Source organism: Lentzea sp. NPDC004789 (genome assembly GCF_053601075.1).
Genome location: NZ_JBSGBE010000007.1, coordinates 50,378 through 162,802, shown reverse-complemented (window position 1 = coordinate 162,802; position 112,425 = coordinate 50,378). Strand labels below are relative to the sequence as shown.

The window sequence follows — 112,425 nt, the reverse complement described above, 5'->3', positions numbered from 1 at the left end:
CGCACGAGATGGTGCCGCGCGTGGTCAGCGAGATCCCGAGGTCGTCCAGCAACCGCATGTGCTCGACACCCTCGAAACCGATCGCCAGCAGCACCATGTCCGCGGGCAGCATCTCGACCTCGTCGGACACCGGGATCACCGAGCGGCGGCCGGACGAGTCCTTCTCGACGCGCACCTGCTGCAGCTCGATGAAGCGCACGTGGCCGTCGTCGTCGCCGACGAAGCGACGGACCGCCACGGTGAAGCGGCGTTCGCCCGCCTCCTCGTGCGCGGGGTAGGTGCGCAGGATGTGCGGCCACACCGGCCACGGCGAGCGGTTGTCGTCGCGGACGGTCGGCGGCATCGGGTACTGGTCGAGCTGCGTCACGGACAGCGCGCCCTGGCGGGTCGCGGTGCCGTAGCAGTCGGCGCCCGTGTCGCCACCGCCGATGACGATGACGTGCTTGCCCTCGGCCGAGATCTCCGACGGGCCATCGCCCTCGCAGGCGCGGTTCGCGGGCACCAGGTGGTCCATCGCGAGGTGCACACCGGTCAGCTCACGTCCCGGCGTCGTCGTGTCGTCCCGGCCGCGCAGAGCGCCGACGGCCAGCACCACCGCGTCGAACTCGGCACGCAGCTGCTCGACCGTGATGTCGACACCGACCTCGCAGCCGGTCACGAACTTGGTGCCCTCACGGCGGAGCTGGGCGAGCCGCCGGTCGAGGACCTTCTTCTCCATCTTGAACTCGGGGATGCCGTACCGCAGCAGGCCGCCGAGCCGGTCATCCCGTTCGTACACCACGACTTCGTGCCCGGCACGGGTCAGCTGCTGGGCGGCGGCGAGACCGGCAGGACCGGAACCGACGACCGCGACCCGCTTGCCGGACGACACGGTCGCCTGGGACGGCTGCACATAGCCGTTCTCCCACGACATGTCCGCGATGGTCTCCTCGACGCGCTTGATGGCGACAGCGCCGCCGGCGTCGTGGGAGATCGAGAGAACGCACGCGGCCTCACACGGCGCCGGGCACAGCCGGCCCGTGAACTCCGGGAAGTTGTTGGTCGCGTGCAGGCGGTCCGAGGCGAGCTCCCAGTCGCCGCGGCGCACCAGGTCGTTCCACTCGGGGATCAGGTTCCCGAGCGGGCAGCCCGCGGTTCCGCTGTGGCAGAAGGGAATGCCGCAGTCCATGCACCGCGTCGCCTGCGTGCGCACGGCGGCGTTGCGCTCCTCCGGGTCTTCGTGGAGGTAGACCTCGTTCCAGTCCTGCAACCGTTCCGGCTTCGGACGCTTCGGCGCGTCGGAGCGGGAGTACTTCATGAAACCCTGTGGATCAGCCACGAGACGCCTCCATGACAGCCTGGTCGACGTCCCGGCCCTCAGCGCGGGCGAGGCGCATGGCCTCGAGAACGCGCTGGTAGTCGCCGGGCATGACCTTCGTGAACGCACCGGCTCGCCGGGTCCAGTCACCGAGCAGCGACGCGGCGACGGCGGAACCCGTGGCCTCGTAGTGCTTGGTGACGGCGTCCTTGAGCCAACGCAGGTCCTCGGCGTTGAGGCGCTGCAGTTGCACCATCTCCTGGTTCACCGACAACGGGTCCAGGTCGAGCACGTACGCGATGCCGCCGGACATGCCGGCCGCGACGTTGCGCCCGGTCGGCCCGAGCACCACGGCCCGGCCACCGGTCATGTACTCGAACGCGTGGTCGCCCACGCCTTCCGCCACCAGCAACGCGCCGGAGTTGCGGACGCAGAACCGCTCACCCACGCGGCCGCGCAGGAACACCTCACCGGACGTGGCGCCGTAACCGATCACGTTGCCCGCGATCACCTGGTCCTCGGCGCGGAACGGCGCGTCGTCGTGCGGCCGCACGATGATCCGGCCGCCGGACAGGCCCTTGCCGACGTAGTCGTTCGCGTCGCCGACCATCTCCAGCGTGATGCCGCGCGGCAGGAACGCGCCGAGCGACTGGCCGGCCGATCCGGTGAGCTTCACCCGGATCGTGTCGTCCTCCAGGCCCTCGCCGCCGTAGCGGCGGGTGACCTCGGCGCCGAGCAGCGTGCCGACCGTGCGGTTGACGTTGCGGACGGGCAGCTCCAGGTTGACCTGGTGCGCGTCCTCCAGCGCCGCCTCGGCGAGCTGGATCAGCGTGCGGTCCAGCGCCTTGTCCAGACCGTGGTCCTGATCGCGGATCTTGCGCTTCGCCGTCGGGTACGGGGTCTCCGGCACCTCGAAGACCGGGTCGAGGTTCAGGCCGCCGGCCTTCCAGTGCTCGATCGCCTCGTCCTTGTCGAGCAGCTCGGCGTGCCCGACGGCCTCGTCGATCGTGCGGAAACCGAGCTCCGCCAGCAGCTCCCGGACCTCCTGCGCGATGAACTCGAAGAAGTTCACGACGTGGTCGGCCTGGCCGGTGTAGCGGGCGCGCAGGTCGGGGTTCTGCGTGGCGACGCCGACCGGGCAGGTGTCGAGGTGGCAGACGCGCATCATCACGCAGCCCGCGACGATCAGCGGCGCGGTGGCGAAGCCGAACTCCTCCGCACCGAGCAGAGCGGCCACGACCACGTCACGGCCGGTGCGCATCGCACCGTCGACCTGCACGGTGATGCGGTCGCGCAAACCGTTGAGCAGCAACGTCTGCTGGGTCTCGGCGAGGCCGATCTCCCACGGCGTGCCCGCGTGCTTCAGCGAGTTCATCGGCGAGGCACCGGTGCCGCCGTCGTAGCCCGAGATCAGCACGACGTCCGCGTGCGCCTTGGCGACACCCGCGGCGACCGTGCCGACACCGATCGACGAGACGAGCTTCACGTGAACCCGCGCCTGCTCGTTCGCGTTCTTCAGATCGTGGATGAGCTGCGCCAGGTCCTCGATCGAGTAGATGTCGTGGTGCGGCGGCGGCGAGATGAGACCGACGCCCGGCGTGGAGTGCCGGGTGCGCGCGACCCACGGGTAGACCTTGAAGCCGGGCAGCTGCCCGCCCTCGCCGGGCTTCGCACCCTGCGCCATCTTGATCTGGATGTCCGTGGAGTTCACGAGGTACTCGCTCGTGACGCCGAACCGTCCACTCGCGACCTGCTTGACCGCGGAACGCCGCTCCGGGTCGTACAGGCGCTCGCGGTCCTCGCCGCCCTCGCCGCTGTTGGACCGGCCGCCGAGCCGGTTCATCGCGATGGCGAGGGTTTCGTGCGCCTCGGCCGAGATCGAGCCGTACGACATGGCGCCGGTGTTGAAGCGCTTGACGATCGAGCTGACCGGCTCGACCTCGTCGATCGGGACCGGCGTGCGGCCCTCGGTGCGGAACTTGAACAGGCCGCGCAACGTGCCGCCCTGCCGCGAGATGCGCTCGACCTCCGCCGTGTACTGGCGGAAGACGTCCTCCTTGCGGGTCTTCGTGGCGTGCTGCAGCAGGAACACCGTCTCCGGCGTGAACAGGTGCAGCTCGCCCTCACGGCGGTACTGGTACTCGCCACCGACCTCCAGGCGGCGGTGCACGCGGTCGGTCGGGTTCTCCGGGTGCGCGCGGCGGTGGCGCAGCGCCACCTCCTCGGCCAGCACGTCCAGGCCGGCACCGCCGAGCTTGGACTGCGTGCCGGTGAAGTACTCGTCCAGCAGGTCGTTCGACAGGCCGACGGCCTCGAAGATCTGCGCCGCGGTGTAGGCGCCGACGGTCGAGATGCCCATCTTCGACATGATCTTCAGGACGCCCTTGACGAGCGCCTTGACGTAGTTGCGGATCGCCTTGTGCGCCGGGACGCCGGTGATGGCGCCCTGGCTGATCAGGTCCTCGATCGTCTCGAACGCGAGGTACGGGTTCACCGCGGCGGCGCCGTAGCTCAGCAGCGCGGCGACGTGGTGGACCTCGCGGCAGTCACCGGACTCGACGACGAGGGCGACGCGCAGGCGTTCCTTGGTGCGCACCAGGTGGTGGTGCACCGCGGACACCAGCAGCAGCGACGGGATCGGCGCCATCCGGTGGTCCGAGTCGCGGTCGCTGAGCACCAGCGTGCGAGCGCCGTTCGCGATGGCCTCCGACGCCTCGCGACGCACGCGCTCGATCGCCGCGGCCAGCGCCTCGCCGCCACCGTCCACCTCGTACAGTCCGGAAAGGACGGTGCAGGCGAAGCCCGGCAGGTCGCCGTCGTCGTTGATGTGGATGAGCTTGGCGAGCTCGTCGTTGTCGATGACCGGGTAGTCGAGGGTGACGTGGCGGCACGACACCGGGCCGGGGTCGAGCAGGTTCTGCTCAGGGCCCATCACGCGCTTGACGGACGTGACGATCTCCTCGCGGATCGCGTCCAGCGGCGGGTTGGTGACCTGCGCGAAGTTCTGCACGAAGTAGTCGTAGAGCAACCGGGAACGCTGGCTGAGCGCCGCGACCGGGGTGTCCGTGCCCATCGAGCCGAGCGGCTCCTGCCCCGACACCGACATGGGCGTGAGCAGGATCCGCACCTCCTCCTCGGTGTAGCCGAAGGTGAGCTGGCGGCGCACGACGGACTCGTGGCTCTGCAGGACGTGCTCGCGGTCGGCCAGGTCGGCGAGGTCGAGCAGACCGGCGTGCAGCCACTCGTCGTAGGGCTGCTCGGAGGCCAGGCGCGACTTGAGCTCGTCGTCGTCGATGATCCGGCCCTCGGTGGTGTCCACCAGGAACATGCGGCCCGGCTGCAGCCGGCCCTTCGCGACCACCTGGTCGGACGGCACGTCGAGCACGCCGGTCTCGGACGCGAGCACCACGCGGCCGTCCGCGGTCTGCCACCAGCGCGCGGGACGCAGACCGTTGCGGTCGAGCACCGCGCCGACGATCTCGCCGTCGGTGAAGGTGACACAGGCCGGGCCGTCCCACGGCTCCATCAGCGAAGCGTGGAACTGGTAGAACGCACGGCGCTTCGGGTCCATGGTGGCGTGGTTCTCCCACGCCTCCGGGATCATCATCAGCACGGCGTGCGGCAGGCTGCGACCGCCGAGGTGCAACAGCTCCAGCACCTCGTCGAACGACGCCGAGTCCGAGCCGTCGGGGTTGCAGATCGGGAAGAGCCTGGCGAGGTCGCCGGGAATCAGAACGCTCTCCAGCAACGCCTCGCGGGCGCGCATGCGGTTGCGGTTGCCGCGGACGGTGTTGATCTCACCGTTGTGCGCGACGAACCGGAACGGGTGCGCGAGCGGCCACGAGGGGAAGGTGTTCGTGGAGAAACGGCTGTGCACCAACGCGATCGCCGAGAGCAGCCGCTCGTCGCGCAGGTCGGGGAAGAACGCCGGCAGCTGCTCGGTCGTCAGCATTCCCTTGTAGACGATCGTGCGCGCGGACAGCGACGGGAAGTACACGCTGCCCTCGTGCTCGACCCGCTTGCGCAGGCAGAAGGCCAGGCGGTCCAGCGCGATGCCGGACTCGTCCCGCGTGCCCTGCACGAACAGCTGCGCGAAGTGCGGGGCCACGGACAGCGCGGTCGGGCCGACATCGGCCGTTTCCGGGTCGACCGGAACATCGCGCCAGCCGAGCACGACGAGGTTCTCCTCCTCGGCGATGCGCTCGATCTGCTCCACGGCCGCTGCGCGTTCTTCGGCCTCAAACGGCAGGAAGGCTATACCCGCCGCGTAATGACCGCGTTCCGGCAGGTCGAATTCGACGACCGCGCGCAGGAACTCGTCCGGCAGCTGCAGGAGGATGCCCGCACCGTCACCCGAGGTGGGCTCGGCGCCCGCGGCGCCACGATGCTCCAGGTTCGCCAGCGCGGTCAGCGCATCGCTGACGATGCCGTGGGAACGCCGGCCCTGGATGTCGGCCACCATGGCGACACCGCAGGCGTCGCGCTCATCAGCCGGGTCGTAAAGACCCTGGGGGCCGGGGATGGCGGAGAAGATCACTGCGCAGACCTCCTTCGTCGTCCTCGCGTAAAGAACGTATGTCCCTCGTGCTCAGACCTCGAACCAACAGGTGGGAGCACGGGACGACGATGGCCCGCGTGTTGACGCGACTTTAACAGCCGCGAAACCCAGGGACACCCGCCAATGGGTGATCTAGGTCATGGAAGCGTAACGATTTCCCAGCGCTGAGCGACATTGCAGCGGACGTCGAGCTTCGTTACAGCCGAGTAAGCGTAACCGAACGTTCAAGGTCAACCAGCCTGATGAGAGTTGCGCGACAATCACGGTTTACCACCGGTTGATGTGGGTACGACAGCGTTTTGCCTGGTCCACATCGCGCCATCTCAGTTAGTGGACGTTCACCGGTTTTCGTTCAGACGCAAAAGACCGAGGTCCCGTTCATCCCGCGCCGCATGCGGGGAGAACGGGACCTCGGCATTCATGAGGCCTTGCGGGTCCTCAGTGGGCAGCAGCCACCTTGTCCGACTCGGCGTGCTGCTTCTGGAGCAGGTCGTCCACGTCGACCAGGTCCGGGTTGTCCAGCACCTCGTTGAGGCGCTCCTTGTCGAGGCCCTTCTGCCAGGCGGCGACCACGAGCGACCCGACACCGTTGCCGATCACGTTGGTGATGGCGCGGGCCTCGGACATGAAGCGGTCGATGCCGACGATGAGCGCGATGCCGACGGCGGGGATCGCCGAGTGCGCCTCGAACGCCTGCAGCGAGGCGGCCAGCGTGACGAGGCCGGCGCCGGTGACGCCCGCCGCGCCCTTCGACGCGATCAACATGAACAGCAGCAGGCCGATCTGCACACCGAGCGACACGTCGTGACCGGTGGCCTGGGCGATGAAGATGGCGCCCATGGTCAGGTAGATGCAGGTGCCGTCGAGGTTGAACGAGTAACCGGTCGGGATGGTGAGGCCGACGACCGACTTCTGCGCGCCCGCCGCCTCCAGCTTGACCATCATGCGCGGCAGCACCGACTCCGACGACGAGGTGCCGAGCACGATGAGGATCTCGTCCTTGATGTAGCGCAGGAACTTCAGCAGGCTGAAGCCCGCGAGCCGCGCCACGATCCCGAGCACCACGATGATGAACAGCACGCACGTCAGGTAGAACGAGCCCATCAGCCACAGCAGCTTGCTGAGGATGCCGCCGCCGAACTTGCCGACGGTGTAGGCGATGCCGCCGAAGGCACCGATCGGCGCCGCGTACATGACGATCTTGATGATGCCGAACATGACCTTGGCGAGGGTGTCCATCGCGGACACGACCTTGGCGCCGCGCTCACCCATGCCCGCCACGGCGACGGCCACGAGGATCGCGACCACGAGGACCTGGATCAGCTGCCCGTCGGTGAAGGCGCTCACGAACGACTTGGGCACCAGGCTCAGGATGAAGCCGGTGACGCCGGTCTCCGCGGTCGAGGCCGACTTCAGGGTGTCCTTGGCCGCTTCGGCGTTGAGGTGGATGTCGCCGCCGTGGTGACCCGGCTGCACGATGTTGACGACGATGAGGCCGATCGCCAGCGCCACCGTGGTCATCGCGGTGAAGTAGAGGATCGTCCGCAGCGCCAGCCCGCCCGCCTTGGCGAGGTTCCCGAGCCCGGCGATGCCGACGATGATCGTCGCGAAGATGGTCGGCGCGATGACGACCTTGACGAGGTTGACGAACAGGTCGGCCAGCCACTTCATCTCGGACGCCTGTTTGGGGAACAGGAAGCCGACCGCTGCGCCCAGCACGATGGAGACCAGGACCCAGAAGTACAGGTGCCGGTAGATCGGTTTGCGGCCGGTGGTGGTGGTCGCCACGGTTCCTCCTCGAACTTCGTGTTGGGTAGGAGGGTGAGCCGCGCCACGCACAGCGACAAGCCGACACACGGAAACTTCAGACAGCTCTGACGTAACGGCTAGTCTTTCTCCGTGTCGCTCAGCCGTCGCACGCTTCTGCTAGGGGCTGCTCTCGGTCTCGCCGGGTGTACCCCGCGCAAGGTCGACGCACCCCAGGAGCTCGTGCTCGCGACAGGACCGGACGGTGCGGTGTTCCGCGAGGTCGGCGGCGCGCTGGCGGAGGCGCTGGCCGAGCAGCTGCCCGGCACCAAGGTCATCCCGCTGCCCACCGCGGCCTCCGTCGAGAACCTCAAGCTGCTCGCCTCCGGCAAGGCCCAGCTCGCCCTGTCCTCTTTGGACCCGATCGACGACCCGCAGAGCGTGCGCGCGGTCGGGCGGCTCTACGACAGCTTCATGCAGATCGCGGTGCCGGCCGGCTCGCCGATCAAGAAGTTCGGCGACCTCGCGGGTAAGCGGATCTCGTTGGGCCCCAAGGGCTCCGGCACGGAGTTCACCGGCACCCGGATGCTGAACAACTTCGGTGTGTCGGCGATGGTCGAGCTCATGGCGCACGCGGAGGCGTCACGCCGGGTCGCCGAGGGGTCGCTCGACGCGATGCTCGCGCTGACCGGCATCCCGACACCGGCGATCACCGGCCTGCGCGGCAACGTGAAGCTGGTCGACATCCCGGACGAGGCGATCGCGTTCGCCGACACGTTCCGCGGCCCGTACATCCCGGCGACGATCCCCGCGAAGACCTACGACGCGTTGCCGTCGAACAAGACGTTCGCGGTGCCGAACCTGCTGCTCGCGCACGAGTCGCTGAGCGCGGACGTCGTCGAGGTCGTGACCCGCACGGTGTTCACCGAGACCGCGCGGATCGTCGGCGGTCACCCGGAGGCGGCGCGGATCAACGTCCGCACCGGCATCGCCACCGGCATGGTGCCGCTGCACGACGGTGCCGCGAGGTGGTTCCGGTCCGTCAAGCGCTGAGAGCGACCTTCACGTCCAGGCCCGGCCCGGCGTCGTGCAGCGTGAGCGTGCCACCGGCCGACTCGATCAGCTCGGCGCAGATGGCGAGGCCCATGCCGGTGCCCGCGACGTTCTGGTGCTTGGTGGCCCGCCAGAACCGGTGCAGCGCGTGCTCGCGTTCGTCCGCGGACAGCCCGTCGCCGTTGTCGACGACGTGCAGCTCGCCGGGCTTGCCGGTGATCCGGACCTCGGTGGCGTTGGCGAGCCTGATGGCGTTGCTGACCAGCTCGTCCAGCACGCTGCCGAGCCCGCCGGGCGGTTCCTGCATGGTGAGGCCCGCCGGCACGTCGATCTCCAGGGCGACGCCCGACTTGGCCGCGAGCGCCTGCCAGGCGGGCCGGTGCGTCGCGAGCAGCTGGTCGAGCTCGACCGGTTCGGTCTTGCGCGCGCTGTCCAGGCGGGTCGCGGCGAGCAGCGTGTCGAGCACGCGGCCCATCTCCTCCGCCTCCTCGACGGCGATCTGGTGCGCCTCCCGGCCGTGCTCGCCGTCCACGTGCGGCGAGAGGTTGTCGACGGCGAGCCGCAGGCTGGCGAGCGGGTTGCGCAGCTGGTGCGACGCGTCGGCCACGAACGCCTTCTGCCTGTTCAGCGCCTTGCCGACGACGTCGACCATGGTGTTGAAGCTTCTGGCGAGCCGGCGCAGCTCAGGTGGGCCGCCGACCTCGTCCGCGCGCACGTCCAGGTTGCCCGCCGCGACCGCCGCGGTGGCCTCGTCGAGCCGGCTGACCGGCCGCAGCACCCACCGCGACATGGGCCAGGCGGCGGCGACCACGGCCAGCATCGGGGCCAGCCCGGCCAGCGCCATGAGGCCCCACTGGCGCAGGACCTCGGCGCGCAGCGCACCCGTCGGCGAGATGGTGACGACCGCGGCGACCGCCTCGCTGTCCCGTCCGACCGGCTCCACGACGACCATCGGCCCGGTGCGCCACGGCCAGCCCGAGTAGTCGGTGTCGGGCTGGATGCCGTTGAGCGCCGCGTTCAGCACCGCGACGACCGCGGGATCGGCGGTGGGGTTGAAGCCGCGGCGCGAGGTGAGCAGCACCCGCTTGTCGGCGCTGACCAGGGCGACCGGGATGTCGTAGAGCTGGTCGTAGCGCTGGATCTCGAAGTCGAGCGGGAGGAGCCGGTCCGACTGCAACGCGCTCTCGGCGAGCGAGGCGAACCGTCTCGCGTCACCGAGCCGGTCGAGGTAGGTGGTCTGGGTTTCGCGCTGCACCACCGCGGACGCCAGCGGGATGCCGAGCGCCGCGACCAGGGCGACGAGCAGCGGAACGGTGATGGCGAGCAGTCGGCGGAGCATCAGCCGCGATTGTTCCGCACCCGCCAGTGGATGTCTTCCGGAGCTTCATCACCCGGCGAGGCGGTAACCGACACCCCTGACCGTCTCGATCTTGACGTGCCCGCCGAGCTTGCCGCGCAACGCCGCGATGTGCGTGTCCAGCGTCCGCGACGGCGCCTCCCAGTGCGCCTGCCACACCTGGTCGACGATGAAGTCGCGGCTCACCACCTCGCCCGCCCTGGCCGCGAGCAGGGCGAGGAGGTCGAACTCCTTGCGCGTCAACGACAACGGCGTGCCCGCCAGCGTCACCGCACGCGTCGACGCGGAGATCTGCAGCGCGCCGACCTGGATCGGTCCCTCGCTGTCCGGCCCGGCGCGGTGCGTGCGCGTCCTGCGCAGCACGGCCTCGATGCGCGCGAGGAGCTCGGAGGTGCCGAACGGCTTCACCACGTAGTCGTCCGCGCCCGCCCGCAGCCCGAGCACGCGCTCCCGTTCCTCACCGCGCGCGGTCACCGTGATCACGGCCGTGCCGGGACGGTGCCGCAGCTCGCGCAACACGTCCAGGCCGTCGCCGTCGGGCAGGCCGAGGTCGAGCAGCACCACGTCCGCCGGAGCGGCTTTGAGGGCGTCGGCGGCCGTGGCCACCCGATGCACCTCGTAGCCGGCGTGCCGCAGCGCGGTCAGCAGGCCTCTGGCCACCCGGTCGTCATCTTCGACGACGAGCACGCGCACAGATCACTCCGGTTTGACGGACTCCGGGGAGTTGACGGACTCCGTGGAGCTCTTCTCGTCCTTCACGTCGTCGTCCGCCGCGGCGACGACCTCTTCGTCATCGGGTGCGCTGCCGGCTCGAAGCGCCGCGACGTCCTCACGCTCACCCCGCGACCGCGCCACGACGAAGTAGGCGAGCGCGCCGAGGAAGACCAGCGCCGACACGAACACGTTGACCCGCGTGCCGAAGATCAGCGTCGCCTCGTCCGAGCGCATCAGCTCGATCCAGAACCGCCCGGCCGTGTACCCGGCCACGTACAGCGCGAACGCCCGCCCGTGACCCAGCCGGAACTTGCGGTCCGCCCACACCACCAGCAGCGCGACACCGAGGTTCCACAGCAGCTCGTAGAGGAACGTCGGGTGCACGACCTGGATCGGCGTGTGGTCGATCGCCACCCCGGCCAGCGCGTCCTCGCGCCCGTCCGGCGTGACGCGGCGGTAGATCTCGAGCCCCCACGGCAACGTCGTGTCGCCGCCGTAGAGCTCCTGGTTGAAGTAGTTGCCGAGCCGCCCGATGGCCTGCGCCGTGACGATGCCCGGCGCCAGCGCGTCCGCCATCGCCGGCAGCGGGATGCCCTTGCGCCGGCACCCGACCCACGCACCCACCGCACCCAGGGCGATCGCACCCCAGATGCCCAGGCCACCGTTCCAGATCTCAAGCGCCGCGAGGGGGTTCTTCCCCGGCCCGAAGTACTTCTGGTTGTCGGTGATGACGTGGTAGAGCCGCCCACCGACGAGGCCGAACGGCACCGCCCACACGGCGATGTCGGTCACCTCGCCCTTGATGCCCCCGCGGGCGACCCAGCGGCGTTCGCCCCACCAGATGGCGACGATGATGCCGGCGATGATGCACAGCGCGTAGGCCCTGATGGGGAGCGGACCGAGGTGCCACACACCTTGGTCGGGGCTCGGGATCGTGGCCAGGACGGCGTTCAACACAGCGCCCACCGTACCGGTGGCCCCCGTGACGTCTCGCCGGGACGCTCCTTCGTTAGGGGTTCGCGACCTTGGTGAACTTCGCATGAGGTCCTGGGCGTCTGGCGTCGCCTCGCTCGTGACCAGGCGATTCGGCCGTCCGCGGTCGCGCCGCCACAGTTCACAGGCGACCTGGCATCCGTTCGCGCCCATTCCCGGTTCGCAGGCGGCAACTCACCGCAGGTCCGAACCGTCCCAGCCTCGCCCGCGCCACCCGATCCGCACCCAAGGCCGGTTCTCCCACCCGTGTGACCCAGGCCGAGCGGGCTGGTGACCTTCTTAGGGGGTTCGTGATCGCCGACCCGAGATACTCGGACGCGGGCTGTGGCGGACGCGCGAAAGGTCGGACATGACGATCCTGGTGGTCGGCGGCGGTATCGGTGGCCTGGCTGCGGCGCTCGGGCTCGCGCGGGCCGGGCACCGCGTGACGGTGCTCGAATCCGCGGCGGTGTTCGAGGAGATCGGCGCCGGCATCCAGGTCGGGCCCAACGGGTTCCGGATGCTCGACTCCCTGGGCGTGGGGGCGGTGGTGCGGTCGCGGGCCGTGCACGTGGACGAGTTGCGGCTGCGGTGCGGCGTTTCCGGCAGGCTGATCGCCCACCTGCCGATCGACGCCGGCTTTCAGCAGCGGTTCGGGACGTACGCGGTGGTGCATCGCAACGACGTGCTCACGCCGTTGCTGGATGCCTGCCAGAACGACGAGCGCATCGACCTGCGGGTCAACAGCGGGGTGGAGGGCTACGCGCAGGACGCGGACGGCGTCACGGCGGTGCTGCGGTCGGGTGAGCTCGTGCGCGGGTCGGCGTTGGTCGGGGCGGACGGGCTGCGGTCGGCGGTGCGGCGGCAGCTCGTGGGTGACGGGGATCCGCAGGTGTCCGGGCACACCACCTTCCGCGCGGTCATTCCCGCCAAGGACGTGCCGCGCGACCTCAAGGAGAACGTCGTCACGCTCTGGGCCGGGCCGCGCTACCACGTGGTCTGGTACGTCATCGCCGGTGGGCGGTACGTGAACCTCGTGGCCACGGCCGACAACGGGGCCGCCGAGCCGATGACCGGCAAGCCCGTCGAGCACGCCGATGTCGTGCGGCACTTCCGGCCGTTGTGCGACGACGCGGCGCGGATCATGGAGCTGGCCGGCGAGTGGCGGGCGTGGGTGTTGTGCGACCGAGCGCCGATCACGAACTGGCAGGACTCACGCGTCGTGCTGCTCGGCGACGCCGCCCATCCGGTCCTGCAGTACGCCGCTCAGGGGGCCTGCCAGGCGTTGGAGGACGCCGTGTGCCTCTCATCGGTGTTCGATCCGCGTGACGTGGCCGGCTCCTTTGCGCGGTACGTGTCTGTGCGCTGTGCGCGGACCGCGCGCGTCCACCACGCCTCACGGTTGATGGGGCGGGAGGTCTACCACCCGGCCGGTGACGCCGCCGCGGCCCGTGACGCGATGTTCGCCTCGTGGACTGCGGCCGACCTGCACGAACGGCTGGAGTGGCTGTACGGCTAGGAGGGCAGCTCGATCGTGACCGGGAACGGCCGCTCGAACGTCAGCACGCCGTTCTCGCTGCGCGCGATCTCGACGTACTTTCCTTCTTCCCCGAGTTCGAGCAACGTCGCCTTGGGGACGTCCTTGGCCGGATCGATGATCAGGTAGTAGGACACCCCGGCTTCGGCGTAGACCTGGCGCTTGACCACCAGGTCCTTCACCTTGGTGCTCCGGGAGATCACCTCGCCGATGAGGAGCACGTCCGCCGCCGGCACGGTCAGCCCCTTGGCCCCTCTGCGCTTCAGCACGGTGAAGTCCGGGATGAACAGCCGATCGCCGTCGAACTGGACGTTGAGTTCGATCGTGGTCTCGAATTCCTTCGGACACGCTCCACGCAACGCGTATGACGCCTCGAACACCAGACGCTGGTGCACGGCGGTCCCCAGCGGGCTCACGTAGAGCATCCCGTCAACGAGCTCGATGCGCTGACTGTTGTCCTCCGGCAACGCGAGGACGTCTTCGAGTGTCCAGGGCCCCTCGTGGTTGGGCAGCAGGTAGTCCGGCTTGGCTTCAGCTGCTGGAGCCGCCACTGGGCATCACCTCCGAAAACCGCCCGGCGAGTACCAGTGTGGCACGCCGGGCGGATAGCTGGCTTGTGCATGGCGCCACGATCGCAGGTCAGACCGACAGTCAACGGCGGTTTTGCCGCCAATCGACCCAGGTTCACTCGATCAGGTGTTCGAATCTGTGTCATCCTCTTGGAGGAGCTCCAAACCGCCGAAAAGCCGCCCGGCCCGAAGGCCGAGCGGCTCTCGAAAACCCCGTCAGACCGTGGCGGCCGCCGACCGCACGCCCTTGGCCAGGTCAGCGGTCAGCGCCCGCACCGCCGCGTCCCCACCCTCGACCACAGCCGACACGAAAGCAGAACCGACGATGACACCGTCCGCGAACCCGGCGATCTCCGCAGCCTGCGCACCGGACTTCACGCCCAGACCGACACCGACCGGGATCGACGAGTGCGCCCGCACCCGCGCGACCAGCTCAGGAGCTGCGGACGACACCACGTCACGGGCGCCGGTCACGCCCATGACCGCGGTCGCGTACAGGAAGCCGGACGACGCGCGAGCGGTCATGTCGATGCGGTCTTCCGTCGACGACGGCGCCACCAGGAAGACCCGGTCCAGTCCGTGCGCCTCGGAGGCGGCCATCCAGTCGGCGGCCTCGTCCGGCACCAGGTCGGGCGTGATGAGACCCAGCCCGCCGGCCGCGGCGAGGTCGCGGGCGAACGCGTCCACGCCGTACTTCAGCACGGGGTTCCAGTAGGTCATCACGACCGCGCGGCCGCCGGCGTCGGCCACCGCGGAGACCGCGTCGAACACGTCGCGCACCCGGAACCCGGCGGCCAGCGCCTGCTCGGCGGCGGCCTGGATCGTCGGGCCGTCCATCACGGGGTCGGAGTACGGCAGGCCGACCTCGATCAGGTCGCAGCCGGACTCGACCATCGAACGGAGGTATTCCTTGGAGCCCTGAACCGTCGGGAAACCTGCCGGCAGGTACCCGACCAGCGCCGCACGCGACTCCGCCCGCGCGCTGGTGAACACGTCAGACAGCAACGACATCAGGCCTGTCCCCCGTCAGCGAGGCCGAAGTACTTCACGGCCGTGTCCATGTCCTTGTCCCCACGACCGGAGAGGTTCACCACGAGCAAACCGTCCGGGCCCAGCGACGGCCCGAGCTTCAACGCGCCCGCCAGAGCGTGCGACGACTCGATCGCCGGGATGATGCCCTCGGTCCGCGACAGCAGCGCGAACGCCTCCATGGCCTCGGCGTCGGTCACCGGGAAGTACTCGGCCCGGCCGATGTCCTTCAGGTGCGAGTGTTCAGGGCCGACCCCGGGGTAGTCGAGACCGGCGGAGATCGAGTGCGCCTCGGTGATCTGCCCGTCCTCGTCCTGCATGACGTACGACATCGCGCCGTGCAGCGAGCCGGGCGTGCCGGCGGTGAGCGTCGCGCCGTGGCTGCCGGTCTCCACACCGGCGCCACCGGGCTCGACGCCGACCAGGCGCACGTCCGGGTCGTCGATGAACCCGTGGAAGATGCCGATGGCGTTCGACCCGCCACCGACGCACGCGACGACGGCGTCGGGCAGCCGCCCGGCCTTCTCCAGGATCTGCTCGCGCGCCTCGATGCCGATGATCCGGTGGAAGTCGCGCACCAGCAGCGGGAACGGGTGCGGGCCCGCGGCCGTGCCGAGCAGGTAGTGCGTCTCGTCGACGTTGGTGACCCAGTCGCGCAACGCCTCGTTGATCGCGTCCTTGAGCGTGCGCGAGCCGGACTTCACCGGGATGACCTCGGCGCCGAGCAGGCGCATGCGGGCCACGTTCAGCGCCTGCCGCTCGGTGTCGACCTCGCCCATGTAGACGACGCAGTCGAGGCCGAGCAGCGCGCAGGCCGTCGCGGTCGCCACGCCGTGCTGGCCCGCGCCGGTCTCCGCGATCACGCGCTTCTTGCCCATGCGCTTGGTCAGCAGCGCCTGACCGAGCACGTTGTTGATCTTGTGTGAACCGGTGTGGTTCAGGTCCTCGCGCTTGAGGAAGATCCGCGTACCGGCGTGCTCACCGAACTTCGGCGCCTCCGTCAGCAGCGACGGACGGCCGGCGAAGTCCTTCAGCAGGCGCTGGAACTCGTTCACGAAGTCCGGGTCGAGGCGCGCCTTGTCGTACTCCGCGGCCAGCTCGTCGACCGCCGCGATCAGGGCCTCCGGGACGAACCGGCCACCCCACGGGCCGAAGTGGCCACGCGCGTCGGGATCGTGCGGCGTGGGCGTGAACTGGCCCATCGGGTAACTCCTCTAACGCAGTTATCGATGATGCTTCATCGACTGGGCCGCGGGCACGCGGGATGCGACCCGGCGGTCACGAGCTTGTTCACGGCGGCCTTGGGGTCGCCGCTGGTCACCAGGCTTTCACCGACGAGCACCGCGTCGGCGCCCGCTCCGGCGTAGGCCATCAGGTCGCCGGGCCCGGTCACGCCCGACTCGGCGATCTTGATCGTCTCAAAGGGTAGTCCTGGAGCGATCCGGCCGAAAACGTCTTTATCGACCTCCAGCGTGTGGAGGTTGCGCGCGTTCACGCCGATGACCGAAGCGCCCGCCTCGAGAGCGCGGTCGGCCTCCTCGGCCGTGTGCACCTCGACGAGCGCGGTCATGCCGAGCGACTCGACCCGGTCGAGCAGCGACACCAGCGCGTTCTGCTCCAGCGCCGCCACGATCAGCAGCACCAGGTCCGCACCGTGCATGCGCGCTTCGTGCACCTGGTACGGCGACACGATGAAGTCCTTGCGCAGCACGGGAACCTTCACCGCCCGGCGCACCGCGTCGAGGTCCGCGAGCGACCCCCCGAACCGCCGCTGTTCGGTCAGCACGCTGATGACCGACGCGCCACCCGCCTCGTAGGCGGACGCGAGCTCGGCCGGCTCGGGGATCTCCGCCAGCGCGCCCTTGGAGGGGCTGCGGCGCTTGACCTCGGCGATGACGCCCACGTTCGGACCGCGCAGCACTGACATCACGTCGAGCGGCGGGGCTGTCCTGGCCGCGCGCTCCTTGACGACGTCGAAGGACAACTGAGCCTCGCGAGCGGCGAGATCCTCACGCACACCTTCGAGGATCGACTCGAGAACCGTCACAGTCTTGCTCCCCTTCCCGCTATGGGGATGCTAACCCCGGCGGAGTAACGCCCCAGCCACCGGGGGTTCGGTGTCCACGCAGCTAGCCGAGGTTGTGCACGTGCCACATGCGTGAACGCGTATGGATGATCTTCACTCGTCCGAGGAAGGCCCGCCGGGGGTCTTATCGTCGGTCGGATCATCTCCGCGCTCCAGCGCGCGCCACAGGTCGGCCTCCGGATCGTGCGCGCGGGTCTTCTGCCCGCCCACCCCGATCTTCGGCATCCGGCCCCCGAGCGCTACCTGAAGCACGCCGGAGGCCACCACGAGCACACCACCGGCGATCGCGAGCCAGTGGCCGTTGAACGCCGCCGCGACGCCCACGACGACCAGCAACCCGCCGAGAACCCGGCGCGCCACGCCGCTGAGCGCCACCGCCGCCGCGACGGAGGCCAGGCTCAGCAGCGCCAGCGGCACGGAACCCGCACCCCAGAAGGCACCCGCCGCACCCACGAGCAGGAGTGCGGCGATCCACAGTGGACTAGCTTTCAACTGCGGGCCGCATCGTCTGGGCCGTGGCGATCGCGGCCAGCACCGCGCCCGCCTTGTTCAGGCACTCGTTGTCCTCGGCCAGCGGGTCCGAGTCGGCCACGATGCCGCCTCCGGCCTGCACGTAGGCCACCCCATCGCGCACGAGAGCGGTGCGAATGGCGATGGCGGTGTCCGCGTCCCCGGCGAAGTCGAAGTAGCCCACAACGCCGCCGTAGAGGCCACGACGGGTGGGTTCCAGCTCCTCGATGAGCTCCATCGCGCGCGGCTTCGGCGCACCCGACAGCGTGCCGGCCGGGAAGCAGGCCGCGACCGCGTCGTAGGCGGTCTTGCCCTCGGCCAGCTCACCGGTCACGGTCGACACGATGTGCATGACGTGGCTGTACCGCTCGACCTTGAAGAAGTCGACGACGTGCACCGAACCCGGCTTGCAGACGCGGCCCAGGTCGTTGCGGCCGAGGTCGACGAGCATCAGGTGCTCGGCGCGTTCCTTGTGGTCGGCGAGGAGGTCCTTCTCCAGCAGCGCGTCCTCCTCCGGGTCCTCGCTGCGCCAGCGGGTGCCCGCGATCGGGTGCGTGGTCGCCTTGCCGTCGCGCACCGTGACCAGCGACTCGGGGCTGGAGCCCACGATGTCGAAGCCGTCGAGGCGCAGCAGGTACATGTACGGGCTGGGGTTGGTCGCGCGCAGCACCCGGTAGACGTCGAGCGCGTCGGCGTCCGTCTCGATCTCGAACCGCTGCGACACGACGACCTGGAACGCCTCGCCCGCCCGGATGGCCTCCTTGGCCTTCTCGACGGCCGCGAAGTGCTCCGCCTGCGAGCGCCGGCGCCGGAACTCGGGCTTCGGCCGCGAGAACACGGCGGCGGTCGGCGGCGCGGGCGTGTGCAGCGCGACGGTCATCTCGTCGAGGCGCCGCACCGCGTCGTCGTACGCGGCGTCCACGCGTTCCGGCGAGTCGTCCCAGTTGATCGCGTTGGCGATGAGCGTGACGGTGCCCTCGTGGTGGTCGAGCGCGGCCAGGTCGGTCGCGAGCAGCATGACCAGCTCGGGGATCTGCAGATCGTCCTCGGCGATGACCGGCAGCCGCTCCAGCCGCCGCACCGCGTCGTACCCGATGTAGCCGACCATGCCACCGGTCAGCGGCGGGAGACCGGGCAACGGGTCGGTGCGCAGCACCTCGATGGTCTCGCGCAGCGCCTGCAACGGGTCGCCGCCGTCCGGCAGGCCGACGGGCCGCGTGCCCGTCCAGTACGCCTCACCACCGGTCGCCGTCAGCGCCGCCGACGAGCGCACGCCGATGAACGACCAGCGCGACCACGACCGCCCGTTCTCCGCCGACTCGAACAGGAACGTGCCGGGCCGGTCCGCGGCCAGCTTGCGGTAGAGACCGACCGGCGTCTCCGCGTCCGCCAGCAACCTGCGCACCACCGGAATCACCCGGCGGTTGACGGCCAGCTCGCGGAAGTCCTCGCGCGTTGGGCTCACGGCCCCCAGACCAGCGGCGGCCACAGCCCCGATGACGCTCACCATGAGGACAATTGTTGCATAAATTCAACATCTGTTGAACTATGACCCTTGTGGAGCAAGTGAACCAGAAACGTCGTGGCCGCCGAGCCGCGGGCGAGGACACCAGGGCCGCGCTGATCGCCGCGGCACGCGAGACCTTCGTCGAGAAGGGTTACGACGGCGCGACGGTCCGCGCGATCGCCGCCAGGGCGGGCGTGGACGCCGCCATGGTCAACCACTGGTTCGGCGGCAAGGAGGGCCTGTTCGCCCAGGCCGTGCTGCAGCTCCCGTTCGACCCGTCCGAGATCCTCAAACGCCTCGTCGACGGCCCGGTGGAGCAGGCGGGCGAGCGCATCATCCGCAACTTCGTGACCATCTGGGACGCGACCGGCGGCGGCACGTTCGCCGCCCTGATCCGCAGCGTCACGAGCCACCAGGAGGTCGCGAACGCGCTGAAGTCGTTCTTCGTCAACGCGATCTTCAAGAACCTGCTGACCGAGATCGGCGCCGAGCAGCGCGAACTGCGCGCCACGTTGTGCGCGACCCAGATGGTCGGGCTCGGGATCGTCCGGTACGTCGTCCACTTCGAGCCGCTTGCCTCGGCGGACCTCGACACGGTGGTCAGGGCGATCGCGCCGAACATGCAGCGCTACCTCACCGGCGACCTGACCTAAGGCGCGAGCAGCACCGTCGCGTCGAAGCACGTGCGGTCACCCGTGTGGCAGGCCGCGCCCACCTGGTCGACGGTGAGCAGCAACGTGTCGCCGTCGCAGTCGAGCCGCACCTCGTGCACGTACTGCGTGTGCCCGGACGTCTCGCCCTTCACCCACAGCTGCTGCCGGCTGCGCGAGTAGTAGGTGGCGCGGCGGGTGGTCAATGTGCGGTGCAGCGCCTCGTCGTCCATCCACGCCACCATCAGCACCTCACCGGTGCCGCGCTGCTGGACCACGGCGCAGACCAGGCCGTCCGCCGTGCGCTTGAGCCGGGCGGAGACGGCGGGATCGAGGGGGCTGCTCAACGGGATCCTCCCAGGTGTTCGCGAGCGGGTCCGGTGTTGAGCAGGACCACTCCGTAGATGTGCACGGCGGACAGCACGCCGGACGCGACGCGCGCCCACGACGGGCCGTCGGCCAGGACGATCACGAGGTGCAGCAGTGCGACGAGGATGAACACGACCATCGCCGGGTAGTGCATGAACCGCAGCCGCAACAACAACGCCGCCGCGACGGGAAGTTCGAGGACGGCGACGAACGACGGCAGCTTCAGCACGGCAGCGTCCCCGGTCGCGTGCCACAGCACGAGTCCCACCGCGAAGAACACCACTGCTCCACCGAGCGCGACCGCCGAGGCCACCCGCACCTCGACCGGTGTCATCGCACCACGACGCCCGCCTGGCGCAGGCCGTCCTTGACCTCGCCGATGCGCAGCTGCCCGAAGTGGAACACGCTGGCCGCGAGCACGGCGTCGGCACCGGCCGCGACCGCGGGCGGGAAGTGGTCGACCGCGCCCGCGCCACCGCTGGCGATCAGCGGCACGTCGACCTCGCGGCGGACCAGCTCGATCAGTTCGAGGTCGAACCCGGCCTTGGTGCCGTCGGCGTCCATCGAGTTCAGCAGGATCTCGCCGACGCCCAGCTCCTGACCGCGCGCCGCCCACTCCACGGCGTCGATGCCGGTGCCGGTGCGGCCGCCGTGCGTGGTGACCTCGAAGCCCGTGCCGCCGGGCACGCGCCGCGCGTCCACGGACAGCACGATGCACTGCGCGCCGTACCGCTCCGAGCACTCGCGCAGCAGCTCAGGCCGGGCGATGGCGGCGGTGTTGAGGCTGACCTTGTCCGCGCCCGCGCGGAGCAGCCTGTTCACGTCCTCGGGGCTGCGCACGCCGCCGCCGACCGTGAGCGGGATGAACACCTGCTCGGCCGTGCGCCGGACGACGTCGTACGTCGTCTCCCGGTCGCCGCTGGACGCCGTCACGTCGAGGAACGTCAGCTCGTCGGCGCCCTCGGCGTCGTACGCCCTGGCCAGCTCGACGGGATCGCCCGCGTCGACGAGGTTGGTGAAGTTGACGCCCTTCACCACCCGGCCCCGGTCGACGTCGAGACAGGGGATGACGCGAACAGCCACTGACATGCGCGAAAGCCTACAAGCCGGCCTGCCGGGACTACGCTGCGACACCATGATCACCGAACTGGGCCGCGGCGAGTACCTGCTGCTGACGACGTTCCGCAAGGACGGCACCCCGGTGCCCACGCCGGTCTGGGTCGCCCCCGGCGACACCGACGACGTGATCTACGCCTGGAGCGCCAAGGAGACCGGCAAGGTCAAGCGGATCCGCCGCAGCGGTGACGTGGAAGTCGGGCCGTGCGACTTCCGCGGCAACCCCAAGGGCGAGTCGGTGAAGGCGCGCGCGAGGCTGCTCGACGACAACGCGAGCGACGACGTCCGTGCGCGGATCGTGAAGAAGTACGGCTTCATGGGCTGGTTGACCATGACGGGCAGCAGGCTGCGCCGCGGCCGCACGGGCACCATCGGCATCGAGATCACGCCGGCGTCAACCTGAGGTTGACCCGCACCTGATCGTCAACCTAAAGTTGACGCATGATCCAGTTGACCGACCTCATCGTCGCGGTGGCGAGGGAGGCCGACGAGGCGCTGCCCCGGCTCGCGAAGGCGGTCGAGATGAGCGGTCAGCTCAACGAGCTCGGCGACCACCTCATCGGCCACTTCGTCGACGAGGCACGGCGCGGCGGCGCGAGCTGGTCGGAGATCGGCGAGAGCCTGGGCGTCTCGAAGCAGGCCGCGCAGAAGCGGTTCGTGCCCAAGGAGTCGCCGGAGCTCACCAAGCCGTCGATGGAGCGCTACACCCAGCGCTCCCGCCGGGTCATCGCGCTGGCCCGGCACCACGCGCGGTTCAGCGAGCGCATCGGCACCGAACACCTGTTGCTCGGCCTGCTGGACGAGTCCGGCGGCCTCGCCGCGAAGACCATCGCGAAGCTGGAGTCGGGCGACGGCAGCACCCGCATCGCGGTCCTGCACCGGCTCGACCACGAGGCCAAGCAGCGTCCCGAGAAGCAGCCGTACACGACGCACTGCAAAAAGGCGCTCGAACTGGCCGTCCGCGAGGCGCTGCGGATGGGCCACATGTTCATCGGCACCGAGCACATCCTGCTCGGCGTGCTGCTCGAACAGGACGGGACCGCGGCCGGCGTGCTGCACTCCACCGGAGTCACGCACGCGGCCGCGGCCGCTCACGTCGAGAAGGTGGTCAACGGACCGCAGCGAGTGCTTCCGGGAGCGTGAAAGCACCGGCGTACAGGGCCTTGCCGATGATCGAGCCCTCCACGCCGTCGCGCGACAGCTTCGCCAGTGCGACCAGGTCGTCCACAGTGGACACACCGCCGGACGCGATCACGTGGGCGTCGGTGCGGGCGCAGACCTCGCTCAGCAGCTCCAGGTTCGGGCCCGTGAGCGTGCCGTCCTTCGACACGTCCGTCACGACGTAACGCGCGCAGCCGTCGCGGTCGAGCCGGTCGAGGACCTCCCAGAGGTCACCACCGTCCGACGTCCAGCCGCGGCCCTTCACCCGGTGGCCCTGCTCGGTGATGCGGACGTCCAGGCCCACGGCGATCTTCTCGCCGTGCGCCGCGATCGCCTTCGCGCACCACTCCGGGTCCTCCAGCGCGGCCGTGCCCAGGTTCACGCGGGCGCATCCGGTGGCCAGCGCGGCCTCCAGCGACGCGTCGTCGCGGATGCCGCCGGACAGCTCGACCCGCACGTCCAGCTCGCCGACGACGCGGGCGATCAGCTCGCGGTTCGAGCCGCGGCCGAACGCCGCGTCGAGGTCGACCAGATGAATCCACTCAGCCCCGTCGCGCTGCCACTGCAGCGCCGCGTCGAGCGGCTCGCCGTAGTTCGTCTCGGTACCGGCTTCGCCCTGCACGAGGCGGACGGCCTTGCCATCAGCCACGTCAACAGCGGGGAGGAGTGTGAACGTCACCCGCTCAGCCTAGCGTCCCCCAGCACGAGCGCGGCCACGCGCTCCTGGGCGTCCGCGGTGCGCGCGAAACCGGGCGCGACCGGCGTGACCAGGAACCCGGCGAACCGCGGGTGCTGCTGCGCGAGCGCGAGGTGCAGGTACTGCCTGCTCGCCAGATCGACGTCCGTCCGGTCCGCGCACGACCTCGCCGGTAGCAGGAAGAGCTCCTTGCCCGGTGCGCGTCGCTCCAGCTCGGTCATCGTGGCTTCGATCTCGTCGTAACCACCGCAGTGGTCGACGAACCCGGCCCAGTCGGCCTCGGGCGGCACCGCGAACGTGTCGTCGATCGCGGAAGCGGCCGCGGCGAACAGGATCTTCTTGCCGGGGAACCGCTTCCTCATCTCGCGTGCGGTGCCCGCGTCGGAGACCACGAAACCGTCGGCACCCCGCTGCTCCGCGCCCGCCTCGACCAGGATGAGGTTGCTGTGCCCGCGCACGTCCTGGGCACGGGCGCCGAGGTAGCCGTAGTAGCGCAGCGCGGAACCGGGCGGCTTGCGCAGGTCGTCGGAGTCGAGCGCGGCGATCCGCAGGTCGTCGACCAGGCTCGCGGCCGTGGGGCTGCCCGCACCCAGGTAGACCCACAGCCTGCCGGTCGGCACCGCGGTGCCGAGCGTGATCTTCCGGTGCTCCCCGTTGACGGTGAGGTCGAGCGCGGTGCCGACGATCTTCAGCGTGACGCCGAACGTGGCACGCGGCGTGACCGACGAGCGGACCACCGGCCGGCCCGGCTGCGAGATCTCCACGTTCCCGTTGGGGCGCAACCGGAACCCGAGATCAATGTCCTGGTTGGACGGGTCGCCGGTGCTGTTCGCCGACCGGGCGAGCACGATCGACGACCACCCGTCCGCGGCCGGGGTGAGCTTCACCGAGAGCGTCGAACCGGTGGAGGGCGCGTCGAGGCGCACGGCCGTCCCGGTGCCGCGCAACGACAGCACCCCGGGCTGCCTCGGGTCGTTGACGTGCGCGGACTCGCCCGCGACCAGGCTGTACGTGACGGCACCGGTGCCCTGGCGCTGCTTGAGGTTGTCGTTCAGGCCGTGCGTCAGCTCCGTGTGGACGGCACCGTCGAAGTTGTCCTGGAACGACGCCGGTGCGGCGTCCGCCGCACCGGGCACGGCAGTCAGCGCGGCTACCGTCAGCAGTCGGATGATCACGACAAGGTAGTCAACCAGTTCCGCAGCAGCTGCGCTCCGGCGTCACCCGATTTCTCCGGGTGGAACTGGGTCGCGGACAACGGGCCGTTCTCGACCGCCGCGACGAACTCGTCACCGGCGTGGTCGGCCCACGTGACCAGCGGCGCCTTGATGTGGTCGGCCGGCTCCAGCTCCCACTTGCGCACGCCGTAGGAGTGCACGAAGTAGAACCGGGTGTCCTCGTCGAGGCCCGCGAAGAGCTGCGAGCCCTCCGGCGTGCGGACGGTGTTCCAGCCCATGTGCGGCACGATCGGCGCTTCGAGCCGCTCGACCGTGCCGGGCCACTCGCCGCAGCCCTCGGTCAGCACGCCGTGCTCGATGCCCCGCTCGAACAGGATCTGCATGCCCACGCAGATGCCGAGCACGGGACGGCCGCCCGCGAGGCGCTCGCCGATGATCCGGGCGCCGCGCACCGAGTTCAGGCCCTCCATGCACGCGGCGTAGGCGCCGACACCGGGGACGACCAGGCCATCGGCCTCGCGCGCCGCCTTCGGGTCCGCCGTCACCTCGACATGGGCGCCGACCCGCTGAAGCGCGCGCTCGGCCGAGCGCAGGTTGCCGGAGCCATAGTCAAGTACGACGACACGTGCCACGACCACCAGGTTAGTCGGTGGGGGCGGCACCCTGCGTAACCGGGATGACCGGCAGCACGGTGTTGATCGGCTTGCGGCCGACCGAACCCTTCCGCACGACCCCGGCCAGACCGAAGAAGGACAGCATCAGCACCACCACGACGAACTTCACCCACTCAGGCGTGGACAGCGCGAACAGGACGACCACCGCCACGAGGCAGAACAGGAGCTGCGCGCGCCCGACCCACGACGGCAGCCCCGGTGCGGGGAGCGTCCGCAGCCACTGGTCCGCCCGGCCCTGCTCCACGAGCCCGACGACCTGGGCCACATCCGGCAGTCCGAGCGCGGCGAACAGCCTCGGCACCACTCCGGCACCGTCCTGGTGGGCACGCAGCAGATCCGCCACCGCGTTCAGGTCGGCCTGCGGCACGGCCGCCGCGAACCGTTCGGCGTAGGTGGCCTGTGCGGTGGCCCGGTCGCGGAAGTCGGAGAACTTGCCGAACACGCGCTGGTACCACCGGCCGACGGGTCCGTGCTGGTTCGCCTCGGTGCTGAGCTGCTGCACCTGAGCCGCCGAACCCCAGGACCACCCGCGCGAGATCCGCGCGACCTCCGGGTAGACGATCGCGGAGCTGGAGTTCCAGACCGCCGCCACCGCACGGGTGCCCGCGATCCGGCACGCCCTCGCCACCGCGCCCAGCACGTCGAGCTGCCTGGACCGCGGGGAGAACAGCAGCACCGTGCCGGACTGCACCGGGATGAGCGCCGCTGGGCCGATGCTGGCGTCGTGCATGGACTTCTGCAGCTCGGCGGCGTTCAACGGGGTCCAGATCAACATTCTCACGCGCGACATCATCCCCCGTCGGCCGGACGGCTTCGGGCAGACATGCCAAGGACACCGCTCTCCTGCGGCTCAAGTCCATCCGGGAAAGTGCGCACGACCAGGCATCGGGCCTGCTCGTGCGCCGATTCACCCTCAAACGGCGCGAGAAGGCGCGCCGGTCCAGTCATCCCCCATGACTGCGAACATGTTTCTTCACCCCCTGAAGAAACTCCGCACAGCGCTCCCCAGCCCGACCACGTCGAGATCATGTGCAGCGTCGTGATCCTCCGCCGTGCCGTAGTTGCGGAGCTCTGCGTGTCGTTTGACGCCTATACAACGCACACGGTGCGGGATTGGTTGCAACGCTTCGGAAATCAGATGGGCCGAAGTTCCCTCGAGGTACGGCTCGACCACCATGACGTCGGCGTGGTCGGTCTCCCGCACCGCCGCGAGCAGTCCGTCCGAGTCGAACGGTCGGACCGTGGCCGCGTACAACACCGTGACGTCGGCGTTCTCCGAGTCGACCGCCTTCAGCACCCGGTCGAGCATCGGTCCGACGGCGAGCACCACACCGCGTTTTCCGTGACGCAGCGCGGTGAATCCCTCACCCACCGGATACGCCTGCGCGTTCTCGTGCAGCGAAAGCCTGATGTAGACCCGGTTCTCGTCCTTGAGCGCCTGCCGGAGCAGTGGCGTCACCTCGTCCGGATGACCGGGCACGTGCACGGTCCAGCCGGGCAGCGTGTCGAACAACGCCACGTCACCCGGTGACTGGTGCGTGCGTCCCCACGCCGGGTCGTCATAGGACGCGCCGATGCTCACGAACACCGCTCCGACGTCCTGATGGCCGATATCGAGCTTGATCTGCTCGTACGGCCGTTCAACGAGAAACGGCGCGTAGCTGTGCACCACCGGCCGTAGCCCGGCCAACGCCAGACCGCCCGCCACGCCGACCATGGTCTGCTCGCGGATCCCCACGTCCACCACGCGTTCGCGGTCCTGAGGGAACTCGTTGCTGGAGATCACCGCGGTGACCACGGCGACCCGCGGGTCGTTGTCCAGCTCCTCGTTGACGGTCTTGATGAACGCCTGGCGCATCGTCGTCATCAGCGGTCCTTCTCGATCTTGGCGACCACCGCGTACGGGCGGTCGTGCGGCGCGGTCAGTGCGGTGTGGATGGCCTCGTGGTCACGGCCGTCGATCTCGGCGGTCTGCCAGCCCTCGACGGCGAACCGCCGCGCGATGCCTCCGGGCCACCCGTACGTGGCCGACCGGTTGTCGATCACGATCGCGGTGAGGTTCGCGACGTTCAGCCGAGCCGCCACCGCGATCGCCTCGTGGTTGCTGCCCTCGTCCAGCTCACCGTCGCCGACCAGCACGAACGTCCGCCCCGGGCTACGACGGATCCGCTGCCCGATCGCCGTGCCCACCGCGATCGGCAGCCCGTGCCCGAGCGAACCGCTGCTGATCTCCACGCCCCTGACGAGCACCCGGTCGGGGTGCTGGCCGAGCGGGCTGTCCCACGACGTCCAATCATCCAAAGTGGACTCGTCGATGAACCCCTTCTCCGCCAGGACCGCGTAGTACGCCATCGGCCCGTGCCCCTTGGAGAGCAGGAACCGGTCGCGGTCGGGGTCGTCGGCGGTGGCGGGCGTGACGTTGAGAACGCGGTCGTAGAGGACCCAGAGCACGTCGATCGTGGAGGCCGCCGCCCACTCGTGCTTCTCGTCCCCGGTCATCCTGGCGAAGAGCTCCGGTATCCGTTGCATGCCACCAACTGTTCAACCTCGACCATGCTGGAGGTCAAGCGGCTACCATGATCGGGTGAGCAAGTTGCCGGAAATGCTGACCATCGGCCAGGTCGCCGAGCGCAGCGGCGTCCCCCACACCGCGCTGCGCTTCTACGAGGACCGCGGCCTCATCGCGTCCGTCCGCACCGCGGGCAACCAGCGCCGCTACCAGCGCTCGGTGCTGCGCCGCCTGGCCTTCATCCGCACCGCGCAGCGCGTGGGCCTCACCCTGGAGGACGTCCGCGACGCGCTCGCCCAGCTGCCGGACAACCGCACGCCGACCAAGTCCGACTGGGAACGCCTCTCCCGCTCCTGGAAGACCGAGCTCGACGCCCGCATCGACGCCCTGTACCGGTTGCGCGACCGGCTGACCGGCTGCATCGGGTGCGGCTGCCTGTCGCTGCGCAGCTGCGCCCTGCAGAACATCGACGACGAGCAGGCGTCAAACGGCCCCGGCGCGCCCCGCCTCAAGCCCGTCCTCGAAGGCGGCACCCGTTAGCCACTCCCGCAAGGCCGTGAGATAGCCGTCGGGCTCGTCGACGTGCAGCATGTGCCCCGCCTCCTCCAGCACGACGGCACGGGCCCGCGGGATCAGCGCCAGCGTCGGCTCCACCAGGCCGACCGGGAACGTCATGTCCTGCCGTCCGTGCAGCAGGAGCACCGGAATGCCCAGCTCCGCGATCCGTTGCGCCGCATCGGGAGCCGCACCGGGGCAAGGGTGCCGGCGAGGAACGGCCGCACCCACTCGGCACCGAACCGGACCTCCTCCAGCCGCCGCAGGTAGCCGGGCATCGCCTCGGCACGCCAGATGTTGGCGGGCGCGGCCGCGAACGCCTCCGCCCGCACGCACTCCTCCGGCGACAGGTCCTGCCGCTGCCAGGGATCTTCCTGACGCGCCAGGACCGCGTCCCGTTCGGCCCACCCGGCGAAGGCGTCCGGCGGCACCGGCAGCACACTGCTGCCCGAGACGATCAGGCTGCGCACGCGTTCCGGATGGCTGATCGCGAACCGCTGCGCCACCGTCCCGCCGTACGAGTGCCCGAGCACGTCCGCGCGCTCGACGCCGAACGCGTCCAGCACCCGCACCAGATCCCGCACCACGCCGTCGGGGTGGTACTCCCGCACCCGTTCCGACCTGCCGCACCCGCGCAGGTCCGGCAGGAGCAGCCGGCGGTCCAGGCACTCCAGCGGGTCGCGCAGATAGCTGTGGTCCCAGTCGGGCCCGCCGTGGATCGCGAGCAACGTCCGCTCGTCGCTCCCCTCCCGCCACGCCACGAAGATCTCGGCCTCACCCGGCACCCGCCGCTCCCGCCACACGAGGTCCATCGAACCGCAAAACCGGTGGACGCGCCGTGGTTTCCTATGGGCGATGGAAGAAGACAGAATGATCCGCCTCTCCAAGCGGATGTCCAAGGCGCTGCGGCACCGGCCGGAGCGCGTCGGCCTCACCCTCGACCCCGCGGGCTGGGTGCCGGTGACCGACCTGCTGACCGCTCTCGGCATCACCGAGGCGGAGCTGCGCGAGGTCGTCGACCGGAACGACAAGAAGCGCTTCACGATCGACGGCGACCGCATCCGCGCCAACCAGGGCCACAGCGTCGAGGTGGACCTCGGCCTGCCTGCCGCGATCCCGCCGGACACGTTGTTCCACGGCACGGTCGCGCGGTTCCTCGACGACATCATGCGCGACGGCCTGCGCCCCATGTCACGCCACGACGTGCACCTCTCGCCGGACCGGGAGACGGCGCGCCGGGTGGGTGCGCGTCGCGGGCGGCCGGTGATCCTCGCGGTGGACGCCAAGGCGATGAGCGATGCCGGGCACGAGTTCCGGCTGAGCGCCAACGGGGTCTGGTTGACCGGCCACGTGCCGGCCCGCTACCTGGGCGCGTCGTGAAAAAGATCGTCGAGGCCGGCTACGACGCGATGGCCGAGCAGGGCTTCGACAACCGCCTCGACGACAACGCCGAGACCTGGCTCGGCGTCGAGATGTTCTCCGGCAGCAACACCCCCGAGAAGAACCGCGACCACCTGGAGATCGTCACCGACGACCTCGTGACCATGCACGAGCCGGACCCGGCCACGTTCCACCGGGTGCTCACCCGCAGGTGAGGTCCGCAGGTGGCGCCGTGCCGACGAACCGCCGCCACTCCTCGGAAGTCAGGTCACGGCCTGCGGACGCGCAGGCCGTGCGCACCCAGTCGTCCTCCGCCAGGTCCCACCGGAACAGCGGCAGGTCCGACACCGCGGTGACGACGGCCCGGTCGTCCGCGAACGCCATGCCGACGCGGCCGAACCGGTCGTGTTCGCCGACGACCGGCACCTGGCCGACCGGCTCGCCGCTCACCAGGTCCGTCACCACCAGCACGTAGTCGCGGCGCAGCTGCGTGACCAGCGTCGTGCCGGGGTTCACCGCGATCCCCGGCAGGTAGCGCGGATCGCGGGGAATCGTGCGCCGCAACGAGGTGCCGGCCGCGTCCCACACCTCGATCGACGCCGCCCGCTGCACCACCAGGCTGTCGGACGTGAACGCCACCGCCGAGGCCCCGCCGGGGAGTTCACGCCGCGTGCCGCCGACGGTGTCGACGAGCACCACCGAGTCCGCGGTGGCGACGGCGGCCCTCGACGCGTCGGCGCTCACCGCCGCGGACGGCGAACCCTGCCGCCCCAACGGGATCGTGCGCGCTGACGCCAGTGAGGGGCCTTCGAACACCTGCACGTCACCGAGCTCGTTCACGGTGACGAGCCGCTGCTCGTCCGGGGCCACGCCCATCGCGAGCACGCGCTCGCCGAGCACGTCTCCCTGCCACCGCACGGACTTCCGCACGCCGTCGCGCACGTCCCAGGTCTCGCCGATGCCCTCCGGAGAGGTCACGACGAACACCTTGTCACCGGCCGAGTTCCACACCACCGGGCCGAAGGCGCTGGGCTGGCCGACGGACTCCTCGGACGACCCCACCGCCACCGCGGAACCCGCCGCCACCGCGAACTTCCCGTGCGACGACGAGACCCACGGCGCCGGGCAGGCGTTGCACGACAGGGGAACGCGCGTGGGCAGCGGCGCACCGAGGCGCGTGTTGCGGGTCAGGTCCCACAGCACCAGGCGGTCGTGCGTCGACGAGACCAGGTGGTCGTTGTCGCCCAGGAACTCCACGAACGACGTCTCGCTGTTGCCGTCCAGCCGCAGCCGCTCTCCCGCGGCCGGGCCGGTCGTGTCGTAGACGTGGATCGAGCCGGTGTCCGCGACGGCCATGCGCGTGCCGTTGCCGGCGATCGCCACGGCCGCCGGGTCGGCCCTGCCGTCGGACAGCAGGAAGTCCTGGGTGTCGAAGCCGAACGCGGGCTGGGTCGTGCGCCAGACCTTGCTCGTGCCCTTCATCGAGTAGCCGAAGTAGTCGCCGTTGCGCGAGAGGCCGACCGAGAAGCCGCCGGCGGGCACCGCGTTGCCCGCCGCGGTCGCCTTGACGTCCAACGTCGAGGGCGCCCGGCGGACCCAGTCGAAGAACGACACCTCCAGCAGCGTGTCCTCGTTCGGCAGCCTCAGCAGGTACACCGGGAAGCTCGTGTCGTCGCGCTCGATCCGCTCACCGGTCTCTCCATCGTGGACGATCCGGTGGGCGCGGGTGCGGCCGTCGGCGTCGGTGTCCTCCCGGACCGTGCTGTACACGGCGGTGAACCGGCCCGATGGCGACACCGCGACCAGACCGTCCTTGAGATCCGGGGTGCCGAACCGTTGCGTGGCGCCCGAACCCACCTCCCAGCGCAACGCCGACCCCGCGCTGAAGGCCGCGACCACCCCACCGTTCGCGCTCGTCGCCACCGCCGTCACCGGGCGCACGCCGACCCGTTGCTCGGCACGTCTGCCCGAAGCCAGCTCCACCCGGACCACGCGGCCGTCCTCGGTGCCCGCGACCGCGATCTTGCCGTCCGCGGACGACGCCAGCGCGGACACCTCACCACCGACCGGCACGTACCGGTCGAGCTGCGGGCCGGCCGTCAACGACGAGAACAGCGCGGCACGGGTCTGCGCGTTCGGCTCGACTCGGTACGCCTGCGCCGCGAGCACCTGGCTCAACGCGAGGTCGGTCCGCAGGTTCGCCACGGCGGCCGACGCGAGGCCGCGCGCAGTAGCGGCACGGGCCTGTGCCACCGCCGAACCGCGCTGCCCCACCGCGACCAGCCCGATGGCCAGCAGCGCAACGGTGAGCAGCACCAGACTCGCCCGCACCAGTCGCACGGTCAGGCGGTGCTGCCGGACGTGCTCGCCGACGAGATCGTCCTCGGGGACCTCGCGCACCGCACTCGCGATGGCGGCCACGGCCTCGCGCAGCCGCGGGTTCGCGTCGTCGACCGGTCCGGCCGAGCGCAGGTCGACCCAGCGCGGGTCCTCGCCCAGCGCCCTGCGCACCGCGGCCGGCACCGACCGCGCGTACTCGCCGGACGTCAGCACGACGAGGATCCGCCGCGCGGACCGGTGTTCCAGCCACCACGCCAGCTCGCGCCCGACCCGCTCCGACGCCGCCGCTTCCGGCGAGGCCAGCAGGACCAGCCAGCGCGACCGGCCGAGCGCCCGTTCGATCGACGCCCGTTCGCCGGCGCCGTCGAGGAACACCCGTGCGGCGCGCAGCCGGTACCAGGGCTTGGCGAACCGCTGCACGCCGCGCCGCAGCACCTCGGCGAGCCTGCCGTCCGCAGCCGGGCTGTACGAGAGGAACGCGTCGTGGTCAGGCTCGCTCACGGGCACTACATGAGCCAGAGGACCGCGCCGCCGACCGCGAGCACGATCAGCACCAGCAGGACGACCGCCAGGAACCTGGCGGTCTTCCAGGTGGCGTAGACGCCACCGGCCAGAAAGCCCGCGAGGGCCAGCAGGCCGATGACGACGACCTCTTTCGGCATCAGAGCACGCCCTTGGTCGACGGGATGCCGCCGACGCGCGGGTCCGGTTCCACGGCCGCACGCAGAGCGCGCGCGATCGCCTTGTACTCGGCCTCCGCGATGTGGTGCGGGTCGCGGCCGTACTCGACGCGCACGTGCAGCGCGATCTGGGCGTGGAAGGCCAGCGACTCGAACACGTGCCGGTTGAGCACGAACGGGTAGTTGCCGCCGATCACGAACGAGTTGAACTGCTCCGGCTCGCCGCGGTGCACGGTGTAGGGACGGCCCGAGACGTCGACCGCCGCGTGCGCGAGGGTCTCGTCCATCGGGATCCAGCAGTCGCCGAACCGGCGGATGCCCTTCTTGTCCCCCAACGCTTCCCGCAGGGCCTGGCCGAGCACGATCGCGATGTCCTCGACCGAGTGGTGGGCGTCGATCTCGACGTCACCGGTCGCGCGGACGATCAGGTCGAAGCAGCCGTGCACGCCGAACGCGGTGAGCATGTGGTCGTAGAACGGCACGCCGGTGCTGATCTCGACCTGGCCGGTGCCGTCCAGGTCGATCTCCACGTAGACCGACGACTCCTTGGTGGTGCGCTCCACCTTGCCCACACGGCTCACCGGCCGACCTCCTTGCTGGCCGCGAGGAAGGCGTCGTTCTCCTCGGGCGTTCCGATGGTCACCCGCAGGTGACCGGTGATTCCGACGTCCCTGATGAGCACGCCGTGGTCCAAATAGGACTTCCAGGTCTCGCGCGCGTCCTCGAACCAGCCGAACAGCACGAAGTTCGCGTCCGACGGCACGACCTGGAATCCCATCTCCTTCAGCGCCGCCACGACGCGGTCGCGCTCGGCGGCGAGCAGCGCCACCGAGCCGAGCGTCTCCGCCGCGTGCCGCAACGACGCCCGCGCGGCCGCCTGCGTCAGCTGCGACAGGTGGTACGGCAACCGCACCAGCTGCAACGCGTCGACCACGGCAGGAGCGGCGGCGAGGTAGCCCAGCCGGCCGCCCGCGAAGGCGAAGGCCTTCGACATCGTGCGCGAGACGATCAGCCGCGAGCCGTACTCGTCAAGCAGCTTGATCGCGCTGTCCTGCGGCGAGAACTCCGCGTACGCCTCGTCCACCACGACCACGCCGGTGGACGACGCGATCAGCAGCCGCAGGTCCGCGAGCGGGATCGACTGCCCCGTCGGGTTGTTCGGCGACGTCACGAACACGATGTCCGGCCGTGTCTCGGCGATGATCGCGGCGGCCTTCTCCACGTCCAGCGAGAAGTCGGACCGGCGCGGCGTCGGCACCCACTCGGTGCGCGTGCCTGCGGCGATGATCGGGTGCATCGAGTACGACGGCTCGAAGCCGAGCGCGGTCCGGCCAGGACCGCCGAACGCCTGCATGATCTGCTGGAGGACCTCGTTGGACCCGTTGGCGGCCCACACGTTCTCGGCCGTCAGCGGCACCGACGTCGTCTCGGCCAGGTATGCCGCCAGGTCCTCGCGCAACGCCACCGCGTCGCGGTCGGGGTAGCGGTGCAGCTCACCCGCGATCTCCGCGACCGCCGCCACGACATCGGCCGCGAGGGCGTCCGTCGGCGCGTACGGGTTCTCGTTGGTGTTCAGGCGGTACGGCACGTCGAGCTGCGGCGCACCGTAGGGCGTGCGGCCGCGCAGATCCTCGCGCAGGGGCAGGTCGGAAAGCTCCACCCGTGCGCCGATGACCGGCTTCATCGGGCGAACCTCGCCGTCACGGCCTGCCCGTGCGCGGGCAGGTCCTCCGCGTTGGCCAGCGCGACGACCTTGTCCGCGACCTCGCGCAGGGCTTCCTCGGAGTAGTCGATCACGTGGATGCCGCGCAGGAACGTCTGCACGGAGAGTCCGGACGAGTGCCGCGCGCAGCCACCGGTCGGCAGCACGTGGTTCGAGCCCGCGCAGTAGTCGCCAAGGGACACCGGCGAGTGCGCGCCGACGAAGATCGCGCCGGCGGACCGGATCCGCGCCGCCACCTCACGCGCGTCGCGCGTCTGGATCTCCAGGTGCTCGGCGGCGTAGGCGTCGACGACCCGGACACCTTCGTCCACAGAGGACACGAGCACGCACCCGGACTGCTTGCCGCCCAACGCCGTGCGGATTCGCTCGTGGTGCTTCGTCGCACCGATCTGGCGTTCCAGCTCGGCGTCGACGCGGTCGGCCAGCTCGTCGGAGTCGGTCACCAGCACGGAGGCGGCCAGCGGGTCGTGCTCGGCCTGGGAGATCAGGTCGGCGGCCACGTGCACCGGGTCGGCCGTGGCGTCCGCGAGGATCGCGATCTCGGTCGGCCCCGCCTCGGAGTCGATGCCGATCAGGCCGCGCAGCAACCTCTTGGCCGCCGTCGTGTAGATGTTGCCGGGACCGGTGACGATGTCGACCGGGGCCAGTTCGGCACCGTCGGTGTCCACGCCGCCGTGCGCCATCAACGCCACGGCCTGCGCGCCGCCCGCGGCCCACACCTCGTCGACGCCGAGCAGTGCGGCGGCGGCCAGGATCGTCGGGTGCGGCAGGCCGCCGAACTCCGCCTGCGGCGGCGAGCACACGACCAGCGACTCGACGCCGGCGATCTGCGCGGGCACGACGTTCATGACGACCGTCGACGGGTAGACCGCGAGGCCACCGGGCGCGTAGAGGCCCACGCGCGCGACGGGCACCCACTTCTCCGTGACGGTGCCGCCGGGCACGACCTGCGTGGTCGTGTCCTTGCGACGCTGGTCGGCGTGCACGCGCCGGGTGCGCGTGATGACCTCTTCCAGCGCCTCGCGCACGGCCGGGTCCAACGAGGACAAAGCGGACGAAATCTCGGAAGCGGGCACTCGGACGGAAGTGGGACGAACGCGGTCGAACTTCTCGGTGTACTCGAACACGGCCTCGACACCGCGCTCCGCCACCGCGTCCACCACGGGCCGCACGTGATGCAGCACCGCGTCCACGTCCACCTCGGCGCGCGGTACGACGGCGCGCAGCTGAGCGGGAGTCGTGGTGCGACCTCGCAGGTCGATGCGGCTGAGCATGCCCTACAGGGTAGTTCCTGCCGAATTCTGTCAACCGTCAGCCCGCGAACGGCGCTACCTCAGCGAGTGACACCAGAGCCACGCTCGGTTGAGCACAACTCCGTCGTAAACCCCTGCTGATGATGGAGGATCAATGTTCAACAAGCGCCGCGGTCTCGTCGCCGCAGTGCTCGGACTCAGCCTGCCGCTGCTGGTGGGCACGAGCGCCCCGACCCAGGCCGCGGGTTCCGGCCGCACGGTCTACGAGATCACCGTGAGGAACGTCGAGCAGCTCAGGCAGGTCGTCTACACCGGCACCGACCTGATCGACGAGACCACGAACGGTCCGGTGACCGTGATCGCCAGCGCGGCGGAGGCCCGTGCGCTGAGGAGGACCGGGTTGCCGATGAAGTACATCGGTGACGCCGAGGCCGAGTTCGCGAAGCTCGGCAAGGTCGACTTCACCGACCCTGTTCCGGGTCAGGTGACGACCCAGGACTTCCCGTCCGGCTACACCGGCTACCACAACTTCGCCGAGATGAAGGCCGAGCTCGACAAGACCGTCACGGCCCACTCGAACCTGGTGAAGCTCTCCAGCATCGGCAAGTCGTACGAAGGCCGTGACCTGTGGATGCTGAAGATCAGCAACAACCCGGCGGTCGACCAGGCCAAGCCCGAGGTCATCGTGACGTGCAACCAGCACGCGCGTGAGCACCTGACCGTCGAGATGTGCCTGCACTTCATCCAGCGCCTCACCGACGGCTACGCCTCGAACGCGTCGATCAAGGCACTGGTCGACTCGCGCGAGATCTGGGTCATCCCGAGCGTCAACCCGGACGGCTCCGAGTACGACATCGCGAGCGGCTCGTTCCGCGGCTGGCGCAAGAACCGCCAGGGCCCCGGCACCGACCTGAACCGCAACTGGGGCTACAAGTGGGGCTGCTGCGGCGGCTCCAGCGGCAGCACCTCCTCCGACACCTACCGCGGCACGGCGGCGTTCTCCGCACCGGAGACCGCCCGCATCCGCGACTTCGTGAACTCCCGCGTGGTCGGCGGCGTGCAGCAGATCAAGACGAACCTCGACTTCCACACGTTCTCCGAGCTGGTGCTCTGGCCGTTCGGCTGGACCACCAACAACACCGCGCCGGGCCTGGACGCGAACGAGGAACGCGCGTTCCGCACGCTCGGGCAGCAGATGGCCGCCACCAACGGCTACACGCCCGAGCAGTCGAGCGACCTCTACATCACCGACGGCACCATCGACGACTGGATGTGGGGCCAGTACAAGATCTGGTCGTACACCTTCGAGATGTACCCGAGCAGCGGCGGCCTCAACGGCTTCTACCCGCGTGACAACGTCATCGCCGCGCAGACCAGCCGCAACGACCAGGCGACCGACCTGTTCCTGCAGTACTCCGACTGCGTGAAGCGGGTCATCGGGCAGACCTGCTGATCCTCTCCAGGGCCTGGTCGATCTCTTCCGCGGTGACGAAGTAGTGCGGGGAGGCCCGCACTACTTCGTCCAGGCCCCGCTTCGTCATGTCGATCATCGTCGACCCGCGCAGCGAGACCGTCACGGCGACGTTCTCCGCCCACAGCCGGTCCTTGAGCTCCAGCGCGGGCACGTGCTCGGACGTGAAGGTGACGATGCCGGACTGCCGTTCGCCGAGGTCCCGCACGATGATGCCGGGGATGGTGCGCAACCCGTCGCGCAAACGCTTGGCACGGTCCGCGACCTCGGCCTCGATCACGTCCAGGCCCCGGTCGAGGGCGTAGCGCGCGGCGGCGATCAGGCCCAGCCGGTCGGCGACGCTGAACTCCCACAGCTCGAACACCCGCGCGTCGGCACGCGGCTCGTACCGGTCGAGCGCGGCCCACTCGGCGGCGCTGTGGTCCATCAACCGCGGCCGCAGCCTCTTCCTGACCTCGTCCCGCACGACCAGCGCGCCCGTGCCGCGCGGTCCGCGCAGCCACTTCCGCCCGGTGCAGACGAGCATGTCGTAGTCGTACCCGCGCAGGTCCAGCTGACCGGTCGACTGGCAGGCGTCGAGCAGCACCAGCGCGCCCACCTCGCGGGCCTTCGCGGTGACCTCGTCGACCGGGTTGACCAGCCCGCCGTTCGTGGGCACGTGCACGAGCGAGATCAGCTTGACCCGCTCGTCCAGGTCCAGCGCCTCGACGTCGAGCTGCCCGTACCGGTCGGACGGCATCACCTCGATCGTCGCGCCGGTCTCCTCCGCGCGGCGCAGCATCGGCACGGCGTTGCCGCCGTACTCGACCTCCGTGACCAGGATCCGGTCGCCTTTGCGCAGCTCAACGGCATCGAACGCGGTGAGCCACGACCGGGTCGCGCTGTCGGTGAACGCGACCTCGGACGGCAGGCAGCCGAAGAGCTCCGCCATCACGCCGTAGCCGGCGTCGAGGTCGTCACGGCGTTCGGCGGCGGCCCGGTAGCCGCCTATCTCGGTCTCCCTGCGCAGGTGCCCGACGACCTCGTCGACCACGGGTGCGGGTGCGATCGACGAACCGGCGCTGTCCAGGAAGATCAGGTCGTTCACGCCCGCACTCTGCCACGAAATAGGCTCACCGCCATGGTGGAGATCCCCTACGGCAAGCGCATGCGGCCGCGGTACTGGCGGTTCCTGATCATCACGGCGGTCGGGATCGCGTTGGTCGCGTTTGCCCTGCACATCCCGTGGCTGCTCATCACGTTGATCGTGCTCGGCGTGCTGAACACCGTCGTGTGCGTGGGTGCTCTCTACGTCCTGCACAAGCAGCCGCACACGGTGTCCGACGACGAGCTGCGGTTGCGTCAGCTGGGGTTCTTCGACTGGCGCATCCCGACCGCGGACCTCGGCACGGCCGAGGTCACCGAGCGCAGCCACACCGGCCGGCGCAGCGTCGAGGTGATCGGAGACTCGCTCGTCATCCAGTCGCTGACCAAGACGAACGTGTCGGTGCCGTTCCACGAGCCGCAGCTGGTGAACCTCGGCAAGACCGGCGTGCAGCGGGTCGAGCGCGTCGAGTTCTGGGCGGACGACCCGCAGCGAGCCGCCCGCGAGATCAACGCCAGGACTACTTAGGCTCCCACTTCTCGAGGTTCCACCACGGACCCCAGGCCAACGCGCCGTAGGAGTTCGGGTCGACCACGGGCTGATAACCGTTCCACGAGTCACGCATCACGTACGCGTGTTCGGGGAAGACCAGCACCGCCATCGACGGTGCCGCGATGAACGCCTGCTGGAAGAGCTTGTACGCCACCGCCCGCTGCGCCGGGTCGATGAGCCTGCGGCCGTTCTCCAGCGCCGCGTCGGCGGCCGGGCTGCCCTGACCGCGCAGGTCGTAGAGCATCAGGTCGGGGTCGAACGGCGAGCCCTCGCCGTAGAGCAGCGCGTCCTGGGCGATGCGCGGCCGGATCGCCTCCCACGACAGCCCGGCGAGCTGCACGTCCACGCCCACGGCCTTGGCGTCCGCCGCGAACGCCGTGGCCAGGTCGGCGCGCAGGTCGTCGCCGAGCGGGTACATCAGCGTGAACCGGGCGGGCACGCCGTCCTTGACGCGGATGCCGTCCGGCCCGGGCACCCAGCCGGCCAGGTCGAGCTGACGGGCGGCCTCGGTCTTGTCGTAGCGGAACTTCGCGGTCGGGTCGAACTCCTCGGCCAGCGCGTCCGGCACCGGTGTGTAGGCGATCGTGCCCCTGCCGTCGAGCAGGCTGTCGATCATGCCCTGGCGGTTCGACGCGTAGTTCAGCGCGAGCCGGATGGCGGCGTTGCCGGTGACCGGGTTGGCCGCGGGCAGCCGCACCGCGCGGTAGTCGGCGCTGCGGTGGTACTGCACGACCAGGCCCGACTTGCCGGTGAACTGCGTCGCGATCTTGGGTGGCAGCACCGTGCCGTCGAACTCGCCGTCCCGCATGCGGCGCGCGCGCTGGTTGTCGTCGCTGACGAACACGACGGTCAGCTTCTTGACCTTGGGCGCGCCGTCGAAGTAGCTCTCGTTGGCGTCCAGCAGCAGCCGGTCGCCCTTCTTCCACTCGGTGACCTTGTACGGCCCGGTGCCGATCGGCTGACCGTCCGGCCTGGCCTGCTCGCTGGGCAGGATCCCGAGGGTGAGCAGGTGCGGGAACGCCTCCTGCGTCTGGTTCAGCGTGAAGCGGACCGTGGACGGGTTGACCTGCTCGACGCCCTTGAGCGTGCCGAACCGCTCCTTGACCGGGTTCTGCAGCGCGGCGGTGTAGGTGGCGACGACGTCCTCCGCGCCGAACGTGCTGCCGTCGGTGAACTTCACGTCGCCGCGCAGCTTGACCGTCCAGCTGAGCCCGTCCGCGGCCGGTTCCGGCAGGTCGGCGGCGAGCTGCGGCTTGAGCGAACCGTCCTGGCGGTGCTCGACGAGCCCGTCGTAGATCTTCGAGACGCCCTGCGCGCCGTAGCCGAGCAACGGGTTCAGCGTCGTCGGCTCGTCGCGGTCGGCGAGCACGATGGACGTGCCGTTCGTGCCACCGTCCGGGCGGGGTGCGGCGGTCTCGGTGCAGCCCGTGACGGCCAGCAACACGACTAGGAGCAGTGGGAGACGCACACTGCCGGACCCTACAGTGATCCCCATGCGCATCGCTGTGAGTCAGATCAGCTCCACCACCGACCCCCGGTCCAACCTGGAACTGGTCCGCGACGCGGTGCGCAGGGCCGAGGGCGCGCGGGTCGTCCTGCTGCCCGAGGCGACGATGTGCCGCTTCGGCGTGCCGCTCGCTCCCGTCGCCGAACCGCTGGACGGACCGTGGGCGTCCGCGGTGCACGAGATCGCCGCGTCGCACGACGTCGTGGTGGTGGCGGGCATGTTCACGCCGTCCGGCGACCGCGTGACGAACACGATGCTCGTCACCGGACCGGACGTTCACGTCGGCTACGACAAGATCCACCTGTTCGACGCGTTCGGGTTCCAGGAGTCGCGCACGGTCGCACCGGGTTCGGAGCCCGTGACCTTCGAACTCGACGGCATCACGCTGGGCGTCGCCACCTGCTACGACATCCGCTTCCCCGAGCTGTTCCGGGCGTTGGCGGACAAGGGCGCGTCGGCGGTGCTGGTCGGGGCGTCGTGGGGTGCCGGGCCGGGCAAGAAGGAGCAGTGGGAGCTGCTGGTGCGGGCACGCGCGCTCGACTGCACGTCGTGGGTGGTGGCGTGCGGGCAGGCCTACCCCGGCGAGCTGGGCTCGTCCGCCCCGACCGGAATCGGGTACTCGACCGTCGCCGACCCTTTCGGCAACGTCGTCCTGCAGCTGTCCGGCCAGCCCGAGGTCGTCGTGACGGAAATCGACCCGAAGTCGGTGGAACAAGCGCGCGAAGTACTGCCGGTGCTGGCGAACCGACGGCTACGTTGATCTCCATGCGCATCGTTTCGGCCGTAGTGGCCGCTTTGCTGTTGTTCTCCGGTGTCGCCAACGCGACGCCTTCGCGCGGGGTCACCGGCAAGATCCTCGCCCAGTGGACCGCCGGCGACCGCGACTACGTCCTCCGCGAGATCACCATCGACGCCGGCGGCAGCACCGGCTGGCACCACCACGACGGCACGCTCTACGCCGTGGTGAAGCAGGGCGTGCTGACCCGCACCGAGTCCGACTGCACCACGACGTTCGTGAACCGCCGCGGTGACACGCTGATCGAGCAACCGCACCAGGTGCACATCGGGCGCAACCTCGGCACCGAGCCGATGGTGCTCGACGTGCTGTACGTCAACCCGGTCGGTGCGCCGTTGTCGCGGGACGAGGCGAACCCCGGCTGTTCCTTCGACTGAGCTTGACCTCCAGCTAACTGGAGATCACAGGATCGGGGGCATGACTCTTCCAGTCCTGCCCCCGTTCGTCCGCAGCCGCACCGAGCTCGACGGCTACACGCTCTACCGCTCCGGCGATCCCCGGGGTGACAAGCAGGTCGGCTGCGTCGTCCTGGTGACCGTCGACACCGAGGACGAGGCCACCGCACGGGCGTGGGTCGACTCGGTGTTCGTCGCTCTCGCGAGCGAGCCGAACCCGCACCCCGGCGGCATCTCCGCCGCCTTCCACATCCGCGACGACGGCAAGCGCGTCATCAACTACGCGGAATGGGTCAGCGCCCAGGACCACCTCGACGCAGTCTCGGCCGGCAGCAACGGCGTCGGCTCGCGGACCGCCGACTGGCACCGGGTCCAGAACTTCCCCGGTGTCCAGCACGCCGGCGTCGAGCGCTACCAGCCGCCTGCTCGACCGCACGCGGGGCCCTTTCGTACTGCACGAGAGTACGAAAGCTCCCCGCGTACTCCTTCAGCGCAGGTCCATGCCGAGGTCGAGTGACGGCGACGAGTGCGTGAGGCCGCCGACCGCGAGGTAGTCCACGCCCGTCTCGGCGTACCGGCGGGCCACGTCCAGCGTGAGCCCGCCGGACGCCTCCAGCTTCACCCCGGCCGGACGCCTGGCGACGGCCTCCGCGCACTGTTCTGGCGTGAAGTTGTCCAGCAGCACCAGTTCCGCGCCCTCGGCCAGCGCCTCGTCGAGCTGGGCGAGGCTGTCGACCTCGACCTCCATCAGCAACTCCGGCGAGTGCGCACGGGCCGCGCGGATCGCCGCACCGACGGAGCCCGCCGCGGCGACGTGGTTGTCCTTGATCAGGATCGCGTCGCCCAGGCCCATCCGGTGGTTCACGCCGCCGCCGGTCCTGACCGCGTACTTCTGCAGAAGCCTGAGCCCTGGCAACGTCTTGCGCGAGTCGCGCACGAACGCGCCGGTGCCCTCGATCGCGTCGACCCAGCGCGCGGTCTGCGTGGCGATGCCGGACAGGTGGCAGATCAGGTTCAGCGCCGTGCGTTCGACGGTGAGCAGGCCGCGGGTCGGGCCGGTCAGCACCAGCGCGGGCTCACCGGGCACCGCCTTGTCGCCGTCCACCGCCTCGGACAGCACCTCGACCTCGGGCAGGTAGCGCTGGAAAGCCGCTTTGGCGACGGACACACCGCACAGCACGCCCGGCGTGCGCGGGGTGATCTCCGCAGTGGCGACGGCCTTCTCCGGCACGGTCGCCAGCGTCGTGGCGTCCAGGCCGTAGCGGAGGTCCTCCTCCAGCGCGAGCTGGATGACCCGGTTCGCGTCGTCCCAATCAATTCTGGCCAGATCGATGGTCATGCGACACCCTCTGCGAGAACAGGATCGGCCAGCACCGGCTGGCCGGTCGGGGTGAGCCGGACGAGCTGACTGCGTTGCCACTCCTGCGAACGCGACGTGAAGTCCGTGCGGACGTGGCAGCCGCGCGACTCGGTGCGTTCCTGCGCCGCCGCGATCAGGGCGCGGGCGGCCATGGTCAGCGCCGCGTCCTCGACCAGTTCGCGCGACTCCAGCTGCTTGTCCACAGTGGACACATCGAGCACCGAGCCCACGACCGCGAGGCCTTCCGCGTCACGGCCGATCGCGGCATAGCGGGACATCACGCGCTGGAGCAGGTCCCGGTCCGCGACCGGTGCGGTCGGCAGCACGGGGTCGACCGCGCGTGCCGGCGCGATCAGGCCGAGCGCGAGGTCGGAGGCCACGGTCTCGGCGGCACGGGTGCCGCAGACCAGCCCTTCGAGCAAGCTGTTGGACGCCAGGCGGTTCGCGCCGTGCAGGCCCGTGCGTGCGACCTCACCGACGGCGTACAGGCCGGTCACGCCGGTACGACCGTCGACAGTGGACACCACGCCGCCGCAGGCGAAGTGGGCGGCCGGGGCGACCGGAATCGGGTCCACCGCCGGGTCGACGCCCACCGAGACGCAGGCCGCGTACACGGTCGGGAACCGGGAAGCCATGTCGTGCAACGAGGTCGCGTCCAGGAACACGTGGTCGTCGACACCACCGGGCTCCAGCGCCATGTGCCGGGTGATCGCGGCCGCCACGACGTCGCGCGGGGCGAGGTCCTCCAGCGGGTGCACGCCCTTCATCACCCGCGCGCCGGTCGCGTCGATCAGCACGGCACCTTCGCCGCGCACGGCCTCGGTGACGAGCGGGCAGCGGCCACGCGCGCCACGACCCGTGTACAACACCGTGGGGTGGAACTGGATGAACTCGACGTCCGCGGCCAGCGCACCGGCCCGCAACGCCAGCGCCAGCCCGTCGCCCGTCGCCACGGCCGGGTTCGAGGTCGCCTGGTACATCTGGCCGAGACCGCCGGTGGCCAGCAGCACCGCGGGCGCGGTCAGCACACCGGGCACACCGTTGCCGTCCAGCACCAGCAACCCGGCCACCGCACCCAGCGGCGTCTTCACCGCGTCGACCGCGACGTGGTTCTCCAGCAGGGGAACCCGTCCGTCCACAGTGGCCTTCAGCAGCGCCCGCTCCACCTCGGCACCGGTCGCGTCGCCACCGGCGTGCACCACGCGGAACGCGCTGTGCCCGCCTTCGCGGGTGCGCTCCAGCAGTCCGTCGGGCCGCGCGTCGAACACGGCACCGCGCTCGCGCAACCGGGCCACCGCGGCGGGTCCGCCGGAGATGATCGCGGTGACCGCGGCCTCGTCGCAGAGGCCCGCGCCCGCCGTCAGCGTGTCCTCGATGTGCCGGGCGACCGAGTCACCGGGGTCGTGCTGGTCCTCCATGACCACCGCGACCCCGCCCTGAGCCCAGCGGGTGTTGCCGTCGTCGCCCGCCGCCTTCGTGACGACGAGAACGCGAAGCCCCAGCTCACGGGCGTGCAGCGCGGCCGTCAGACCCGCCACGCCCGTGCCGACCACGATCAGGTCGGCCCGCGCCTCCCAGCGCGCGGCCATCACTCACCGCCGCCGGGCTGGCCGATCTCGATCATGCGCTGCACCGCGCCCTGGGCGCAACGAGCGGTCTCCAGGTCGACGTGCACCTCGTCCAGGCCTTCGCGCACGCAGCGCAGCAGCGCGGCCGGGGTGATCATCTTCATGTAGGTGCAGGACGCGCGGTCGTTGACGGCGCGGAAGTCGATCTCCGGGGCGGCCTTGCGCAGCTGGTGCAGCATGCCGACCTCGGTCGCGACGAGCACCTTGCGGGCGTTCGTCTGGCGCGCGGCCGTGATCATGTCACCGGTCGAGAGGATCTTGACCTTCTCCGACGGCACGATGCCCTCGCCGCTCAGGTACAGCGCGGACGTCGCGCACCCGCACTCCGGGTGGATGAACAGGTCGGCGTCCGGGTTCGCAGCGGCGCGTTCGGCCAGCTCAGGGCCGTTGATGCCGGCGTGGACATGGCACTCGCCCGCCCAGATGTGCAGGTTCTCGCGGCCGGTCTCGCGCTTCACGTGCGCGCCCAGGAACTGGTCCGGGCAGAACAGCACCTCGCGGTCGGCCGGGATCGAGCGCACCACGTCGACGGCGTTCGACGACGTGCAGCAGATGTCCGTCTCGGCCTTCACCTCGGCGGTGGTGTTCACGTAGGACACGACGACCGCGCCGGGGTGCTGCGCCTTCCACTCGCGCAGCTGCGCACCGGTGATCGAGTCGGCCAGCGAACAGCCCGCGCGCTCGTCCGGGATCAGCACGGTCTTCTCCGGCGACAGGATCTTCGCCGTCTCGGCCATGAAGTGCACGCCGCAGAAGATGATGGTCTGCGCGTCCGACTGCGCGGCGATGCGGGACAGGGCGAGGGAGTCGCCGGTGTGGTGGGCGATGTCCTGGATCTCGGGCAGCTGGTAGTTGTGCGCCAGGATGACGGCATCCCGCTCCTTCGCGAGGCGCAACACCTCGTCCCGCCACGCCGCGTCCGGCTCGACTCCGCCGAACACACCTGACGCGGTTCGCCCCACAGTTGCGGTAGCGACCATCGCTGCCTCCTCGGTTCCAGGTTTTCGCCTATTGGTCGAAAACGTCGCCGATAGTATCAGCCGAGTGGCGGGCGTGGGGCATGAAGTTCTGGCAGCTGTGCTGCGGGTGAGAGGTGCGTCACTCCAGGTCATGCTGTGGGAGCGCGCACGGGAGCCACACGCTCACCGCTGGTCGCTGCCGGGTGGCGAGCTGCGGGTGGACGAGGACGTCGAGACCTCCATCCGCCGCCAGCTGACCGAAAAAGTCGACGTGCGACAACTCTCACACGTCGAGCAGCTCGCCGTTTTCAGCGCCCCGGACCGCGTGCCGGGCCCCCGTGTCGTGGCGACGGCGTTCCTCGGACTGGTCCCTTCGGACGCCGATCCCGAACGGCCGGCGGACACCGAGTGGCACTGCGTGGACACGCTCCCTCCGATGGCGTTCGACCACGCCTCGATCGTGCACCGAGCCCGGCACCGGCTCGCCTCGAAGCTGTCCTACACCAACCTCGGCTTCGCTTTGGCGCCACCGGAGTTCACGATCTCGCTGTTGCGCGACCACTACTCGGCCGCACTCGGCTACCGGGTGTCCGCGACGAACCTCCAGCGCGTGCTGTCCCGCCGGTTGCTGCTCGAACCCACCGGCGGCACCGCTCCCCCCGGCCCGTCCGGCGGCCGCCCGGCGGCCCTGTTCCGGTTCAGCGCCAAGGGAATCAAAGTCACCGATCCGTTCGCCGTGCTGAGGCCGCCGGGATCCGGCCGTCCAGCAGGCGGCAGTGCCACCCCGTAACGTTGCACGCGTGGCCGAGACGCTTCCGCTCTTCCCCCTGGGCACGGTGCTGTTGCCGGGGGCGTCTTTGCCGCTGCACATCTTCGAGCCGCGCTACCGCCAGCTCGTCGTCGACCTGATGACCGGCTCGCTCTTCGGCCGCACGTTCGGCGTCGTGTGCATCAAGGAGGGCTGGGAGGTGGGCGCCGACAACGTCGGCTCCCTCAAGGACATCGGCTGCTCCGCCGACCTGCTCGACGCCCGCCCGCTGCCGGAGGGCCGCTTCGACATCGTCACGCGCGGAGTCCGCCGCTTCCGACTGCTCGACGTCGACTCCACGACCGCGCCCTACCTGCTCGGCCACGTCGACTACCTGGACGACTCACCCGTGCCCGAGGCGGCGCTGGAGGTCGTGCCGATCCTGGAACGCGGTGCCCGCGCGGCCCACGAGCGCTACTGCGGCGCGGCCTGGCACCGCGAGGACTGGTCCCCACCCGCCGAGGACGTCGACCTGGGCGCGCTGTCGTACCTGCTCGCCGCGGACTGCCTGCTGCCCGTCGAGGACCGGCAGCGGTTGCTGGAGGAGACCTCGCCGGCGCGGCGGTTGCGGTTGGTCAGGCGGATGCTGCACCGGGAGACCGGCATTCTCAGCGCGCTGAAGGCCGTTCCGGTGCCGCTCACCGAGTTCGGACACGTACCGAACCCCAACTGAAGTCGCGCAGCGCGGGAGCGCCTGCCACGAGGTGCTTCGCCGCCGCGGCAGGAGATCCGCGAGCATGTGGAGGGTCTTTGTGAGGTGGCGCGCAGGCGGCGACGCGGGTGATGCCGCACGGACGTCCTCGACCTCGGCCCTGAGCCCGTGTCCAGCCCGGTGCAGCGTGAAGTCCGCCGCCAGCTCCCGGTAACCGCGGACGGTGTCCATCACTCCGTGAACGACCAGCAGGCCGGGGCCGCTGCCCGTGGTGCGGCGGCCGACGGTGGGGCCGTCCGCAGAGGCGATCACGCCCCGCCGACCGCGAACCGCCGAGCCGTACCTCCGATCGCCGGATCGTTGGATTGTGGCCTTGTGGGATTGTTGAACAATCCTTACAGTCTTAGTCACTGAGGGCCACATCACACCCCAACCACTCCTCCACCACGCTGCGAGGTGTCCCATGAGCACGACCACGACCGAGGACACAGGCCGTTTCGCCTGGTTCCGCAGTCTCGGCCAGAAGGGCAGGCGCGCGTTCGTCGGCGCGTTCGGTGGCTACGGACTGGACTCGTACGACTACTGGGTCCTGCCGCTGAGCCTGGTCGCGATCACCGGCTACTTCGGCCTCACCAAGGCGGAAGCCGGCCTGCTGGGCACGTCCACCCTGCTGATGAGCGCCATCGGCGGCGCGGTGGCCGGAGTCATGGCCGACCGGTTCGGCCGCTCCAGGACACTGATCATCACGGTCGCGGCGTACGCGTTCTTCACCGTGCTGTGCGGCTTCGCGACCAGCTACGAGACGCTGCTGGTGTTCCGCGCCCTGCAGGGGCTGGGCTTCGGCGGCGAGTGGGCGGCCGGGGCGATCCTCGTGGCCGAGTACTGCAAGCCGAAGTACCGCGGCCGCACGGTGGCGTTCATCCAGAGCGCGTGGGCGGTCGGCTGGGGGCTCGCGGTCGTCATCAACACCCTGGTCGCCTCGCTCGCCGGCCCGAGCTGGTCGTGGCGGATCATGTTCTGGACCGGTGCGCTGCCCGCGATCCTCATCTTCTACGTGCGCCGCAACGTCGACGACGCGCCGGAGGCCAAGGCGCACGCCAACCAGAAGGGCACGTTCCCGCAGATCTTCCAGGGCCGCACGCTGAAAACCACGCTGTTCGCCGCGCTGCTCGCGACCGGCGTCCAGGGCGGCTACTACACGCTCGCGACGTGGTTGCCGGCGTTCCTGCAGACCGGGCGCAAGCTCACGGTCATCGGCACGGGCGGCTACCTCGCGTTCCTCATCACCGGCGCCTGGATCGGGTACGTCAGCGGCGGTTATCTCACGGACTACCTGGGGCGCAAGAAGACCTTCACGCTGTTCGCCACCGCGAGTGCGTTGCTGATCGTCGCCTACACGCAGATTCCCAACGGTGCCAACACGTTGGTGATGTTCCTGGGCTTCCCGCTCGGCTTCTGCATGTCGGCCATCTTCAGCGGGTTCGGCAGCTACCTGTCCGAGCTCTACCCGACGCGCCTGCGCGGCACGGGCCAGGGCTTCACGTACAACTTCGGGCGCGCGTTCGGCGCTGTCTTCCCCGGTCTGGTCGGATTCATGGCCGACCGGCTGGGCATCGGCGGTGCGATGCTGTTCGGGGCCGCGGCGTACGGGATCGCCGTCGTCGCGCTGATCTGGTTGCCGGAGACGGTCAACAAGGAGCTGGCATGACGACGGCGGGCACGGCACCGGGGCAGGCGCAGGCCAACCTGATCGCCATCCCGAAGGACTGGGCGTACGACTTCCTCCTCTTCACCCACCGCAACCCCAAGCCCTGCCCGGTGCTCGACGTGCTGGACGCCGGTGAGACGGTCAGCGCGCTCAAGCCGGACGCGGACGTGCGCACCCACGCGCCGCGTTACCGGGTCTGGGAAAAAGGCGAGCTCGTCGCGGAACCCGAGAACGCCACGGAGTTCTGGCGCGACGACCTGGTGACGTTCCTGATCGGCTGCAGCTTCACGTTCGAGACCGCGCTGGAGAGCGCGGGAGTGCCGCTGCGGCACGTGGATCAGGGCAGGAACGTCTCGATGTTCGTCACGGACGTCCAGTGCCGCCCGGCAGGACGGCTGCACGGCCCGATGGTCGTGTCGATGCGCTGGATCCCGGAGTCCCTTGTGGACATCGCGCACAAGGTGACGGCGCTGATGCCGTCGGTGCACGGCGCTCCGGTCGGCGCGGGCGACCCGCGGATGCTCGGCATCGAGGACGTCCACGAGCCGGACTTCGGCGACGCCGTCGAGCCGGAACCCGGTGACGTGCCGGTGTTCTGGGCGTGCGGCGTGACCCCGCAGGCGGTGCTGATGAAGTCCAGGCCGCCGTTCGCGATCACGCACGCGCCGGGTCAGATGTTCGTCACCGACATGCCCGACTTCGCCTACCGGGTCGGCTGACCGACCGGCGGCGTCTCAGCCGAGGCGCCGCCCCAGGTCGTCCAGGCCGTTCCACGCCGCGCAGCAGCCGTACGCCAGCGCGGCGGCCAACGGCCACGCCAGCACTCCCCACCACGTCTCCAGCGACGGCGCGATCAGCAGGGTGTCGTTCGGCTTGATCGTCGACGGCATCGGGTACGCGGCCGCGGCCAGGTTTCCGCCGAGGTACTGCGCGAACCACGCCGCCGCCAGCGAACCCGCCGTCATCGCCAGCATCACCACCGGCCCGCGCCGCTGCCGCAGCAGCCACACCGCGATGCCGGTGATCACGCCCGCGCCGAGACCGATCACCACGAACACCATCAGCGCGTCGAGCCGGTGGTAGCTCTCCACCCCGATCGGGTAGAACTTGTTGTCCTGCGCCGACACGATCTTGAGCTGGGCCGGGGCGAGCCACGACCAGAGGTACGCGGCGGGCAGCCCGAACGCGAACGTCGTGAGCAGCACCACCAGGCCCGGCAGCAGATCCCGCTTCACCACGACCTTCGGCCGCGGCCGGACGTAGTGGTAGACGTACGGCGGCTCCGGCAGGGGTTCGATGCGAACCGGGGCTGCTTTCTCGTCCATTCGCGAGAGGTTACTACCGTCCCGAGGTGATCTCGCCGTGGCGGCTGCAGCGCGCCGCCCAGCCGTCCGGGGTCACCTGGACGACCATGCGGCGCGCGCACTGCGAGCAGTACCGCGGCGGGTCGATCATCGACAGTCGCTGACGGCAGAACGCGTGGTCGCCGTCAGCTTCCTCTTTGCCGCAGAAAGAACAGAACACGGTCGTCATCATCACAGGGTCTGGCTCAGCGCCTTGATCGGCATGGACAGCTCTTCCAGCATGTCGAGGTCCTGCTGGGCCGGGCGGCCGAGGTTCGTCAGGTAGTTGCCGACGATGATCGCGTTGATGCCGCCGAGCATGCCCTGCTTCGCGCCCAGGTCGCCGAACGTCAGCTCACGACCGCCGGCGAACCGCAGGATCGTGCGCGGCAGCGCCAGCCGGAACGCGCCGACCGTGCGCAGCGCCTCGGCGCCCTCCACGACCGGGTAGTTCTCGTACGGCGTGCCGGGGTTCGGGATGAGGAAGTTGAGCGGCACCTCGTCCGGCTCCAGCTCGGCCAGCTGCACGGCGAACTCGGCGCGCTGCGCCAGCGACTCGCCCATGCCGATGATGCCGCCGCAGCAGACCTCCATGCCGGCGTCGCGGATCATCTTCAACGTGTCCCAGCGCTCCTCCCAGGAGTGCGTGGTGACGACGTTCGGGAAGTGCGAGCGGGCGGTCTCGAGGTTGTGGTTGTAGCGGTGCACGCCCATCGCCACGAGCTCGTCGACCTGCTCCTGCGTGAGCATGCCGAGCGAGCAGGCGATCTGGATGTCGTTGCCGTCCTCGCGGATGGCCTTGATGCCGTCGCGCACCTGCGAGAGCAGCCGCTTGTCCGGTCCGCGCACGGCCGCGACGATGCAGAACTCGGTCGCGCCGGTCTCCCGCGTCTGCCGGGCGGCGCGCACGAGGCCGGGGATGTCCAGCCACGCCGACCGCACGGGCGACGGGAACTGACCGGACTGCGAGCAGAAGTGGCAGTCCTCGGGGCAACCGCCGGTCTTCAGCGAGACGATGCCCTCGACCTCGACCTCCGGCCCGCACCAGCGCTCACGCACCTCGTGCGCGAGCTCCAGGAGCTCGGGAATCCGGTCGTCAGGCAGCTCGAGAACCTTGAGCACCTGAGCTTCGGACAGGCCGACACCTCGTTCGAGCACCTGCTCACGAGCCTCGTCGAGCACGTCGATCTGTTCCGGAGCTGCGGTCACGGTCTCTCCTCCTCCTGTGGCCTGGCGAGCACTATGCCTCACTGAATCCTTCATCGTGGAGCGACGTAGGTCACTGGACCGCGAACTGAGCCGCGAACGTCTCCGGGTCGAACTCCCCGCCGAACCACGGTGAAAACGATCTCTTGGCCACTGCCAGGAAATCCACAGAACCGAGCTTCGTCACACCTTGAGGCAGCGCTCCGAGCAGCGGACCACCCGCCGCCTCCGGCAGATCGGCCAGGTTGGTGAGCGACGCGAGGTCGGGGTGCAACGGCCAGCTGCCCACCACGACCCCGATCGACTCGATGCCGCGCCGCTGCAACGCCTCGGCCGTCAGCGCGGTGGCGTTGAGCGTGCCGAGCCCCGCCTGCGCCACGACCAGCACGGGCGCGTTCACCGCCCACGCGATGTCGGCCAGGGTGGACCCGCCCTCGTCGAACCGCACCAGCAGCCCGCCCGCGCCCTCGACGAGCACCAGGTCGTGCGTCTCGTCGAGCTGCGTGACCTCCGCGGCGACGTCCTTGGGGTGGACGGTGGCCATGCCCGCCCGTCTGGCGGCCGTGGCCGGTGCCAGCGGATCGGGGTATCTGGCCAGCTCACGGGTCGTCACGTCACCCGCCAGCCGCGCCACCTCGGCCACGTCACCCGGCTCGCCGGGCAGCAGACCGGTCTGCGCGGGTTTGAGCACCGCGACCCGTCTGCCTTCTGCCCTGGCCAGCGCCGCGATGCCCGCGGTGACGGCGGTCTTGCCGACCTCGGTCCCAGTTCCCGTGATCACCAGCACGCTCACAGGCAATCACCCTAGGCGGTCACCTACCGTGAGGGCATGACCGAGCAACCGATCGTGATGTACGGCGCCGAATGGTGTGGCGACTGCCGCCGGGCCAAGTCGTGGCTGACCCGCAACAACGTGCCGTTCACCTACATCGACGTCGAGAACGACGACGAGGCGCGCGACCGGGCGATCGAGCTCTCCGGACGCAAGAACATCCCCGTCCTGGTGCTCCCGAACGGGGACGTCCTGGTCGAGCCGACCGACACCGAGCTGTCGGCCGCGGTCGCTCAGCCCTTGCCGTAGAGGCCGACCGGCGCGCCGTCGTAGACGCTCGGCACCCCCAGGTAGCCCGTGGTCGCCTGGCTCCTGATCAGCATGTCGCCCTGGTGGGGGTTGAGCTCCCAGCGCTGCTCGGGGCCGCCGGTGCACTGGTACAGCTGCAGCCGGCCGCCCTCCTGGTCGATCTCTTCGAGCGCGACGTCGAGGCACTTGCCGTTCGCCTCGTTGATGACGAGCGCGCCACCGCTCTCATCGGGGTACTCGAACCGCCACTGCTGTTCGGCGCCACCGAACCCGCAGGTCCACATCTGGACCTTGCCGCCGTCCTGGTCGATCTCCTCCAACGCCGCGTCGAGGCACTTGCCCGTGCCGGGGAAGCTGAGCCGTCCGCCGGTGATCGACCCGTACAGCTTGAAGAACGTGACGGGTTCGTCCGCGGCCTGCGCCGGCACGGCGAGGCCCGCAACTCCCAGGATGGCCGCGCACACGGCGGCCGAAATGTTCCCCATGGGTGTCACGCTAACGAGCAGCCGCCACCACGGCACGACAGACCCTGGCGACGTCGTCGTCCGTGCTGACGAACGGCGGCATCGTGTAGATCAGGTCGCGGAAAGGCCGCAGCCAGACGCCCTCCTCCACCGCCGCACGTGTGGCTCGTGCCATGTCCACAGGCTCATGTAGTTGCACGACGCCGATAGCGCCCAACACGCGCACGTCCTTCACCGTGGGCAACGCGCGTGCGGGCGCGAGACCGTCCTTCAGACCGTTCTCGATGCGCTTGACCTCGCGCTTCCAGTCCTGCGACAGCAGCAGATCGATCGACGCCAGCGACACCGCCGACGCGAGCGGGTTGCCCATGAACGTCGGCCCGTGCGCGAGCACCGGCACCTCGCCCTCGCTGATCCCGTCCGCGACCCGTGACGTGCACAGCGTGGCCGCCATCGTCAGGTACCCGCCGGTCAGGGACTTGCCGAGGCACATGACGTCCGGGCTGACGTTCGCGTGGCCGGCGGCGAACAGCTCACCGGTGCGGCCGAAGCCCGTGGCGATCTCGTCGAACACCAGCAGCACGTCGTGTGTGTACGCGAGCTCACGCAGCACGTGCAGGTAGCGGGGGTCGTGGAACCGCATCCCGCCCGCACCCTGCACGACAGGCTCGACGATGATCGCCGCGAGCTCGTCGGCGTGCTGTTCGACCAGGTCGGCGAGGTGCTGGACGTACGCGGTGTCCATCTCGGCGGGCGGGGCGTCCGCGAAGACCTGCTGCGGCAGGATTCCACGCCACAGCGAATGCATGCCGCCGTCGGGGTCGCACACGGACATCGGGTTGAACGTGTCGCCGTGGTAGCCGCCGCGCCACGTGAGCAACCGGTGCTTCTCCGGCCTGCCCTGCGAACGCCAGTACTGCAGGCACATCTTGATCGCGACCTCGACCGACACCGAGCCGGAGTCGCACAGGAAGACGTGCTGCAGCTCCGCGGGGGTGATCTCGACGAGCTTGGCCGCGAGGCGGATCGCGGGCTCGTGCGTGAGCCCGCCGAACATCACGTGGCTCATCCGGCCGAGCTGGTCGGTGACGGCGGCGTCGAGCACCGGGTGCCGGTAGCCGTGGATCGCCGCCCACCACGACGACATGCCGTCGACCAGCTCCCGGCCGTCGGCGAGCCGGAGCCGGACCCCGGAAGCCGACTCGACGAGCAACGGCTCCTGGGTGCCCGGCATCGGGCCGTACGGGTGCCAGACGTGCGCCTGGTCGAGCTTCAGCAGGTCGTCCACCCGCCAGACACTAAGCGAGCCGGACGGGCAGGGTGTGCAGGCCTCGGATCAGCGTGCTGTCCCGCCACTGCAGCGTCTCCGGCTCGGCGGCCAGCGTCAGGTTCGGGAAGCGCGCCAGCAGCTGCGTCAGCGCCACGTCGAACTCCAGCCGGGCCAGCGGCGCGCCCAGGCAGAAGTGGATGCCGTGGCCGAACGCGACGTGCCCCTGCACGGACCGCGTGACGTCGAGCTGGTCGGCGTTCTCGTACTTCTCCGGGTCGCGGTTCGCGGCCACCAGCGACACCATCACGAGCTCGTTCGCGGGGACCGTGACGCCGCCGAGCTCGATCGGCTCCTTGGTGTAGCGGAAGGTCGCGATGTTGACCGGGCCCTCCAGCCGCAGGAACTCCTCGCCGCTCGCCGGGATCAGCTCCGGGCGGTCCTTGAGGATCTGCAGCTGGTCGGGGTTGCGCAGCAGCGACAGCACCGCGTTGCCGATGAGGTTCACCGTCGTCTCGTGACCGGCCACGAGCAGAAGGAAGGCCATCGACACGAGCTCTTGGGTGTTCAGCCGGTCGCCGGAGTCGTCGGCGTGCACGAGCGCGGAGAAGAAGGTGTCGTCCGGTTCCTGGGCGGCGACCTTCTCGACGTGGCCGATGAGGAACTGGGCCATCGCACCCGACGCGTGCACGATGTCGTCGTTCGAGCCGAACGACAGCAGCGTGTTCGACCACTCGCGGAACTCGTCGCGGTTGTCGATCGGGATGCCGAGCAGCTCGCAGATCACCGTGATCGGCAGCGGGAACGCGAACGCCTCCAGCAGGTCGACCTCGTCACCGTCGTTCAGCTTCGCGATCAGCTCGGCCGCGATCTCGTTGACGCGCGGGCGCATCAGCTCGATGCGGCGCGCGGTGAAGGCCTTGTTCACGAGCTTGCGCAGCCGGGTGTGGCCGGGCGGGTCCATGTTGAGCATGTGGACCGACAGCGCCTGGTTGAACTCCCGGCGGGCACCGCCGGTGGTCGAGTGCACGTCGAAGAGGTGACCGCCCTCGGCGGTGTTCTTGCTGATCCGGGGGTCGGTGAGGGCGACCTTCGCCTCTTCGTGCCGAGTCACGAGCCAGACCTTCAGCCCTCGCGGCATGAGGACTTCGCGCACGGGCCCCTCGGCACGCAGCCACGCGTGCACCTCGTGCGGGTTCTGGATGTAGTCGGCGGGCAACTGGGTGAGTGTCGTCACCCCACCCAGTTAACCCCGTTAACTCATCTCTCGCCACTACTTTCGGGCAACGCCGCTAACCGAGACAGCCGGGCCCGAGCAGTGCCTTCAGGTCACCCATCAACGACGGCGTGGGCGCCACCCGCAGCGCGTCGTCCAGCTTCAGCACCGTGTTGCGCGACGCGTTGATGATCAGGTTGAGGTGCACCTCGGTCGAGCCGGGGTGCGCCCGCAGGACGTCCTTGAGCTGCGTGACGATCTCCGGGCGGCACTTGGTGGCCGGCATCTTCAGCTTCATCGCCCGCGATCCGATGTCGCTCAGGTCCGGCACGACGAGGTCGTTGGCGATCAGCGAGATGCGGTCGTCCCGCTTGGCCACGCGGGCCTTGACCAGCACGATCGCGTCCTCGACCACCGACATGCCGTGGACCATGAAGCTCTTCGGGAAGAACAGCACCTCGATGCCACCGGCGAGGTCCTCCAGCTGGGCGGACGCCCACGACTCGCCGTTCTTGTTCACCCGGCGCATCACCGAGGCGAGGATGCCGCCGATGGTGACCTGGGTGCCGTCGGCGACGTCGCCTTCCAGGATCCGGGCGATCGAGGCGTCCGAATAGGACTCCAGCACGTGCTCGACGCCGTTCAGCGGGTGGCCGGAGACGTAGAGGCCGAGCATCTCGCGTTCGAGGGCGAGCTGGTGCTTGGACTCCCAGTGCTCCTGCGGGATCTTCACGTCGAAGACGCCCGCGATGTCCTCGTCCGCCGCGTCACCGCCGCCGAAGAGGTCGAACTGCCCCTTGGCCTCTTCCTTCTTGGTGATCATCACGGCGTCGACCGCGTCCACGTGGACCATGTGCAGGCCCTTGCGCGGGTGGCCGAGCGAGTCGAACGCGCCCGCCTTGATCAGCGATTCCACGACCTTCTTGTTGCAGGCCGTGGCGTCGATCTTGCGCAGGAAGTCGGAGAAGTCGACGAACTTCCCCTTCTCCTTGCGCGCCTTGATGATCGCGTCGACCACGTTGGCGCCGACGTTGCGGATGGCACCGAGACCGAAGCGGATGTCGCTGCCGACCGGGGCGAACTCGCGCTCGGACTCGTTGACGTCCGGCGGGAGCACCGTGATGCCCATGCGCCGGCACTCGGCGAGGTAGATCGCCGACTTGTCCTTGTTGTCGGAGTTCGTGGTGAGCAGCGCGGCCATGTACTCGGCCGGGTAGTTCGCCTTGAGGTACGCGGTCCAGTACGCGATGACGCCGTAGGTGGCGGAGTGCGCCTTGTTGAACGCGTAGTCGGCGAACGGGACCAGGATGTCCCAGAGGGTCTTGATCGCCTCTTTCGAGTACCCCTGGTCGAGCATGCCCTTCTCGAAGCCCTCGAACTCCTTGTCGAGGATCTCCTTCTTCTTCTTGCCCATCGCGCGGCGGAGAAGGTCTGCTTGGGCCAGCGAGTAGCCCGCGACCTTCCGCGCGATCGCCATGACCTGCTCCTGGTAGACGATCAGGCCGTAGGTCGTGTCCAGGATCTCCGCGAGCGACTCCCTGAGCTCCTCGTGGATCGGCGTGATCTCCTGGAGCTTGTTCTTGCGCAGCGCGTAGTTCGTGTGCGAGTTCGCGCCCATCGGGCCGGGCCGGTACAGGGCGATGACGGCCGAGACGTCCTCGAAGTTGTCCGGCTTCATCAACCGCAGCAGGTCGCGCAGTGCCGAACCGTCGAGCTGGAACACACCCAGCGTGTCACCGCGGCCGAGCAGCTCGTAGGTCTTCTTGTCATCGAGCGGCACCTGGTTGCCGTCGGTGATGTCGATCTTGCCCTTGCCGTTGAGCTCGATGTTGCGCAGGGCGTCGTCGATCGTGGTGAGGTTCGACAGACCGAGGAAGTCCATCTTCAGCAGGCCGAGCGTCTCGCAGGTCGGGTAGTCGAACTGCGTGATGATCGACCCGTCCTGCGGGCGCATCCAGACCGGGATGTGGTCGGTCAGCGGCTCCGCGGACATGATGACCGCACAGGCGTGCACACCGGCGTTGCGGATCAGGCCCTCAAGACCACGACCGGTGTCGATGATCTCCTTGACCTGCGGGTCGGTGTCGTAGAGCCCGCGCACCTCGGCCGCCTCCGCGTACCGCTTGTGCGAGGAGTCGAAGATGCCCGACAGCGGGATGTCCTTGCCCATGACGGCGGGCGGCATCGCCTTGGAGATCCGGTCGGCAACCGCGTAGCCGGGCTGCCCGTACAGGACTCGCGCCGAGTCCTTGATGGCCGCCTTGGCCTTGATGGTGCCGAACGTGATGACCTGGGCGACGTTCTCCTTGCCCCACTTCTCCGTCACGTACCGGATGACGTCACCGCGCCGGCGCTCGTCGAAGTCGATGTCGATGTCGGGCGGGCTGACGCGGTCCGGGTTCAGGAACCGCTCGAAGATCAGGCCGTGCGGCAGCGGGTCGAGGTCGGTGATGCCCAGCGCGTACGCGATCAGCGCGCCCGCGGCCGAACCACGGCCGGGACCGACGCGGATGCCGTTCGCCTTGGCCCAGTTGATGAAGTCCGCGACGACGAGGAAGTACGACGGGAACCCCATCTGCAGGATGACGCCGATCTCGAACTCGACCTGCCGGGTGTGCTCGTCGTCGACCCCGTCCGGGAACCGCCGGTGCATGCCGCGCCAGACCTCGTCGCGGAAGTACTGGTCCTCGGTCAGGCCCTCCGGCACCGGGTACCGCGGCATGAGGTTCTTGAACGCGAACATGCCGGTCGTGTCGACCTTCTCCGCGATCAGCAGGGTGTTGCGACACCCCTCCTGCCACGCGTCGCTGGAGTCGACCGCCCGCATCTCGTCCGGCGACTTCAGGTAGTAACCGGTGCCGTCGAACTTGAACCGCGTCGGGTCCTGCAGCGTCTTGCCCGTCTGGATGCAGAGCAACGCCTCGTGCGTGTCCTTGTCCGTCGGGTACGTGTAGTGCGAGTCGTTCGTCACCACGAACGGGATGTCGAGCTTCTTCTGGATCTCCAGCAGCCCACCGCGGACCCGGCTCTCGATCTCGATGCCGTGGTCCATGATCTCCATGTAGAAGTTCTCTTTGCCGTAGATCTCCTGCCACTTGGCAGCAGCCTCGAGAGCTTCCTTCTCATGGCCGAGACGCAACCGCGTCTGCACCTCGCCCGACGGGCACCCGGTGGTCGCCATCAGCCCCGCCGAGTGCTCGGCGATCAGCTCCGCGTCCATCCGCGGCCACTTGCCCAGCTGCCCCTCGGTGGAGGCCAGGCTGGACAGCTTCATCAGGTTGTGCAGCCCCTCGGCGTTGCGCGCCCAGATCGTCTGGTGCGTGTACGCACCGGACGCCGACACGTCGTCCGCCTTCTGCCCGGGGTCGCCCCACAGCACGCGCTTCTTGTTGAACCGCGAGTCCGGCGCCATGTACGCCTCGATGCCGATGATCGGCTTCACCCCGGCACCCTGCGCCTGCTTGAAGAAGTCGTAGGCGCCGTACATGTTGCCGTGGTCGGTGATCGCCGCAGCGGGCATGCCCATCCGCTCGCACTCGGCGAACATGTCCTTGAGCTTCGCCGCACCGTCGAGCATCGAGTACTCGGTGTGCACGTGCAGATGCACAAACGAGTCCGACACCGTACCTCCAGGAAGATCGAACGGGCGCGCGGGGAAGGCGCGAATCCGGATCTGCCAACCCTATCCCGCCGCGGGGTCCACGGCGGGGAGGGACCCGGGGTCTGTCGCGGTGATCTCGATCCGGTACGCGGTGACACGAAGATCATGACCGCGAGGTAGCGTTCGTCCCGTGGTGGCCCCCGATCCCGTTGATGCCCGACTGCTGGCCCTGCTGGCCGACTCGGGCCGCGCAGCCGTGCACGAGATCGCGCAACGCCTGGGCATGGACCCGCGCGAGGCCGCCATGCGCCTGATCACCCTCTCCGGCAGCGGTCTCCCCCTGCTGGTGGGCGTCGAATGCGACCCGAACGGCATCCGCAGGGCCCTCGCGAACGCCGCCGCCTACGGCAACTACCTGGGCCAGCCCGCCGGCGGCCCCTACGCCGGGCACCAGAGCGGCCCCCACCACGTCAGCGGCCCGCACCAGGTCCCCTACGCCCCGCCACCGCCCCCGACCAGCCAGCCCTTCCCGGCCCAGCCCCAGGCCACCTGGGGCCCGCCGCAGTCAGCCGGCTGGGTGCGCGCGGACCAGCCACAACCGCGGCCGGTCTCGCGCACCGGCAAGATCGGCACCGCGCTCGAAGCCGACAGCCTCGAAGGCGCCCACCTCTCCATCCAGCTGGTGGAGGTCGTCGACCCGGCGGACTTCCTGTTCACCGCGGCGGGCTACAAGCTGGCCGAGGGCGAACGCGCCGTGGTCGTCCACACCGAGGTGACCAACACCTCGCAGGTGCCGTACACCTCACTGCCGGACATGTACCTGGTGCTGGTCACCAAGACCGGCGAGACCGTCACCAAGGCCCCGGTCTCCCTGTCCTCCCGCCCGGCGCACAAGCTCGGCGCGCAGCCGGGCGAGACCTCGGGCGGCCACACGGTCTTCGTCCTCCCGGAGACGACCGAGGTGATCCAGGTCCGCTGGAGCGTCCGGCCTGAGGTGGACCTCAACACCCTCGTCTGGACCGTCGAGGACTAGACGGTATGACGTGACCGCTTGATGTGAGTGGTCGCGGGCCGGGACCTCGCTCACGCTTGTTCGTGGGTTGCCGGGCAGGAGCGGCCTGCTCGGCCTATCCGACATGCGTGGGAGGCCCCGGTGTTTACCGAGCGTACGAGTGTGGGGCTGGACGTGCACGCGCGATCGGTCGCGGCGGCGGCGATCGACGGCGTCACGGGCGAGCTGGTGCAGACGAGACTGACTCCGTCGCACGATCACATCCGGTCCTGGCTGGCAGAGGTGCCCGGCCCGGTGGCGGTGGCCTACGAGGCCGGCCCGACCGGGTTCGGTCTGTATCGGGTGTTGAGCGCGGCCGGGATCCGTTGTGTGGTCGCAGCGCCGTCGAAGTTGCAGCGGCCCTCGGGCAGCCGGGTCAAGACCGACGCCAGGGACGCGGTGCATCTGGCTCGCCTGCTGCGGCTGGACGAGATCACGCCGGTCTCGGTCCCGACGCCTGACCAGGAGGCGGCACGGGACTTGGTCCGGGCGCGGGAGGACTGTCGCGGTGATCTGATGCGGGCACGGCATCGGCTGTCGAAACTGTTGCTGCGCCACGGAATCGTCTACATGGGCGGACAGGCCTGGACGGGTGCCCATGACGCCTGGCTGCGCCGCCAGAAATTCGCCAGTCCGGTGATGCGGATGGCGTTCGAGTCCGACTACGAGACCGTGCTCGCGGTCAAGGCCCGCCGGGACCGGCTCGACAAGGCGATCGCGGCCATGGCCGCCAGCAGCGAGTTCACCGGATGCGTACGGCGGCTGGGGTGCTTGCGTGGTGTCTGCACTCTGACCGGATTCGCCCTGGCAGTCGAGATCGGCGACTGGCACCGGTTCACCGGCAGAACGATCGGGTCGTTCGTCGGCCTGGTACCCAGCGAAAGCTCCTCGGGAGCATCACGGGTTCAGGGCTCGATCACCAAGACGGGCAACACTCACGTGCGGCGCCTGCTGGTCGAAGCGGCCTGGCACCATCGTGCCCGCTACACACCCGGCAAGACCATGCGGGAGCGCTGGGAACTCGCCTCGCCCGCGGCCAGGGCCCGCGGCGACGCCGGCAACCGACGGCTGCACGACCGCTGGATCGGCTTCAACCTGCGCCACAAACGCGCGGTGGTCTCCAACGTCGCCATCGCCCGTGAACTGGCCGGCTGGTGCTGGTCCCTGGCGGTGATGAACGACTGACCCGCACTCCACCGAAACCACTTCGTCGTCACCGTTGCGGCGGGACAGCAGCGCGTGGAGCGATCCGCGACTCGGCTATGAGCAACTGGCACCAACACCAGCGACGCTCGACACTAGACACGCGGTCCGCTCCTGCCGAACAGCTCGTCCTGCGGTAACCAACCCGCGCATATCAGCCTGACCGCGCGTCGCCAACGACACGCTCACCCCGCCACCACACCACGACGAAGAACGAGGCGCCCGTCAGGAACACATCCTGCGGGCGCCTCACCCTGCCCCTTGACAAGAGGCCACTACATATCAGCCGAGCACCTTCAACGCCGCCGCGTGCACGCCCGGCGCCGCGGCGAGGTACTCGCGGCTCGTCAACGTCCACGGTTCGCCGTCGAGATCGGTGACGACACCACCGGCCTCCTGCACGAGCAACACACCGGACGCGTGCGCGCGCACGTTGTCGTACTGCCAGTGCAGGTCCATCCGGCCGGCGGCGACCTGGGCGAGCTGATGGGTCACCGGCACGGAGATCCGGACGTAGAAGGCTTCCTTCGCCATCGCGCTGTACGAGGCGCCCACCCGGTCCGCCATCTCCGGCCCCTGGCCCGGCTGGGCCTGGCCCGTGCCGGCCAGCGCCCCGTCCAGTGACGTCTTGTCCGAGACCCTCAGCCGGACGCCGTTCAGGAACGCGCCGCCGCCCTCGGTGGCCGTGAACATCTCGTCGAACAGCGGGAAGTACAGGACGGCCAGCACCGGGCGGCCGTCGCGCACGAGGCTCACCCCGATGTTCCAGTCGGTCATGCCGTGTACCGCGTTCAGGTTGCCGCCGACGGGGTCGATGAGCCACCAGTCGCCCTCGTCGAGCGGTCCGGAGCCGTGTTCGTCGTTGAGCCAGTTCGCGCTCGGGTGGATGCCGGCCAGTTCGGGCTCCAGCAGGTCGGCGACGGCCGCGTTGTTGGCGTGGACGGCGGCCATGATCTCGGCGAGTGAGGACGTGCGGGACTCCGTCGAGTACCGCTTCAGCATGCGCGTTCCGGCGCGGCGGACGGCGGCGGTGGTGGCTGCGATCATGATTTCCTCCAGTATTGACTGTCATGCAAGCGGATCTGAACCTGTTGACCGTGCTGGACGCCCTGCTCGAAGAGGGCAGCGTGATGGGCGCGGCCGACCGGCTGCACCTGTCGTCACCCGCGGTCAGCCGGACGCTCGGCCGGATCAGGAAGGTGACCGGCGACGACATCCTGGTGCGCACGGGCCACTCGATGACGCCGACGCCGTACGCGCTCGCGATCAGGGAAGAGGTGCACCGGCTGGTGCGGCAGGCCAACGCCGTGCTGACGCCGAGCCGCGAGCTGGACCTCGCCGCGCTGGACCGCACGTTCACCCTGCAGTGCCACGACGCGCTGGCCTCGTCGCTGGTACCGCTGCTGGTCGGCAGGATCGCGCGGCAGGCACCGGGCGTGCGGCTGCGGGTGCTGGCCGAGCACTCCGCCGACACGGACGACCTGCGGCACCGAGTGGACCTGGAGCTCGGCGGCGGCACCCCGGACCTGCCGGAGTTCCGCTCCGAGACGCTGGGCACCGATCCGCTCGCCGTCGTCATGCGGTCCGGTCACCCCTGCGCCGACCTGCTGGACCTGCCGGCGTACGCGGCCCAGCCGCACGTGGTGATCTCCCGGCGCGGCCGTCTCACCGCACCGATCGACGACCTGCTGGCAGCGGCCGGCCTGCGCCGCCGGGTGATCGCGAGCGTGGCGACCGTGCACTCCGCGCTGCAGATCGCGGCGGCGAGCGACGTGCTGGTCACCACCACGGCGATCCTGTGCCGCCCGCTGGTCGAGGCGTTCGGGCTGGTCACCAGGCCGCTGCCGGTCGAGTCCGGAGAGGCGGTGATCAACTGCAACTGGCACCAGCGCTACGACTCCGACCTCGCCCACGCGTGGCTGCGCGACCAGGTGCGGACGGCCCTCACCGAGGTGCTAGCGGCAACGCGATAGCGCCGGGAAAGCGCGGGTTCTCGGCCTCGTCGAGCATGGCGGCCGCAACGGTCTCGCGGCTCACCGTGGCGCCGAGGTCGAACGGCGGCGCGGCGTCCAGTCCGACCGTGCGCCGGCCTGGGCTCTCCGGCCCGTCGCCGAGCACCCCGGCGTGGAAGACGGTGCCCCCGGCGGCGAGCACGGCGTTGTCGGCCGCGATCTTGTCCGGGATCCGGTCGCCCATCAGCTGCCAGAGCACGGCGGCGCCGTCACCCGCGGCCTTGGCGGACGCACCCGTGCCGTAGGCGCCGAGCCAGATGATCCGCTTCGGCTCGGCGGCGATCACCGCTTTGGCGCCGTCGAACAGCACGCCGGGCACGTCGGTGCCGAGACCGGACAGGACGACGGAGTCCGCGCCGACCACGGCGGCGACGCTCGCGGGGTCGGTCACGTCGGCCGCGACCTTGCGCAGGTGCCCGTGGTGGAGGCCGATGCGGGCCGGATCGCGGGCGATCGCGGTGACGGTGTGGCCGCGTTCCAGCGCCAGCCTGGCGAGAGCGAGACCGGTCCGGCCGGACGCCGCGAGGACGATGAGGTTCATGCCGAAAACGCTAGGCAGGCCACCGATTAACATCAAATGAAAGCTCGTCAACCGATGATTTACCCAGACGCAATCAACCCTCTTCGCGCAGCTTCTCCAGCGCGGCGGCCAGGTCGTCCGGGTACTCGGACGTGAAGGTGACCCACTGGCCGTCCGCCGGGTGGTGGAACCCGAGCTGCCGGGCGTGCAGCCACTGCCGCGAGACCCCGAGCCGCTTGGCGAGCGTCGGGTCGGCGCCGTAGGTCAGGTCGCCCACGCAGGGGTGGTGCAGCGCGGAGAAGTGCACGCGGATCTGGTGCGTGCGGCCGGTCTCCAGGTGCACCTCGACCAGCGACGCGGCCCGGAACGCCTCCATCACCTCGTAGTGCGTGATCGAGGGCTTGCCGGAGTTCATCACGGCGAACTTGTAGTCGTGCTTCGGGTGCCGGTCGATCGGCGCGTCGATGGTGCCCTTGATCGGGTCCGGGTGGCCCTGGACGATCGCGTGGTAGACCTTGTCGACGGTCCGCTCCTTGAAGGCGTGCTTCAAAGCCGAGTACGCCGACTCCGACTTCGCCACCACCATCACACCGGTCGTGCCGACGTCGAGCCGGTGCACGACGCCCTGGCGTTCGGCGGCACCGGACGTGGCGATGCGGCGCCCGGCGGCGGCGAGCCCGCCGACGACGGTCGGCCCGGTCCAGCCCGGTGACGGGTGCACGGCCACGCCCACCGGCTTGTCGACGACGATGATGTCGTCGTCCTCGTGCAGGATGATCAGGCCCTCGACCGGGATCGCCTGCACGGTGACGGGCTGCGGCGGAGCGGGCAGCGTGATCTCCAGCATCGCGCCCGCGACCAACCGGTCGGACTTCCCGACCACGCGCCCGTCGACCAGCACGTCGTCCGCGTCGGCGATGGCCGCCACGGCGGTCCGGGACAGACCCAGGAGCTTGGCGAGGCCCGCGTCGACACGCATGCCGTCCAGCCCGTCGGGAATCGGCAGCGTTCGGTATCCGCTCACGCCTCGACCTTCTTCTCTTCTTTGTGGACCGTCCCGTCGTAGTCGTGCTGCATGAGCGCCAGCACCACGATCGTCGCGCCACCGCAGACGATCGCCATGTCGGCGACGTTGAACACCGGCCACACGCGGCCGAACGGGTCGAAAAGCGACAGGAAGTCCACCACGTGGCCGCGCATCGGGCCCGGCTCGCGGAACAGGCGGTCGGCGAGGTTGCCGACGGCGCCGCCCAGCACGAGGCCCAGGCCGACGGCCCAGGGCTGGGAGCGGAGGTTGCGCGAGATCCAGAGGATGAACCCGACGACGCCGAGCGCGATGAGCGCCAGGATCCACGTCATGCCCTCGGCCATGCCGAACGCGGCGCCGGGGTTGCGGACGAACGTCAGGTAGAGCACGCCGCCGAACAGCTTGATCGGGTCGGCACCCTCGAGGAACGCCACGGACAGGACTTTGGTGAGCACGTCCAGCACGAGCACGCCGGCCGCCAGCGCGCCGAGGACCTTGATCCGCGGTTCCGGCAACGACCCGCTGAGGGAGAACTCCGGCTCGATGACGTCGTCCGCCGCCACGACCCGCTCGGCGGGCTTGTCCTCCGCGGGCTTCTCAGCCGCCTCGGGAGCCTCGGCGTCGGATTTGGCTTCGGCGTCGTCATCGTCGTCGTCATCGGCGAGGTCGACCCCGACGAACTCGTTGGACTTCCGCTCCTCGGCCGGCTTCGGCTCGCTGACCTGCTCTTCGGCAGGCGTGTCAGCGGCCTTCTCCTCGGCCTTGGACTCGTCACTCACCAGGTCATTGTCCACTACCGGGACTACGCGAGGAACGGCGGCAGGGTTCGGCCGTCGTCCTCGGGCACCCAGCGACCGTCGCGCTGCGTGTAGGTCCACTTCGGACCCTCGGTGACGAGAGTGCGCAGCGCCGCCACCAGACGGTCCACGTGCTCGGCCGTCGTGCCGAGGCCGACCGACGCGCGGACGGCCCGTTCCTCGTGCGATCCGAGCTGCTTGACGAGCCGTCCGACGATCACGTGCGCGCAGAACGCTCCGTCGCGGACGCCGATGCCGTACTCGGCGGACAGCGCGGCCGCGAGGAAGCCCGCGTCGAAGCCGGAGATCGTGAAGCTCACGACGCCCACCTTGTCGGCGTCGGTCAGGATCGACAGCTCGCGGAAACCGGGGACCGTGCGCAGGCCGTCCCGCAACCGGACCAGCAGCTCCTGCTCGTGCGCGACGGTCTGCTCCCAGTGCCGCGACAGGATCTCGCAGGCCGAGGCCAGCGCGTGCACGCCGACCACGTTCGGGCTGCCGGCCTCGTGCCGCTCCGGCACCGCGGACCACGCCACGCCCAGGCGGTCGCCGTGGTCGGTCACCTTCGCGGTCGCACCGCCGCCGACCAGGTACGGCTGGGCCTGCTGCAGCCAGTCCGCGCGGCCGACCAGGACACCGGCACCGAACGGCGCGTAGATCTTGTGGCCGGAGAACGCGACGTAGTCGACGCCCAGCTCACGCACGTTGATCGGGCGGTGCGGGGCGAGCTGCGCGGCGTCCAGCGCGATGCGCGCGCCGTGCCTGCGGGCGACCTTCGCGAGCTCCGCGACCGGCCACAGCTCACCCGTGACGTTGGACGCCCCGGTGACGATCACGAGCCGAGGGCCGACCGGGGCGGCGGCCAACGCCCGGTCCAGCGCGACGACCGCAGCGCCGGACGAAGACGGAGTGGGGATGCGCTGAACGTTCGGCCCGCGCCACGGCAGCAGCGCCGCGTGGTGCTCGCTGTCGAACAGCACGACCGCGGTGTTGCGGGGAATGCTGCGCGCCAACAGGTTCAGCGAATCGGTGGTGTTGCGGGTGAAGACGACGGTGTCGGACGAGTGCGCGCCGACGAACCTGCGGATGCGGTCGCGCGCCTGCTCGTAGACCCGCGTCGAGACCTGGGAGGCGAACCCGGCGCCGCGGTGCACGCTGGCGTACCAGGGCAGCAGCTCGTCGACCGCGTCGCGCACCTCCTGCAGACACGGCGCCGAAGCCGCGTGGTCGAGGTTGGCGTACGTGACGCGCTCTCCGGTGACGAGCGGAACGCGCAGGTCAGCGCCGACGACAGCGGGAACAACCGTGGTCTGAGGGGTGATCGCGAGCGTCATCGAGCTGCCTCCGAGGCCAGGGGCCCCGTCGTGCGAAGGCCCGCGCTTGACCGGCGCCCCACGCGCCGGACCAGGTCCTCACCAAGGGCACCCCACCGCGGTTGGAGGGTTGCCGGCCAGCAAGCTTGGGCTTGACGCTGGCTCTCATGACCTGCCGATGACGTTAGCGGAGCCTCGCGGCGTCCGTCGACAACCGATCACATGCTGAGAAGCCTCGGAAACCGACCTAATCCCCGGTCTCGCCCTTCCACCGTGCGTAGCGACCGGCCCGGTCCACGGCACGTATGCGCCGCTCAGCGGCTTCGCGCGCCTCTTCGGTGGTGACGATGAGCAACTGGTCGCCGGTCTGCAGCCGAGTCGTCGGCTGTGGCGTGAAACTCTTCCCCGACCGCACCACGAGGCTCACCGTGGCACCGATCGGCAGCCGCAGCTCGGTCATGTAGACGCCGTGCAGCTTCGACCCGCGCTGGATGTGCACCTGCAGCAGCTCGGCGCTCAGCTCGTCCAGCGGCGAGGAGTCGACCTGGACCTCCTGCGGCTCGCCCTGGCGCACCAGCCCGAGGCGCCGCGCGAGGAACGGCAGCGTCGTGCCCTGCACCACCGTCAGCACGACGACCAGCACGAACACCGCGTCGACCAGCTGCCGCGCGCCCTCGACGCCCTGGATCAACGGGATCAGCGCGAACACGATCGGCACCGCACCGCGCAGCCCCGACCAGGACAGGAACACCTGTTCCCGCCACGGCACCCGGAACGGCAGGCAGGCGAGCAGGACCGACAGCGGCCGCGCCACGAACGTCAGCACCACACCCGCGATCAGCGCCGGGACCAGCACGTCGAGCAGCCGCGTCGGTGCGGCGTAGAGGCCGAGCAGGACGAAGAGGCCGATCTGCGCGAGCCACCCCAGTCCCTCGGCGAACGACAGCGTGTCCGCGCGGTGCGGCAGCCGGGCGTTGCCGAGGGCCAGCGCGGCGACGTAGGTGGCGAGAAAGCCGGAGGCGTGCGCCAGATCGCCTGCCGTGTAAGCGATCACGCACACGGCGACGGTGGCGAGCGGGTACAGGCCGGTGGCGGGCAGCGCGGCCCGTCTCAGCGCGGCGGCGCCGAACACTCCCAGCAGCAGACCGATCAACGCGCCCGCGGCCAGTTCGTAGACCACCAGCAGCGGCGCGGTCCACGAGATCTTGTCCGCCGAGGCGAGCAGCACGACGGCGATGTAGACCGGTGCGTCGTTGAGGCCGGACTCCAGTTCGAGCGCGCCGGTGAGCCGCGCTCCCACGCCTAAGGACCGCAACACGCTGAAGACGGCCGCCGCGTCCGTGGACGACAGGACCGCGCCCCACAGCAGCGCCATCCGCCAGTCGAGGCCGAGCAGGAAGTGCAACGCCGTGCCGGTGACCGCGACGCTCACCGCTACGGCCACTGTGGACAGTGCGACGCCTAACCACAGCGACGATTTCACCGCGTGCCAGCGGGTCGTGATGCCGCCCTCGGTCAGGATCAGCACGAGTGCCGCGATGCCGAGGGACCGCGTCAGGTCGGCGTCGTCGAACTTGATGCCGAAGACCGCCTCGCCGAGGAGCACCCCGATGCCCAGGTACAGCAACAACGAGGGCAGGCCGAGCCGCGTCGACAGCCGCACCGCGATCACGGAGATCAGCAGAACGGCTGCACCGATGCCCAGCACGACCGTGATGTCACCCACCTGGACCATTCTGGTTGATCACCGCCGAATTGACCGAATCCGAAATCGCAAGGCAACCAGACGTTCGCACCTAGCGAGCACATGCACGGCGGAGCATGTTGATCAGTGGCTCAATCCCCACCCTGCACGGAGTTGAACCATGAGGATCCTGATCGCACTGACGGCCGCCTTGATGGTGACCGGAACGACAACGGCGCAAGCGGCGGCACCCGCCGTCCTGGCGGCGCCGAACATCAACGTCGCGAACGTCCAGGCACACCTGAACCAGCTCCAGACGATCGCGAACAACAACGGCGGCAACCGCGCCCACGGACGCCCGGGGTACCTGGCCTCGGCGAACTGGGTGAAGAGCAAGCTCGACGCGGCGGGCTTCACCACGAAGCTGCAGTCGTTCAGCTACGGCGGCGCCACCGGCTACAACGTGATCGCCGACTACCCCGGCGGCGACACCAACGACGTCGTCATGCTGGGCAGCCACCTCGACAGCGTCACCAGGGGCCCCGGCATCAACGACAACGGCAGCGGCTCCGCGTCGATCCTGGAGATCGCCCTGCAGATGAAGGCCACCGGTTTCAAGCCCACCAAGCACGTGCGGCTCGGCTGGTGGGGCGCGGAGGAGCTCGGCCTGATCGGCTCGAAGGCCTACGTCCGCTCGCTGGCCGCCGCGGACAAGTCGAAGATCAAGGCGTACCTGAACTTCGACATGACCGGCTCGCCGAACCCCGGCTACTTCGTCTACAACGGCCGGGAGAGCGGACAGCCCGCGGGCTCGGTGGCGCTGCAGCAGAAGCTGGAGGCGGCCTTCACCGCGTTCAACATCAAGAGCGACCTGACCGACGTCAACGGCCGCTCCGACCACGCCGCGTTCGCGAACGCGGGGATCCCGACCTCAGGCACCTACGCCGGCGGCGACGAGGTCAAGACCCCGGCGCAGGCGGCGAAGTGGGGTGGCACGGCCGGCCAGTACTTCGACCGCTGCTACCACCAGTCCTGCGACACCACGGCGAACATCAACGCCACGGCGCTCGACCGCCACGCGGACGTGATCGCCTACACGCTGTGGGGCCTGGCTGCCTGAGGTCTCTGCGTCAGCACCTGCACGGCCTCGTCGAGCACCGGTTCGACGAGGCCGGGCAGGGTCACGAACATCTGCGCCTGACCGAGGTAGAGGCTGAACGCGATCAACGCGCGCTTCTTGGCGTGCTCGTGGCCGAACCCGAGCTGCTCGAACAGCTCGGTCAGGTAGCCCAGCCGTCTCTCCGTGACGCGCCTGAGGACCGGCGCGATCACCTCGTTCTCGGCGTTGGCCTGCAACGCCATCTCCACCGAACCCTTGCGGTGCCGGTCGAGCACCGTCTCGAACAGCGTCCTGAGCTTGTCGGGCGGCGTCCGCTCCGACTCGACCAGCTCGATGACCTTCTCGGTGTGCTCCCGTTCCCACCGCTCGACCGTCGCCCTGAGCAGCGCGTCGCGGTTGGGGAAGTGGTGGTAGACGCTCCCCTTCGTCGCGCCCGCCCTGGCCGCGAGCGGCTCGACGGCGACGGCTTGGAGCCCGCCCTCCGCCAACGCTCTCAGCGCGATCTCAGTCCAGTCGTCACGGGTGCGGCGCATTTCCGTACGCTAGCGTATGGTTCGCCAACATACGGTGCCGTATGGAAGGAGCGTGTCGTGGTTCGCAACGTGCATGTGCGGGAACTCCCGGTCCCGGCCGGGCCGTTCGTCGAGCGCGTCCAGGAGCTGTGGCCGGTGGCGGGATGGCCGGCGATGGAGTTCGACCGGCCACTGGGCGTGGGCGCGGACGGCGGGCACGGCCCGATCCGCTACCGGTGCACGGCCTTCGAGCCGGGCTCCTCGATCACCTTCGAGTTCGTCGGCCTCTCGGGCACGCACACGCTGTCGGCGCAGGGCAACCTGCTGCGCCACGAGCTGGTCGCGTCGTTCGACCTCGCGGGCCGCCTGCGCTGGGCGTTGGTCGTCCGGTGGCTGCACGACGCCCTGCTGGAGGACTTCCTCGACAACTGCTCTCGTGCGGCGGGCGACCCGCCCGTCGCACCGGCGCGGTGGTCGCCCTGGGTCCGGCTGGTGCGACGGGTGTTCGGCATGCGGGACCGGCAGTCGTCCCGCGCCTGATCACCCGCTGCCGGTGCAGGTCACCGGGGTTCCACACGGTCCACCGCCGCGGCTGCTCACGTCAGTCAGCGGCCGCGGCGTGCCTTCGCACCAACACCACAACCCCGAGCAGCGACTCACACGGGCTTGCGCATCAACAACTGCCCCTGCAGGAACCGCTCCCCCTCGCCCGGCTCCCGCACCAGCCGGGCGACCTCCGCGAACCCGGCCTGACCCAACAGCTCCGCGAGGCTGTCGGGCGACCACCGGTAGGCGAGCGTCACCTTGTGGTCGAACTCCTGCGGCCGCGGGTCGTCCCCCGCGAAGAACCCGACCAGCAGATGACCTCCCGGCGCCAGCACCCGCCCGAACTCCGCGAACACCGCCGGCAGCCGCGCCGGTGGCGTGTGGATGACCGAGTAGAACGCGAGGATGCCGCCCAGCACTCCGTCGTCGAGGTCGAGCGCGGTCATGTCGCCTTCGTCGAACCGCAGGCCCGGATGCGCCCGGCGGGCCAGCGCGATCATCTCGGACGACAGGTCGACCCCGAACGCGCTCAGCCCGAGCGCGTTCAGGTGCGCCGTCAGGTGGCCGGGCCCGCACCCGAGGTCGGCCACCGGCCCGGCGTCCCGCACCAGCTCGGCGAACGCGGCCAGCAGCGCGCGTTCCAGCGGCAGCCGGTCGAGGACGTCGCTGAACAGGTCGGCGTAGAGGCCCGCGACCGCGTCGTAGGCGACCTTGGTGTCGTGCAGCACGGACTGCTCGGTCATGGCGGAAACCGTAGTGCCCCAAGGCGAGGCGGCCTCGGCAGGCCGCCTCGCGATCTCATCGGCCGCCTCCCGCGCAGTCGAACATGATCGGCGTGCGGTAGTCGGTGCCCCACGTGTCGTAGACGTCGTCCTGGTCGGTCAACGACAGCCGGCTCGGCCCGGTCGAGGGGTGCACGTCGACACCGGTGTCGGGGTCGAACCACACCAGGATGCCCGCACCGTTCTGGGACAGCACGTGGCCGCGCGAGTTCACGGCCACCGGCGAGGCGAAGTACGGGTACGTGGCCGTGATCTCGCCGGAGGTGTTCCAGCGCACCGCCTTCGCCTCCTCGGTACCGGCGTCGGCGATGCCGACGGCGTGCACACCGCCGACCGCGCGAGCCTCCACCGCCGCGCCGAGCAGGACCGGCCCGGACGCGCCGATCCAGTACGTGCCCGACGCCGAGGAGGCGAGCACCGAGCCGTCGTCCGCGAGGCCGATCGGCTTCCAGGACTCGTCGGTGCCCGGCACCCGCCGCGGCGTCGCGGAACCCGCCGGCCACACCACGGGCTTGCCCTTGGACGTGCCGAGCACGTCACCGCGTTCGTTGAGGTGCAGCCCCTGCACCTCGTACTCACCCGGTAACCCCTGCAGCCCCTGGTAGACGCCGTCGCCCTCACCGTCCTGCCAGCGCGAAGCCGCCTTGGCGAACGTGGAGTTCAGCAGCACGGTGCCGGACGAGTTCACGTCCACGGCGTCGACGACGCTCCGGAAGAACGACAGCTGCTTGGCCTGCCGCCCGTCCTTCCACAGCAGGACGGTCGAGCCGTACGTCGACCAGAACGACCCGTTGCCGACCGCGTACGAGCCGGAGGCCGCGGCCACTTCGCCGAACTTCACCGCCGGCGGCACCGGCAGCTCGACCGCGTCCCAAGATCTGCACGCAGCCGGATCGGCCGAGGCGGTGGCGGGCGCCAGCACCCCGGCGCCAAGGATCAGTGCGCCCACCAGGACGCGCCATCCCCCAGACAGGACCATTGAAATTCCCCCTTGCCAGTTGGTCTGGTTCGACCGTAGCGAGAGGGTCTGACAATTTTTTCGCCCCGAACATGCGGCGGGGCCGCCGTCCGAAGACAGCGGCCCCGTACAGCTGCGATCACACTCGGGCGACCGCCACGCGAACCTTCAGGCCGTCACCGACGGTGCCCTCGGAAACACCGGAGCCGAACACCACCGACGACGTGAGCGTCTCCGCCTGCACGAACTCCAGGTGCGGCGCCACGGCCGAGCGCACGGCGTCCGGGAGTTCCAGCGTCAGCGTGATCCGGTCGGACACGTCCAGCTGAGCGTCCTTGCGGGCCTGCTGCACGACGCGCACCAGGTCGCGCGCGACGCCCTCGGCCTCCAGCTCGGGCGTCACCGCCGTGTCGAGCACGACGACACCCGCACCGCCCGGCAGCGCCGCGGTGGCAGCCGGATCCGTTGCCACCAGCCGCTGTTCGTACTCGCCCTCGAACAGCTCGACGCCGGCGGCGACCACCCGTCCGTCCACTTCGGACCAGTCACCGGCCTTGACGGCCTTGATGACCTTCTGCACGTTCGGCCCGAGGCGCGGACCGGCGGCACGCGCGTTCACGACGAGCTGGAACTGCCCGTAGGCGTCGACGTCCGTGGACAGCGACACCTCCTTGACGTTGACCTCGTCGCGCACGATCTCCGCGAAGTCCTCCAGCGACGCCACCACCGGCGAGGCGACCGTCAGACGCGCCAACGGGAGCCGCACGCGCAGCTTGTTGGCCTTGCGCAACGACAACGCCGTCGAGCAGACGTCGCGCACCTCGTCCATCGCCGCCACGAGCGCGTCGTCGGCGGGCAGGTCCGCCACCGACGGGAAGTCCGTCAGGTGCACCGAACGCCCACCGGTCAGCCCGCGCCACACGACCTCGGCCGTGTACGGCAGCAACGGCGCCGCCACGCGCGTGACGACCTCCAGCACGGTGTGCAGGGTGTCGATCGCGTCCTGCTCGCCGTCCCAGAACCGCTGCCGCGACCGCCGCACGTACCAGTTCGTCAGCACCTCCAGGTACTCGCGCACCAGCTGGCACGCGCCGGAGATGTCGTAGACGTCCATCGCCGCCTGGACGTCGCGCACCAGGTCGTGCGTCTTCGCCAGCGCGTACCGGTCGAGCACGTTCTTCGAGTCGACGCGCCACGTGCCCTCCTTCCCGGAAGCGTTGGCGTACAACGCGAGGAAGTACCACGAGTTCCACAACGGCAGCACCGCCTGGCGCACCGCGTCGCGGATACCGCGTTCGGTCACCACCAGGTCGCCACCGCGCAGGATCGGCGACGCCATGAGGAACCAGCGCATGGCGTCCGAGCCGTCGCGGTCGAAGACCTCGTTGACGTCCGGGTAGTTCTTCAGCGACTTGGACATCTTCTGGCCGTCGTCACCGAGCACGATGCCGTGCGCCACGCAGTCGCGGAACGCCGGCCGGTCGAACAGCGCCGTCGCGAGCACGTGCAGCGTGTAGAACCAGCCGCGCGTCTGCCCGTTGTACTCGACGATGAAGTCGCCGGGGTAGTGGTTCTCGAACCACTCCGCGTTCTCGAACGGGTAGTGCACCTGCGCGAACGACATCGAGCCCGACTCGAACCAGCAGTCCAGCACGTCCGGGATGCGCCGCATGGTCGAGCGGCCACTCGGGTCGTCCGGGTTCGGCCTGGTCAGCTCGTCGATGAACGGCCGGTGCAGGTTGTCCGGACGCACGCCGAAGTCGCGCTCCAGCTCGTCCAGCGACCCGTACACGTCCGTGCGCGGGAACTCGGGGTTGTCCGAGACCCACACGGGCAGCGGCGAGCCCCAGTACCGGTTGCGCGAGATGTTCCAGTCGCGCGCGTTCTCCAGCCACTTGCCGAACTGGCCGTCCTTGATGTGCCCGGGCACCCAGTTGATCTGCTGGTTGAGCTCGACCATCCGGTCCTTGAACTGCGTGACCGCGACGAACCACGCCGACAGCGCGCGCTGGATCAGCGGGTTCGCACACCGCCAGCAGTGCGGGTACGGGTGGTCGTAGGTCTCGTGGCGCAGCAGCAGGCCCGCTTCCTTGAGGTCGCGGATGATCAGCTTGTTCGCCTCGAAGACGTGCACGCCCTGGTACGGCGCCACCTCGGCGGTGAACTTGCCGTCCGGACCGACCGGCACGACGACGTCGATGCCCGCCGCGTCCGTCACGACCTTGTCGTCCTCACCGAACGCCGGTGCGATGTGGACGATGCCGGTGCCGTCGTCGGTGGTCACGTAGTCGGCCGTGAGCACCTGGTGGGCGTTCTCGCGGCCCACGAAGAAGTCGAACGGCGGCAGGTACTTCTTGCCGACCAGGTCCGAGCCCTTGTAGCGGGCGACGACCTCGGGCTCCTCACCCAGCTCGCGCGCGTACGCGGCGACGCGGGCCTCGGCGAGCAGGTACTTCTCGCCGTCGGAGCCCACGACCGTCACGTAGTCGACGTCCGGGTGCACGGCGGCGGCCAGGTTGCTCGGCAGCGTCCACGGCGTGGTCGTCCAGACCAGGGCCCGCTCACCGGACTCCAGGCGCAGCGCCACCGTGACGGCCGGGTCCTGCCGGTCGCGGTACGCGTCGTCCATCTTGGTCTCGGTGTTGGACAGCGGCGTCTGGCAACGCCAGCAGTACCAGAGCACCCGGAAGCCCTCGTAGATCAAGCCCTTGTCCCACAAGGCCTTGAACGCCCACATGACGCTTTCCATGTAGTCGAGGTCGAGCGTCTTGTAGTCGTTGTCGAAGTCGACCCAGCGGGCCTGCCGCGTCACGTACTCGCGCCACTGGTCCGTGTACTGCAGCACCGACGTGCGGCACGCCTCGTTGAACTTCTCGATGCCGAGCTCGTCGATCTCGTGCTTCTGCGTGATGCCGAGCTGCTTCTCCGCCTCGTACTCGGCGGGCATGCCGTGCGTGTCCCAGCCGAACCGGCGCTCGACGTGCTTGCCGCGCATGGTCTGGTAGCGCGGTACGACGTCCTTGACGTAGCCGGTCAGCAGGTGCCCGTAGTGCGGCAGACCGTTGGCGAACGGCGGGCCGTCGTAGAAGACGAACTCGTTCGCGCCGTTCTCGCCGGCCGGGTTGCGCTCGATGCTCGCCTGGAAGGTCTCGTCGTCCTTCCAGTACCCGAGCACGTCCTGCTCGAGGTTGGGAAAGGACGGCTGCGCCGGGACCTCGTTCGCTCCGGCCCTGGGGTAGGCCATCGTCACTGCTCCTCGCGGTCATGTGGGACACGCGAGGACGACACGCCGGACGTTGCCCCGGCAGGCCGCGGTACCACCCCGCTTGCTCACCACTCGTGGCGAGCCGCTCGTTCATCGGCTGTGACGGGCCGGTCCCGTCCGGTTCTACTGAGGTTCGGCGAACCCGTTCTTCCGGAGGCTCCCCGGTGATGGCCGGATCGGTGCCTGTAGCTACAGGGTACGGGTCGGTGCAAACCGTATGCTCGCCGGATGACGTTGACCATCGCGTTGTCGATCGTGCTGGCCCTGCTGTTCGCGGCGACGGGCGCGGGCAAGCTGTTCGGGGCGAAGGCGTCGCTGCAGGCACGTGACCACTTCCGGATGAGCGGCGCGCTCTGGCGGACCATCGGCGCCCTGGAGTGGGCCGGCGCCGCGGGCCTGATCGCCGGCCTCGTCACCTGGCCGTGGGTGGCGCAGGCGGCCACCGTCGGACTCGGGCTGCTGATGGTCGGCGCCACCATCACCCGGCTGCGGTTCGACTCGAAGCCGACGGGCGTGGTGGTGGACCTGGTGCTGCTGGCGTTGCTGATCACGTTGCTGTTCCTGGACCGGTGAGCCACGAGTTCCTCCTCCTCGGCAGGCCGGAGGTCCGGCGCGGCACCGCGCTCGTCGACGTGGGACACGCCCGGCAGCTGAGCGTGCTGGCGGTGCTGCTGGTGGACGTCAACCAGGTGGTCGGCGTCGACAAGCTGCTCGTACGCGTCTGGGGCGAGGCACCGCCGCGCCAGGCCAAGGCGGCGCTCTACAGCTACGTGTCGCGGCTGCGGACCGCGCTGGACGGGCTGCCGATCGTGCGCCGCTCCGGCGGGTACGTGCTGGAGGCCGATCCCGCCTCCGTCGACCTGCACCGCTTCCGCTCCCTGGTGGCTCAGGGCCGGCACGGCGAGGCCATGGCGCTCGTGCGCGGCGAACCGTTCGAGGGGCTGCACGGACCGTGGTTCGACGGTCTGCGCGAGACGGTGTCCGGCGAGATCACCGCCGCCGAACTGGACCACACCGACGCCCGGCTCGCCGCGGGCGAACACCGGTCCCTGGTGGCCGAACTGACCGCGCGCACCACGTCACGCCCTCTCGACGAACGGCTCGCCGGACAGCTGATGCGCGCGTTGATCGGCGCGGACCGACGGCCCGATGCGCTCGCCTACTACTCGCGGCTGAAAAACCGTCTCGCGGACGAACTGGGCCTCGACCCCGGCCCCGCACTGCGGGACCTGCACGCGTCGCTCGTCCAACGTCCACAGTGGAGCCCACGCCAGCTTCCCACCGCACCAACGGGTTTCACGGGCCGGGAGGCGGAGCTCGCGGCCCTGGACGACGGCCCGATCGTCACGATCACCGGACCGGCCGGCGCCGGCAAGACCTGGCTCGCGCTGCACTGGGCGCACGCGCACGCCGCCGACTACCCGGACGGCCAGCTGTTCGTCGACCTCAACGGCAGCGACCCCGCCGACGTCGTCCGCGCGTTCATCACCGCGTTGGGCACCGCACCCGACGGCATCCCACCGGAGCCGCACGCGCAGACAGCGCTCTACCGCACGTTGCTCGCAGACCGGAGCATGCTGATCGTCCTCGACAACGCCGCCGACACGGCCCAGGTCGTGCCGCTGCTGCCTGGAACCCCACGGTGCCGTGTGATCGTGACGAGCCGTGAACGCCTACCCGGCCTGGTCACAGCGCACGGCGCGCGCCCGGTCGTGCTCTGAGTAGATCCACTCATGGCGCGCTGAACGCCACCTCCTCCAGACTGGCCGCAGAGACCATCAACCTGGGGGGACAGATGCGAATCTTGGCTTTGACCTGCGCTCTTTCGTTACTGGGCGCCGGAGTGGCCTCCGCCGGCGAGCCGTCGAGCTTCGTGTTCGACGCCGAGGCCCACGCGTTCCCGATCACCGCCACGAGCGGCAAGTGGACCACTCCGGAGACGGAGTTCATCGTGAGCCAACGGGTGTGGGACGACAACACCCTGCACGTGGACGTCGACAACCCGCAGGCCCGGACTTACTACGTGGTCGACCTCTCGCGCCATGACGGAAACCCGATCACACCGGGGACCTACACCGGCCAGAGGGCCAAGGTCATCTCCTGGAACCTCGGCTGCATCGACGACAAGGCCGACTTCACCGTCGACCGCCTCGACCTCGACGACCGCGGGATCGTGACCGCGCTCGACGCCTCCGTGGAGCACCACTGCGGCGACAAGCCGGACAACGCGCTCCGGGTGCAGATCCACTACGTGCGGAGTGCGGCCTGATGCGCGCCGCCCTGCTCGCAGCCGCTCTCCTCGTCGCCACCGCGGCGCCGGCCTCCGCCGCCGACACCGACTACCTGATCTGGGACTCCGACCCCAACGCGATCACCAACGGCCGCTCGGGCAACTGGGCGCCGCCGGAGGTCTTCTCGGTGTGGGAGCACCCCGGCAACATGATCCGGGTCAAGGCGAACTCCCCGGACTGGAACGAGTACCTGCAGATCGACCTGACCCGGCACGACGGCCTGCGCATCACCGAGGGCGCCTACGTCGACCAGAAGGTGCTCGTCGTGAACCGCGGCCTCGGGCGGACCGACAACGGCGGCGAGTTCACCGTCGAGCACATCGCGTGGGGACCGGACGGGCAGATCTCGGAGTTCGACGGTGCCGTCGAGCACCACGCGAGCGACCAGCCGGACACGACGTTCCGCGCCAAGCTGCACTACCGGCGCTGAGTCAGCCGATAGCGCCCAGCTGCTGCAGCATGCCGAGGTCGTCGCGCACCGCCCAGTGCTCGACGATCTTGGCGTCGCGCAGCCGGAACATGTGGGCGAGCTCGACCGACACCTCTCCGCCCGACGGGGTGGGCACGCCGCGGAAGCCCGGCGCCTGCCAGGTGCCGTCACGGCGGCCGTAGACCACCACGAGGTCGCCGTCGGCGATGAAGTGCCTTTCGACCCAGCGCTGATCCGGCTGTGCACCGAGGGAGAAGCCGAGGACGGCCTTGATGTTCTCGACGCCGTGCCGGCGTTCGGGCGCCGCGGCGTGGTTGACCACGTCGGGGGCGCACAGCTCGTCGGCGAGGTCGAACTGGCCCTGGCCCACGACCTCGTCGAGGAACCGGCGGACGACTTCCTTGTTCTCAGCCGCGCTCATCGGTGACCTCCTGACGGGGCGTGCGATGCCGGGACACCAACGTCGCATCCGGCCGGCACACGGCGCACGGCGTGAACTGCAACTGGCGTGCCTCCTGCACCGGGAGGCCCAGCGTGGGCCTCCCGGCGAGCCAGGAACACGAGCTCAGGTGGTACCGGGGCCGCTCGTCCAGCACCCGCACCTCGTCCACCAGATCGGCCACGACGAGCAGGTCCGCCGCGTCGGTGTCCTCTTCCGGTGGTTCTTCGTCAGCGGGCGGTGTGTCGGCTCCAGACGAGATCTCTGGCGCAACCACTACCCGTTGATCATCAGCTACAGCTAGTTGATCTACACTCTGCGCGACGGCCGCGGGGACCCCCGGACGTCGTCGCCACCAGTCCCAGAGCAGGACCAGGGCGGCGAGCACGCTCGCGCCCACGGACGACCACGCCCAGATCGTGTTGGACGTGGTCAGCGCAGGCACGAGCAACCCGAGGGCGGCCAGCACCAGAAGCAGAACTACGAAGAGCACCTAATGAACAGTAGTTCAGCCCGCTTCGGCGCGTGCGCCGAAGGAGTAACCCTGGGAACGGCCCTCGGACGGCGCGGCCGGGCCGCGGTCCTGCAGGTCGCGCAGGGACGACTCGAGCATCGTCTTGAGTCGCGTGCGGTACTCGCGCTCGAACGTCTGCAGCTTGTCGATCTGCTTCTCGAGCGTGTTCTTCTCCTGGGTGATGTTGCCCATCACCTCGGCGTGCTTGCGCTGCGCGTCGCGGTCGAGCGCGGTGGCCTTCTCACGGGCCTGCCGCTCAAGCGTCTCAGCGCGCGTGCGCGCGTCGTTCAGCATGGTCTCGGCACGCGTGCGCGCCTCGTTGACCATCGTGTCGGCCTTGGCACGGGCCTCGGACAGCAACTGCTCCGACTTCGTGCGGGCCTCGGACAGCATGCCGTCGGCTTCGGCCTTGGCCTCGCCGGTCAGCCGGTCCGCCATCTCCTGGGCCAGACCCAGGACCTTCGCGGCCTGCACGTGGTGGTCGCCGCCCCCGCCAGGGGACGTCTGCTCCAGCACCGACGGCGGCGGGACCGGCGCCAGGCGGCGCGGCTCCTCGACCACCGGGACGCGGGTCGTCATGGGGCTGGAAGAAGCCTTTGCGCGCGCGTCGTCGAGGTCGGCGCGTGCGGTCTCGAGCTGCTGGTCGAGCTGCTCGACCTGCTGACGGAGGTCGTTGTTCTCCTCGATCAAGCGGGCCAGTTCGCCCTCAACCAGGTCGAGGAACGCGTCCACCTCGTCCTCGTTGTAGCCCCGCTTGCCAATCGGCGGCTTGCTGAACGCGACGTTGTGCACGTCAGCGGGGGTCAACGGCATCGGATCACCTCTCGCACTCCTGGGCTGCGGTCATCCCCGGTTCCCCGTCACCTGGGATCTGCGAATCGCATCAGAATGATAACGACCAGCCACAGCACAATAATCGATAGGTCCAGCCCGACGCCCCCGATCCGCACAGTCGGGATCAACCGACGGACGAAACGGACCGGTGGGTCGGTCACGGAGTAAACGGTCTCCAGCGTCACGGCCACGCCGCCCGCAGGGCGCCACTCCCTCGCGAACGTCCTCACCATCTCGACCACGACACGCGCGGTCAGGAACAGGGAGAACGCGAACAGGAGGTAGAAGATGACGAGACGGATCGGGTCCACGGGGTCAACTCTAACCGTGGTTGCCGAACCCGCCCTCGGCCAGCTTCCGCCGGTCCTCCGCCGTCACGTCAACGTTGGGCGGTGAGAGAAGGAACACCCTGCTGGTGATCTTGTCCATGGACCCGCGCAGAGCGAACGCGAGACCCGCCGAGAAGTCGACGAGACGCTTGGCGTCCGCGTCGTCCATGTCGGTCAGGTTCAGGATCACCGGAGTGCCGTCGCGGTAGTGCTCCCCGATCGTGCGCGCCTCGCTGTAGTTACGGGGGTGAAGCGTGGTGATGCGCGCCAACGGGTTGCCTGCCGGCTCGGCGACCGGGCGCAGCCTGCTCACGGGCTCGCGCTGCGGCTCGACCGCGAGTGCGCCGTGCACGGGTGCATCGGCGCTCCAGCGCCGCGTGCTCGAGGGGCTGCCCCCGCGCCGCGACTCCGGCTCGTAGTCGTCCGACTCGTCGATGTCGGCCCGGTACCCGGAGCCCTGAAGCTCCGACCGGCCCGGCGTGAACACGCGGCTGCGCCGCGGATAGGGGTCGTAGTCGTCGGCCTCGGCCGCGTACTCGGACCGGTAGTCGCCGTAGCGACCGCGGTCGTCGTCGTAGCCGGGGTCGTCTGCGTACTCGGCGGGGACCATCCCGAAGTAGGCCTTCAGCTTGTGCAAAGCGCTCATTCCAGCCCCTCCTCGGCGGTGCCCCACTCTTAGGGACGGTGCGGACGGTCCCGAGGTTCCCGACAACCTACGGCAACGTTAGCCGTCGACTCCCGAGCAACGCCGTTCCGACACGCACACAGGTCGATCCGTGCGAGATGGCATCTTCCAGGTCTCCGCTCATCCCCGCTGACACCCGGGTGGCAGTGGGATGATCATCACGTAGGCCTGATACCACTGACGCCAACGCCTCAAACGCCTGCGATGGCTTCATCGTCAAGGGAGCGACAGTCATCGCACCGCGAAGAATAAGATCACCCGAACGAGTGATCGCGCCAGCCAGTTCCGGCACATCGGGAATCGCGCAACCGCCGCGCGAGGTGTCGCCGTCGATGCTGACCTGCAACAACACGTCGAGCTTGACGCCTTTCGCGTGCGCGGCCCTCGCGAGCGCCTCGGCCAATCTCACGCTGTCGACCGAGTCGACCTGATCCGCCCACTCGACGACGGACTTCGCCTTGTTCCGCTGCAATCTGCCGACCATGTGCCATCTCGCACCTTCGAGATGTCTCAATTGGCCGACCTTCGCGCTCGCTTCCTGATCGCGGTTTTCCGCGAAGTTCCGCAAACCGAGTTCGTGAAGGATCTCCACATCGCTCGCGGGCCAGGTTTTCGTCACCGCGAGCAACATCACTTCGGCACGATCACGCCCGGCGGCCTCGCAGGCCCTCGCGATGCGCTCCTCGACCTCGGCGAGGTTCGCGGCGAGCTCCTCCCGCCTGTTCACGGCTCGATCCAGACAACCGACGCGAGCCGCCCGGTCGGGGCCTGCCGGCGGTGACTGAAGAGGTCCTTCTCCTCGAACGTGCACCGCGGATCGACGCCGATCCTGCCCACCCCGGCACTCGCCAGCTGGTTCCACAGCCCGGCCCGCAGATCGAGCGCGGGCGTACCCTTGCGCGACTTCGAGGCGCTGCCCGGCAGGTGCTTCTCGACGTCCTTCTGCATCTCGGCAGGCACCTCGTAGCACTCACCGCACACCGCCGGCCCGAGCAGGACCTCGATCCGTTCGAGCTCGGCACCCTGCGCCAGCATCGCCTTGAGCGCCTCGACGACCACCCCGACACGAGCCCCGACACGCCCGGCGTGAACCGCGCCGACGACCCCGGCCTCCTCGTCGCCGAGCAGCACCGGCACGCAGTCCGCGGTCAGCACCACGAGCCCGAGACCAGGCTGTTTCGTCACGACGGCGTCGGTGGCCTCCAACGGTTCGTCCCGCGGCCCGTCGACCACACCGACCGTCCGGCCGTGCACCTGTTCCATCCACACCAAACGATCCGGCGTGAGCCCGATGCCCTCGGCGAGCCGGGCGCGGTTGGCCTCCACCGCCTTCTCGTCGTCCCCGACGTGGTCGCCGAGGTTGAACGAGTCGTACGGGGCCTTGGACACGCCACCAGCGCGAGTGGTGACGACACGACGAATACGCACAACCACACCCTAGTTCGCCACACCCACACCGAAGCCGAAGGCGAGGCCCAGCGATGGCGCAGCCGAGCCGTCTTTCCACACGAACCCGGTCCTCGATCGGATTGGCGGGGTCCGGGGCGGAGCCCCGAAAGCCCTAAAACGCAACCCGTCCTGAGCGAGGTGACCACCCGCCCGGTCGCGTCCAGCAACGCAACCGCCTGGCGCCAGCGCGCCCACCCACGGACCCGGAACGCGCAAGGCGACCACCCGCCCCAAGGCAAGCTCCCGCAGGCGTCCCCTCAAACCGAAGACCCCCTGAGCCCAAACGCTACTCAGGGGGTCCGACAAGATCGCCAAGCGAACGATCAGCGCCGCATGAACGGCGGCACGTCCACCTCGTCGTCCGGATCATCGGTCACCGGCACCGGACGCGACGGCAACGACCCGTTCTGCGACAGCGACCGCGGCACCGAGGGCACGTACCCGTTGCCCTGCACCGGCGAAGGCTGCGGCGGCACCGTCGTGGGCGGCGGCGTCACCGGCACCGCGGGCTGGGGCGCGGGCTGAGGTGCCGGCTGGGACACCGGCGGAGGCGCCTGCACCACGGGCGGCGGGGTGTGGGTCTGCGCGACCGGCTGTGGCGCCGGTGCGTGCGTCGGCGCGGCCGTCGCCGTGGCGATCGGCCCGGAGGCCGTCCTGGGCGGCGAGGACAGCGCCGTCGGCTCCAGCTTCTTGTGCGTGGGGCCGCCGCCATCGAACCCGGCCGCGATCACCGTGACGCGGACCTCGTCGCCGAGCGAGTCGTCGATGACCGTACCGAAGATGATGTTCGCGTCCGGGTGCGCGGCCTCCTGGACCAGCGACGCGGACTCGTTGATCTCGAACAGGCCCAGGTCGGAGCCACCCGCGATCGAGAGCAGCACGCCGTGCGCGCCCTCCATCGAGGCCTCCAGCAGCGGCGAGTTGATCGCCTTCTGCGCGGCCTGGACGGCGCGACCCTCACCGCGCGCGGAACCGATGCCCATCAACGCCGAGCCGGCACCGGACATGACCGACTTGACGTCGGCGAAGTCCAGGTTGATCAGACCGGGGGTGGTGATCAGGTCGGTGATGCCCTGAACACCGGAGAGCAGGACCTCGTCGGCCGAGCGGAACGCGTCCATCAGGCTGACACCGATGTCACCCAGCTGGAGCAGTCGGTCGTTGGGGATGACGATCAGCGTGTCGCACTCGTTGCGCAGCGCCTGGATGCCGTCTTCCGCCTGCTTGGCGCGGCGCTTGCCCTCGAACGAGAACGGCCGGGTGACGACACCGATGGTCAGCGCGCCGAGCTTGCGGGCGATCGAGGCCACCACCGGCGCGCCGCCGGTGCCCGTGCCGCCGCCCTCACCGGCGGTCACGAAGACCATGTCGGCCCCCTTGAGGACCTCCTCGATCTCCTCGCGGTGGTCTTCGGCGGCCTTGTGCCCGACCTCCGGGTTCGCGCCGGCACCGAGGCCGCGCGTCAACTCGCGGCCGATGTCGAGCTTGACGTCGGCATCAGACATCAGCAAGGCCTGTGCGTCGGTGTTCACCGCGATGAACTCGACGCCCTTGAGCCCGACCTCGATCATGCGGTTGACGGCGTTGACGCCGCCACCACCGATGCCGACGACCTTGATCACCGCGAGGTAGTTGTGCGGGGGCGTCATCGGATCCGCCTTCCTGATCGTGGTCCGTGCTGTGGTGCTGGGTGGTGATGCACCCGGATTGAAACTCTCAACCTCTCATCGAGACTCAGAGTTATGTCAACCCCATATGTTCCTGCTGGACGGTAAGCACCGGCGGTGCGTCGGTCCAGCAGGCGCGCCGTAGGGTCCCAACACTGTGCGCTACTACTCCCCGGTCGTGCCGTCAAGTAGGGCGCACGGCACTGTGCACGCCGCACCACAAGCCTAGTCGGACCCCGAATCAGAGATCGTCTCGCCCACTGCTTCGGAGAAGAAGACGCGACCTAGTCGCCGGTGGTGCCGTCCAGCAGCTCCCTGACCACGTCCAGCTGACCTGCGTGCCGGCCGGTCTCCTCGATGACGTGGGCGAGCACCCACCGGGCCGAGACCTCCCGATCGCCGCGGAACGGCACCACCTGGTCGAGGTCGCCGAGGATCTCCCGGCTGATCTCGCACTGCCGCCGGTAGTCCGCGAGCAGCCCGGCCAGCGTCTCGCCCGGCTCGACGCGCCAGTCCGCGTCGGGATCTTCCATCGTGTACGGCGCGCGCGACTCCCGGCCGGCGAGCACCACCTCGAACCAGTGGTGCTCCATCCACCGCACGTGCTTCACCACACCCGCGGCCGTCGTCAGCTTCGACGGCAGCACCGCGCGCGTCGCGTCGTCGTCCGGCAGACCCTCGACCTTCAGCTCGATGGTGGCGCGCAGGTAGTCCAGCAGGGCCGTGTACGTCGCGCGTTCATCGGCGACGAGCGGTGGTGCGGTACGTGTCATGCGGCGCAGCCTGCAGGAGCGTCTTCGTCACCGCATCGCATTTATCCGCTGGGCCGCGAGCCGCCCGGAGATGAGCACCGGCGGCACCCCGACGCCCGGCGTGGTGCCCGCGCCCGCCAGTGCCACGTTCCCGGCGCCGGCCACCACGTTGCGCGGCCGGAACGGCCCGGTCTGGGCGAAGGTGTGCGCGAGGCCGAACGGCGTGCCCGCGGCGTTGCCCCAGTCCACCGGCGTGACGAGCAGCTCGTCCTCGACGGCGCTGCCGAACCCGTCGAGTCCGCGTCTTTCGAGTTCGGCGACGAGCTCGTCGCGGTACCGCGGACCGATGCGCGGCCAGTCGATCGGCGCCGTGCCGAGGTTCGGGCACGGCGCCAGCACGTAGTGCAGACCGTCCTGCGCGTGCGTGACGAGCAACGACGGGTCCGACATCAACCGTCCCTTGTGGACGATCTCGGCGAACGCCTCACGCCACGCCGCCCCGAACAGGATGTTGTGGTGGCCGAGGTCCCACGTGCGGTCCGTCGCGGCGTGCAGCACCACGGCCGACGGCGACCAACGGTGCTTGAGCAGCCGCCGCGGACGCTTCCCGAGCAACCGGTACGCGTCCGGTAGCTCGCACGCCAGCACGACCGCGTCCGCCGCGATCCGCTCCTCCGCGGTGTGAACGGCCGTGACGCGCGCGCCTCTCCACTCCAGCCGGGTGACCGTTGCGCCGTAACGAAACTCCGCACCGTGCTTGGTCGCCGCCGCGGCAAGCGCTTGCGGCACCGCATGCATCCCACCGCGCGGGTAGTACACGCCCGCGATGGTGTCCATGTACGCGATGACCCCGTACGCCGCGAGGGCTTGTTGCGGCGGAACTCCGGCGTACAAAGCCTGGAACGAGAACAGCCGAATCAGCCGCTCGTCGGTGATGAACCGCCGCAACTGCGGCTCCAGCCGGCCGAACCCGCCCAGCGCGGCCAGTTTCACCAACTCCGGCCGCACGAGGTCCAGCGGAGAGTCGAAGTTGGCGCCGATGAAGTGCTCGCGCTGCACCGCGTACAACTCGCCCAGCCACCGCCGCAGCGCCCGGTACCCGGCGGCTTCCCTTGCCCCGCAGACGTTGTGGACCTCGTCCTCCATCGCGGCGGCATCGGTGTGCACGGCGATCCGCGACCCGTCCGCGAACCGCGCGTGGTAGGCGGGATCGACCCGGTCGAGCGTCAGCCAGTCCGGCAACCGCTCCCCCACCGCGGCGAACGCCTCGTCCAGGTACTGCGGCATGGTCAGCACCGTCGGCCCGCTGTCCGCCGTGAACCCACCCACCCGGACGGTCCCGGCACGACCCCCTGGCACGTCGGCCTTTTCGAGCACCGTGACCCGGTGACCGGTGCCCCGCAGGTGCAACGCGGCCGACAACCCGGCAAGTCCAGCGCCCACCACCACGACGTGTCCTGCCATGCGTACTTCCTTCGGGTGACAACGGCCAATACGGCTAATGCCGCGCGGAGCAGTCCGATGAGCACGGTAGTCGTTCACAACCAGGAGGCTCGTCTTGGCACCCGCACCCGCGTCCGTGCGTTCGCTCGTCATCGAAGCGATCGTGTTGGAACTCGTCACAAGCAGGTTGGGCAGCCTGCTCGTGCGGGTCGCGACAGCGCTGCGGGCGAACGGCTGAGGCGGGCGGCAACCGTGTGCTCACAACCGACTCCGCGGTCCCCGTACCGGCGTCCGCGCCGGTTCCCCACCCCGTCCCGGCCACCGACACCGCGGCCATGATCCCTCGCTCGCCGGCACCAGGGTCGCCGGCGTTCGGCTAGGAAACCGTGGCCAGGTCAGGAGATGACACGTCGTACGCCGTGCCCGGCCGGGAAAGCAGCACCAGCAGCACCGCGGCCTTGCGCGGCGTGTCGTCGGAACCGCCCCACTTCACCACGCGATTGCCGGACAACGTCACCTTCACGTCGGCACCGGACGTGGCCGACAACGCCACCACGTCGGGCCGCAGCTTTTCCGGTAGCTCGTTCAACACCCCGACCACGGCGCGAGTGGCCGGGTCCGCGGGCGACGGCGCGGCCAGGACGAGTTCCGGCACGCCCGGTGCCGCCGCGGGGAGGACGGCGTAGTCCTTGCCGGTCGAGTCGACGAGGTGGAAGCCGTCGGGCAGCTTCACCGAGCCGACGGGTACGCGTTCGCTGATCAGCAACCGGACCGTGCCCGGCAGCTGGCGTTCCACCTCGACGGTGGCGACGCGGGGCACGGCGGCCACGCGCTCGCGGATGCCGGCGAGGTCCAGTCGCACCAACGGGGAGCCGGGCTCGATGGCGGCGGCGCGGCGGACTTCGTCGTCGGTCAGCACCACGGCGCCGTGCACGTCTACTTGGTGGACGCCCAGCAACGGCGTGAAGAACACGCTGTACGACAAGCCGACGATGGACAGCAACGTCAGCAACGCGACCAGGCGGCGGCGCAGGATGACCTTGCGCCGCGCCCGGTACTCAGCGCTCTTCGGCCTCCGGTTCGAGGCTTGGCGAACTCGCGTGGACCTGCCACGAACCGGGGCGCTCACGCCTGCTCTTCGTCTGCCAGTGCGCTGACGATCTCGGGGCCGAGCATCGTCACGTCGCCCGCCCCCATGGTGACCACCAGGTCGCCCTCGCGGACCAGTGACGCCACAAGTGCGGGCACGCGGTCGAACGAGGGCTCGTAGTGCACGGAAGCCGTTACCTGGTCGGCGATCAGCGCGCCGGAGACACCGGGTTCCGGTTCCTCGCGGGCGCCGTACACGTCCAGCACGACGACCTCGTCCGCCAGCGACAGAGCAGCGGCGAACTCACTGGCGAACATGCGGGTGCGCGAATACAGATGTGGTTGGAACACCACGACAACACGTCCCGCCGCGGCGACCGGACGCGCCGCACGCAGCTGTGCGTCGACCTCGGTCGGGTGGTGCGCGTAGTCGTCGTAGACCGACACGCCACCGGCACGGCCCTTGAACTCGAACCGCCGCCGCACCCCACCGAACGCCGCCAGGCCTTCCAGCAGTCCGGCCTGGTCGGCACCGAGCTCCAGGCCGGCCAGCAGAGCGGCGACGGCGTTCAACGCCATGTGCTCGCCCGGCACCGCGACCTGGACCTCGACCGCCACGCCGTCGATCTCGACCGACGCCAGGCCACCGCTCTCCGACGGCTTGTAGTCGATGATCCGCGCGTCCGCGGCGGTCCGGCCGTACTCGCGCACGCGGATGCCGCGGGCACGAGCCTCCGAGATCAGCCGCGCGGCCCCTGGATCGTCCACACAGGACACCAGCACGCCGCCCGGCACGATCCGGTCGAGGAACGAGTCGAACACGGCCGTGTACGCCTCAACGGTGCCGTGGTGGTCGAGGTGGTCCGCCTCGACGTTCGTCACGACGGCGACCGACGGCGAGAAGAACAGGAACGAGCCGTCGGACTCGTCCGCCTCCGCCACGAACACCCCGCCGGTGCCCTGGTGCGCGTTGGCACCGGACTCGTTGAGGTCACCACCGATGGCGAACGACGGGTCCAACCGGCAGTGCTGCAACGCGACGGTCAACATCGACGTGGTCGACGTCTTGCCGTGCGTGCCGGCAACACACACCACCCGGTGGTCTTCCATCAACCCGGCCAGCGCCTCTGCCCGGCGCAGCACCGTGACGCCGCGTTCGAGCGCGGCCGAGTACTCCGGGTTCGACGGTTTGATCGCGGTCGACACCACGACCTCGGTGGGTCCGCCGACCAGCTGGTCCAGGTTCGCGGCGTCGTGCCCGACGGCGATCCGCGCGCCCTGGGCGCGCAACGCCAGCACGGTCCGCGAGTCCTTGGCGTCCGAACCGGACACCTGCGCGCCGCGCGCGAGCAGGATCCTGGCGATGCCGCTCATGCCGGCACCGCCGATGCCCACGAGGTGAACGCGTTCGAGGCTCACTTCTTGATCACCTCCAGCACGGTGCGGGCCAGGACCTCGTCGGCCTCACGACGGCCGGTGCCCAGCGTCGCGGCGGACATCTGCGCCAACCGGTTGCGGTCCGCCACCAGCGGCACCACCAGCGACGCGACCTTCTCGGGCGTCAGCTCGTCGTCCGGCACCAGCAGGCCACCACCCGCGGCCACGACCGGGCCGGCGTTGAGGGCCTGCTCGCCGTTGCCGATCGGCAGCGGCACGAACACCGCGGGCAGACCGACCGCCGACACCTCGGCGACGGTCATCGCACCCGAACGGCACAGCACGGCGTCCGCGGCGGCGTACGCGAGGTCCATGCGCTCCAGGTACGGCACCGGCACGTACGCGGGCGCGCCCGGAACCTGTTGCACGGCAACGGAGTTCTTCGGGCCGTACGCGTGCAGCACGCCGACGCCGGCACGGGCGAACTCGGCGGCCACCGGTGCCACCGCCTCGTTGATCGACCGCGCGCCCTGCGAGCCGCCGAACACCAGCAGCGTCGGCGCGTGCGGGTCCAGGCCGAAGAACCGGCGGGCCTCGTCGCGCAACGCCGCGCGGTCGAGCGTCGTGATGGACTGGCGCAGCGGGATGCCGATGATCTGCGCGTCGGTCAGCCCGGAGTCCGGCACGGCCGCCGCGACGTGCTCGGCGAACTTGGCGCCGACCTTGTTCGCGAGACCGGCCTTGGCGTTGGCCTCGTGCACGACGATCGGCACGCGGCCGCGCGCGGCCAGGTAGGCGGGCAGCGCCACGTAGCCGCCGAACCCGACGACGACGTCCGCGCCGACGCGTTCGAGGACCTCACGCGTCTGCTTCACCGCGCCGCGCACGTTCAACGGCAGCTTCAGCAGGTCCAGCGTGGGCTTGCGCGGCATCGGCACCGGCGGGATCAGCTCCAGCGGGTACCCGCGGGACGGCACGATCTTGGTCTCCAGGCCGCGCGCGGTGCCGAGCGCGACGACACGTGCGTCCGGTCGCAGCCGCATGACCGCGTCGGCCAGCGCCAGTGCCGGCTCGATGTGTCCCGCGGTGCCACCACCTGCGACGACGACGCACGGACCACTGGGGGCGGGGTGCCCGGTCAAGACTTGCCTCCGGTGTTGAGCTCAGGGATCAGTTGTATCGCCCGCGACCGCGGGTCGACCGGCCTTGTTCGGAACGGCTCTGGTTCACCCGCCGTGTTTCGCGGCGACGGTACTCCGACGGTGGAGCGGACCTTCCTGCCATACGACGTTCGTCGACGACCGGGAGTTGCGCGGTGCGTCTGCCCGGTGCGCGCGGAGGCGTGGACGGGCGGACCGGCTTGCGCTTGGGCGGCGGCCGGTACGCCTCGGGCGCGGGCAGCTTGAGCAGGCCGCCGACCCGGCCGGGACCGAGCGACCGCAGCGCCGCCACCGCGTCGGGCTCGTGCCGCGCGCAGTTCGCGAGGATGCCGAACACGATCATGGTCATCACGACGGACGTGCCGCCGGAGGAGATCATCGGCAGCGTGATGCCGGTGACCGGCAGCAGCCGCACGACGTAGCCGATGTTGATCGCGGCCTGCGCGACCAGCCACACCGTCAGCGTCGCGGACACGATCCGGATCCACGGGTCGGTGTTGCGCGCCGCCACCCGCAGGCCGATCCACGCGAGGCCGCCGAACAGCGCCAGCACCAGCCCGCACCCGACGAACCCGAGCTCCTCGCCGATGACCGCGAAGATGAAGTCCGACTCGACGTTGGGCAGGTACCGCCACTGCGAGCTGCCCTGCGCGAGCCCCTTGCCGAAGAACCCGCCCTCGGCCAGCGCGAACATCGCCTGCCGCGCCTGCAGACCCGCTCCCTGCGGATCGGCGTTGGGGTCGAGGAACGACGTCACGCGCTGCAGCCGGTACGCGGCACCGATCGCGAGCACGACCGCACCGGCCAGCGCACCGCCGGCGATCACGCCGAACAACCGCATCGGCGCGCCCACGAACCACAGCAGGCTGATCAGCACCACGCCGAGCGTGATCGTGCCGCCGAGGTCGGGCTGCAGCATGACCAGCGCGAACACCAGCATCGCGACCGGCACGACGGGCACCAGCAGGTGCCGGTACTGCGAGAGCAACGCCCGCTTGGTGACCAGGACGTGCGCGCCCCACAACGCCAGCGCGAGCTTCACGGCCTCGATCGGCTGGAACGAGATCGGCCCCACGGTGAACCACGACCGGGCGCCACCGCGGACATCGCCCAGCGGCGTCAGCACCAGCGCCAGCAGCAGCACGCCGATGCCCATCGCGGCCGTCGAGAGGTGCCGCAGCCGTCTGAGCGGGAACCGCAGCACCAGCCAGAACAGCACGGCACCCACGCACACGAAGATCAGCTGCTTCTGGAACACGCTGTACGCCGACACACCCGACGCGACCTGGCCCGGCGCCGACGCCGACAGCACCATCACCAGACCGAGCACGGTGAGCATGCCGAAGATCGCGAGCAGCAGGTGGAAGTCGGCGAGCGGACGGCTCAGCCACGCGGTCAGCCCGCCGCGCAACGACGCGATGCGACCCGCCGGCCGCACCTTGCGCTTGGGCCTCGTCTTCTCCGCGACGACAGTCATCGGCCGATGAGCTCCTGCACCGCGGCCGTGAAAGCCTGCCCGCGATGGGCGTAGTCGGTGAACATGTCCATGGAGGCTGCCGCCGGCGCGAGCAGCACGGTGTCCCCCGGCCTCGCGAGTTCCTGAGCAGCCCGTACCGCGACGGTCATGGGCTCATCGTCCCCTGTGTCAAGCACACGAACGGGGACATCCGGCGCGTGTCGCGCCAGAGCGTCCGCGATGACCTGGCGGTCCTGGCCGATCAGCACCGCGCCGCGCAGCCGGTGCGCCTCGGTGCGCACCATCTCGTCGACCGACGCGCCCTTGAGCAGGCCACCGGCGATCCAGACGACGCTGTCGAACGCCCGCAGCGACGCCACCGCGGCGTGCGGGTTCGTCGCCTTCGAGTCGTTGACGTACTGGATGCCGGACGAGTCGACGGCGACGAGCACCGCGCGGTGCGCAGCGGGTTCGAACGCCTCCAGACCCTCGCGCACGGCCTCGGACGGCACCCCGTAGGCCCGTGCCAGCGCCGTGGCGGCGAGAGCGTCCGCGATGCCGGGAGGGCCGGCCGGGCGGATCTTCGCCACCTCGACCAGCGGCTCGTCGTCGGCGAACGCGCGGTCGACCAGCCAGCCGTCGCGCACGCCGAGCTGGCCTGCAAGCGGCTCGTCCAGGGTGAATCCGATCCGGTCACGGGCGGGCGAGGCCTCCAGCAGGTCGACGACGAGGTCGTCGTCGAGCCAGCCGATCGCCACGTCACCGGTGAGGATCCGGGCCTTGGCCTGCGCGTAGGCGTCCATGCCGCCGTGCCAGTCGAGGTGGTCCTCGGCGAGGTTGAGCAGCGCGCCCGCCTGCGGCCGCACCGACGGCGCCCAGTGCAGCTGGAAGCTCGACAGCTCCACCGCGAGCACCCGGCGCCCGGCCAGCAGCGCGTCCACCACGGGCAGGCCGACGTTGCCGCACGCCACGGCGTCCGCACCGGCCGCGTGCAGGATCGACTCCAGCATGCCGACCGTGGTGGTCTTGCCGTTCGTGCCGGTCACGGCGAGCCACACCGGCGGGTCGGCCAGCTCGGCGGCCATCCGCCAGGCCAGCTCGACCTCGCCGATCACCTCGATGCCCGCCGACGCGGCGGCCGCGAGCAGCGGGCTCGACGGCTGCCAGCCGGGGCTCGTGACGACCAGCGAGGTGCCCGCGGGCGGTTCGGCCAGCCCGGGCACCAGCTCGACGCCGTCCAGCAGCGTCTCCAGCGCCATCAGCCGTTCCGGCGACGAGTCCGTCACCACGACCTCGGCGCCCGCCGCGAGCAACGCCTCGGCGGCGGACCGGCCGGTCACGCCAGCACCGGCGACCAGTACCCGTGAACCGGCCAGCTTCGTCATCCCTAGAACCCGCCCGTCAGCCACTCGCTGTAGAACACGCCGAGCCCGAACATGCAGCAGATGCCCGCCATCAGCCAGAACCGGATGATGACCGTGGTCTCCGCCCAGCCCGCCAACTCGAAGTGGTGGTGGAAGGGGGCCATGCGGAACAGGCGCCGTCGTGAGGTGCGGAAGACCGCGACCTGCAACGCCACCGACAGGGCCTCGACCACGAACAGACCACCGATGACGATCATCAGCAGCTCGGTGCGGGTCGCGATCGCGAGACCCGCGACCAGGCCGCCGAGCGCGAGCGACCCGGTGTCACCCATGAAGATCTTGGCCGGGGCGGCGTTCCACCAGAGGAAGCCGATGCAGCCGGCCATCGCGGCCGCGGCGATCACCGCGAGGTCCAGCGGGTCGCGCACGTCGTAGCACCCGGCGACGGCGTAGCTGGAGCAGTTGTAGCGGAACTGCCAGAACGAGATCACGACGTAGGTGCCGAACACCATCGCCGACGAGCCACCGGCCAGACCGTCGAGGCCGTCGGTGAGGTTCACGGCGTTCGACCACGCGGCGACCATGCCGTAGCAGAAGACGATGAACCCGACGACGCCGAACGAGACCACGGTGATGTCGCGGACGAACGACAGGTTGACCGACGCGGGCGTCAGGCCGTCCTTGTTCGGGAACTGCATCACCAGGATCGCGAACGTGATCGTGGCGATGAACTGGCCGACCAGCTTCGCGGTCTTGTTCAGGCCGAGGTTGCGCGCCTTGCGGATCTTGATGAAGTCGTCCAGGAAGCCGACGAGTCCCAGCGACGTCGTCAGCATCAGCACGAGCAGACCGGACGCGGACGGGGTCTGTCCCGACGCCGACAACGACATCGAGTTCACCAGGTGCGTGCCGAGGTAGCCGGCCCACATCGCGACCAGGATGGCGAGACCGCCCATGGTCGGCGTGCCGCGCTTGGTCTTGTGGTGCTGCGGGCCGTCCTCGCGGATCTCCTGGCCGAAGCCCTGACGGGAGAAGATCTTGATCAGGTAGGGCGTCAGCAGGATCGACACCGCGAGTGCGATCGCTGCCGCGATCAGGATGCTCTTCACTTGGTTCCTGCCTCCAGCAGGGCCTCGGCGATGCGCCACAGGCGGTAGGCGTTGGATGCCTTGACCAGCACGACGTCACCGGGCCGGACTTCCGCGCGCAGCAACGCGATCGCCGCGTCCACGTCCGGCACCAGGACGGATTCCTCTCCCCAAGATCCTTCCAGGTGCGCTCCCTGGTGCATCGCGCGGGCCGCGTCACCGATGACGACGAGCTTGCTGATGTCCAGGCGCACCACGAGACGACCGATCTCGTCGTGCTCGCGGACCGCGTCGTCGCCCAGTTCCGCCATCGGGCCGAGGACGGCCCAGCTGCGGCGGGCGGGCGTGGTGGAGCGCGAGATCGTCGCGAGGGCCTTCAACGCCGCCCGCACCGAGTCCGGGTTGGCGTTGTACGCGTCGTCGATGACCGTGACGCCGTCGGCCCGCTCGGTGATCACCATGCGGTGCGCGGAAACCCGTTCGGCGGCACCGAGCCGTTGCGCCACCTCCTCCGGCGTGGCGCCCAGCTCCAGTGCGATCGCGGCGGCGACCAGGGCGTTGCCGACCTGGTGCAGACCGTTCAGCCCGAGCCTGACCTGCGCGTCGCCCTTCGCCGTCTTCAGCGTGAAGGTCGCACGGGCTTGCTCGTCGAGCACGATGTTCTCGGCGCGCACGTCGGCGTTCGGGTTCTCACCGACCAGCACGACCTTGGCCTTGGTGCGGCTCGCCATGCCCGCGACCAGCGGGTCGTCGGCGTTGAGGATCGCGACGCCGTCCTCGGGCAGTGCCTCGACGAGCTCGCCCTTGCCCTGCGCGATGCCTTCCCTGGAACCGAACTCGGACAGGTGCGCGCTGCCGACGTTCAGCACGGCGCCGAACTTCGGCGGGGCGACCTCGCAGAGGTTCGCGATGTGGCCGATGCCGCGCGCGGACAGCTCAAGCACGAGGAACTTCGTGTCCTCCGTGGCCCTGAGCGCGGTCCAGGGGTGGCCGAGCTCGTTGTTGAACGAGCCGGGCGGCGCGATGGTCTCCCCGGTGGGGCTCAGCACCTGGGCGATGAGGTCCTTCGTGGACGTCTTGCCCGCGGAACCGGTGATGCCGACGATCGTCAGGTCCTTGAGCCGGTCCGTGACGTACCGGGCGAGCTTGGCGAGCGCTTCGAGCACCGCCGCGCCCTCGCCGGTCTTGTCGCCGGCGAGCACGTAGGCGTTGGCGTGCCTGGTCGGCACCGGCGGCGCGATCACCGCGGGGGCGTCGACCTCCCGGCCGGCCAGCACGCCGGCGGCACCGGACGCGACCGCCTGCGCGGCGAAGTCGTGGCCGTCCACGCGTTCACCGGGCAGCGCCAGGAACAGGCCGCCCTCGGTGATCTTGCGGGTGTCGAACTCGATGGAGCCGGTCACCACCGGGCTGCCGTCGGTTGCGTGCAACCGTCCGCCGACGATCTCCGCGATCTCGGCGAGCGTGAGTGCGATCAACGGTGCGCCTTTCTGATCGCGGCGGTCAGCGTCTCGACGTCCGAGAACGGGTGGATCACGCCGGCGATCTCTTGTCCCGTCTCGTGTCCCTTGCCCGCCACGACGACGACGTCACCCGGATGTGCGAGCTCGACGGCTTTCTCGATGGCGAGCCTCCGGTCACCGATCTCGAGCACCTCGCCCCTGTTCTCGGTGGCGAGAGCCCCTTCGAGCATGGCGGCCCGAATAGAAGACGCGTCTTCGCTCCTGGGGTTGTCATCGGTGATGATCAACACGTCGGCGCGTTGCGCGGCGGCCTCGCCCATCAGCGGGCGCTTGGCCCGGTCGCGGTCACCACCGCAGCCGAGCACGATGATCACCCGGCCGTCGGTCTTGGCGCGCACGGCGTCCAGCGCGAGCGCGACGGCGGCGGGCTTGTGCGAGTAGTCGACGACCGCGGTGAACGCCTGGCCCTCGTCGACGCGCTGCATCCGGCCGGGCACCTGGACGTTCGCGAGGCCGTCCCGGATCGCCTCGCCGGGAATGCCCTCCGCGTGCAGGCAGGCGATGGCGACCAGCGCGTTCGCGATGTTGAACGTACCGGCCAGCGGCAGGTGGACGCGGAGGTCGCCGTCGGGGCCGTGCGCGGTGAACGTCTGCTCACCGGTCTGGCTCACCTCGACACCGCTCGCGGTCCACGTGGCGGGTTTGGTGGTGGCGACGGTGATCGTGTGGTCCTTGACGAGCCGGGGACCCCAGTCGCCGTCCACGCAGACGATCTCCCTGCGCGCCCGTCCGTCGAACAGCTGCGCCTTGACCTGGAAGTACTCCTCCATGTCGGCGTGGAAGTCGAGGTGGTCCTGGCTGAGGTTGGTGAACGCGCCGACCTCGAACTCGGTGGCGGCGACGCGGCCCAGCTGCAGCGCGTGGCTCGACACCTCCATCGCCACGTCGGTGACGCCGCGCTCGGCCATCACCGCGAACAGCGCCTGCAGGTCCGGCGCCTCGGGCGTGGTGTGCGAGCTGCCGAGCTGCTCGGTGCCGATGCGGGTGCCGACCGTCCCGATGAGACCCGTCTGCCGTCCCGCGGCCCGGAGCACCGACTCGATCATGTACGTGGTGGTGGTCTTGCCGGACGTGCCGGTGACGCCCCACAGCCTGACCTTGGTCGACGGCCGCCCGTAGACGTGCGCGGCGAGCAGCCCCACGACCTCGCGCGGCCGCGGGTGGATCAGCACGGGCACGTCCTTCAGGGCCTCGCGCGCGGCTCCCGCCTCGTCCGTGAGCACCGCGACGGCACCGTTCGCGAGAGCCGTCTCGGCGAAGTCGGCGCCGTGCACGTGAGCACCGGGCAGCGCGGCGTAGAGGTCACCGGGAACCACGTGCTGGGCACGCAGAGTCACCCCGGTCACCTGGACGTCGGCATGCGCGGGCCTGGTCAGGTGCACGTCGGCGACCGCGGCGAGAGCAGCCACGGATGCAGGTCGGATGCGGGCGGGGCGGGGCGGGGCGGTCGCGACCTTGCCCTCGAGCTTGGCAGGCACGGGCAAGAGGCTACCGGCGTGCACGGAGTGGCCGAGCGGCGCGTTGGCGTTCGGGTGATGATCGGCCGCGATGGGCCGATCGAGTGGCCGTTTGCGCTGGTCTTCAGGAGTGAGCCCGACCGGCCGAACAAGTTCCTGCGCGGTTTGTGACTTCCGACCCTGTGGACACCGCGGCACGCGCGGTGAGGTAGAGGCGGCAGGAGGCGGCGATGAGAACAACCACGACGGTGCAACCCAGGAGGTTTTCCTTCTGGGCACCGGATTTCAGTCGTTCCGTGACGGTGGGGGTCGACACCTCCGAAACCGCGTACCACGCGTTCGAGTGGGCGGCGCGCCACGCGTGGTCGTTGCGAACAGATCTTCAGGTGTACCTCGCGGACCCCGGCGACACGACGGTCCAGCGGGTGCTCGAACGACTCCCCATGCTCACCGCCCACTTCCGCCCGAGCGGTGACGACCCGGTGGCCGCACTGGTGAGGGCGTCGGATTCCAGCGCGACCTTGGTCTTGGGGTGCAAGGGCGAACAGCACCGCAGCCTGGGTCTGGGCTCCCTCGTCCTCCCGGTGTTGCGCCGCGCGCGGTGCGGAGTCGTAGTGGTGCGCGGACGACCCCCGGCGATCCGTGGCGAGTACGGCTGGATCACCGCCGCCGTCGGCGGGTGCGAGGACCCGGTCGTGCTGCGGCGCGCGGTCGAGCTCTGCCGCACCCGCCGAGCGTCGCTGCGCCTGCTGCACGTCCACCCACCGGCCCAGCACGGCGTCGTCGTCCCCCGCGACGAGGCCGCCGTCCGGCGCGCGGTGCTGTTCCTGCGCACCACGGCCCCCGAACTGACACCCGACGTGGTCGTCGAGTCCCGGCACCCGCACGAGGCACTGGCCTCTTTGGACTCCGATCTCGTGGTGGTGGGCCGCGGTGGGCAGAACGACGGCGTCGGCCTGATCACGCGTGCCGCGCTCTACCACGCCTCCTGCCCGGTTCTCGTGGCTCGGCCGGAGCCGCTGCACGACGATCGGGTGGTGCCGTAGGCCCGGCTCAGCAGGCCTTGCGCAGGATCGACCCGGTCGTACCCGGCAGCGACACCGAGCGGACGGACGCGCCCTTCTCGTTGACGTGCGGCGAGGAGAGCCGCACGGTGACGGCACGGCTGCCCGTCTTGTTCGCGTTGACGAGCACCGTGCCGCACGCGAAGTCGCGCCGGAAGACGTTGGTGGTCACCTCGTAGTAGGAGCCGGCCGGTTCGCCCAGGTTCCAGTCGTACTCGGGGTGCCACGCGGAGGCGTTGTCGTAGCGGTCGACCTCCGCGATCTCGGAGATCGCCGCGTGCGAACCGGCGGCCAGCAGGTAGCTCGCGAAGGCGTAGCGGAACGGCTGCGCGGCGCCGCTGTGGTGCGGCTGCACCCAGGTGATCTTGCCCTTGGCCTCGTTCTCGGCGATCTCCGCGACCTGCCGGCTCCAGCCCTCCGGGTACTCGGAGAGCAGGTCCTCGTCGCCGAAGGTCAGCCACCACTCGTCGAAGCCGCCGTCGAGGTACTCGACGTAGCTGTCCCACGCGCCCTCGTGCAGGCGGGCGTTGGACATGTTGGCGACGGTCTTGAGGCCCGCGTCGACGAACTTCTGCCTGGTGTTGGCGAGCATCGAGCGGTATGCGTCGCGCATCGCCTCGTCGGTCGGGTACTCGGCCGGGCAGACGCCGTCGTGGTAGGTGTCGCAGGCGAACAGCGCGTTGTCCATGAACACGCCGTCGAAGACGTTGCGCGACGACGCGATCACGTTGTCGGCCCAGGCGTTCTGGTAGTCGGTGTTGCCGACGTCCATCTGCCAGTGGCCCTCATATCCGCTGTACTCGAAACGCTCACCGTTCGAGTCCAGAAGAAACCACTCAGGGTGATTGTCCGAGGCCTCGCAGTAACCGACACCCGTAGGTAGATCGGTGTTGTCGACGCCGTTCTCACACGCGTAGCCGCGGGTCGAGGAAAGGTCTTTGTAGACGAAGGTCTGGATCTTCGGATTCGCCGCCTTGAACTTCGCGGCAAGATCACCCTCCCACGCGTTGAGCACGACGTACGAACGGCGGGAGGCTTCCTCCGTGATCATTTCGTCGGTGGTCGGCGTGCTGTTCATGTGCAGCCAGTACGACTTCACGGAGGGGCCACCTTCCTCCGCTTGAGCTGCGGGCACCAAGGTCACCGCCAGCACACCCGCCAAGATCGAAATTCCGAATGAACGCACGCCGAACCCCATCTCGCCTTGCACTCCGATTTCGGAGCATTAGACGGGACAAAGTTCGTCTCATTTGTAGTGAGCAACGCGAAAATTTTCACTGTTAATCGGAAAAGTCGGTGATTTCCACCATTGTCACGCCTGCGCGTGTCTCACATCACTTGAGAAACCGGGGCGCGTCATCAACAATGCGCGCCCCGGCCGGACGGGCTACATCTGCAGCTGCACGTACGGCGTCTGCTCGGCCGACATCGGGATCTGGAACCGCTGCGTCAGGTAGGTGGCGATGTCGTGGAACAACGGCGCCGCCGTGCCGCTGAGCGAGGTGCCGTGCGGGTTGTCGAGCATGATGCCGACGACGTAGCGCGGGTGGTCGGCCGGGAGGATGCCGCCGAACGTGATCCAGTACTGCGACTGCGAGTAGCACTTGCAGTTCTGGTCGATCTGCTGCGCGGTACCGGTCTTGCCCGAGATCTGGTAGCCGGGCAGCGCGGCCTGGGGGCCGGTGGCGGTCTGGTTCGCGTCGCGAGGGTTGACCTGGGCCACGTGGCGGAACATCTCGCGGACGGTCTTCGCGGCCTCCGGTGAGACGACCCGCACGCCGTCCGGGCGCGGCTTCTCGGACCGGGCGCCCTCCTCACCGATCTCGGCGCGGATCAGCCGGGGCGGGATGCGCAGGCCGTCGTTGGCGATGGCCTGGTACATGCCGGTCATCTGCAGCAACGTCATGGAGAGGCCCTGGCCGATCGGCAGGTTGCCGAACGTCGAGCCGGACCACTGGTTCAGCGGCGGTACCACGCCGGCCTCCTCGGCGGGCACACCGGAGTTGGTGCGCCGGCCCAGACCGAACTTCTGCAGCATCTCGGCGTAGCGCTCCTTGCCGACCTCCTGCGCCGCCATCAGCGTGCCCACGTTGGAGGACCTGGCGAAGACGCCGGTGAACGACAGGGGCACGGTGCCGTGCCCCCACCAGTCCTTGATCGTGCGGTCGGCGACCTTGATCGAGCCCGGCACCTGCAGCACGTCGTCCGGCTTGAACAGGCCGTACTCGACGGCCGCCGCCGCCGTGACGATCTTGTTCACCGAACCCGGTTCGAACAGCGAGGAGACCGCCGCGTTGCGGAGCTGGTCGTCGGTCGCCTTGCCGAAGTCGGTCGGGTCGTAGGTCTTGTCGTTGGCCATGGCGACGATCTCGCCGGTGCGGCTGTCCAGCACGACCGCCGACGCGGTCTTGGCGCCGGACTTCTTGGCGTAGTCGGTGACCATCCTCTGCACGGCGTACTGGGTGTCGATGTCGATCGTGAGTTCGAGGCTCTTGCCCGGCTGCGGCCGCACGAGCTCCTGCTCGGTGTTCGGGATGACGAGGGTGTCGTCGCCCGACATCGTGTCGACCACGCGCCGTCCCATGCGGCCGGCGAGCACGTTGTCCTGCGAGTTCTCCAGGCCGAGGATGCCCTGCGTGGTCGGCGGCTTCTCCTCCTGGCGCCAGTTCGCGGCGCCGATGATGTTCGACGCCAGCTCGCCGTTGGGGTAGATGCGCTTGGCGCGGTACTCCGAGCCGATCTCCGCCGGGTACTTCGCGACGATCTTCGCGGCCTTCGCCGGGTCCGCCTCGCTGACCAGGACCTCGTAGCTGATGTCCTTGACCAGCTGCTGGTAGACGGTCTCCTCGTCGGTCTTCTCGCCGTTGACCTCGGGGCCGAGCGTCGAGGAGATGAACTTGGCGACCTCGCGCATGTGGTCGTCGTAGGAGAGCGGGTACTGCTTCGGGTCCTTCTGGTGGGCGGCGTCCCAGTTCTTCCTGGCTCGCTGCGGAAGGATGTAGAGCGCCCTGACCTCGATCGAGAACGCGAGCTGGTTGCCGTTGCGGTCGAGGATGGCGCCGCGGCTGGCCGCGATGTTCTGGCGTGTCGTGCGCTGCAGCTTCGCCTGCTCCGAAAGTTCCTTGGAGTCCAGACCCTGCACCTGCACGAGCTTCACGGCCGCGAGCACCAGCGCACCGATCAGCAGGATGCGGCCGATGGCGAAGCGCGCCCGGCTGTTGCCGCCGAGCCGCGCGGCGGGGCGAGGGCCGCGCACCGACAACGGGCGGCGCGGCCCCCTTTGCTGCGGACCCGGCATCAGCCACCCGCCGGAGGCGTCTGGTTGCCGGCGGGCGGGTTCTGCCCGGCCGGTGGGTTCTGCCCCTCGGGCGGTGTCTGTCCCTGCTGTCCCGCGGGCGGCGTCGGCGTCTCGGAGGACGGCGGTGGCGGCGGCGTCGACTTGGTCGGCGCGCTCGGCTTGCCGAACTCCTCGATCGAGCCGTCCGGGTTCTGCCGCAGCCGAGCCGGGTTCGTCGGCTCGACGAGGCCCATCTCGCCCGCCCGGCGCGCGAGGTCGGTCGGCGACTCCAGCAACGCGACCTCGCGGCGCAGCTGCTCGGTCCGCAACTGCAGCTTCTCCGCCTCGGCCTTCGCCTCCTGCAGGCGGTAGGTGTCGGCGGCGGCCTGGGTCGAGAAGTACATGATCCCGGCGACGCCCGCGCCCAGCACCAGCATCACCAGCACCACGAACGGGGCCTTCGACGCGGGCTTGGACTGCGGCGCGGCGGCACCACCGCGCAGGTTCTGGGCGCGCTGGGCCCGGCGCGCGTAGGCACGTTCGGCACCGGCGGTCCGCCGCCGCGCCTTGTCCTGCTCTTCGGCCTTCTTCCTCGACGGGTCGCGGGGCGACGGCCCACCGACCCTCGCGGGTGCCGTCATCTCGGTTCTCCGATCCGTTCCGCCGCCCGCAGCCGCACCGGCGCCGCGCGCGGGTTGTCCTCGATCTCCTGCTCCGACGCGAGCTCCGCGCCCTTCGTGAGCAACTTGAGCTCCGGCCCGTGACCCGGCAGCTCGACCGGCAGACCCGGCGGCGTCCTCGACTTCGCCAGCTCCGCGAACGCCTGCTTCACCATCCGGTCCTCAAGGGACTGGTACGACTCGACGACGATCCGGCCGCCCACGCCCAGCACGCCCAGCGCGGCGGGCAGAGCCAGCCGCAACGACTCCAGCTCGCCGTTGACCTCGATCCGCAGCGCCTGGAACGTCCGCTTGGCGGGATGCCCGCCGGTGCGCCGCGACGCCGCGGGGACGACGTTGTACAGCAGCTCGACGAGCCGCCCGGAGTTCGTGAAGGGTTCCTTCTCGCGTTCCCTCAGCACCGCCGAGGCGATCTTGCCCGCGAACCGCTCCTCGCCGTAGGTGGAGAGGATCCGCGCGAGATCACCGTGCGAGTACGTGTTGAGCACGTCCGCCGCCGTCATGCCGGTGCCCTTGGACATCCGCATGTCGAGCGGCGCGTCCTTCGAGTACGCGAACCCGCGATCCTCCTCGTCCAGCTGCAACGAGGACACGCCCAGGTCCATCAGCACACCGTCCACACGGGAGTGGCCGAGGTCCGCCACGGCTTCGTCGATGTGGTCGTAGGTGACGTTGACGAGATGAACGCGATCACCGTGGCGCGCCAGGCGCTTGCCCGCCATCTCGATCGCCTGAGGGTCGCGGTCGAGCCCGATGAGCGTCAGCTCCGGGTGAGCGCTCAACAGCGCGTCGGAGTGGCCGCCCATGCCGAGCGTCGTGTCGACCACGACGGCGGGCCTGCCTGCCAGCGCCGGAGCGAAGAGTTCCAGGACGCGGTCCAGCAGCACCGGAACGTGCCGCGGCTGATCCATCGTTCCTCGACTCCCCTGATGCGCGTTCGGGTGACGTCAGGTCCCCGCCCGCCCGTCGGACCTGGCGCCGGGGAAGGTGCGCCAGGGCCGGTAGTCGAGCGGACCGAGGCCTCACGGCACCCGAATCGCGTGTGGAACATCCGGCCTGTTGCTCGGCTGACCGCCATCAGAAGACGCCCGGTATGACCTCCTCGCGAGCCGTGGCGTAGCCGTCCTCGTGCTCGTCGAGATAGGTCTGCCAGGCCTGCGCGTCCCAGATCTCCAACCTGGTGAACGCGCCGACGACCACGCACTCCTTGGTCAGCCCGGCATACCGGCGCAGTTCCGGTGCGATCAGAACGCGGCCCTGACCGTCCGGACGCTGCTCGTCCGTACCTGCGAACAGATACCGCTGATAGGCGCGTACGGCGTCGTTGGTGAACGGCGCCTCGGCGACCTTCCTCGCCATCTGCTCGAACTCAGCCCGGGGAAACACGTACAGGCAGTGGTCCTGGCCTTTGGTGACCATGAGACCTCCCGCCAGTTCGTCCCGGAACTTCGCAGGCAGTGTCAGCCGACCCTTGTCGTCCAGGCGCGGGTAGTGAGTGCCGAGGAACACGGCAGCCACCTCCCTTGCCGGGCGACGGACCGGCAGCGGAGCCCCCGTCTGCCCCACCGGCCGCCACAGTACCCCACTTTTCACCACAGTCAACGCTGAAACAGGTGTTTACACACCAACTCGTGACTCGTTTGCCCAGGTAGACGAGGTGGGGAGGCGTGGGGGGACGGTGGGGGACCCGCTCCGGCTCCACCTGCGCGAGTGAGGGTTCTGGCCCGATTCACCACTCGAACGGCCTAGAAATTTCCGCCAAAACGATGGGTTGAGACGCGGTGGTGGGGGAACGTGGAAACTGGTGGTGCGAACCCGGTGCGGCCCGCGGGTGCGGGGCACGTCGCAGCCGGTTCGACTGGACTGAAGGCAGACGGGCATGGGCGTCGGCGGGCGGCTCGCTGGAACTGTCGGTGCGGCCCGCTACCGTGATGACGAAACGGTCACGGGGGTCAGGGCAGGCGACAACCGCCGGAAGACCCGCGCGTCATTGATTCACACTACGGGTAACGACGCTTAGCCGTGGTTTGACACACTGCGTGAAACGCTCACACGTCCGTGTTCCGGACACGGCTGCTGGAGGTTTAGTGACACCGGGAAGCCCAAGCGCGAACAGTCACGCGCCGGTCGATCAGGTCCTGGGGGAGTTGCACGGCGCCGTCCAGCGGATCGCCGCCAACGTCGAACGGGTGCTCGTCGGCAAACCCGACGTGGTCCGTCTCGCCCTCGTGACGCTGCTCGCCGAAGGGCACCTGCTCGTGGAGGACGTGCCGGGCGTCGGCAAGACGTCCCTGGCGAAAGCGCTTGCCCGTTCCATCGACTGCACCGTGAGCCGCGTGCAGTTCACGCCGGACCTGTTGCCCAGCGACATCACCGGCTCCTCCATCTACAACCGGCAGGAGAACGACTTCGAGTTCCGGCCGGGACCGATCTTCGCGAACATCGTGGTCGGCGACGAGATCAACCGCGCCTCCCCCAAGACGCAGTCCGCTCTGCTGGAGTGCATGGAGGAGCACCAGGTCACGGTCGACGCGCACACCTATCCGCTCGGCTCGCCGTTCATGGTGATCGCGACGCAGAACCCGATCGAGATGGAGGGCACCTACGCCCTGCCGGAGGCCCAGCGCGACAGGTTCACCGCGCGCGTGTCGGTCGGATATCCCGATCCGGCCGCCGAGCTCGCGATGGTCGACGAGCACGCGGGCCACAACCCGCTCGACGACCTGCGGCCCGTCTCGGACGCGGCCCAGGTGCTGCGGCTGATCGAGGCCGTGCGCCGGGTACACCTCTCCCCCGAGGTGCGCCGGTACGCCGTCGAGCTGGTGTCGGCCACGCGCCGGCTGCCGGAGCTGCGGCTGGGCGCGTCGCCGCGGTCGACGTTGCACCTCGTGCGCGCCGCACGCGCGCAAGCCGCGCTGGCGGGTCGTGACTTCGTGGTGCCCGACGACATCCACGCGATCGCGATCCCGGTGCTCGCGCACCGGCTCGTGCTGACCGCGGAGGCGCAGGCCGCTCGGCGGTCGCCCGCCGAGCTGATCAGGGCGCTCCTGCAGCGGGTTCCCGTGCCGACCGCTGCGCTCGACCCGAGCGCAGCCTTTGTCCGCAGCATGAACAACAACAACGCAGGGACACCACGCTGACCATGCGCACCGCACTCTCCGGTCTGACCACACGCGGAAGATGCTTGCTGGCCGCGGGGTTCGCCGCCGGAGTGTGCGCCGCGGTGCTGAACGAACGCGACCTGCTGCGGGTCGCCGCCTTCGTGATCGCGCTGCCCCTGCTGGCCGCGTGGCTCGCGACGAGGGCACGGGTGGGGCTGCACGCCGCCCGGTTCCTCGCGCCGAGCCGCGTGCCGGTCGGGGCCGCGTCCGAGGTGAAGCTCGACCTGCGCAGCACCGGCCGGTTGCCGACGGGCGGGCTGATGCTCGAGGACACGGTGCCGTACGCGCTGGGCGCACGGCCGCGGTTCCTGGTGGAACGGTTGCCGCGCAACACGCCCACGTCGTTGCGCTACCCGCTCAAGCCGGTGATGCGCGGCATCCAGCAGGTCGGTCCGCTGATGGCGCGGATCACCGACCCGTTCGGCCTGGCGGAGTTCGACCGCGAGCTGGCCGGCCGGTCGCGCCTGGTCGTGGTGCCCCGCGTCGTGCGGCTGTCGGGGCTGCCCGGCGGTTCCGGCATGGGCGCGGGCGACGACGGTTCGGTGCGGCTGCGGGCCGGTCAGGGCGAGGACGACGCCGTGGTGCGCCCGTACCGGCACGGCGACGACCTGCGGAAGGTCCACTGGCGGTCGACGGCCCGGCGCGACGAGCTGATGGTGCGCGTCGAGGAACGTCCGTGGCGCGGCGGGACGACGGTGCTGCTGGACCACCGGGTGTACGCGCACCGTGGCAGCGGCCCCACCGCATCGCTGGAATGGGCGATCTCGTTCGTGGCCTCGATCTGCCTGCACCTGCACCACTTCGGCCACCAGGTGCGCCTGGTCTCCGAGGACGGGCGGGTGCTCGCGGGCGGGTCGTCCGACGGCGGGCACAGCGACCACGTGGTGCTGGACTCGCTGGCCGCGCTGCAGGGTTCGCACCGGCGTGAGCTGAGCGCCGGCATCGACCCCGGCGCTGGCCAGGAGGTCATCGCGGTGCTCGGCGGCGTGTCCCCGGCGTCGGTGGAAGAGCTGATCAGGTACCGGCCGCGCGGCATGCGCAGTCTGGCCGTGCTGCTGGACGTGAACGCCTGGGCCGGCGGTTCCGACGCCACCGCGCCCGACCCCGAGGACGCGCGGCGGTTGCTGAGCAGCGCGGGCTGGGGCGTGGCGATCGCCAAGCCGTCGGCGTCGATGCAGCAGGTGTGGCAGGAGTTGTGCGCCTCGGCCAGCCACCGGGGGCCGTCCATGCGCTCGGAGGTGGGCTGAGATGGGGTCGCGTTCCGCTCCCGCGAAGGGCGCCGAACCGGAGTGGTTCACGTCGGCCACGCCGTGGATCGCCGCGCTCGCCGTGCTGTGCGCGTCGACCGCGTTGTCCGGGGTGATCGAGGGCGACCTGTGGCTCGTGCGGATCGGCGTGGTGATCGTCGCGATCACCGTGACCGGCGCGTTCCTGCGGGCGACCAGGCTGACCCCGCCGCTGGTCGCGATCGCTCAGGTGTTCGTGCTGTTGTGCCTGCTCACGGCGTTGCACACGCGGTCGGGCATCTTCCTGTTCATCCCCGGCCCGCAAGCGCTGGGCGACCTCGGCGACGTGCTCTCGGAGTCGGTCGCGCAGGTGCAGACCGGGGTGCCGCCGGTGCACGCGACGCCGGCGATCCAGGCGCTCGTGGTGCTGGCGATCGGCCTGGTCGCGGTGCTGGTCGACACCCTCGCGGTGGCCGCCGCGGCCCCGGCGGCGTCCGGGCTGGTGCTGCTGTGCGTGTTCGCGGTGCCCGCGTCGCTGGCCGACGAGATGCTGCCGTTCTGGACGTTCGTCCTCGGCGCGGCGGCGTTCGCGATGCTGCTCGCGGTCGACGGCCAGCACCGGCACGAGGCGTGGCGCGGCCGGCTCGGCTCGGGTTCGGCGAGCGGTTCCGGCGGCTCGGCGACGGCGGTGGCGGCCATCGCGATGGTGATCGCGTTGATCGTCGGCGCGGGCTTCACGATCGTCGGCACGGTCGGGCGGCTGCCGATGGGCGGCAGCGGTGGTGGCGGCAAGGGCGGCATCGGGCTGAGCGAGATGACGTCGTTGCGCGGCATGCTGAACCGCGGCCGGACCGCCGAGGTGTTCTACGTGCGCGGCATGACCGAACCGACGTACATGCGCGCGACCACGCTCGCCAAGTACGTGCCGGACAAGGGCTGGGAACGCGGCACCGACCCCGGCGGCCAGCCCGCGCGCGGCGAGCTGCCGCCGCAGGCAGGTGACCGCGGCGAGGGCAAGACGACACGGATCGACATCGAGCCGCGCGACTGGCGGAGCTTCTGGCTGCCGACCTACGGCGCCGTCCGCCGCATCGAGACCCCGGACGACGACTACCGCTTCGACGTCAAGAAGGGCGTGATCTTCAGCCAGCGGGAGCGCGAGCCGGACCCGTACACGCTCGACACGGTGCTCTCGACGCCCACCAAGCAGTCGCTGCGCCTGACGCCGGACTCGAAGAACGCGGTCGACGCCGAGTACTACAAGTTCGACGGCGTCGAACCCCAGGTCGTCGCCCTCGCGAACAAGATCGTCGAGGGTGCCACCAACAACTTCGACAAGGCCGCCGCGCTGACGTCGTTCTTCAACAACCCGGTCAACGGGTTCAAGTACGACCTCAAGACCCAGGGCGACGTCACCAAGGACGCGCTGACCGACTTCGTGACCAAGGGCAAGGTCGGCTACTGCGAGCAGTTCGCGTCCGCGATGGCCGTGATGGCCCGCGTGGTCGGCCTGCCGTCCCGCGTCGCGATCGGCTTCACCGCCGGCGTGCCCAGCACCGACAACTCGTACCGCGTCATCAGCACCGACGACGCGCACGCGTGGGTCGAGATCTTCTTCCCGAACCACGGCTGGATGACCTTCGACCCGACCCCGATCTCCGACGGCCGCGGCATCGTGCCGCCGTACCTGCGCGAGACGTCGCCGGGTGCGGAGGAGCAGCCGACCGCCGAGACCAAGACCGAGACGGTGGCGCCCTCCGCGTCGGGTTCGGCCAAGCCGTCCACGGCGACCGACGGCGAGCAGGGCGACCAGGGCCAGCAGCAGGCCGCCGAGCAGGAGACGCCCGCGTGGCTGCTGTGGGCGCTGGGCGTCGTGCTGGTGCTGGCGGCGTTGCTGACGCTGCTCCTCGTGCTCGCGCTGCTCGGTGTGCTCAGCGCGGGCCTGATGGGCGTGACGTGGGCGCGCAAGCTGCTGATCCCCGCCGCGGCGGGGCTGTGGCTGATCGGCGTCGGCCTCGCGGCCGCGTTGATCTCGTGGTGGCTCGCCGTGTTCCTGGTGGCCGTGGGCCTCGTGTTCACCCCGCTGCTCGTGCGCGCGGTGCGCCGCCGCAACCGCCTGCACACCGTGGCAGCGCTCGGTCCGGGCGCGGCCACGGCCGCGTGGAGCGAGCTCATAGCGGAGTCGATCGACCGCGGCGCGCCCGTGCCGCCGTCCGAGACGATCCGGACCGCCGCCCGGCGGCTGGCCCGCGAGCACAACCTCGACGACGCGGGCAAGGACGGCCTGCGCGTGGTCATCGGCGCGATCGAGCGCTCCTGGTACAGCGCGAACCCCGCAGCCGACCCGGCACTGCCCGGCGCACTGGCCGCGGTGCGGCAGTCGTTGCGGCACAACGCGCCGCTGTCGCTGCGGGCGCGGCTGTTCCCGAAGTCGGTGCTCAAGCCGAGCCCGGCCCCGGTGGCAGAGACGCCGGAACGCGAGCCGGTCGGCGTCTAGGTGCACCTGGTCGTGAGGTCGGCGGCTGAACGCGGTGATGGGCGCGTGCCCGTCGAGTGCCGCGTGGCGCGGATGCCGAGCGGTCAGCGGGTGGCATTCGGCCCGCCTCGGCACGCCGTGGCGGGTCAGCCCGCGAGGTCAGAACACGGTCCTCGACCCCGGCACGTGTCCGTGCGATGCGGCAGGCTGGACCGATCGGCCAGCTCTGCTGGGCCCTCGTCGCGGAAGCGTCGCAGCCACCGGTGCGCGCACTGTCGCGAGACACCGAGCTCCTTGGCCACATGAGCCCTGAGATGCGAAGGGCCCGCTCCCTCTCGGGGCGGGCCCTTCGGTCTGAAGACTTACTGCTCCTCGTCGAAGCGACGACGGAAGCGCTCCTCCATCCGTTCGGAGAACGAGCTGCGGCTGCGCGTCGGCTTGCCGTCTTCCTGCGTCCCCTCGGCGACCTGGTCTCCGCGACGCAGCGTCGTCAGGGTGATGAGCATGCCGAAGAACATGAGCAGGAAGCCGAAGACGCTCACGACGGGAATCCCGACGATGGCGAGCTTCGACAGGAAGCTCACACCGGCGACGAGTGCCGCCACACCTACTACGAACAACACGATGCCCTGTACACGGCGTCGCTTGGACGGCCGCCGCAACTTGGCGCCTCGTACGGTGGATGCGAACTTCGGGTCTTCGGCGTAGAGCGCGCGCTCGATCTGGTCGAGCAGTCGCTGCTCGTGCTCGGAGAGTGGCATCGTTCCTCCTCCGGCACAGCGGTCGCGGGCGCCGGGTGTACTCGGTTTCCGCCGAACCCGGCGGACGACCCACCCTGGGGACGTCACCCTCCAGGATACGATCCGCGCGGCCCGGCGACTACCCAGTCGGCCCTCTCATACGGTCGGTTCTGTCACCATCATCCTTCTAGGGCAGCGGTGAGGCCGTCGTGAGGCCTCACCGCGGCTCTTGTAGCCGCGCGTTCACGTGTCCGGCCCCCTCGCCGGCGCCTCCGGCACGGAGCGTGACGTCGCCACGCCACCCGTCTCAGTTGGGAGTGCCCGGTAGGCGCGGATGGTTGTCACCTCACCGGTGTTGCCCGCGGCGTCCGCGGTCCTGGTGCCGCGGTCGAGCCACGCCTTCTCTGCCGCAGCACCTCGAGCCATGCGCGGTTGGCGGGCTCACCGCGCTCAATCGGCGTTGAGTCGAGACCGTCCATGATGCACACTGCGTGCTGCCGCCATCTGCGCGCGGCACTGGGGGAAGGTCGCTCTGCTCATGCGTGTTTCGTTGCGTGCTGCCATCGCGGTCGCGCTGCTCGTCGGGTTCTACGTGCTCGCCCTCGGGTTGATCGGCGGGCTCCTCACGCTCGAGGCGTACGCCCTGATCAACCGTCCGTTCGTCGGCCTGAAGCTGCTGTTCTTCGTGGCACCCGTGGTGTTCGCGCTCGGCAAGGGCCTGATCTCGCTGGAGCGCCGCGAGCACGACGGCGAGGTGCCCGGCACTCTCGTCACACCTGAGGAGCAGCCCGCGCTCTGGGACCTGGTCCGCCGCCTGGCCGCCGACGTGGGCACCCGCCCGCCGGACGAGATCCGGATCTTCGCCGAGGCGAACGCCGGGGTCACCGAGGACACCCGGTTCCTCGGTCTGCGCGTGCTGAAGCGCAGGATGTTCATCGGTGCTCCTCTGCTCACCTCCTTGACCGAGAAGCAGCTCATCGCCGTGCTCGCGCACGAGCTGGGGCACTACGCCAACAAGGACACCCGCCTCGCCGGAGTCGTGGTCTCCGGCCGCAACGCCATGCTGCGCGCCGGCTCGCACATGGACGCCGAGCACTGGTTCCAGCGCATGATCGTCAAGCTGTTCCGCAGCTACGCCAAGCTCTACCTCCGCGTCTCCCGGGCCATCGGCCGGCGCCAGGAGTTCGCCGCCGACCGCTTCTCGGCTCAGCTGGCCGGTTCCTCGGCCGCCTCGTCCGCGTTGCGCGAACTGCCGGTGATCGACGTCGCGTGGGAGCTCTTCACCGACCGCCACCTCACCGTCGCGTGGGAGCTCGGCTACCTCCCCGCGACGTTCTTCGACGGCTTCGCCCGCCTGCGCACCGCTCCCGAGCTCCACGAGGAGCTGGAGGAGATCCGCCGGCACCCGTCCGACCCCGACCGCGGCCCGTACGACTCGCACCCGCCGCTGCCGGACCGCATCGCCGCCATCGACGCCCTGGCCCTTGAGCCCGAGTCGGGATGGGGCGACCGCCCAGCACTCGAACTGCTGACCGACGCGATGCCGCTGCTCGACTCGGCCGTGCTGAACTCGCTGAAGGCCGAAGCCCGTTCGAAGCAGCGCGTCGACTGGGCCACGCTCGGCCACATCGGCGCCCGCGCCCGCGTGGTGCACGGCACCCAACGACTGCTGCAGGCAGCCGCCGAGGCGATGAACCAGCCGCCGTCACTGACGACGGTCCTCGACGCGCTCGACGCGGGCCGGCTCGCCGACCTGAGCACGGCCACCCCCGGCAACCGGGAAGCCGGCGCGCGAGCCCGCCGCGAGATGGCCCGCGACGAGGTGCTGCCCGAGCTCTCCGCCTTGGTGGCGCTGGCGTACTCGGACGCCGGACTCGCCCGCTGGGAACTGGACTGGCTGGGGCATGCCACGTTCATCACCTCCTCCGGCGACTTCGACATGGCGGACCACCTGACCGCCGCGGTGGCCGACCAGGGCAGCACCGAGGGCCTGCGCGCCGCACTGGCCGTGGCCGGTGTCGCACCCGACTACCGCCCGGCGCGCTGACCGCTCTCGTTCCGACTGGAGAAATCCCGTGGTCCTCTCACTCCTCTTCAAACCCAAGGAACTCATCACCGTCATCCGCCTGATGCGCGAAGCCAAGCGCCTCGGCGTCGAGATCGAGGACCTCCCCACCGACGTCGTGGCGACCCACGTGCTGCCCAAGACCCACCCCGAGCGCTACGGCCTGGTCCCGGACGCCGAGGTGACCACCTCCACGCCGATGGAGGACCTGGCCCTGGCCGCCGTGAAGGACGACGTCCGAGCCGGCAACTGGCAGAACGCCGCCGACCTGGTCACCACCACCCTCGGCGACTGGGACCGCCGCCAACGCGTCGTGTGGGCCCTGGCCGACCTCGCCGCCAAGGACGACACCTGGATGACGGCCTGGCAAGCCGCCCGCCCCGGCGACCCGCACTGGGCCGTCGTGCACGCGATGTCGCTGGTGTCCCTGGCGTGGGACATCCGCGGCAGCGCCGCCGCCTCCGAGACCACGCGCTCGCAGTTCGACGGCTTCCACCGAGTACTGCTCGAAGCCCGCGAGGCCGCGGCCGTGGCCGCCGCCGTGCTGCCGGAGGACCCGACCCCCTGGAACACGATGCTCACCCTCGCGCGCGGCCTGCAGGTCTCGCACGACGAGTTCCGGGCCATCTGGACCGAGCTGATCTCACGAGATCCGTTGCACCACAACGGACACCAGCAAGCCCTGCAGTACTGGTGCCGCAAATGGCACGGCTCCGACGAGATGGCACTGGAGTTCGCGCTCGTGGCCGCCGCCAAGTCACCGAAGTTCCTGGCGTGGCCGCTGCACGCCGCTTACGAGGCGCAGAGCACCTCTCCGGACGTGTGGAAGACGCCTGCGGTGGTGGCCTCCTTGGACGCGTTGCTGGACCGGTTGGCTGACCAGGGTTCGGACACGTACTCGGTGCGGGACGACCGCGGGTATGCGGCCTTCGCCCTGATGCGGCTGCAGCGGTTCGAGGAGGCGGTGGGGCAGTTCCGGGCTTTGGGGGCATTGGCCGATGCCGGGCCTTGGGACTACTCCGAGCAGCCTCGGCTCGTGTTCTTGGCGTTTCGAGGGGAAGCGGTCAAGGCGATGGCTCGGGGTAAGGGAGTCAAGGCTCCGGTTCGGTAGGGGGCATTCGGGGGCTCCGGTTCTTGGGGCGCGGATCGGGTTTAGGTGAGGGCCTGGCTTTGCGTGCGGGCCGGGCCTTGGGTATCGGCCGGTGTGGTGCAGGCGGGCTTGGGCACGGGTCGGGTCCTGGGTGCGGGTCGGGTGTGGCGCGGCCGGGTGTGGGCGCGACTTCG

The 112,425-nt window shown here is 70.0% G+C and carries 110 protein-coding genes, 1 pseudogene and 1 riboswitch (1 of these 112 running past the window's edge); of the genes and pseudogenes, 34 read left to right on the top strand and 77 right to left on the bottom strand.

The features are described from left to right. From ACWEIJ_RS18335 to dctA, 3 genes are all read right to left on the bottom strand, one after another. Positions 1-1,318, bottom strand: the 5' portion of a protein-coding gene (locus tag ACWEIJ_RS18335; RefSeq protein ID WP_449838354.1) for a glutamate synthase subunit beta. It extends 188 nt beyond the left edge of the window; only the first 1,318 of its 1,506 coding nucleotides appear in the window; it begins with the start codon at positions 1,316-1,318; its stop codon lies off the left edge, out of view. Next, positions 1,311-5,834 carry a glutamate synthase large subunit gene (gltB, locus tag ACWEIJ_RS18330; protein WP_449838353.1) on the bottom strand — a complete coding sequence of 1,508 codons (4,524 nt, stop codon included), beginning with the start codon at positions 5,832-5,834 and terminating at the stop codon, positions 1,311-1,313. The genes ACWEIJ_RS18335 and gltB overlap by 8 nt, the downstream gene beginning before the upstream one ends. A 459-nt stretch (positions 5,835-6,293) precedes the next feature. Beyond that, entirely contained in the window at positions 6,294-7,643 is a 1,350-nt protein-coding gene (gene dctA, locus ACWEIJ_RS18325) for a C4-dicarboxylate transporter DctA (RefSeq protein WP_449838352.1), read from the bottom strand. Between the two features lie 111 nt (positions 7,644-7,754). Here dctA and ACWEIJ_RS18320 point away from each other — a divergent pair, with 111 nt between their 5' ends. Further along, on the top strand, positions 7,755-8,654 hold the full coding sequence (locus ACWEIJ_RS18320; RefSeq protein WP_449838351.1) for a TAXI family TRAP transporter solute-binding subunit: 900 nt from the start codon (positions 7,755-7,757) through the stop codon (positions 8,652-8,654). On the opposite strand, the gene ACWEIJ_RS18315 is transcribed toward ACWEIJ_RS18320, so the two are convergent. From ACWEIJ_RS18315 to lgt, 3 genes are read right to left on the bottom strand one after another with little or no spacing between them, the layout of a single operon-like run. After that, positions 8,644-9,993: an ATP-binding protein gene (locus ACWEIJ_RS18315; RefSeq protein ID WP_449838350.1), complete on the bottom strand. Its 1,350-nt coding sequence runs from the start codon at positions 9,991-9,993 to the stop codon at positions 8,644-8,646. The two genes, ACWEIJ_RS18320 and ACWEIJ_RS18315, sit on opposite strands and share 11 nt — an antisense overlap. Before the next feature lie 48 nt (positions 9,994-10,041). Then, complete coding sequence (locus ACWEIJ_RS18310; protein WP_449838349.1) at positions 10,042-10,704, bottom strand: response regulator transcription factor; 663 nt, start codon at positions 10,702-10,704, stop codon at positions 10,042-10,044. Between the two features lie 3 nt (positions 10,705-10,707). After that, complete coding sequence (gene lgt, locus ACWEIJ_RS18305; protein WP_449838619.1) at positions 10,708-11,679, bottom strand: prolipoprotein diacylglyceryl transferase; 972 nt, start codon at positions 11,677-11,679, stop codon at positions 10,708-10,710. Between the two features lie 388 nt (positions 11,680-12,067). On the opposite strand from lgt, the gene ACWEIJ_RS18300 reads away from it, so the two are divergent. Then, a complete protein-coding gene (locus ACWEIJ_RS18300; RefSeq protein ID WP_449838348.1) occupies positions 12,068-13,216 on the top strand; it encodes an FAD-dependent monooxygenase in 1,149 nt (382 codons plus the stop codon). Here ACWEIJ_RS18300 and ACWEIJ_RS18295 read toward each other — a convergent pair. From ACWEIJ_RS18295 to ACWEIJ_RS18270, 6 genes are all read right to left on the bottom strand, one after another. Continuing rightward, positions 13,213-13,785: a Uma2 family endonuclease gene (locus tag ACWEIJ_RS18295; protein ID WP_449838347.1), complete on the bottom strand. Its 573-nt coding sequence runs from the start codon at positions 13,783-13,785 to the stop codon at positions 13,213-13,215. The two genes, ACWEIJ_RS18300 and ACWEIJ_RS18295, sit on opposite strands and share 4 nt — an antisense overlap. 234 nt (positions 13,786-14,019) lie before the next feature. Beyond that, entirely contained in the window at positions 14,020-14,814 is a 795-nt protein-coding gene (trpA, locus tag ACWEIJ_RS18290) for a tryptophan synthase subunit alpha (RefSeq protein ID WP_449838346.1), read from the bottom strand. After that, the gene (gene trpB, locus ACWEIJ_RS18285) at positions 14,814-16,034 is read right to left on the bottom strand and encodes a tryptophan synthase subunit beta (protein ID WP_449838345.1); all 1,221 of its coding nucleotides are present in this window, start codon (positions 16,032-16,034) and stop codon (positions 14,814-14,816) included. Before trpB ends, trpA begins: the two co-directional genes overlap by 1 nt. Positions 16,035-16,069: 35 nt before the next feature. After that, on the bottom strand, positions 16,070-16,879 hold the full coding sequence (trpC, locus tag ACWEIJ_RS18280; RefSeq protein WP_449838344.1) for an indole-3-glycerol phosphate synthase TrpC: 810 nt from the start codon (positions 16,877-16,879) through the stop codon (positions 16,070-16,072). A gap of 132 nt (positions 16,880-17,011) precedes the next feature. Beyond that, on the bottom strand, positions 17,012-17,410 hold the full coding sequence (locus ACWEIJ_RS18275; RefSeq protein ID WP_449838343.1) for a Trp biosynthesis-associated membrane protein: 399 nt from the start codon (positions 17,408-17,410) through the stop codon (positions 17,012-17,014). Continuing rightward, positions 17,400-18,938, bottom strand: coding sequence for an anthranilate synthase component I (locus ACWEIJ_RS18270; protein WP_449838342.1), 1,539 nt, complete (start codon positions 18,936-18,938; stop codon positions 17,400-17,402). The genes ACWEIJ_RS18275 and ACWEIJ_RS18270 overlap by 11 nt, the downstream gene beginning before the upstream one ends. 38 nt (positions 18,939-18,976) lie before the next feature. Here ACWEIJ_RS18270 and ACWEIJ_RS18265 point away from each other — a divergent pair, with 38 nt between their 5' ends. Next, positions 18,977-19,588: a TetR/AcrR family transcriptional regulator gene (locus ACWEIJ_RS18265; RefSeq protein ID WP_449838341.1), complete on the top strand. Its 612-nt coding sequence runs from the start codon at positions 18,977-18,979 to the stop codon at positions 19,586-19,588. Here ACWEIJ_RS18265 and hisI read toward each other — a convergent pair. Genes hisI through hisF form a run of 3 tightly spaced genes read right to left on the bottom strand, consistent with a single transcriptional unit; the run spans position 19,585 to position 21,043 of the window. Next, positions 19,585-19,932, bottom strand: a complete 348-nt coding sequence (hisI, locus tag ACWEIJ_RS18260; protein WP_449838340.1) for a phosphoribosyl-AMP cyclohydrolase — start codon at positions 19,930-19,932, stop codon at positions 19,585-19,587. The two genes, ACWEIJ_RS18265 and hisI, sit on opposite strands and share 4 nt — an antisense overlap. Beyond that, positions 19,929-20,288 carry a hypothetical protein gene (locus ACWEIJ_RS18255; RefSeq protein ID WP_449838339.1) on the bottom strand — a complete coding sequence of 120 codons (360 nt, stop codon included), beginning with the start codon at positions 20,286-20,288 and terminating at the stop codon, positions 19,929-19,931. Before ACWEIJ_RS18255 ends, hisI begins: the two co-directional genes overlap by 4 nt. Beyond that, a complete protein-coding gene (gene hisF / locus ACWEIJ_RS18250) occupies positions 20,285-21,043 on the bottom strand; it encodes an imidazole glycerol phosphate synthase subunit HisF (RefSeq protein WP_449838338.1) in 759 nt (252 codons plus the stop codon). The genes ACWEIJ_RS18255 and hisF overlap by 4 nt, the downstream gene beginning before the upstream one ends. Positions 21,044-21,089: 46 nt before the next feature. On the opposite strand from hisF, the gene ACWEIJ_RS18245 reads away from it, so the two are divergent. Beyond that, on the top strand, positions 21,090-21,473 hold the full coding sequence (locus ACWEIJ_RS18245; RefSeq protein WP_449838337.1) for a PPOX class F420-dependent oxidoreductase: 384 nt from the start codon (positions 21,090-21,092) through the stop codon (positions 21,471-21,473). A gap of 38 nt (positions 21,474-21,511) precedes the next feature. Then, positions 21,512-22,213, top strand: coding sequence for a Clp protease N-terminal domain-containing protein (locus tag ACWEIJ_RS18240; protein WP_449838336.1), 702 nt, complete (start codon positions 21,512-21,514; stop codon positions 22,211-22,213). Here ACWEIJ_RS18240 and priA read toward each other — a convergent pair. The 6 genes from priA to ACWEIJ_RS18210 all read right to left on the bottom strand — a co-directional run bounded on the left by priA (position 22,179) and on the right by ACWEIJ_RS18210 (position 27,306). After that, positions 22,179-22,910, bottom strand: coding sequence for a bifunctional 1-(5-phosphoribosyl)-5-((5-phosphoribosylamino)methylideneamino)imidazole-4-carboxamide isomerase/phosphoribosylanthranilate isomerase PriA (gene priA / locus ACWEIJ_RS18235; RefSeq protein ID WP_449838335.1), 732 nt, complete (start codon positions 22,908-22,910; stop codon positions 22,179-22,181). The two genes, ACWEIJ_RS18240 and priA, sit on opposite strands and share 35 nt — an antisense overlap. Continuing rightward, positions 22,907-24,103, bottom strand: a complete 1,197-nt coding sequence (locus ACWEIJ_RS18230) for a hypothetical protein (RefSeq protein WP_449838334.1) — start codon at positions 24,101-24,103, stop codon at positions 22,907-22,909. Before ACWEIJ_RS18230 ends, priA begins: the two co-directional genes overlap by 4 nt. Then, positions 24,100-24,735: an imidazole glycerol phosphate synthase subunit HisH gene (hisH, locus tag ACWEIJ_RS18225; RefSeq protein WP_355435610.1), complete on the bottom strand. Its 636-nt coding sequence runs from the start codon at positions 24,733-24,735 to the stop codon at positions 24,100-24,102. Before hisH ends, ACWEIJ_RS18230 begins: the two co-directional genes overlap by 4 nt. A 10-nt stretch (positions 24,736-24,745) precedes the next feature. Further along, positions 24,746-25,558, bottom strand: a complete 813-nt coding sequence (locus tag ACWEIJ_RS18220) for a hypothetical protein (protein WP_449838333.1) — start codon at positions 25,556-25,558, stop codon at positions 24,746-24,748. Positions 25,559-25,750: 192 nt separating this feature from the next. Then, on the bottom strand, positions 25,751-26,644 hold the full coding sequence (locus ACWEIJ_RS18215; RefSeq protein ID WP_449838332.1) for a transketolase family protein: 894 nt from the start codon (positions 26,642-26,644) through the stop codon (positions 25,751-25,753). Next, a complete protein-coding gene (locus ACWEIJ_RS18210) occupies positions 26,644-27,306 on the bottom strand; it encodes a thiamine pyrophosphate-dependent enzyme (RefSeq protein ID WP_449838331.1) in 663 nt (220 codons plus the stop codon). Before ACWEIJ_RS18210 ends, ACWEIJ_RS18215 begins: the two co-directional genes overlap by 1 nt. Before the next feature lie 73 nt (positions 27,307-27,379). Between ACWEIJ_RS18210 and soxR the strand changes: the two genes are divergently transcribed. Then, positions 27,380-27,826: a redox-sensitive transcriptional activator SoxR gene (gene soxR, locus ACWEIJ_RS18205; protein ID WP_449838618.1), complete on the top strand. Its 447-nt coding sequence runs from the start codon at positions 27,380-27,382 to the stop codon at positions 27,824-27,826. Here soxR and ACWEIJ_RS18200 read toward each other — a convergent pair. Further along, positions 27,770-27,961, bottom strand: a complete 192-nt coding sequence (locus ACWEIJ_RS18200) for an alpha/beta fold hydrolase (protein WP_449838330.1) — start codon at positions 27,959-27,961, stop codon at positions 27,770-27,772. The two genes, soxR and ACWEIJ_RS18200, sit on opposite strands and share 57 nt — an antisense overlap. Then, positions 27,958-28,653, bottom strand: coding sequence for an alpha/beta fold hydrolase (locus ACWEIJ_RS18195; RefSeq protein ID WP_449838329.1), 696 nt, complete (start codon positions 28,651-28,653; stop codon positions 27,958-27,960). The genes ACWEIJ_RS18200 and ACWEIJ_RS18195 overlap by 4 nt, the downstream gene beginning before the upstream one ends. 43 nt (positions 28,654-28,696) lie before the next feature. On the opposite strand from ACWEIJ_RS18195, the gene ACWEIJ_RS18190 reads away from it, so the two are divergent. Continuing rightward, entirely contained in the window at positions 28,697-29,221 is a 525-nt protein-coding gene (locus tag ACWEIJ_RS18190; protein ID WP_449838328.1) for an RNA 2'-phosphotransferase, read from the top strand. Next, complete coding sequence (locus ACWEIJ_RS18185) at positions 29,218-29,436, top strand: hypothetical protein (RefSeq protein ID WP_449838327.1); 219 nt, start codon at positions 29,218-29,220, stop codon at positions 29,434-29,436. The genes ACWEIJ_RS18190 and ACWEIJ_RS18185 overlap by 4 nt, the downstream gene beginning before the upstream one ends. Here ACWEIJ_RS18185 and ACWEIJ_RS18180 read toward each other — a convergent pair. From ACWEIJ_RS18180 to hisD, 5 genes are read right to left on the bottom strand one after another with little or no spacing between them, the layout of a single operon-like run. Next, complete coding sequence (locus tag ACWEIJ_RS18180; RefSeq protein ID WP_449838326.1) at positions 29,423-32,062, bottom strand: hypothetical protein; 2,640 nt, start codon at positions 32,060-32,062, stop codon at positions 29,423-29,425. The two genes, ACWEIJ_RS18185 and ACWEIJ_RS18180, sit on opposite strands and share 14 nt — an antisense overlap. Before the next feature lie 5 nt (positions 32,063-32,067). Next, positions 32,068-32,223, bottom strand: a complete 156-nt coding sequence (locus ACWEIJ_RS18175; RefSeq protein ID WP_449838325.1) for a hypothetical protein — start codon at positions 32,221-32,223, stop codon at positions 32,068-32,070. Continuing rightward, on the bottom strand, positions 32,223-32,822 hold the full coding sequence (hisB, locus tag ACWEIJ_RS18170) for an imidazoleglycerol-phosphate dehydratase HisB (protein WP_112273084.1): 600 nt from the start codon (positions 32,820-32,822) through the stop codon (positions 32,223-32,225). The genes ACWEIJ_RS18175 and hisB overlap by 1 nt, the downstream gene beginning before the upstream one ends. Then, positions 32,819-33,925: a histidinol-phosphate transaminase gene (locus ACWEIJ_RS18165; RefSeq protein ID WP_449838324.1), complete on the bottom strand. Its 1,107-nt coding sequence runs from the start codon at positions 33,923-33,925 to the stop codon at positions 32,819-32,821. The genes hisB and ACWEIJ_RS18165 overlap by 4 nt, the downstream gene beginning before the upstream one ends. Next, positions 33,922-35,238 carry a histidinol dehydrogenase gene (gene hisD, locus ACWEIJ_RS18160; RefSeq protein WP_449838323.1) on the bottom strand — a complete coding sequence of 439 codons (1,317 nt, stop codon included), beginning with the start codon at positions 35,236-35,238 and terminating at the stop codon, positions 33,922-33,924. The genes ACWEIJ_RS18165 and hisD overlap by 4 nt, the downstream gene beginning before the upstream one ends. Before the next feature lie 133 nt (positions 35,239-35,371). On the opposite strand from hisD, the gene ACWEIJ_RS18155 reads away from it, so the two are divergent. Next, positions 35,372-36,670, top strand: coding sequence for a M14 family metallopeptidase (locus tag ACWEIJ_RS18155; protein WP_449838322.1), 1,299 nt, complete (start codon positions 35,372-35,374; stop codon positions 36,668-36,670). On the opposite strand, the gene ACWEIJ_RS18150 is transcribed toward ACWEIJ_RS18155, so the two are convergent. Then, the gene (locus ACWEIJ_RS18150) at positions 36,651-37,775 is read right to left on the bottom strand and encodes an aminotransferase class V-fold PLP-dependent enzyme (RefSeq protein WP_449838321.1); all 1,125 of its coding nucleotides are present in this window, start codon (positions 37,773-37,775) and stop codon (positions 36,651-36,653) included. The genes ACWEIJ_RS18155 and ACWEIJ_RS18150 overlap by 20 nt on opposite strands. A 33-nt stretch (positions 37,776-37,808) precedes the next feature. On the opposite strand from ACWEIJ_RS18150, the gene ACWEIJ_RS18145 reads away from it, so the two are divergent. Beyond that, a complete protein-coding gene (locus ACWEIJ_RS18145) occupies positions 37,809-38,300 on the top strand; it encodes a hypothetical protein (RefSeq protein ID WP_449838320.1) in 492 nt (163 codons plus the stop codon). Here the strand turns inward: ACWEIJ_RS18145 and ACWEIJ_RS18140 are convergent. Continuing rightward, positions 38,293-39,792, bottom strand: a complete 1,500-nt coding sequence (locus tag ACWEIJ_RS18140; protein ID WP_449838319.1) for an ABC transporter substrate-binding protein — start codon at positions 39,790-39,792, stop codon at positions 38,293-38,295. The two genes, ACWEIJ_RS18145 and ACWEIJ_RS18140, sit on opposite strands and share 8 nt — an antisense overlap. Positions 39,793-39,817: 25 nt before the next feature. Between ACWEIJ_RS18140 and ACWEIJ_RS18135 the strand changes: the two genes are divergently transcribed. The 3 genes from ACWEIJ_RS18135 to ACWEIJ_RS18125 are packed head-to-tail and all read left to right on the top strand — an operon-like array spanning position 39,818 to position 41,539. Next, positions 39,818-40,591, top strand: a complete 774-nt coding sequence (locus ACWEIJ_RS18135) for a carbon-nitrogen hydrolase family protein (RefSeq protein ID WP_449838318.1) — start codon at positions 39,818-39,820, stop codon at positions 40,589-40,591. A 5-nt stretch (positions 40,592-40,596) separates the two neighbouring features. Beyond that, positions 40,597-41,004: a cupin domain-containing protein gene (locus tag ACWEIJ_RS18130; RefSeq protein WP_449838317.1), complete on the top strand. Its 408-nt coding sequence runs from the start codon at positions 40,597-40,599 to the stop codon at positions 41,002-41,004. 40 nt (positions 41,005-41,044) lie between these two features. Continuing rightward, positions 41,045-41,539 (top strand): hypothetical protein, encoded by a 495-nt coding sequence (locus ACWEIJ_RS18125; RefSeq protein ID WP_449838316.1) that lies wholly within the window; start codon positions 41,045-41,047, stop codon positions 41,537-41,539. Here the strand turns inward: ACWEIJ_RS18125 and nadC are convergent. From nadC to nadA, 3 genes are read right to left on the bottom strand one after another with little or no spacing between them, the layout of a single operon-like run. Then, positions 41,510-42,361, bottom strand: coding sequence for a carboxylating nicotinate-nucleotide diphosphorylase (gene nadC / locus ACWEIJ_RS18120; protein WP_449838315.1), 852 nt, complete (start codon positions 42,359-42,361; stop codon positions 41,510-41,512). The two genes, ACWEIJ_RS18125 and nadC, sit on opposite strands and share 30 nt — an antisense overlap. Next, positions 42,358-43,971 (bottom strand): L-aspartate oxidase, encoded by a 1,614-nt coding sequence (locus ACWEIJ_RS18115; RefSeq protein WP_449838314.1) that lies wholly within the window; start codon positions 43,969-43,971, stop codon positions 42,358-42,360. The genes nadC and ACWEIJ_RS18115 overlap by 4 nt, the downstream gene beginning before the upstream one ends. Further along, the gene (gene nadA, locus ACWEIJ_RS18110) at positions 43,971-44,990 is read right to left on the bottom strand and encodes a quinolinate synthase NadA (RefSeq protein ID WP_449838313.1); all 1,020 of its coding nucleotides are present in this window, start codon (positions 44,988-44,990) and stop codon (positions 43,971-43,973) included. The genes ACWEIJ_RS18115 and nadA overlap by 1 nt, the downstream gene beginning before the upstream one ends. A gap of 100 nt (positions 44,991-45,090) precedes the next feature. Here nadA and ACWEIJ_RS18105 point away from each other — a divergent pair, with 100 nt between their 5' ends. From ACWEIJ_RS18105 to ACWEIJ_RS18090, 4 genes are all read left to right on the top strand, one after another. Continuing rightward, positions 45,091-45,759 (top strand): NUDIX hydrolase, encoded by a 669-nt coding sequence (locus ACWEIJ_RS18105; RefSeq protein WP_449838617.1) that lies wholly within the window; start codon positions 45,091-45,093, stop codon positions 45,757-45,759. A 10-nt stretch (positions 45,760-45,769) separates the two neighbouring features. Then, entirely contained in the window at positions 45,770-46,450 is a 681-nt protein-coding gene (locus tag ACWEIJ_RS18100) for an LON peptidase substrate-binding domain-containing protein (RefSeq protein WP_449838312.1), read from the top strand. Between the two features lie 442 nt (positions 46,451-46,892). Beyond that, positions 46,893-48,137: an MFS transporter gene (locus ACWEIJ_RS18095; RefSeq protein WP_449838311.1), complete on the top strand. Its 1,245-nt coding sequence runs from the start codon at positions 46,893-46,895 to the stop codon at positions 48,135-48,137. Next, the gene (locus ACWEIJ_RS18090; protein ID WP_449838310.1) at positions 48,134-48,856 is read left to right on the top strand and encodes a putative hydro-lyase; all 723 of its coding nucleotides are present in this window, start codon (positions 48,134-48,136) and stop codon (positions 48,854-48,856) included. Before ACWEIJ_RS18095 ends, ACWEIJ_RS18090 begins: the two co-directional genes overlap by 4 nt. 15 nt (positions 48,857-48,871) lie before the next feature. Here ACWEIJ_RS18090 and ACWEIJ_RS18085 read toward each other — a convergent pair whose 3' ends face one another. From ACWEIJ_RS18085 to bioD, 4 genes are all read right to left on the bottom strand, one after another. Further along, positions 48,872-49,462 carry a DUF2567 domain-containing protein gene (locus tag ACWEIJ_RS18085; RefSeq protein WP_449838309.1) on the bottom strand — a complete coding sequence of 197 codons (591 nt, stop codon included), beginning with the start codon at positions 49,460-49,462 and terminating at the stop codon, positions 48,872-48,874. A gap of 13 nt (positions 49,463-49,475) precedes the next feature. Next, a complete protein-coding gene (gene bsaP, locus ACWEIJ_RS18080) occupies positions 49,476-49,670 on the bottom strand; it encodes a biotin synthase auxiliary protein BsaP (protein WP_355435536.1) in 195 nt (64 codons plus the stop codon). 2 nt (positions 49,671-49,672) lie between these two features. After that, a complete protein-coding gene (gene bioB, locus ACWEIJ_RS18075) occupies positions 49,673-50,689 on the bottom strand; it encodes a biotin synthase BioB (RefSeq protein ID WP_355435533.1) in 1,017 nt (338 codons plus the stop codon). A gap of 70 nt (positions 50,690-50,759) precedes the next feature. Further along, positions 50,760-51,479 (bottom strand): dethiobiotin synthase, encoded by a 720-nt coding sequence (bioD, locus tag ACWEIJ_RS18070; RefSeq protein ID WP_449838308.1) that lies wholly within the window; start codon positions 51,477-51,479, stop codon positions 50,760-50,762. Between the two features lie 36 nt (positions 51,480-51,515). Between bioD and ACWEIJ_RS18065 the strand changes: the two genes are divergently transcribed. Further along, positions 51,516-51,767, top strand: a complete 252-nt coding sequence (locus ACWEIJ_RS18065; RefSeq protein WP_449838307.1) for a glutaredoxin family protein — start codon at positions 51,516-51,518, stop codon at positions 51,765-51,767. On the opposite strand, the gene ACWEIJ_RS18060 is transcribed toward ACWEIJ_RS18065, so the two are convergent. From ACWEIJ_RS18060 to dnaE, 4 genes are read right to left on the bottom strand one after another with little or no spacing between them, the layout of a single operon-like run. Continuing rightward, positions 51,752-52,252: an RICIN domain-containing protein gene (locus ACWEIJ_RS18060; protein WP_449838306.1), complete on the bottom strand. Its 501-nt coding sequence runs from the start codon at positions 52,250-52,252 to the stop codon at positions 51,752-51,754. The genes ACWEIJ_RS18065 and ACWEIJ_RS18060 overlap by 16 nt on opposite strands. A 10-nt stretch (positions 52,253-52,262) precedes the next feature. Then, positions 52,263-53,519, bottom strand: a complete 1,257-nt coding sequence (locus tag ACWEIJ_RS18055; RefSeq protein ID WP_449838305.1) for an adenosylmethionine--8-amino-7-oxononanoate transaminase — start codon at positions 53,517-53,519, stop codon at positions 52,263-52,265. Positions 53,520-53,529: 10 nt separating this feature from the next. Further along, a complete protein-coding gene (locus tag ACWEIJ_RS18050; protein WP_449838304.1) occupies positions 53,530-54,735 on the bottom strand; it encodes a cytochrome P450 family protein in 1,206 nt (401 codons plus the stop codon). Between the two features lie 55 nt (positions 54,736-54,790). Next, positions 54,791-58,336, bottom strand: a complete 3,546-nt coding sequence (gene dnaE / locus ACWEIJ_RS18045) for a DNA polymerase III subunit alpha (RefSeq protein ID WP_449838303.1) — start codon at positions 58,334-58,336, stop codon at positions 54,791-54,793. Positions 58,337-58,505: 169 nt separating this feature from the next. Between dnaE and ACWEIJ_RS18040 the strand changes: the two genes are divergently transcribed. Together ACWEIJ_RS18040 and ACWEIJ_RS18035 are read left to right on the top strand one after the other, a co-directional pair. Further along, entirely contained in the window at positions 58,506-59,348 is an 843-nt protein-coding gene (locus ACWEIJ_RS18040) for an AsnC family protein (RefSeq protein WP_449838302.1), read from the top strand. A gap of 141 nt (positions 59,349-59,489) precedes the next feature. Continuing rightward, positions 59,490-60,551 (top strand): IS110 family transposase, encoded by a 1,062-nt coding sequence (locus ACWEIJ_RS18035; protein ID WP_449838301.1) that lies wholly within the window; start codon positions 59,490-59,492, stop codon positions 60,549-60,551. 300 nt (positions 60,552-60,851) lie between these two features. On the opposite strand, the gene ACWEIJ_RS18030 is transcribed toward ACWEIJ_RS18035, so the two are convergent. Next, on the bottom strand, positions 60,852-61,616 hold the full coding sequence (locus ACWEIJ_RS18030) for an inositol monophosphatase family protein (protein WP_449838300.1): 765 nt from the start codon (positions 61,614-61,616) through the stop codon (positions 60,852-60,854). Between the two features lie 23 nt (positions 61,617-61,639). On the opposite strand from ACWEIJ_RS18030, the gene ACWEIJ_RS18025 reads away from it, so the two are divergent. After that, the gene (locus ACWEIJ_RS18025; RefSeq protein ID WP_449838299.1) at positions 61,640-62,542 is read left to right on the top strand and encodes a LysR family transcriptional regulator; all 903 of its coding nucleotides are present in this window, start codon (positions 61,640-61,642) and stop codon (positions 62,540-62,542) included. On the opposite strand, the gene ACWEIJ_RS18020 is transcribed toward ACWEIJ_RS18025, so the two are convergent. The 5 genes from ACWEIJ_RS18020 to ACWEIJ_RS18000 all read right to left on the bottom strand — a co-directional run bounded on the left by ACWEIJ_RS18020 (position 62,514) and on the right by ACWEIJ_RS18000 (position 67,973). After that, positions 62,514-63,122, bottom strand: coding sequence for an NAD(P)-dependent oxidoreductase (locus ACWEIJ_RS18020; RefSeq protein WP_449838298.1), 609 nt, complete (start codon positions 63,120-63,122; stop codon positions 62,514-62,516). The two genes, ACWEIJ_RS18025 and ACWEIJ_RS18020, sit on opposite strands and share 29 nt — an antisense overlap. 73 nt (positions 63,123-63,195) lie before the next feature. Further along, entirely contained in the window at positions 63,196-64,080 is an 885-nt protein-coding gene (locus tag ACWEIJ_RS18015; protein WP_449838616.1) for an RluA family pseudouridine synthase, read from the bottom strand. Positions 64,081-64,121: 41 nt separating this feature from the next. Further along, positions 64,122-64,907, bottom strand: a complete 786-nt coding sequence (gene lspA, locus ACWEIJ_RS18010; RefSeq protein WP_449838297.1) for a signal peptidase II — start codon at positions 64,905-64,907, stop codon at positions 64,122-64,124. A 23-nt stretch (positions 64,908-64,930) separates the two neighbouring features. Continuing rightward, on the bottom strand, positions 64,931-66,259 hold the full coding sequence (locus ACWEIJ_RS18005) for an aminotransferase class V-fold PLP-dependent enzyme (RefSeq protein ID WP_449838296.1): 1,329 nt from the start codon (positions 66,257-66,259) through the stop codon (positions 64,931-64,933). A gap of 37 nt (positions 66,260-66,296) precedes the next feature. Then, a riboswitch (SAM riboswitch) is annotated at positions 66,297-66,411 on the bottom strand. Between the two features lie 74 nt (positions 66,412-66,485). Continuing rightward, positions 66,486-67,973: a potassium/proton antiporter gene (locus ACWEIJ_RS18000; RefSeq protein ID WP_449838295.1), complete on the bottom strand. Its 1,488-nt coding sequence runs from the start codon at positions 67,971-67,973 to the stop codon at positions 66,486-66,488. 130 nt (positions 67,974-68,103) lie between these two features. On the opposite strand from ACWEIJ_RS18000, the gene ACWEIJ_RS17995 reads away from it, so the two are divergent. Further along, on the top strand, positions 68,104-69,042 hold the full coding sequence (locus ACWEIJ_RS17995; RefSeq protein WP_449838294.1) for a M28 family metallopeptidase: 939 nt from the start codon (positions 68,104-68,106) through the stop codon (positions 69,040-69,042). Here the strand turns inward: ACWEIJ_RS17995 and ACWEIJ_RS17990 are convergent. Beyond that, positions 69,015-69,575, bottom strand: a complete 561-nt coding sequence (locus ACWEIJ_RS17990) for a TetR/AcrR family transcriptional regulator (protein ID WP_449838293.1) — start codon at positions 69,573-69,575, stop codon at positions 69,015-69,017. The two genes, ACWEIJ_RS17995 and ACWEIJ_RS17990, sit on opposite strands and share 28 nt — an antisense overlap. 57 nt (positions 69,576-69,632) lie before the next feature. Here ACWEIJ_RS17990 and ACWEIJ_RS17985 point away from each other — a divergent pair, with 57 nt between their 5' ends. Then, the gene (locus tag ACWEIJ_RS17985) at positions 69,633-70,094 is read left to right on the top strand and encodes an SRPBCC family protein (protein WP_449838292.1); all 462 of its coding nucleotides are present in this window, start codon (positions 69,633-69,635) and stop codon (positions 70,092-70,094) included. 116 nt (positions 70,095-70,210) lie between these two features. On the opposite strand, the gene ACWEIJ_RS17980 is transcribed toward ACWEIJ_RS17985, so the two are convergent. From ACWEIJ_RS17980 to ileS, 3 genes are all read right to left on the bottom strand, one after another. After that, positions 70,211-70,843 carry a class I SAM-dependent DNA methyltransferase gene (locus ACWEIJ_RS17980; protein ID WP_449838291.1) on the bottom strand — a complete coding sequence of 211 codons (633 nt, stop codon included), beginning with the start codon at positions 70,841-70,843 and terminating at the stop codon, positions 70,211-70,213. A gap of 55 nt (positions 70,844-70,898) precedes the next feature. Continuing rightward, positions 70,899-71,831, bottom strand: a complete 933-nt coding sequence (locus tag ACWEIJ_RS17975; RefSeq protein WP_449838290.1) for a hypothetical protein — start codon at positions 71,829-71,831, stop codon at positions 70,899-70,901. A gap of 148 nt (positions 71,832-71,979) precedes the next feature. Beyond that, positions 71,980-75,084, bottom strand: coding sequence for an isoleucine--tRNA ligase (ileS, locus tag ACWEIJ_RS17970; protein WP_449838289.1), 3,105 nt, complete (start codon positions 75,082-75,084; stop codon positions 71,980-71,982). Positions 75,085-75,333: 249 nt separating this feature from the next. On the opposite strand from ileS, the gene ACWEIJ_RS17965 reads away from it, so the two are divergent. The 4 genes from ACWEIJ_RS17965 (at position 75,334) to ACWEIJ_RS17950 (ending at position 77,826) form a co-directional block, all read left to right on the top strand. Then, a complete protein-coding gene (locus ACWEIJ_RS17965; protein WP_449838288.1) occupies positions 75,334-75,678 on the top strand; it encodes a DoxX family protein in 345 nt (114 codons plus the stop codon). Further along, a complete protein-coding gene (locus ACWEIJ_RS17960) occupies positions 75,675-76,826 on the top strand; it encodes a BTAD domain-containing putative transcriptional regulator (RefSeq protein ID WP_449838287.1) in 1,152 nt (383 codons plus the stop codon). Before ACWEIJ_RS17965 ends, ACWEIJ_RS17960 begins: the two co-directional genes overlap by 4 nt. Positions 76,827-76,900: 74 nt before the next feature. Continuing rightward, positions 76,901-77,374, top strand: a complete 474-nt coding sequence (locus ACWEIJ_RS17955; protein ID WP_449838286.1) for a hypothetical protein — start codon at positions 76,901-76,903, stop codon at positions 77,372-77,374. Next, positions 77,374-77,826 (top strand): hypothetical protein, encoded by a 453-nt coding sequence (locus ACWEIJ_RS17950; protein ID WP_449838285.1) that lies wholly within the window; start codon positions 77,374-77,376, stop codon positions 77,824-77,826. The genes ACWEIJ_RS17955 and ACWEIJ_RS17950 overlap by 1 nt, the downstream gene beginning before the upstream one ends. A 1-nt stretch (position 77,827) precedes the next feature. On the opposite strand, the gene ACWEIJ_RS17945 is transcribed toward ACWEIJ_RS17950, so the two are convergent. The 10 genes from ACWEIJ_RS17945 to crtI form a co-directional block, all read right to left on the bottom strand. Next, a complete protein-coding gene (locus ACWEIJ_RS17945) occupies positions 77,828-78,247 on the bottom strand; it encodes an ester cyclase (RefSeq protein ID WP_449838284.1) in 420 nt (139 codons plus the stop codon). Further along, entirely contained in the window at positions 78,234-78,758 is a 525-nt protein-coding gene (locus ACWEIJ_RS17940) for a hypothetical protein (protein WP_449838283.1), read from the bottom strand. Before ACWEIJ_RS17940 ends, ACWEIJ_RS17945 begins: the two co-directional genes overlap by 14 nt. Before the next feature lie 15 nt (positions 78,759-78,773). Further along, entirely contained in the window at positions 78,774-79,592 is an 819-nt protein-coding gene (gene wag31, locus ACWEIJ_RS17935; RefSeq protein WP_355435478.1) for a DivIVA-like cell division protein Wag31, read from the bottom strand. A 47-nt stretch (positions 79,593-79,639) separates the two neighbouring features. Further along, positions 79,640-79,915 (bottom strand): YggT family protein, encoded by a 276-nt coding sequence (locus tag ACWEIJ_RS17930; protein ID WP_449838615.1) that lies wholly within the window; start codon positions 79,913-79,915, stop codon positions 79,640-79,642. 19 nt (positions 79,916-79,934) lie between these two features. Next, the gene (locus ACWEIJ_RS17925; protein ID WP_109633614.1) at positions 79,935-80,588 is read right to left on the bottom strand and encodes a cell division protein SepF; all 654 of its coding nucleotides are present in this window, start codon (positions 80,586-80,588) and stop codon (positions 79,935-79,937) included. 67 nt (positions 80,589-80,655) lie between these two features. After that, positions 80,656-81,354, bottom strand: a complete 699-nt coding sequence (locus tag ACWEIJ_RS17920) for a YggS family pyridoxal phosphate-dependent enzyme (RefSeq protein WP_449838282.1) — start codon at positions 81,352-81,354, stop codon at positions 80,656-80,658. After that, on the bottom strand, positions 81,351-82,055 hold the full coding sequence (gene pgeF, locus ACWEIJ_RS17915; RefSeq protein WP_449838281.1) for a peptidoglycan editing factor PgeF: 705 nt from the start codon (positions 82,053-82,055) through the stop codon (positions 81,351-81,353). The genes ACWEIJ_RS17920 and pgeF overlap by 4 nt, the downstream gene beginning before the upstream one ends. 344 nt (positions 82,056-82,399) lie before the next feature. Continuing rightward, complete coding sequence (gene ftsZ, locus ACWEIJ_RS17910; protein ID WP_449838280.1) at positions 82,400-83,725, bottom strand: cell division protein FtsZ; 1,326 nt, start codon at positions 83,723-83,725, stop codon at positions 82,400-82,402. 302 nt (positions 83,726-84,027) lie between these two features. Further along, positions 84,028-84,516, bottom strand: coding sequence for a DinB family protein (locus tag ACWEIJ_RS17905; RefSeq protein ID WP_449838279.1), 489 nt, complete (start codon positions 84,514-84,516; stop codon positions 84,028-84,030). A 27-nt stretch (positions 84,517-84,543) separates the two neighbouring features. After that, positions 84,544-85,959 carry a phytoene desaturase family protein gene (gene crtI, locus ACWEIJ_RS17900; protein WP_449838278.1) on the bottom strand — a complete coding sequence of 472 codons (1,416 nt, stop codon included), beginning with the start codon at positions 85,957-85,959 and terminating at the stop codon, positions 84,544-84,546. Between the two features lie 94 nt (positions 85,960-86,053). Between crtI and ACWEIJ_RS17895 the strand changes: the two genes are divergently transcribed. After that, positions 86,054-86,176 (top strand): hypothetical protein, encoded by a 123-nt coding sequence (locus ACWEIJ_RS17895; protein WP_449838277.1) that lies wholly within the window; start codon positions 86,054-86,056, stop codon positions 86,174-86,176. Between the two features lie 138 nt (positions 86,177-86,314). Here ACWEIJ_RS17895 and ACWEIJ_RS17890 read toward each other — a convergent pair whose 3' ends face one another. From ACWEIJ_RS17890 to ACWEIJ_RS17855, 8 genes are read right to left on the bottom strand one after another with little or no spacing between them, the layout of a single operon-like run. Further along, positions 86,315-87,067 carry a cell division protein FtsQ/DivIB gene (locus ACWEIJ_RS17890; protein WP_449838276.1) on the bottom strand — a complete coding sequence of 251 codons (753 nt, stop codon included), beginning with the start codon at positions 87,065-87,067 and terminating at the stop codon, positions 86,315-86,317. Beyond that, complete coding sequence (murC, locus tag ACWEIJ_RS17885; protein WP_449838275.1) at positions 87,064-88,446, bottom strand: UDP-N-acetylmuramate--L-alanine ligase; 1,383 nt, start codon at positions 88,444-88,446, stop codon at positions 87,064-87,066. Before murC ends, ACWEIJ_RS17890 begins: the two co-directional genes overlap by 4 nt. Continuing rightward, a complete protein-coding gene (gene murG / locus ACWEIJ_RS17880) occupies positions 88,443-89,546 on the bottom strand; it encodes an undecaprenyldiphospho-muramoylpentapeptide beta-N-acetylglucosaminyltransferase (RefSeq protein WP_449838274.1) in 1,104 nt (367 codons plus the stop codon). Before murG ends, murC begins: the two co-directional genes overlap by 4 nt. Positions 89,547-89,574: 28 nt before the next feature. Beyond that, entirely contained in the window at positions 89,575-91,041 is a 1,467-nt protein-coding gene (gene ftsW / locus ACWEIJ_RS17875) for a putative lipid II flippase FtsW (protein ID WP_449838273.1), read from the bottom strand. Next, entirely contained in the window at positions 91,038-92,405 is a 1,368-nt protein-coding gene (gene murD / locus ACWEIJ_RS17870) for a UDP-N-acetylmuramoyl-L-alanine--D-glutamate ligase (protein WP_449838272.1), read from the bottom strand. The genes ftsW and murD overlap by 4 nt, the downstream gene beginning before the upstream one ends. 2 nt (positions 92,406-92,407) lie before the next feature. Beyond that, positions 92,408-93,493, bottom strand: coding sequence for a phospho-N-acetylmuramoyl-pentapeptide-transferase (gene mraY / locus ACWEIJ_RS17865; RefSeq protein WP_449838271.1), 1,086 nt, complete (start codon positions 93,491-93,493; stop codon positions 92,408-92,410). Further along, a complete protein-coding gene (locus tag ACWEIJ_RS17860; RefSeq protein ID WP_449838270.1) occupies positions 93,490-94,950 on the bottom strand; it encodes a UDP-N-acetylmuramoyl-tripeptide--D-alanyl-D-alanine ligase in 1,461 nt (486 codons plus the stop codon). Before ACWEIJ_RS17860 ends, mraY begins: the two co-directional genes overlap by 4 nt. Next, positions 94,947-96,473 (bottom strand): UDP-N-acetylmuramoyl-L-alanyl-D-glutamate--2,6-diaminopimelate ligase, encoded by a 1,527-nt coding sequence (locus ACWEIJ_RS17855; protein ID WP_449838269.1) that lies wholly within the window; start codon positions 96,471-96,473, stop codon positions 94,947-94,949. The genes ACWEIJ_RS17860 and ACWEIJ_RS17855 overlap by 4 nt, the downstream gene beginning before the upstream one ends. A gap of 275 nt (positions 96,474-96,748) precedes the next feature. Between ACWEIJ_RS17855 and ACWEIJ_RS17850 the strand changes: the two genes are divergently transcribed. Further along, positions 96,749-97,498, top strand: coding sequence for a universal stress protein (locus tag ACWEIJ_RS17850; protein WP_449838268.1), 750 nt, complete (start codon positions 96,749-96,751; stop codon positions 97,496-97,498). Between the two features lie 7 nt (positions 97,499-97,505). Here ACWEIJ_RS17850 and ACWEIJ_RS17845 read toward each other — a convergent pair whose 3' ends face one another. The 5 genes from ACWEIJ_RS17845 to mraZ form a co-directional block, all read right to left on the bottom strand. Next, positions 97,506-98,615, bottom strand: coding sequence for a putative glycoside hydrolase (locus tag ACWEIJ_RS17845; protein WP_449838267.1), 1,110 nt, complete (start codon positions 98,613-98,615; stop codon positions 97,506-97,508). 288 nt (positions 98,616-98,903) lie between these two features. Continuing rightward, positions 98,904-100,814 carry a peptidoglycan D,D-transpeptidase FtsI family protein gene (locus tag ACWEIJ_RS17840; protein WP_449838266.1) on the bottom strand — a complete coding sequence of 637 codons (1,911 nt, stop codon included), beginning with the start codon at positions 100,812-100,814 and terminating at the stop codon, positions 98,904-98,906. Continuing rightward, on the bottom strand, positions 100,814-101,434 hold the full coding sequence (locus tag ACWEIJ_RS17835; protein WP_449838265.1) for an FtsB family cell division protein: 621 nt from the start codon (positions 101,432-101,434) through the stop codon (positions 100,814-100,816). The genes ACWEIJ_RS17840 and ACWEIJ_RS17835 overlap by 1 nt, the downstream gene beginning before the upstream one ends. Further along, on the bottom strand, positions 101,431-102,384 hold the full coding sequence (gene rsmH, locus ACWEIJ_RS17830) for a 16S rRNA (cytosine(1402)-N(4))-methyltransferase RsmH (protein ID WP_449838264.1): 954 nt from the start codon (positions 102,382-102,384) through the stop codon (positions 101,431-101,433). Before rsmH ends, ACWEIJ_RS17835 begins: the two co-directional genes overlap by 4 nt. A gap of 166 nt (positions 102,385-102,550) precedes the next feature. Beyond that, positions 102,551-102,982: a division/cell wall cluster transcriptional repressor MraZ gene (gene mraZ, locus ACWEIJ_RS17825; RefSeq protein WP_394616373.1), complete on the bottom strand. Its 432-nt coding sequence runs from the start codon at positions 102,980-102,982 to the stop codon at positions 102,551-102,553. 578 nt (positions 102,983-103,560) lie between these two features. Between mraZ and ACWEIJ_RS17820 the strand changes: the two genes are divergently transcribed. Genes ACWEIJ_RS17820 through ACWEIJ_RS17810 form a run of 3 tightly spaced genes read left to right on the top strand, consistent with a single transcriptional unit; the run spans position 103,561 to position 108,357 of the window. After that, the gene (locus ACWEIJ_RS17820; RefSeq protein WP_449838263.1) at positions 103,561-104,613 is read left to right on the top strand and encodes an AAA family ATPase; all 1,053 of its coding nucleotides are present in this window, start codon (positions 103,561-103,563) and stop codon (positions 104,611-104,613) included. Between the two features lie 2 nt (positions 104,614-104,615). Further along, a complete protein-coding gene (locus ACWEIJ_RS17815) occupies positions 104,616-105,881 on the top strand; it encodes a DUF58 domain-containing protein (protein WP_449838262.1) in 1,266 nt (421 codons plus the stop codon). A 1-nt stretch (position 105,882) separates the two neighbouring features. Beyond that, a complete protein-coding gene (locus ACWEIJ_RS17810) occupies positions 105,883-108,357 on the top strand; it encodes a transglutaminase TgpA family protein (RefSeq protein WP_449838261.1) in 2,475 nt (824 codons plus the stop codon). 164 nt (positions 108,358-108,521) lie between these two features. On the opposite strand, the pseudogene ACWEIJ_RS17805 reads toward ACWEIJ_RS17810, so the two are convergent. The 3 genes and pseudogenes from ACWEIJ_RS17805 to ACWEIJ_RS17795 all read right to left on the bottom strand — a co-directional run. Further along, a pseudogene (locus tag ACWEIJ_RS17805) lies at positions 108,522-108,644 on the bottom strand (helix-turn-helix domain-containing protein); the annotation flags it as partial. Positions 108,645-108,698: 54 nt separating this feature from the next. Next, entirely contained in the window at positions 108,699-109,097 is a 399-nt protein-coding gene (locus ACWEIJ_RS17800; RefSeq protein ID WP_449838260.1) for a DUF3040 domain-containing protein, read from the bottom strand. A gap of 222 nt (positions 109,098-109,319) precedes the next feature. Continuing rightward, on the bottom strand, positions 109,320-109,502 hold the full coding sequence (locus tag ACWEIJ_RS17795; RefSeq protein ID WP_449838259.1) for a hypothetical protein: 183 nt from the start codon (positions 109,500-109,502) through the stop codon (positions 109,320-109,322). Between the two features lie 112 nt (positions 109,503-109,614). On the opposite strand from ACWEIJ_RS17795, the gene ACWEIJ_RS17790 reads away from it, so the two are divergent. After that, positions 109,615-111,123: a M48 family metalloprotease gene (locus tag ACWEIJ_RS17790; protein WP_449838258.1), complete on the top strand. Its 1,509-nt coding sequence runs from the start codon at positions 109,615-109,617 to the stop codon at positions 111,121-111,123. Between the two features lie 28 nt (positions 111,124-111,151). Continuing rightward, positions 111,152-112,252 (top strand): DUF4034 domain-containing protein, encoded by a 1,101-nt coding sequence (locus ACWEIJ_RS17785; RefSeq protein WP_449838257.1) that lies wholly within the window; start codon positions 111,152-111,154, stop codon positions 112,250-112,252. Positions 112,253-112,425: the final 173 nt, after the last annotated feature.

Excerpts from the sequence above, each read along its gene's own strand:
- ACWEIJ_RS18315 (WP_449838350.1), bottom strand. The coding sequence starts at position 9,993 with ATGCTCCGCCGACTGCTCGCCATCACCGTTCCGCTGCTCGTCGCCCTG.
- ACWEIJ_RS18300 (WP_449838348.1), top strand. The coding sequence starts at position 12,068 with ATGACGATCCTGGTGGTCGGCGGCGGTATCGGTGGCCTGGCTGCGGCG.
- trpA (WP_449838346.1), bottom strand. The coding sequence starts at position 14,814 with ATGTCGTTGCTGTCTGACGTGTTCACCAGCGCGCGGGCGGAGTCGCGT.
- trpB (WP_449838345.1), bottom strand. The coding sequence starts at position 16,034 with ATGGGCCAGTTCACGCCCACGCCGCACGATCCCGACGCGCGTGGCCAC.
- ACWEIJ_RS18270 (WP_449838342.1), bottom strand. The coding sequence starts at position 18,938 with ATGGTGAGCGTCATCGGGGCTGTGGCCGCCGCTGGTCTGGGGGCCGTG.
- ACWEIJ_RS18265 (WP_449838341.1), top strand. The coding sequence starts at position 18,977 with ATGACCCTTGTGGAGCAAGTGAACCAGAAACGTCGTGGCCGCCGAGCC.
- ACWEIJ_RS18255 (WP_449838339.1), bottom strand. The coding sequence starts at position 20,288 with ATGACACCGGTCGAGGTGCGGGTGGCCTCGGCGGTCGCGCTCGGTGGA.
- hisF (WP_449838338.1), bottom strand. The coding sequence starts at position 21,043 with ATGTCAGTGGCTGTTCGCGTCATCCCCTGTCTCGACGTCGACCGGGGC.
- ACWEIJ_RS18245 (WP_449838337.1), top strand. The coding sequence starts at position 21,090 with ATGATCACCGAACTGGGCCGCGGCGAGTACCTGCTGCTGACGACGTTC.
- ACWEIJ_RS18240 (WP_449838336.1), top strand. The coding sequence starts at position 21,512 with ATGATCCAGTTGACCGACCTCATCGTCGCGGTGGCGAGGGAGGCCGAC.
- ACWEIJ_RS18215 (WP_449838332.1), bottom strand. The coding sequence starts at position 26,644 with ATGACGACGATGCGCCAGGCGTTCATCAAGACCGTCAACGAGGAGCTG.
- ACWEIJ_RS18210 (WP_449838331.1), bottom strand. The coding sequence starts at position 27,306 with ATGCAACGGATACCGGAGCTCTTCGCCAGGATGACCGGGGACGAGAAG.
- soxR (WP_449838618.1), top strand. The coding sequence starts at position 27,380 with ATGCTGACCATCGGCCAGGTCGCCGAGCGCAGCGGCGTCCCCCACACC.
- ACWEIJ_RS18200 (WP_449838330.1), bottom strand. The coding sequence starts at position 27,961 with ATGACGTTCCCGGTCGGCCTGGTGGAGCCGACGCTGGCGCTGATCCCG.
- ACWEIJ_RS18195 (WP_449838329.1), bottom strand. The coding sequence starts at position 28,653 with ATGGACCTCGTGTGGCGGGAGCGGCGGGTGCCGGGTGAGGCCGAGATC.
- ACWEIJ_RS18190 (WP_449838328.1), top strand. The coding sequence starts at position 28,697 with ATGGAAGAAGACAGAATGATCCGCCTCTCCAAGCGGATGTCCAAGGCG.
- ACWEIJ_RS18175 (WP_449838325.1), bottom strand. The coding sequence starts at position 32,223 with ATGCCGAAAGAGGTCGTCGTCATCGGCCTGCTGGCCCTCGCGGGCTTT.
- ACWEIJ_RS18165 (WP_449838324.1), bottom strand. The coding sequence starts at position 33,925 with ATGAAGCCGGTCATCGGCGCACGGGTGGAGCTTTCCGACCTGCCCCTG.
- hisD (WP_449838323.1), bottom strand. The coding sequence starts at position 35,238 with ATGCTCAGCCGCATCGACCTGCGAGGTCGCACCACGACTCCCGCTCAG.
- ACWEIJ_RS18155 (WP_449838322.1), top strand. The coding sequence starts at position 35,372 with ATGTTCAACAAGCGCCGCGGTCTCGTCGCCGCAGTGCTCGGACTCAGC.
- ACWEIJ_RS18145 (WP_449838320.1), top strand. The coding sequence starts at position 37,809 with ATGGTGGAGATCCCCTACGGCAAGCGCATGCGGCCGCGGTACTGGCGG.
- ACWEIJ_RS18135 (WP_449838318.1), top strand. The coding sequence starts at position 39,818 with ATGCGCATCGCTGTGAGTCAGATCAGCTCCACCACCGACCCCCGGTCC.
- ACWEIJ_RS18130 (WP_449838317.1), top strand. The coding sequence starts at position 40,597 with ATGCGCATCGTTTCGGCCGTAGTGGCCGCTTTGCTGTTGTTCTCCGGT.
- ACWEIJ_RS18125 (WP_449838316.1), top strand. The coding sequence starts at position 41,045 with ATGACTCTTCCAGTCCTGCCCCCGTTCGTCCGCAGCCGCACCGAGCTC.
- nadC (WP_449838315.1), bottom strand. The coding sequence starts at position 42,361 with ATGACCATCGATCTGGCCAGAATTGATTGGGACGACGCGAACCGGGTC.
- ACWEIJ_RS18115 (WP_449838314.1), bottom strand. The coding sequence starts at position 43,971 with ATGGCCGCGCGCTGGGAGGCGCGGGCCGACCTGATCGTGGTCGGCACG.
- nadA (WP_449838313.1), bottom strand. The coding sequence starts at position 44,990 with ATGGTCGCTACCGCAACTGTGGGGCGAACCGCGTCAGGTGTGTTCGGC.
- ACWEIJ_RS18095 (WP_449838311.1), top strand. The coding sequence starts at position 46,893 with ATGAGCACGACCACGACCGAGGACACAGGCCGTTTCGCCTGGTTCCGC.
- ACWEIJ_RS18090 (WP_449838310.1), top strand. The coding sequence starts at position 48,134 with ATGACGACGGCGGGCACGGCACCGGGGCAGGCGCAGGCCAACCTGATC.
- ACWEIJ_RS18085 (WP_449838309.1), bottom strand. The coding sequence starts at position 49,462 with ATGGACGAGAAAGCAGCCCCGGTTCGCATCGAACCCCTGCCGGAGCCG.
- bsaP (WP_355435536.1), bottom strand. The coding sequence starts at position 49,670 with ATGACGACCGTGTTCTGTTCTTTCTGCGGCAAAGAGGAAGCTGACGGC.
- ACWEIJ_RS18065 (WP_449838307.1), top strand. The coding sequence starts at position 51,516 with ATGACCGAGCAACCGATCGTGATGTACGGCGCCGAATGGTGTGGCGAC.
- ACWEIJ_RS18060 (WP_449838306.1), bottom strand. The coding sequence starts at position 52,252 with ATGGGGAACATTTCGGCCGCCGTGTGCGCGGCCATCCTGGGAGTTGCG.
- ACWEIJ_RS18030 (WP_449838300.1), bottom strand. The coding sequence starts at position 61,616 with ATGATCGCAGCCACCACCGCCGCCGTCCGCCGCGCCGGAACGCGCATG.
- ACWEIJ_RS18025 (WP_449838299.1), top strand. The coding sequence starts at position 61,640 with ATGCAAGCGGATCTGAACCTGTTGACCGTGCTGGACGCCCTGCTCGAA.
- ACWEIJ_RS18020 (WP_449838298.1), bottom strand. The coding sequence starts at position 63,122 with ATGAACCTCATCGTCCTCGCGGCGTCCGGCCGGACCGGTCTCGCTCTC.
- ACWEIJ_RS18015 (WP_449838616.1), bottom strand. The coding sequence starts at position 64,080 with ATGCGTGTCGACGCGGGCCTCGCCAAGCTCCTGGGTCTGTCCCGGACC.
- ACWEIJ_RS18005 (WP_449838296.1), bottom strand. The coding sequence starts at position 66,259 with ATGACGCTCGCGATCACCCCTCAGACCACGGTTGTTCCCGCTGTCGTC.
- ACWEIJ_RS18000 (WP_449838295.1), bottom strand. The coding sequence starts at position 67,973 with ATGGTCCAGGTGGGTGACATCACGGTCGTGCTGGGCATCGGTGCAGCC.
- ACWEIJ_RS17995 (WP_449838294.1), top strand. The coding sequence starts at position 68,104 with ATGAGGATCCTGATCGCACTGACGGCCGCCTTGATGGTGACCGGAACG.
- ACWEIJ_RS17990 (WP_449838293.1), bottom strand. The coding sequence starts at position 69,575 with ATGCGCCGCACCCGTGACGACTGGACTGAGATCGCGCTGAGAGCGTTG.
- ACWEIJ_RS17980 (WP_449838291.1), bottom strand. The coding sequence starts at position 70,843 with ATGACCGAGCAGTCCGTGCTGCACGACACCAAGGTCGCCTACGACGCG.
- ileS (WP_449838289.1), bottom strand. The coding sequence starts at position 75,084 with ATGGCCTACCCCAGGGCCGGAGCGAACGAGGTCCCGGCGCAGCCGTCC.
- ACWEIJ_RS17965 (WP_449838288.1), top strand. The coding sequence starts at position 75,334 with ATGACGTTGACCATCGCGTTGTCGATCGTGCTGGCCCTGCTGTTCGCG.
- ACWEIJ_RS17955 (WP_449838286.1), top strand. The coding sequence starts at position 76,901 with ATGCGAATCTTGGCTTTGACCTGCGCTCTTTCGTTACTGGGCGCCGGA.
- ACWEIJ_RS17950 (WP_449838285.1), top strand. The coding sequence starts at position 77,374 with ATGCGCGCCGCCCTGCTCGCAGCCGCTCTCCTCGTCGCCACCGCGGCG.
- ACWEIJ_RS17945 (WP_449838284.1), bottom strand. The coding sequence starts at position 78,247 with ATGAGCGCGGCTGAGAACAAGGAAGTCGTCCGCCGGTTCCTCGACGAG.
- wag31 (WP_355435478.1), bottom strand. The coding sequence starts at position 79,592 with ATGCCGTTGACCCCCGCTGACGTGCACAACGTCGCGTTCAGCAAGCCG.
- ACWEIJ_RS17925 (WP_109633614.1), bottom strand. The coding sequence starts at position 80,588 with ATGAGCGCTTTGCACAAGCTGAAGGCCTACTTCGGGATGGTCCCCGCC.
- ftsZ (WP_449838280.1), bottom strand. The coding sequence starts at position 83,725 with ATGACGCCCCCGCACAACTACCTCGCGGTGATCAAGGTCGTCGGCATC.
- ACWEIJ_RS17905 (WP_449838279.1), bottom strand. The coding sequence starts at position 84,516 with ATGACACGTACCGCACCACCGCTCGTCGCCGATGAACGCGCGACGTAC.
- crtI (WP_449838278.1), bottom strand. The coding sequence starts at position 85,959 with ATGGCAGGACACGTCGTGGTGGTGGGCGCTGGACTTGCCGGGTTGTCG.
- ftsW (WP_449838273.1), bottom strand. The coding sequence starts at position 91,041 with ATGACTGTCGTCGCGGAGAAGACGAGGCCCAAGCGCAAGGTGCGGCCG.
- murD (WP_449838272.1), bottom strand. The coding sequence starts at position 92,405 with ATGACGAAGCTGGCCGGTTCACGGGTACTGGTCGCCGGTGCTGGCGTG.
- ACWEIJ_RS17840 (WP_449838266.1), bottom strand. The coding sequence starts at position 100,814 with ATGCCGGGTCCGCAGCAAAGGGGGCCGCGCCGCCCGTTGTCGGTGCGC.
- ACWEIJ_RS17835 (WP_449838265.1), bottom strand. The coding sequence starts at position 101,434 with ATGACGGCACCCGCGAGGGTCGGTGGGCCGTCGCCCCGCGACCCGTCG.
- rsmH (WP_449838264.1), bottom strand. The coding sequence starts at position 102,384 with ATGGATCAGCCGCGGCACGTTCCGGTGCTGCTGGACCGCGTCCTGGAA.
- ACWEIJ_RS17815 (WP_449838262.1), top strand. The coding sequence starts at position 104,616 with ATGCGCACCGCACTCTCCGGTCTGACCACACGCGGAAGATGCTTGCTG.
- ACWEIJ_RS17810 (WP_449838261.1), top strand. The coding sequence starts at position 105,883 with ATGGGGTCGCGTTCCGCTCCCGCGAAGGGCGCCGAACCGGAGTGGTTC.
- ACWEIJ_RS17800 (WP_449838260.1), bottom strand. The coding sequence starts at position 109,097 with ATGCCACTCTCCGAGCACGAGCAGCGACTGCTCGACCAGATCGAGCGC.
- ACWEIJ_RS17795 (WP_449838259.1), bottom strand. The coding sequence starts at position 109,502 with ATGGCTCGAGGTGCTGCGGCAGAGAAGGCGTGGCTCGACCGCGGCACC.
- ACWEIJ_RS17790 (WP_449838258.1), top strand. The coding sequence starts at position 109,615 with ATGCGTGTTTCGTTGCGTGCTGCCATCGCGGTCGCGCTGCTCGTCGGG.